Raw genomic sequence first — 112,758 nt, forward strand, 5'->3', positions numbered from 1 at the left:
CCGCTGTTTCCGGAGACCCTCGGTCTCCGGAAACAGCGGCGCCGTGCGTCCGGGGGCGGCCGGCCGCCCGCGGGTCAGCCGACCCGCGCCTCCCCGTACGGCACCAGCCGCACCGGTCCGGTCAGCCCGTACGCCTGACGGGCCGTACCGCCGTAGACGGACGGGTCGCTCACCCGCAGGCGGTTGCCCAGCGGGGTCGCCACCTCGATCTCGATGACGTTCCGGCCCTTCCTGAGCAGGCCGCCGAGGTCGGCCACCGGGTGCAGCTGGTCGACCGGGTCGAGGCGGTGGCCGTTGACCGTCACCCGGCAGGTGTCGGTGAAGGCGCCCAGCTCCAGGCGGGCGCCGTGGCCGCCGCTCCAGGCCGCGCCGAGGGTGACGGTGGTGCGGTAGCGGCCGATGCCCGAGACGTCCGCCAGCTCCGGTATCTGTGACCACGGGACGAGCTCGTCGAGGGTGAGGTCGTGCTCGACGATCTTCGTCCTGGTGGCCGAGGCGCCCGGCTGCCAGTCCTCCACGTGCAGCTGCCAGGAGACCGGCACGATCGGCCCGGGGACGTCCTTCAGCGTCGTGCGCACGGTGCGGCCCTCGGACAGGACCGTGCGGTACGTGCCCGCCGCCGCAGCCCGGACCACCAGGCCGTCGTCGGTGAAGCGGGCCTCGTCGGCGTCCGTGTCGACCGCGTGCGGGCGCTTGCCGGCGCGGTCGCCGAACAGCCCCGGCCGGCCGATGGCCACGATCATCGTCTCGGACGGCTCCAGGGCGACCCGCACGGTGACCGTGTCGCCGTCCTCCGTGTAGCGGGCGATCCGCTCGACCCGCCCCGACCAGGCGTCGAGCAGGTACGGGACGCCGCCGGAGGTGGTGCGGCGCAGTGTGACCTCGTGGTCGACCGCCGCCACCGCCGGCTTGACCGTCTCGGCGTGCTTGCCGTTGCACAGGTAGTAGTGGTCGACGCCGTCGGCCACCCGGTGGAAGTTCAGGAGGGTGGAGGAGGCGGAGTACCGCGCGTCGGGCTCGACGCCCAGTTCGGCGAGCGCGGTGGGGACGGCCGTCAGGTCGGTGACCTGCCGCACCCGGGGCTGGGCGAGCAGCTGGGCCATGACGGCGCGCAGGGCGTCGGTCTCGCCCGCGTCCGGCATGCCCGGCGGGACGACGGTGTCCCAGGCGCCGAGCAGCACGATCGGCAGCCCGGCCCTGGTGAGCCTCAGCAGGGCGCGGGCGTCGGACAGCTCCAGGGTGATCGCGGAGCCGTAGAAGCGGTCGCCCTCGACGAACAGGGCCTTGTAGGCGGGACCGTCGGGCGCGAGCCGCCCCTTGCGCACGGTCGCCGAGGGCAGGTCCAGCGTCGCGCTGCTGAGGAACTGGTGGGTCCAGCCGAGCGGGACGCCGCTCGCGGTGAACCAGCCCGCGCCGATGCCGGTGGCGGAGTAGCCGGTCTGCCGGAAGACGGCCACGTCGGCGCGCGGGCGGCCGGTCTGCAGCACCTGGTGGACCCGGGCGAGATAGCCGGACACGTCCGCGACGTGCCGCCAGGTGGGGTGCCTCGGCCCCCAGGACTCGCCGTAGCCGACGGTGCCGTTGTACGGGGTGAAGGCCGCGTAGCCGGGCCAGTTCACGCCCGGCAGCTCGGCGTAGGAGAAGCCGTGGACGACGGTCTGGTTGACGCCCGCCGCGTACGCGCCGCCCATGGTGCGCAGGAACTTCTGCCAGGTGGTGGTGTAGGCGCCGCCGGTGTAGCCGCCCGCCTCGCAGGAGAGCACCGTGCGGCCCGCCATGTCGCGGCCGCCGGCCAGGCAGCGGTGGTCGTCGAGGTTCTTGAAGCCCAGCGACTCGCCCTCGGGGATGTCCAGGATCGTCGCCGTGTGGATGGTGTCGGTCTGCAGGCCGTAGGGCTGCGAGCGCAGCTGCAGGCCCAGACCGTGGGCCCAGGTGCGCAGCGCCGTGAAGTGGTGCTCGTTGATCAGCAGGGAGACGGTCTCCCAGAAGTCGTGCCGGATCCGCTGGGTGACGGCGGCCTCGAAGGCGAAGACCTGGTTGCTGTTGCCGAGGACCACCGCGGGCAGCAGCGGCAGCAGCGAGCGCCCGGTGTGCCTCTCGAAGGCGGCGGGCAGGCCGGGCGTCCACTGCAGGCCGTCCGTCTCCAGCTCGATCGAGTCCTCGAAGAGGGCCCCGCCGCTGACCTTGAGCAGCTTGCGGACGGACCGGGTGAGGATGTGCTTCTCCCAGTAGTCCGTCACCGCGCGGGTGCCGGCCGCGCTGAAGTGGTCGATCACGTACGCGGGCGGGTCGCTGTGCGGGCCGCCCTCCGGCATCTGGCCGGAGCCGCGCACCCAGTACGAGATGAGCACCCAGGTGCCGTCGCCGGGCGCGGTCCAGTCGAGGGCACCGTCGGCGACCGTGCGGGTGAGGTCGACGACCGAGTCCTGGTCGAGGCCCGTCTCCTTGCGGGTGGAGTACGCGGTGTTCACCCGGGCGGCCTGGACGAGCAGCAGGTCCTGCCGGGTCACGCCGGACGCGGCCTCGTACACGGGCTCGGGGACGGGGCCGGAGTAGGTCGTGCCGGCGGCCACCGTGACCGTGCCGTGGGCGAGTTCCTTGACCGCGGCCTCGCTGTCGGGGGTGATGCCGGGGACGGCGGCCGGCCAGCTCGGGCCGACGGTCAGGTCGATGGTGAGGCCGCGCCGGGCGGCCTGGCTCAGCGCGGCCTCCACGCCCTCGACCCAGGCGGCGCTCGACCAGCCGTGGCGCGCGGTGTCCAGGACGGAGGTGTCCTTGACGCTGTGGTGGACGGCGGCGATCTCCGCACCGCCGAACCCGGCGTCGGCGATCTGGTCGATCTCGCGTCTGATCTCGTCGGGCCGCACCAGGCCGTCCGGCCACCACCAGCGGAACTTCGGCTGCACCGCCCGGCCGGGCGAGGCGAAGGAGCCGCCGGTGCGCGAGGCGGTGCGCGTACCCGCCGCGGCGGCCGCCCGGTCGGGCGCGCGCCAGTCGAGCGCGCCGGCCGCCGCCGTGGCGACGGCGGCCGTGAGGAGGGTGCGGCGGGGGAGTCCCGAACGAGCGGCCGGGGTGGGGTTGTCCATGGTTCTGGTTCGCTCTCTCGCAGGGCAGCACGAAGAGACCCCGTTGAGGGGCCTGGGTTTTGAATCGTTTAAATCAGTCGGAAGCTAAGGCGCGCGATCGGCGAGCGTCAAGATTCGTGCACGACCGGAAAATCGGGAGTCGGACATCCGTACGTGGCCGCGGTCCCGCCGGCCGGTGGCGTTCCGCCGGTGTGAGGAGCCCGGTGGCGCGTCCCCGGGCGTTCCCGCCGGGGGTCCGCCAAGGTTCGGGGCATGAGCACGTTCTCGGCCGACGGCCCGCCGCACTCCGGTGCCCCGCCGGCGGGCACGGCGGCCCGCCGGGCGGCTCCGGTCGCGCCGCCGCGCGCGCCCGGCCCCCGCACCCTGCTACCGGCCGCCCTCCTCGTCGTCTCGTTGCTGGTCAACGGGTGTACGGACGGGGGAGGGGCGGCCCGCGGAAACGCCGTCACGCCGGCGGGCGAAGCCACCGCCACGGTCACCGCCCCGCCGCAGGCCCGCCACCCCCTGGCCTCCCTGGGGGCGGCCCCCCGGCTGCTGCCCGGCCTCGGCCCGCGGACCAGCGCGGCGGTCCCGGCCGCGACCGGCCAGGCCCTCGTGGTGGCGGGCCGGGACGAGGACGCGCCGGAGTCCACCGCGGTCCTGTACGAACGCCTCGGCGCGGGATGGGAGGTACGGGCGGCCTGGCCGGCGCGCAACGCCCTGCGGGGCTGGACCCGCCACCACCTGCTCGGCGACCTCCGCTCGCCCGTCGGCGTCTTCACGCTCACGGACGCGGGCGGACTGCTGCCGGACCCGGGGACCCGTCTCCCGTACCACCGGTCGGGCCGCTTCACCGCCGTCGGCACCGGCTTCGAGGGCGAACCGCTCAGGGGGTCCTTCGACCACGTGATCGCCATCGACTACAACCGCGTACCCGGTACGACGCCGCTGGACGGGACCCGGCCCCTCGGCGCGCACCGGGGCGGCGGCATCTGGCTGCACGTCGACCACGGCGGCCCCACGCACGGCTGCGTCGCCCTCCGGGAGAACGACGTGAAAGCGCTGCTGCGTGCCCTGGACCCCGAACTGCGGCCCGTGGTCGTCATGGGCGACGCGGCCTCGCTCGCGCGCTGAGGAACGGCTCCGAGCTGCGGCGTTCGTGCCCGTCCCGGCGCGTGCGGGGGCGGGAGGAGGGCGACGGGGGCCGGACGCGGGACATCGGGCCGGGACCGCCGGACGGCTTGTTCCCGTCGCGAGAGGTGCCGCCGATACCAGGACCGGCATTCCTGCTCACAGGAATGAGTGGTTGACGCGGCTCTTTCGGCGCACCCTTGGAATCATGGACACCACCACACCGTCCCCGGAGGCCAGAAGCCGCGTGACACCCCTGCGCTCCCTCATGGGAGGCACCTACGTCCCGCGCACGCAGCACGAACGAATACCGCAGAAGCCGGTCCGCGACCGGTCCGCACCGCCCGCCGCCGAAGAGCCCGGCCCCCAGGCCGGTCCACCGGCGCCCGCCCCGGACGAACCGCCCGCCATGGGCCGTGAGACGTCGGACATCCCGCCGCTGACCGCGATCTGAGCGGTCCCGCACGGCGGGCCGGGACGGCCCGGCGGAGACGCACGCGACGTCCGTCCCCCGGCCGTCACCGCACGCCGTCCGGGACCGGCCGTCCCGTACCGCCCCTGCCGCCGGTCCGGTCCCCGTCGCTCCCGACGGGGACCGGACCGGTGACGGGTCAGCCGCCGTCGTGCGCGCCGGGCCGCACGATCTCGTCGAGGACCTTGCGCACGGCCTCGTAGGCGTACCGGCGCATGTCCGCCTCCCGGGACGCGGCGGGGTCGGAGTCGTCGGGCCGCTCGGTGCGTTCCTTCCAGACGCCCTCCTCCCGCTCGGCCCAGGAGCGGGCACGCTGGATGCGGCGCAGTATCTCGTCGGAGTCCACGACATCACTCATGAGATACGCGTACCCCGCGACGCGCGGACGATCCTCGGCACGTCGCCGGGGCGGCGGGCTTCCGCCGGGCGGCCCGCGCGCATTCCGCGGGACGGGGCCGGAGGCGCATTGCGGTCTCCCGCGGAACCCGCGTGAAAAGATCACCCGGAACGGTTTTCCGGCGATGGCTGTACGCGGCGGCGAGAATGTCGGGAGCGAACGGGGAATTCACGGGTTTGCCGCTTCGCCGAGCGGTCAGGCGAAGAAAGGACACACGTTGTCGACGCAGTGAGGATGTGATCACCAGTGGCTGGTGACGAGAAGTCCAAGGCGAAGACCGAGCAGGTCAAGGGCAAGGTCAAGGAGACCGTGGGCCGTGCCGTGGGCAACGAGCGGATGACCGCCGAGGGCCGGGCCGACCAGTCCAAGGGTGACGCCCGGCAGGCCAAGGAGAAGACGAAGGACGTTTTCCGCCACTGAGCATCGACGTCGCGACGGGCCCGCCCCACATCAGTGGGGCGGGCCCGTCCGCATTCCGTGGCGGAAACGCGCACGGCGACACCGCCGCGCACGCGGGAATTCACCCGGAACCCCGCGACCGCCCTCGGCTCACCTCTTGCGCGGCAGCCCACGGGCAAGGACGCGCGGGCACCGGACCGGTCCCGCCGGGGGCGGTCGCGAGGAAGCCCGCCCCGTGCCCGGACCGTTCCCCGCCCCGCCGCCCCGGTCGGCGCGCCGCCCCGCCCGGGGGCACTGGGCCGTGGCGCACGCGGTGTCCGGACGGCGTGCGCGGTTGGTGTCCGCATACGACGTGGTCACGCCGCCGGACGTCCGGACGTGGTCCCGGAGCCGACGGCCGGTGCGCCGCGCCGCGCACGATGCGCTGCGCCGCGCGGCGACGGCGGTGGTACGGGCCGCGGTACCGCCACCGAATCCTCTCAGCCGCCCTCCTGGGCGGACCCGGCGTCGGCCGCCGCGCGGTCCGGTCCGGTCCCGGCCGCCGGGCGGTCGTCGGCGGGGCCGGGCAGCGGACCCGCGTCCGGCGGCAGGTGCACGTCCAGGACGCAGACGTCGTCGCGTCGCTCGTCCTGGAGCATCGCCTCGAGCAGCGGGCCGAGCGGGGCGGGGTCCCCTTCCTCCATTCCGGCCGCCGCCTCGCGGAGCCGGTCGAGACCGGGTCCGATGCCGTCCGAAGGCCGCTCCACCAGCCCGTCGGTGTACAGCAGCAGGTGGTCGCCGGGGCCGAGGCGGTACTCGGCCTCCTCGAAGACCGGGTCGAGCGTCGCGCCGAGCAGCACACCGCGCGGGCGCTCCAGGAAGCGGGACCGGCCGTCGCGGACCAGCAGCGGCGGCGGGTGCCCCGCCTGCGCCCACACCAGGCGGCGGCTCCAGGGCTCGTAACGGACCAGGACCATCGTGGCCGTCGAGGTGGCGCTGTTCGTATGCGTGTGCAGCAGGAGCGTGTTGAGCCGGACGAGGGCGCCGGTCAGCGACGAACCGGTGATGATCATGCCTTTGGCGGTGAAGCGGAGCTGTGCCATGGTCGCCACGGCGCCGACGCCGTGCCCGGCGACGTCCCCGACCACGAACAGGGCGCTGCCGTCGGGCAGCTCGATCGCGCTGAACCAGTCGCCGCCGACGTGGATCCCGGCCTGGGCCGGCCGGTAGGCGACGTCGACCCGCAGCCCGGCCAGCTCCATGGGCTTCGCGGGCAGGGGCAGCAGGGCGTCCTGCAGTCGGGCGCCGAGCGCGCGCTCCGCCCGCAGCGCGCCCTGCTGGGTCAGCATGGCGCGTTCGCTCTCGACCAGCGCCAGCTCGGCGCTGCGCTCGGCGGTCAGGTCCTGCACGAAGCCGTGGACCTCCACGGCGGTGCCGTCCGCGTCCGCGACCGCCTCCGCCACGGCCCGCAGATAGCGGACGTCGTCGTCCGTCCTGATCCGGAACGAGGTGTCCATCGGCCGTCCCCGCAGCAGGCCGGCGTGCGCGGCGGAGAACGACGGCAGGTCCTCGGGCAGCACCTGCGAGGAGATCTCCTCCAGCGTCAGCGGGGCGGCAAAGGGGGAGCGGCCGAAGATGGTGAAGATCTGCGGCGACCAGTTCGCCTCGCCCGTGAAGAGGTTCCAGTCCGCCCAGCCGAGGTTGCCCAGCCGCTGGAGGTCCGCCAGGCGCTGCTCGCGGCGGTCGAGCGGGTCGTGGCGCACCCAGGTGACCACCAGGGCGTCGCCCAGCCGGGCGGCCCGCACCGAGAACGTGGAGGTCTCCGGGACCCCGGCCAGTACCTCCCGGTACCGGAACGGCCCGCTCTCGTACGGTTCGCCGGTGGTCAGGGTGTGCAGAAAACCCCGCCACGCCGGCTCCCCGGCGATCGTGGGATAGCACTCCAGGAGGCGCAGGCCCACCAGCTCCCGGCCGCGCCGCCCCGCGACGTCCACCGACCGCGGGGCGGCGGCGTCGATCCGGTAGTCCGCGACCTCGCCGGACGGGGTGCGCACGGGCGTGAGGAGGACCGCGGACTCCGGCAGCGCGTCGAGGACCGACTGCACCGTACGGACGCGGTGCGCGGCCTCGTGCGCGCAGGAGGCCGCGAGGCGGTGCAGCGGTCCGGCGCAGAGCCGGGCCACGGCCGTGAGGAGGTCCCGCTCGGCCGGAGTGAACGGTCCGCCGCGGGTACGCAGGACGCCGAGGGCGGCGGTGACCGTGCCGCCGGTGACCACGGGGAGCCAGGCGCGGGAGGGCCACCGCTCCCGCGGGCCGTCGAGCGGCGGGCCGCCCTCCGCCTTCGGGGCGGCGCCCTCCACCCACACCGGCTCGCCCGTGCGGACGGCGCGCAGGGCGCCGGTGCCGTCCGGCGGCGGCGTGCGCCCGGAGCCGGAGAGGGGGTCCTCGGCGCCCGCCCGGGCGATCAGGTGCGGGTCCTCGCCGGGCCCGGCCCCGTGGACCAGTACGGCGTCGATGCCGGCGGCCTCGGCCAGACGGGTCAGCAGCAGGTCCGCGAGCCCGGCCGGTGTGCCGACGCCGGCGAGGGCCTCGCCGATGCGGCCGAGGAGCCGGGCGCCCGCGTCGCCGCCGCCCTCGTCCCCGGGGCGAAGGCCGCCGGCCGCCGCCTCCCGTTCCGCGGGCGCCGGGGCGCCGTCCGGTCCGGCCGCCGGGCCGCCCTGCACGGGTACGGTGGGCGGCGGGGCCGCGTCGTGCGGGGACGGCGAGACCTCGCCGAGCGTCGCCCGGCACTGTTCCACGAGGGTGCGGCGGCCGGCCTCGGCCCGGCGCGCCAGCTCCTCGTGGGCCGCCTCCGCCGTACAGCCCTCCTGGACCATCACGACGCCCTTGGCGCGCTCCAGCGCCGCCGCGTCGGCCGCCGAGCCCAGCAGGCGCTCGATCTCGGTGCGCTGCCTGGCCACGACCCTGGCCAGGGCGACGACACCGGGGTCGGTCCCCGGTGATCGCGGAGAGACGGACTCGCTTGTCACGCGAGGAGCATGTCACATACGGGTGGGCCGCCCCTCCCCGCCGGGCGTCCGTACTCCGCTCGGCGTTCCGCTCGGCGCGGACGGTGCCGGGACGCCCTTGCGGAACGGAATGAGTCGATGCCGCGCGGCAGGGAACCCGCGAGGCGTACACGCGAACACAGGCGGCCCCGGAGCCGCCGCACGAGTGAGGAGCTGCCCGCCATGACCACCCCTGAGGAGAACCGTCCCAAGACCGAGACGACCGAGCCCCTGCTGGAGCAGCGGGAGGGCACCGAGCAGCAGCCCGCGGGCGCCACCGGCCGCACGCTGCGCGAAGCGCTGGAGGAGGCGGACGTGAATCCGGAAGACTTCGAGGAGAAGTAGACGGCCGTGGCCACACTCACTCACTGGGAAAGGGCGCTGGAGCGGTTCGGCGGGTCGCTGCTGGGACGCCTCAGGAAGAAGGAGCCCGTCGAGATCATCGAGGCGCTGCACGGCGAGTGCGACAGCAACGCGGTGGTGTGCAGCGCGGAGCGCGTCGTGGCGCCCAACGCCTACGACGTCGAGCTCGCGGAAGAGGTCCACGACGAGCTGGCCGGCCGTGAGGGACAGGTGGGCCAGGTCCTCACCGACAGCCTGGCCCGCCACGGCGAGCGCCACGGCTACGAGTGGGCGGGTCCTCTCGCGGTGCACGTGACGAGATCGGACGACGTGCCCAACGGCCGGTACCGCGTCGCGAGCAGTGTGATGCCGCACGTGCGCGCGGACAGATTCCTGCCCCCGGCGACGTGAGACGGCGCGCCCGCGGCGCGTGACGGGACCGCGCCGCCGACGACCGTGCGAACGGGCTCCTCCCGTGTTCCGGCCCCGACGGCCGGGGCACGGGAGGAGCCCGTCGCCGTTCCCTGCCGGGCGCGCCCCCGTACCCCTGCCCGTGTGCCCCTGCACGCACCTCGGCCGCCGCCCGTACGCGGCAGCGTGTACGTGTCCGTACGCGCCGGACAGGGGGCGGGTGTCTGCGCGGACGGTGGCTGCCGTCCGTACGCGTCCCCGGGGCCCGGACGCGAGCGCTTCCCCGCCCTCACGGCGCCCGGCGCCCGCACGGCCCGGACACGAGGGCGGGCGGTGGCGGGACGGCCTTCCGCCGCTCCGCCACCGCCCGCCGCGGTGTCCTCCCGCCCCCGCCGCAGCGCGGTACGGGGACCGTGTCCGTGTCAGGCGACCGTGCCGCGCCAGCCGCCCGTCTCCTGCCCCCGGGACTCGATGAACTTCTTGAAGCGCTCCAGGTCGCCCTTGGCCTGCCGCTTGACGAACCCGAGCTTGTCGCCGGCCTTCTCGGTGAGCCCCTCGGGCTCGAAGTCCATCTGCAGCATGACCTTGGTCTTGTCGGCAGCGAGGTGGTGGAAGGTCACGACGCCGGCCTGCTTGGTCTCGCCGCCGACCGTGGTCCACGCGACCCGCTCGTCGGGGATCTGCTCGGTGATCTCCGCGTCGAACTCCCTCTGCACCCCGTCCACCTTGGTCACCCAGTGGGTGAGGGTGTCGGTGCGCTGCTCGATGCGCTCGACCCCGCCCATGAACTCCGGAAAGGTCTCGAACTGAGTCCACTGGTTGTACGCGGTGTGGACCGGGACGCCGACCTCGATGGATTCCTCGACCGTTGACATGCGCTCTTCCTCCTTGGATACGTCCTGAAGGTATGGCCCCTCGCCGAGGGGCCCCGCCGAACGGGTCGACTGTGCGGACCGGGTACCCGGGCGCAGGACGGCAAAGCGCTTTTTCCGGCCCGTATGCGCGTACCTGTGTGCACCTGCGCGTATGCGCGTGCCTGTACGCACATGCCTGTACGCACGTGATCCCGCCCCTCGGGGAGGGACGGGATCACGTGCGACGGGGTGGTGCGCCGGACGACGGGTCCGGCGGCGTCCGGGTCAGGCGACCGACGGGTCCAGCAGACCGGCGCGCAGCCGCTTGATGATGCGGCTGATCAGCCGGGACACGTGCATCTGGGAGATGCCGAGGTGCTCGCCGATCTGGGCCTGGGTCAGCTCCTCCACGAAGCGCATGTGGATGATCTGCCGCTCGCGCTCGTCGAGCTGGGCGATCAGCGGAGCCAGCGAGTGGAAGTCCTCGACCAGCTCGAGGGACGGGTCCTCCTCGCCGATGAAGTCGGCCAGGACGGACTCGCCGTCCGTGGGGCCGTCACTGGTGAGGGCGGCGTCGAGGGAGGAGGAGTTGTAGCCGTTCGAAGCCTTGCGGGCCTCGATGACCTCTTCCTCCGACAGCGACATGAGCTCGGAGAGCTCCTTCGTCGTCGGCGTACGGCCGAGGCGCGTGCGCAGCTCCTCGGTGGCCTTGGCCAGCTCGACGCGGGCCTCCTGCAGCCGGCGCGGGACGTGCACGGCCCAGCTGGTGTCGCGGAAGAAGCGCTTGATCTCGCCCACGATGTAGGGGACGGCGAAGGAGGTGAACTCCACCTCACGGGTCAGCTCGAACCGGTCGATCGCCTTGATCAGACCGATCGTGCCGACCTGGACGATGTCCTCCATCGAGTCGCCGCGGTTGCGGAAGCGGGAGGCCGCGTACCGCACGAGCGAGAGGTTCATCTCGATCAGCGTGTTGCGCACGTACTGGTACTCGTGCGTGCCTTCCTCGAGCACGGCGAGGCGGTCGAAGAACTGGCGGGACAGGTCCCGGGCGTCCTTCGGCTTGACCTTCGTCGGGTCCTCGATGACCGGAACCGACGTCCCGTTCGCCGTGGCCGCTTCCTGCGCCGTGGCCTCAGCTGTCGTCACGGCCGCCATGCCGTCCACCCCAATCGTCGAGAGTTTTGCTGACAGGAGCCGCATGCCCCGGTTGCAGTACCTCATTCCTGCGGGACACACACTTTTTTCCCGGGCGGTGAAACCGCAGGTCGTACACACCATGCTACGGGCCTCGCCGGAGGTTCGGGGGAACGGCGGTCCGGGCGTGGCGCGCGGGCGGGAGGCCGGCCGGGAGGGACCGGGCCGCCGCTGGGGGAGGCCCGCGCGAGGCCGCGCAGGTGTGCGGACGGCCGGCCCTCCATTCGCGAACGCGTACGGGCGCACGTACGCGTACGGAGGGGAGAGGCACCCGCGCGTACGGAGGGCGGGGGTGGAGAAGGCGGGGAGCGGAGGGGGTTTTCGTATCCCTGTTCGGGGGTGTAAGCGGAGCCGAAGGGCTTCGCCGCCGGTATGCGCGGGGTTTTCGCCGATGGGCTGTATTCGGCGGTGCGGCGGGTGCCGGAGTCGGCCGGACTTCATCGGTGGAGCAGCTGCCGACCTGCGTGTTCGCCCTTGTTCCGGCCGTCCGCGAACTTCCGCCGAATGTGACTGTTTAGGCGCAGTGCGGCCGGGCAGCCGGAATTTCGTGCTTCGGACCGGAGGCGCGCCAACGGGAGCGGTATGCCGCTCCGGAAGTCGTTATGCGTCCGGAGCCGAACCGTTTCCCGCGGCATTTCCCTGACGGCACCATTTCAGGAGCGAATCCGCATGCTGACTGAGCAGTCCACCAGCCTTGACGGCACCCCCACCCCCGCACCCGCCGGCGGTTCCGACCAGCGCGCGCACCACGACGCCCCCGACACCGTCGAGTCCTTCGCCCGGCTGGCCGCCATGGAGGAAGGCCCGGAGCGTGACGCGGTCCGCGACGAGCTGACGACGCTGTGGCTGCCGATGGCGCACCGCATAGCGAGCCGTTTCCGCAACCGCGGCGAGTCCATCGAGGACCTCCGCCAGGTCGCGGCCCTCGGCCTGGTGAAGGCCATCGACCGTTTCGACCCGTCGCGCGGCGCGTTCGAGAGTTACGCCGTGCCGACCATCACCGGCGAGATCAAGCGGCATTTCCGTGACCGGATGTGGGCGCTGCGCGTTCCGCGCCGGGTCCAGGACCTCCGGAACAAGGTGCGCATCGCGCGCCGGGAGCTCACCCAGAGCCCCGGTTCCGCCGAGCCGACCGTCGCGGAGATCGCCGCGCACGCCGGGCTCACCGAGGAGGAGGTGGCCGCGGGCATGGAGGCGCTGGAGAGCTTCAGCACCCTGTCCCTGGACGCCGAGCTGTCCTCGGGCGAGGACGGCTACAGCCTCGCCGACACCCTCGGCGCGAACGACCCCTCGTACGACGTGGTCGTCGACCGCGAGGCCGCCAAGGAGGGGCTGCGCAAGCTGCCCGAACGGGAGCGCGCCATCCTCTACATGCGCTTCTTCGAGGACATGACGCAGAACCGTATCGCCGAACGGCTGGGCATCTCGCAGATGCACGTCTCGCGGCTCATCAGCCGCAGCTGCGCGCGCGTCCGCGAGGAGGTCATGGGCGCGCGGAAGCGGCGGGGCGGCGGGGACGCCGATGCGGTCTGAGGCGGGGGCGGCGGACGCCCGCCGCACCCCGTCCGGCACCCCGTCCGCCCACGACGCCGCCACCCTGGCCGACCGCGAGGACGCCCGGTCCCCCCGCGGCGCCACCGGGTCCGGCCGTGAGAGCGGCCGGACCACCCTCGGGCCCGACCCGTTCGCTCCTGCTGCTGTCCGGCCCGTCGGTGATGCCCTCCGGTCCGCCGACGGCGCCGACCGGTCCGGCCACGGCGGTCGTCCCGCCCCCGAGGCCGGTCCGTCCGCTCCTCGGACCGGCCCGTTCCCCTCGGCCGAAGCGCCGATCGCGTCCCGGTCCGGTCCGTACGGCCGCACGGCCGGCCGCACGGACCCGGGAACCGGTTCCGCCGGTTCGCCGACCGGCTCCGCCGGCCGCGCCGGTCGCCGGACCGTATCGGTCGCGCCGGCCGTGACAGCCGTGCCGCCCATGGGGCCGACCTCCTCCGGGACCGGCTCCGCGGCACTCCGTACCACCCCGACCGCGTCGTCCCGGCGCCGTCGTCCGTGAACCCGGGTGCCGTCAGTGTCGCCGGTGCCCGTCGTCGTCTCCCCGGTGCCGTGCCCGCGCCGTCCGCGGGCACGGCACCGTCCGGTCTTCCGGCCCGCCTCCGAAGGAGCAAGAACATGCTGACGCCCAGCCCCGCGACGCTGCGCAACCTGGTGGACGAGTACGAGGCGGCCCTGGCCGGGGCGGCGGGGGACCCCGTCGCGCACCAGCGGGCCGAGGACCTGGCCTACACGCTGTGCGTGTCGACCGGCACGCGTGAGGTGCGGCTCGCCCTGGAGTCGGCCCGCCGCCGGCTCGGCGCCGCGCAGGGGGCCGCCGCCGCGGCGGTCGGCTCCACGCCGGTTCCCGCCGCGTCCGTCCCCACCACCTCCATACGCCCTCCGGCCGACGCCGCCCCGTCGGCCGTGGGGCAGGTCCCCGTGGCGCGCGCCGGGGGCGCCGGGAGCGGAGCGGCCCTGTGCGGTGACGCCCCGCAGTGACGCCGGACGCACCGCCGCGCCGGCCGGCCGCACGGGACGAACGCGTACGTGCGGCCGGCCGGCGCGTGCCGATCCGCCGCCGCTCCTTCAGCCGGACCTGATCACCGGGACCGCCGGGCCGCCGGGAACACCGAGGCCGCCGGGGCCGCCGGGTTCACCAGGGCAGGAACGTGTGCACGTCCTTGCCGTCCTCCTGCACCACCACGCTCACCTGGTCGCAGAGCGTGTGCAGCAGGTGCCAGCCGATGCCGCCGCCGCCCTGCTGGGGGTGGAAGGGGCGGGGCGCCGGCTCCGTGGTGCTGGTGTCGTGCATCGTCACGTGCACGCCGTCGAAGGTGCGGCGCATCCGCAGGGCGAAGGGGCCGGGCGCGTACTGGATCGCGTTGGCGGCCAGTTCCGTGACGACCAGCAGGATGTCGTCCCAGTGCTCGGGGGCTGAGGGAGGGGAGACCTGTGAGAGGGCACGGAGGAACTCCTCCGCGGCGACCCGCGCGTCCGTGACATTGCGCAGATCCCCGTCGAAGGTGAGGTCGAGCCCGCTGATCTCGTCGTCCGAAGGCAGTTTGTCGTCCCAACGCGGCATGACGGCCGTCTTGCTCGCTCCCTGACTCGGTGGTGCCAGTGAGTCGTCTGATGGTTCTCTTCTCTCTACCCCTCTGCTGGTTCCCGAGCGCAGAGGAGCTACGCGTGCTGACCTTCGCCTCATCCATTCGTACGAAGTGAAGGATCTGTGTGTACTCTGCCTCATCCGGCGGTGGACCGCCGCATGCGGGTGCTCCTGGCGCGCCGGGCCACTCGCGGCGGCACGAGGGGGCGGGGCCGAGGGGACGCCGGAGCGTATCCGGCGAACTCCCCTTTCGCGGGAGCCGAGTTGCTCGCGGCGAAGGTATGGGCGAAGAGTGGTCCCGGTGCTCCGGGGGAGCGCGGCAAGTCGTGCAACGTTCGCCCCCACCGACGCCGCTCTCCGCTTCGACCTGCAGAAACACAAGGACCTTGGCTTCAATGCGGTGCGCAAGCACATCGAGGTCGAGCCGCAGCGGTGGTTCTGCCGGGCGACCGGCTGGGCCTGCCGGTGTGGCAGGACATGCCCGCCATGGACAGCGGCCGCACCCCGGACGCGGCGGCCCGCACCCAGGGGGAGAGCGGGTTCCGCGCCCCGGTCGACCGGCACCGCAGCCCGCCCTCGCTGATCATGCGGGTCTCCCGGAACGAGGGCCGGGGCCAGTGCGACCGGGCCCGGATCGCCGACATGGTCAAGGCGTACGACCCCGCGCGGCTCGTCGACGACATGAGCGGCGTCGACTGCTGCGGCGCGGTGGACGGCGGCAACGGCGACGTCGTCGACCACCACGACTACGTCGGCCCGGCAACACCGAGCCGAGCACGACGCGGGCCGCGGTCCTCGGCGAGTACGGCGGACTCGGCTTCAGGGCTCCGGCCACGAGTGGTACCCGGGCGGCGGGTTCGGCTACGAGGACCAGGCGAGCACGGCCGCGCTGAACGACCGCCTCGTCGGCCTGCTGGACGCGATCCGGGAGAACTCCATGCCCGCGGGCGGGCTTTCGGCCGCCGTCCACACCCGGATCACCGACGTCGAGAACGAGGCCAACGGCCTGCTCACCTACGACCGCCGGGTCGTCGAGGCCGAGGAGGCGCGCGTACGGGCGGCCGACCAGGCGCTCGTCGCGGTGTCCCGCACCGTGGGCGCCGCCGGTCGCGTTGCCCTCCGGGCGGAACGTCTCGATCCACGTGACCACACCGGGGTTCACCGACCGCTACTCACCGGCTGCGTCGCGCCGGCCTGCGGCCTATGCGAGAGGGCCCCGACGCGAGAGGGGCCCGACGCGAAGGCGCTCCGCCCCGATCGCGGTGCCGGGGTGGAGCGCCTTCGGAGGTCTGTGCCGGGGCAGGGGGCCGGGCGGGCCGGTCATGCCGCGTCCGCGCGGCGCTGGGCCGCCGAGGAGCGCCGCCTCCTGATCGCACGTCGTTCGTTCTCGGTCGTGCCGCCCCATACGCCCACGACCTGCTTCTCCTCCAGGGCCCAGTCCAGGCACTGCTCGCTGACCGGGCAGCGGCGGCAGACGGCCTTCGCCTCGCTCGTCTGGAGGAGTGCGGGGCCCGTACTGCCGACGGGGAAGAACAGTTCGGGGTCTACGGTGCGGCACGCTGCGGACTGTCGCCAGTCGGCCATGACAATCTCCCGTGGGTGTAGGTCGTGTCCGGCGGTGCGGTCTCACTTCTGTTCGGGTGACCGCCATGGTGCGGGTGAAACGACCGGGCCCTGTGGTGGACACGTCGATATTCCGTGACGGCCCGTCACATCCGGCCGGGACCACCGTGCGACCGGGCCGGTGTCTTCACCTTCTGAACGCGCGTGCCCGCCGGTACGGGGGGAGCGACGACTTCGGTGTGAAGTATTGACGTAGTCATGACACTCCGCTTCACTCGTCGCACACCCCGGGACATCGGCACGGAACCGGTACGGGCCGCGACGGAACCGGCTCCGGCGACGCCGTCGCGCGTCCACGGCCGCCCGGAGTTCAAAGCCGCACCGCCGTCACACGGTGCGGGCGACACGGCGGAACCCGCCGGGAGCACACCGGTCGCGCACGTCGTCCCGCCGGGGAGCGGGACGTCCGCCGCCCGGGATCCCGGCCGGTCCCCGCACGCCCGCCCCACCGGACGGCACGTCCGGCACCGCGCACCGTTCCGCACCGCGCACCGTTGCCCACCGCACGTCGTTCGACGCGGCCGCGCGCGCCGAACGCGACCCATCAGCACGCCCCCGGCACCCCCGACCTCCAGAAGGAGAGCCGCATGCCCTCCCGCACCCCCCGCACGCTGATGATCGCGTTGACCGCCCTGACGACCCTGTCGGCGGCCTCCCTGCTCGCGGCCGGACCGTCCGCCGCCGAGCCCGCGCCCCGCCCGACCGCCGCGGCGGCCGACTGGGACACCGACCGGGCCGCGGCCGCCCATGCCGCGGACCCCGGTGCCGTCACCGCCTCCGGCAGCGAGAACGCCGGCACGGCGCCCGGCCTCGCCTTCGACGGCGACGGCGCGACGCGCTGGTCCAGCCAGTTCGCCGACGACGCCTGGATCCGCGTCGACCTGGGCACCGTCCTGCGCATCGACCGCGTCGTCCTGGACTGGGAGGCCGCCTACGGCAAGCGGTACGTCCTGGAGGCGTCGCGCGACGGCACCGGCTGGACGCCGTTCTACACCGAGACCGCGGGCACCGGCGGCTCCGTCACCGCCCACACGTACCCGCAGGAGGTCACCGGGCGCTACGTCCGCATGCGCGGCGTCGAGCGCGCCACCCCGTACGGCTACTCGCTGTACTCCTTCAGGGTCTACGGCGGCGAGCCCGCGCCCGCGTCGGCGACCCGCGCGAACCTCGCGCTCCACCATCCCGCGTACAGCAACTTCTACCAGCACGCGGGCAACTCGCCGGCGTTCGTCACCGACGGTGGCCGGCCCGACGACCTCAAGGCGGACGCGACCCGCTGGTCCAGCGACTGGAACGCCGACCGCTGGGTCTCCGTCGACCTCGGGGCCACCTCCGTGATCGACACCGTCGACCTGTACTGGGAGGCGGCCTACGCGGTCGACTACCAGCTCCAGGTGTCGGACGACAACAGCACCTGGCGCACCGTGTACCAGCCGTCCGCCGCCGAGGTGGCCGCCCGCCGCGCCGATGTGAAGTCCCCGGCGGACGCCGTGGGTCGGCACGACAGTGTGCGGCTGCCGCAGCCCGCCACCGGCCGCTATGTGCGCATGCTCGGCAAGGAGCGGCGCTCCTTCCACAACCCCGCCCCGGCCACGGCCCAGTTCGGCTACTCCCTCTACGAGTTCCAGGTGTGGGGCACCGGCGGCAGCGCCGCCGCCGCGTACCCGGCGCTGCCGGGCGAGCAGTCCGGCACGTACCGGACCGCGTTCTTCGACGACTTCACCGGCGCGGGCCTGGACCGCTCCAAGTGGCGCGTCGTACGGACCGGCCAGGAGATGGGGCCGGTCAACGGCGAGTCCCAGGCGTACGTCGACTCCACGGACACCGTCCGCACGGAGAACGGCAGCCTGGTGCTGCGCGCCAGGTACTGCAAGGGGTGCACCCGGGCGGGCGATGGCACCTACGACTTCACCTCCGGGCGCATCGACACCCACACCAGGTTCGACTTCACCTACGGCAGGGTCAGCGCGCGCATGAGGCTGCCCGTCGGCGACGGCTTCTGGCCCGCCTTCTGGCTGCTGGGCAGCGACGTCGACGACCCGTCGGTGTCCTGGCCCGCCTCCGGCGAGACCGACATCATGGAGAACATCGGCTACGAGGACTGGACCAGCTCGGCCCTGCACGGCCCCGGCTACTCCGCGGACGGCAACATCGGCGCGCGCCAGACCTACCCGGACGGCGGCCGCGCCGACCAGTGGCACACCTACGCGGTGGAGTGGACGCCCACGGGCATGCGCTTCTTCGTGGACGACCGGCTCGTGCAGGAGACCACCCGCAACAAGCTGGAGTCGACGCGCGGCCAGTGGGTCTTCGGCCACCACCAGTACGTCATTCTCAACCTCGCCCTGGGCGGCGCCTACCCGGCCGGCTGGAACAAGGTGACCACGCCCTACTGGGGCCTGCCCCGGTCGAGCGTCGACCGGATCGCGGGCGGCGGTGTGCAGGCCGAGGTCGACTGGGTGCGCGTGGAGCAGAAGGGCTGAGCGCGGTCGCGGCCGCGGCGGCACGGTCGCGGCCGCGCCGCCGGGCGGGCCCCGAGGGTCCGTGACCCCGGTGCGACGTGCTCCGCTACGGCGTCCGGTGCTCCTCCACCCACTGGATGAGCAGCCGCCGCACGTACGGGTTGCCGTCCTGGGCCGCGTGCGCCAGGCGCTCCCCGCGGGCCCGGGCCTCGCGCCAGGCCAGCGGGGTGTCCGCGGCGTGCGCCTGGTCGGCGGCGGCCAGGGCGTCGGCCGCCAGCAGTCTGATGTCCTCGGAGAGGTCGTCGTGGGCCGCCGCCCGGTACGCCTCCAGGCGCAGCGTCGCGACGTCCTCGGGCGGGCGGGAGGTCGCCGAGGGCTGGGCGTAGCCGCTGACGGCGATGACGACGCAGAAGGTGGCCGTGTCCCGGCGTCCCGCGTGCCGCCCCCGCTCGACGGCGGACGCCAGCCAGGTGGCGGCCTTCCAGTGCAGGACCGAGGTCGCGGCGACGAAGGCGAGGGCCACCACCGCGAACGGGACCCAGCCGCCCAGGGCGAGGCCGAGCGGTCCGAGCACGAGGAGGCCGGCCGCGCCGGCGATCCATATGCGGCGGCGGGCGAGCGTGAGGTGTCGGGGTTCCACGCCGTTCAGTGTGTCAGGGGTGCCGGTGCGGTGAGGGCCGACGGCCGGGTTCCGCGGCGGTTCCCCGCGGCGCGCACCGGCCGGGCACAGGACGGGCACCGGAGCGGCACCACCGCGCCGTGACGCGGGCTCCGGCCGGTGCGGCGGGACCGGCCGGGCGGACGCCGGTGCCCGCGGCCCGGCCGCCCGTGCACCACGGCGCCGAGGACCACCACCGGTACCGCGGCGCGGCCGCGTGGACAGGCCCGCGACCGCCCGCCGGCCCTTCGGGCGCGGCCCGCCGTGCACCACCGTCGCGTCGGCCCGCCCCCGCCGCCCCGTACGGCCGCCGGGGACACCGTCTCCGCGGCCGGGGCGGACACACTGTCCTGCGCCGGACGCGCCCCGTGACGTACGGCTGACAGTACGGGCGAAGAGGATCGAACCGACCGGTTTGCAAAGGAAGTTGAGCGGCACGGTGTCAGTGGCGGGCGGTAGGTTCCGTATCCGCCGCCGGGGCCGTGCGAGACGCCCGGCGGTCCGAACCACGCCGACGAATGCGAGTCCTCATGGAACCCACCTACGCCGACTTCACGGTCAGCCCCGCCCGGCTCTCGAACGCGGTGGTCCGCCACCACCGGTGCGCGGTGGCTCCGACGCACGTGGCGGTGGGCGCGGGCGGCACCCTCAAGGCCGACTTCACCGTGCCGGAGGCCGACCGGGGTGCCGACCTCACCCTGAGCGTGACCGCGGTGGGCCCCGTGCCGCCGACGACCGTCCTGCTCAACGGCAAGGTCGTCACCGAGGACCTCTCCTTCGCCGGGGACGCGGGGCGGGACGCGCCGCGCGAGCTCGTGGTCGCCCTGCCGGGCGCGCTGCTGACGGAGGACGGCGGCCTGCTGGAGATACGCACCTCCGCCGACGCGGACGACGTCCTCAGGCTCCTCTCCCTCGGCATCGACGCCGCCGGGGACAGCGGGGCGGCGCGGCGCGCCATGGCGGCCCGCGCCGCCGCCCGGTCGGTCCTCGCCTTCGCCGTCGAGCAGCGGACCCCGGGCGCGGACCGGTGGCAGCCGGCGCCGCGCCTGCTGCTGCACATGGACTGCGGGGAGCACGCGGACCCCGCCCAGCTCTCCTGGCGCGGCACGGACGGCTCCGAGGCGTCCGTCGCCTTCCGGGCCGGCACGGGCGGCTTCCACGGGCACCGGCGGGCGGCGGACGGGAACACCTTCGAGCTGCGCGGCACGCTCGCCGAGCGCCACACCTACCCGGACGGCGTCGCGGGCGCCGCGGTGCGGCAGTTCACCACCGAGGAGAGCCACGGCGGGAGCTGGCGCCCGGCCGACCGGCTGCGCGTGCTGCTCGACGACGGCGGCGCGGCGGTGGAGCGCCTGGAGCGGCGCGACGTCCGGGGCGGCGCCGTGTCGCTGGCCTTCCGCCCCGCCGCGGCCCCGGCGCTCCCGGAGGCCGTGCCGGGCGCCGCCCTGCGCGAGGTGACCAGGGACGTGGCGGAGGTGGAGGCCAGCGACGAGTTCGCGGCCGCGGGCGAGACCGCGGACAACCTGCTGCGCTCCTCCCGCAGCAAGTGGCTGGTCCACGACGAGGAGGCCCGGCTGGACTTCGCCTTCGACCGGCCCACCGCCGTCGCCGCGTACGCGCTGACCGCGGCCAACGACTTCCCGGACCGCGACCCGCGGGACTGGGAGCTGCAGGGCTCCACGGACGGCAGCCGCTGGACGGTCCTCGACGTGCGGTCGGGCGAGCACTTCGGCAGGCGCTTCGCCAGGAAGGAGTACTCCTTCGCCAACAGCACCCCCTACCGGTTCTACCGGCTGCTGATCACGGACAACGCCGGGGGGACCGAGATCCAGCTGTCCCGGGTGCAGTTCTTCGAGGCCGACGCCGCGGCCGCCGCGACGGCCGCGGTCTGCGACTTCGTCGGCTTCCGCCACCGGCCGGGACAGGACCCGGTCGCCCTCCGCGGCACCGCCGTGCCCGGCCCGCCGCAGGGCGGGGACGCCGAGGAGCCGACGGAGAAGATCCTGCCGGGCGACCTGCGGGACGCGGCGCGGAGCCTGGACACCGCGGCCCGCCTCATGGGGAAGCTCGCGCAGTACCTGTGACACCGTGTGCCGGCACCCGCCCCGGGAGCGGAGAACCCGGGGCAGGTGCCGTGGCACGTCCCGCGGCGGCCGGCCCCGCGCCGGCCGGTCCGAAGGACGGGGGCGGCGGCCTCACGGACGAGCGCGATCCCGCGGACGAGTGCCGCCCCGCGGACCGGGGCGTCCCCGCGGGCGGACGCGGTCCCCCGGCCGGGCGCGTCCCGGCGGGCGGCTCACCGCAGGTGGTCGCGGGCCCACGCGGCGAGCTGCCGGGCGCCGAGGTCCACCGCCTCCGGCCAGGCCGTCGGCGCGCTCTCGTCCGCCGTGTCGCTGACGTACTTCACCAGGCGCACCGGCACGCCGAACCGGCGGGCGGTGTCGGCGACGGCGTACCCCTCCATGTCCACCAGCTGCGCCTCCTCGGCCAGCCGCGCGCGCACGGCCGTGTCGGAGACGAACGTGTCACCGGTCGCCAGGGTGTGGCCCGGGCCGTCGGAGAGGTCGATCGGCGCACCGTAGGTGCGGCCGCTGATCGCGTGCAGCAGGGCCGTGTCGAAGTCGTGCTGGAGGACGCGGGAGACCTCCAGCACGCCGCGCAGACCGTCCTTCAGGGCACCGGCGGTGCCGAGGTTGACCACCTCGCGGGGGCGGGCGCCGCCGGCCAGCGCGAGGGTCAGCGCGGCCGTCGCGTTGATCTTCCCCATGCCCGTGATCAGCACGGGCAGCCCGGTGCCGAGGTGGGCGGCCTCCTCCTCGACCGCGGCGACGACGAGCGGCCGGTCCGGGCGGATCTCGCCCAGGAGGCGGCCGGCCGGGACCCGGCCGGCGGGCGGAGTGGTGATCACGGTGTGTTCCCGTCCTTCGGTTTCCGAGGTCCGGCCGGGGCCGGACCTGCCCGTGTGGTCCTTGGAACGTACAGGGGGCGGTGCCGCCGGGGCGAAGCGGGGCGGTGCACGGTGTGACGACGTCCGCAGCCGTACGATCCGGGCGCGCCCGCCCCTTCCCGGCACACCGGACGCCGCGCGGGCCGGAAGCCGGGCGGCGCTTCTTAAGCACGGGTTAAACGCGGCTTAAGCAAACTTCGGTCCAGCCTGATTCCTCAAATAACCGCAGGTCAGCTGGGTTTGATGACGGAGCGCGCAAGTTGGCGGGGCCAGTGATCGTGCGTATCGTCGGGGCCCACCGGCGGCTCCCACCGCAGGCGAGAGAGCGCTCTCACACCGTGCTCCGCACGCTCGCCGGGTGCGCTCCGCCGGGCGCACGTTCCTGGAAATCCCCCGGGCGGTCCTCACGGACGGTCCCGCAAACAGTTCCCCACAGACAAGGTGTGTTCAGCCATGGCTGCTCATCGCGCACGCCGATGGTCCCTCGGCGGCCTGGTGTTCCTCGTCGCCGCCGCCCTCGCCGCGGCCGTCCTGTTCACGACGACCGGTCCGGCCGCCGACCGGGCGGACGCCGCCGCCGTGCGGACCTGGGCCGACGAGTTCGACGGCGCCGCCGGCAGCGCCCCCGACTCCTCGAAGTGGACCCTGGAGACGGGCGGCGGCGGCAACGGCAACAACGAGCTGCAGTACTACACGAAGAGCACCGACAACGCCGCCCTCGACGGCAGGGGCAACCTGGTCATCACCGCCAGGAAGAACACCGACTCCGGACTGCGGTGCTGGTACGGCGCCTGCCAGTACACGTCGGCACGGCTGAACACGGCGCAGACCTTCACCCAGGCCTACGGCCGCTTCGAGGCCCGCATCAAGATCCCGCGCGGCCAGGGCGTCTGGCCCGCCTTCTGGATGCTCGGCGACGACCTCGGCAGCGCTGGCTGGCCCAACAGCGGCGAGATCGACATCATGGAGAACGTCGGCAAGGAGCCCGGCGCGGTGCACGGCACCATCCACGGCCCCGGCTACTCCGGCGGCGGCGGCATCGGCGCCGCGTACACGCTGCCGGGCGGCAAGGCCTTCGCCGACGACTTCCACACCTTCGCCGTCGACTGGAGCCCCGAGGCGATCACCTGGTCGGTGGACGGGCAGAACTACCAGACCCGCACGCCGGCCGACGTGAACGGCAAGAAGTGGGTCTACGACCACCCGTTCTTCCTCATCCTCAACCTCGCGGTCGGCGGCGACTGGCCCGGCAGCCCGGACGCCTCCACGTCCTTCCCGCAGACCATGACCGTCGACTACGTCCGCGTCTCGGCCTCGGACTCCTCGGGCTCCACCGGCGGCGGCACCGGCGGCACCGGCGGCGGCGCGAGCAGGACCGGCGCGATCAGGGGCATCGGCGGCATGTGCGTGGACGTCGCGGGCGCCTCGGACGCCGACGAGACCCCGATCCAGCTGCACGACTGCAACGGTGTGGACGCCCAGAAGTGGACGCTGGGCAGCGACGGCACCGTGCGCGCCCTCGGCAAGTGCCTGGACGTCAAGGGCGGTTCGACCGCGGACGGCGCCGCCGTCCAGCTCTACCGCTGCAACGGCACCAAGGCCCAGCAGTGGGTGTACACCTCCGCCCGCGACCTGACCAACGTCGGCGCCGACAAGTGCCTGGACGCCAGGGGCAACTCCGCCGCGGACGGCACCCGCCTGCAGATCTGGACCTGCGCCGGCACCGCCAACCAGAAGTGGACCGTCGGCTGACCCCGAGCCGCCGCCCGCCCGCCACTCACTCCGTCCCCACCCTTCCCGCCTCGCCCGAGGCGCGTACAGCAAGGAGCACCGCAGATGTCGCCCCGTCACCAGCGCAACCTGACCCGCCGCAAGATGATGTTCGCCCTCGGCGGCGCGGCGGTGGCCGCCCCGGCGATCGCCGCCATCGCCCCGCACGCGCTCGCCGGGCAGAGCGGCGACAGCAGGACGACCGCGGCGGCCGGTTCGCTCCCCGTGACCGTCGTCAACAACAGCGGCTCGTTCGACAACGCGTCCGTGCACCTCTACGTCGTCGGCAACCAGGACGGCAAGCAGGTCCGGCTCACCCCCGAGGGCACCCTCGCGCCCATCGCCCTCTCCGACAACGGCGCCGACGGCTTCACCGACTACGCGATCCCGCTGTCCGGCAGCGGCGAGACCCGGCTGAACCTGCCCTACATGTCGGGCCGCATCTACGTGGCGCTCGGCCAGAAGCTGAAGTTCAAGGCCGTCACCGACGGCAACGGCAACGCGGCCCTGCAGTACCCGGCCGGCTGGGTGAAGTCCGACCCCAGCTACGGCGTGCTGCACGACTGCGCCGAGTTCACGTACAACTCGGCCGGCATGTTCTGCAACACCACGATGGTCGACATGTTCAGCGTGCCGCTGAGCATCGAGCTCACCGGCGCCAGGAACCAGACCACGGGCGCCCTGCGCGACGGCGGGCGCGCCGCCGCCTTCGCCGCGGTGAGGCAGGTCGAGGAGTTCGCGCCGCTCGTCGTGGACGACACCCGCATCATCGCCCCCGGCCACGGCCTGGACGCGGGCCTGTTCGCCAAGGACTACTTCGCCCCGTACATCGACGAGGTGTGGAGCACCTACACCGGCAAGGACCTCAAGGTCACGACCAACGCGGGGACGTTCACCGGACGGGTGCGCGGCGAGCGGTTCACCTTCACCGGGCCCGCCTCGGTGTCCTTCGCCAAGCCCTCCACCCGCGACGTCCTCTTCTGCGACGGCAAGCTCGCCGCGCCCAACGACGGCACCACCGGCCCCGTAGCCGCCGTCCTGGGCGCGGGCTTCAACCGCTCGACGCTGCTGAGCGACACGGCCCAGCCGAGCACGGACCCGGCGGCCTTCTACCGCAACGCCCTCACCAACCACTACTCCAAGGCCATCCACGCGGCGACGCAGGACGGCAAGGCGTACGGCTTCGCCTTCGACGACGTCGCCGACTTCGCCTCCTACATCCAGGACAACGCGCCGACCGGCTTCACGCTCACGCTCGACAGGTTCTGACCGGACCGGCCGTACCGGCCGCGCCGTACCGGGCGCGCCGTACCGGGCGGGCCGGCCGCGAACGGGCCCCGCGGTCCCTTCCGGTACGGGGGGAGGGACCGCGGGGGCCCGGTGCCGCCGGGGGAGGGGCCCGGGCCGGGGGGGCACGGACCGTCCGCGGCGCTCAGCCGTTCCGCGAGTAGCGCGGCTCCGTGCGGTAGTCGTAGTAGGCCCAGGCCGCCACGGCGACCAGCGCGACCAGTACGGCGGCCACGACGCGCAGGACCCCGGAGGCGAAGAAGGCGACCAGGCCCGTGGCGAGGGCCCCGCCCGACATGATCAGGCGGCTGGTGAGGTGCTGCGCGGGCTCCTGCGCCGAGGAGTTCCGGTCCCCCAGGTCGTGGAGGGCCGCACGGGCGGCGTGCCGCGACCCCCGTCTGCGGCGGGCCCGGTACTCCAGGCCGTAACTCATCAGTACGTAGAGGGCGAGCACGCCCAGTACCCACGGCCAGGTCGAGCCGTCGTCGAATCCCCTTGCCAGATACACGTTCCCCGTCCCCTTCCGGCCTCCTGGCCCCTCGCCGGGCGTCCGCGTCCCGGATGCCCGCGTTCGGGCGCGGTACGCGGGGCACGCGCGGCCGGCCGTCCTCCCGCGGTGCCCCGGCGGAGCCTTCGCGGATGAACGAGGGAAAAGGAACGGCCGAATAGGGGATGGCCCGCCCGGTGCCGCGTCAGGTATACGAGTACGAGGGAAAAATTCATTTCTCTTCCCCGGGATCGCGATGTCAACCGCCCCCATTCGCGTGTCGCGCCCCACGAAGCGACAGCTCATGTCCCGCAAAGCCGACAGCTCGTGAGAAACGCGGCGGCGGGTTTCGTGGGGTGCCCGCCGCGGTGCGCCGTGACAAGGCCCCGACAGGGGGTGCAACCGTCCCGCCTGCGGTGTCTTCCGGAAACGGGGCCGCGCGGGTGACGTGCGGGCGGTGAAATGCGAAAAGCGGGGAACACGTGTCGGCGAGACACTTTCGCAACCACACGGGAGCCGGAAAACAATGACGAACGACTTCACTCCCAAGTACACGGTGCCGGGCATCACGGAGAAGGACGCCGGCAAGCTGATCGGTCTGCTGCGTCTGCGTCTGCACGCTCTCAACGATCTGCACCTGACGCTGAAGCACGTGCACTGGAATGTGATCGGTCCGCACTTCGTCGCCGTGCACGAGATGCTCGACCCGCAGGTGGACCGGGTGCGGGAGATGGCCGACGACGTGGCCGAGCGGACGGCGGCGCTGGGCGGCGTCGCGCAGGGCACCCCGGGATCGCTCGTGGCCGAGCGCACCTGGGAGGACTACCGGATCGGGCGCGCCGACGCGATCGCCCACCTGGGCGCCCTCGACATCGTCTACACCGGGATCATCGAGGACGTCCGCAAGGCGATCGCCGAGGCGGGCGAGATCGACCCGGCCACCGAGGACCTGCTCATCGAGCAGCTGCGCGACCTGGAGCAGTTCCAGTGGTTCATCCGCGCCCACCTGGAGAACGCGGGCGGCAGCCTCGCCACCGCCGACGTCACCTCCGAGGCGGAGGCCGCGGAGAAGGGCGCCGCGCTCAGCTGACCCGTCGCCGCTCCCGGACCGCACGGCGAGCGGCGCACACCGGCCACCCGACGAGGCCGGGACCCGGGCGTCCGCCGGGGTCCCGGCCTCCGGTGCGTCCGGGGCCGCGTCCGCCCCCGGGCGCACCGGCGTACGGGCCGGGCAGGACGTGCGTGCCGGACGAGTCCAGGACGTGCGCACCGGACGAGTGCAGGGCGTCATGTGCCGGACGGGCGCAGGGAGTTCGCGTGCCGACAGGGAACGTGCGTGCCGGGCGGGCGACGGCGGACACGCCTCGGCCCCGTGCGCAGGCGCACGGGGCCGAGGCGGTCGCGGACCCGGGCGGGCCCGCCGGGTCAGGCGGCGCCCTGCCCCGAGGACGTGTTCAGCCGCGTGGCCTCCGCCAGGTGCCGGATGCGGGCCTCGACCCGGCCCTCGACGACACGGGTCTCGAAGCCGGGCTGGGGGGCCGTGGCCGGGCCCCGCACGTTCCAGCCGTCGGAGAGGCGGAAGACGCTGCCGTGCCAGGGGCACTGGATGCAGCCGTCCTTCACCTCGCCCTCCGAGAGCGGACCGGACATGTGGCTGCACCGCTCCGCCAGGACGTGCACGTCGTCGCCCTCCCGCACGACCACGACGCCGACGTCGCCGATGTCACGCCGCACCGGCCGGCCCTCGGGCAGCTCGGCGAGGTCCGCGACCCGGTGCCAGCCGGGCTCCACCAGGTGCGGCACGTCCTCGGCGTGGTTGGCGCCCGACGCCTGGCGGTAGGCCATGTGCCCGCCGAGGGCGCCGCCCACGCTGACGGCGCCGAGCCCGGCGAGGCCGAGCGCCCGGCCGAGCAGGTTGTGGCCGCGCTTCCGTGCCACGTAGGAACCGGTGTAGAGGCTCACCGCCACGACGTTGGAGGCGGCGTGCACCACGCCGACCCGCTGCTGTTCGGGGCGCAGCTCCGCCCAGTCCACCCAGCCGGTGAGCGCGGCGGGAGCGGCGGCCAGCGCGCCGGTGCCGACGAGGGTGCGGGCGGCACGCTGCCGGCCGGGCAGGAAGTCCAGGATCGCCGCCGAGAACCAGCAGCCGATGGGCAACTGGACCATCAGCGGGTGCACGGGGTGCCCCAGCCAGCGGCCGTGCATCGCGTCACGGGCCCGGCCGAGCGGGAGCGCCCGCACCGCGCGCTGCAGCGTGTCGACCACGCGGTCGGCCCCGGTGTACTGCTCCAGCCGGTCCACGGCCTTCAGGACGCGTCCGGAGGCGGACGCGTCGGGCAGAGCGCGCCGGGTGAACACCGCGGCGCGTCGCAGGGGTGTCGTCTCTTCCATGGGGCGCGAGTAGCCCGGCACGGGCCCGGGAAACCGGACACGCGGCACTCCGCGGACGAGCGCGACGACGGCCCGCGACGGTCACCGCCGCCGTGGCGGCCACGGCGGCGCCCCCCCCTGTGACCGTCGTACGGGGCCGCGGAAACGGTCAGCCGGGGTCCCGGGACCTGCCGGGCCCCTCGGCGCCGCCGTCGGGAGCGGACGCCCCCGAGGAGGGGGTCCCCGAGGAGAAGCTGCCGGTGGTGAACGTGCCGGTGGTGAACGCACCGGCGGAGGACGCTCCCTCGCCGGACGCCCGCTTGGCCCGGAACGTGTCGGTCATGCGCTGGAACGTCCTGGTCAGCTGGTGCAGCGGGGAGTCCTGCGGCCCCTGCGCACCCCTGTCCCCGGCGGGCGGCGCGACCCCCTGCGCCTCCTTCGTCTCGGCCAGCGCGGCGTGGGCCAGCTCCGCCGCCTCGCGGTACAGGTCCCGCGAGGCGGTCATGGCCTCCAGCGCCTCCTTGTACGTCTCCACCAGGGCGCGCGTGTGGGCCAGCTCCTCCTCCAGCGTCACCAGGTGCCACTTCTCGCGCAGCGCGGTGACGGCCTCCTGCGCGCCCTCGGGGCTGGGCAGCGGCAGGGCCGCGTACCGCTCGATCGCGTCCAGCAGCTCGCGCGGCTCGGAGCCGTCGAGGAAGACGCTGCGCACGGAGAAGTCCTTCCCCGTGTAGCCGGGCGGGGCCGGGGTGCCGGGCAGGACGACGGCGCCGCCGCGGGGCAGCCGCACGCCGAAGTCGTCGAGCGCCCAGTTGGCGATCTGGTACTGGTCGGGCGTGGCCCGGTGCTCCACGACGCGGTGCCGCAGTCCGGGCGGGAGCAGGGGGGACAGCGGGCGGCGGCCGCGCTCGTCGGGGGTCATCGCCTCGTGCACGACGACGTTGATGCTCCAGCTGTGCCGCACGCTGTCGCGCAGCAGCCGGCGCAGGGCCTTGTCGTCCCGGGGGAGCGGGTTGATGTCCCGCAGGCGCAGGGCGCCGACGCCGTCCCGGTCCCAGGCCGCTTCGCCGTCCTCCGGCCAGAACATCGTCGCCGGGGAGGGCCAGGCCGGGTCCCAGGGGCGCTCCGCCTCCGCCACGAGGACCCAGTCGTGCTCGTCCCCGGCGCGGTCGGCCGCGCCGACGGTCAGGCGGGCGCGCACGGTGACGCCGGCGGCCCGCCAGCGCGCCTCGAAGACGCGCTCACGGGCCTCCGCGGGGTCCTCCGGTTCCGGTTCCGGTTCCAGGAAGTCGTCGATGACGCCGTTCGTCTTGAGCGCACGCAGGTTCTCCCGCAGCGTCTTCTCCGGGGCGGGCCCGCTGTGGCGGCCACGGGCGAGCCAGACCGTGTCCGGCGTCGTGGCGGGGAGGTGGGACTTGGCCATGGATCACTCTGTACGTGGAAGGGCGGTGTGCGCTTCCCAGTATGGTCACCGCAGGTCGCGACCTGGAAAACCAGATCATGGCGCGCCGTGGTGCAGGTCACGACATAGCCGGAAACGTCCGGTGGACTCCCGTACCGCGTGTGCGGCCCCGGCCGCGGTCTTCCGGGTGCGGTGCTCCGCGGGCACGTGCCGGGCCGCCCGCCCCGGGGCACCGGGCGGGGCTCGTCCGCGGGCGCCCCGCCGTGCACACTGTTCCCCTCCCGGACTCCGGTTCGGGATCCCCTCGGATTCCGTTCCGGGATTTCCGTTGTCCCGCGACGCGCACGGCGTCTCCCACAGGGAGGACGCCGACACGGCCGGCCGTGTCGGCGCCCCGCGTTCCTCGGGTCTCAGACGAAAGGGAGACGATCGATGCGCACAGAACCCGGCCGCGGGCCGGACGCCGCCCTGGTGTCCGCCGCCCGCGACGGTGATCCGCAGGCAGTCGAACGGCTGGTGACGCAGTCGCTGCCGCTCGTCCACAACATCGTCGGCCGCGCCCTGGACGGCCACGGCGACGTGGACGACGTCGTGCAGGAGGCCCTGCTGCGGGTCGTGCGCGGTCTCGACCGGCTGGAGCGGCCCGCGGCGTACCGATCGTGGATGGTGGCCATCACCGTGCGGCAGATACGTGACTGGATCAAGGGCAGGCAGCAGGACCGCGCGACGCGCGCGTCCATGGAGCGCGCCGCGTACGTGCCCGACCCCGCCTCGGACTTCGCGTCGCTGACGGTCCTCCGGCTGCAGCTCACCGACGACCGGCGCGAGGTGGCGGAGGCCACCGCGTGGCTGGACGGGGAGGACCGCGAACTGCTCGCGCTGTGGTGGCTGGAGGAGACGGGCGAGCTGACGCGCGCCGACCTCGCGCAGGCGCTGGGGCTGTCGGGCCGGCACACCGCCGTGCGGGTGCAGCGGCTGAAGGAGAAGCTCGACGCCGGCCGGACCGTCGTACGGGCGCTGGCCGCGCGGCCGCCCTGCCCCGGCCTCGCGAAGGCCGCCGCCCCCTGGGACGGGACGCCCTCCCCGCTGTGGCGCAAGCGCCTCGCCCGCCATGTGCGCGGCTGCGAGCGGTGCGCCGCGCGCACCGCCGAACTGCTGCCCGTCTCCGGGCTGCTGGGCGGCCTGCCGCTGCTGGTGCCGCCGGCCGCGCTGCACCGGGCGGTCCTGGAGGCCGCGCTGCCGGGGGCCCTCGACGGCGCGTCCCGGGCGGCGGACGGCGACGCCGGTGCGCACACGTCCCACGGGGACGGCGGGAGCGGTCACGCGCCGTGGGACGACAGCGGGCAGCCGTTCCGGGACGGAAGCGGCTCCGCGCACCAGTACGAGGGCGGTCACACCCTCCGGGGCGATGACGGACAGGTGTTCCAGGACGGGGGCGGTCACGCCCTGTGGGACGAGAGCCTGTACGCGCGGGGGGACGGGAGCGGCGAGGGGAACGAAGACATCCCCGGGGGCGGGGACGTGCCCGGGAACGGAGGCATGCCCGGGGGCGGGGACGACGGTCACACCCTTCAGGGGGACACGGCGGCGGACGGGCTCTCGCACCTCGTCACCCACCGTGCCGGCCGGGCACCGCGTGCCCACCGGCGCCCGCGCGGCGGCGCGCCGGCCGGCGCGGGGCGCCTGCGCGTCCTGGCCGCCGCCGGAGCCGCGGCGGCGGTGGCCGCGGGCGCGCTGGCCGTGGTGTCGGACTCCGGGACGGAGTCCGCCGCGCCCCGGGCGGCCGCCGCCCACGGACCCACCGTGTCACCGGGCGCCACGGCGCCGTCCGGACCCGCACCGTCGGCGTCGCCGTCGGCGAGCAGGAAGGTGTCGCCGTCCCCGAGCGCCACGCCCTCGCGTTCGGCCGCGTCGGCCGCTCCCCGGGCGACGGCCGCCGGCGCTCCGCCCGCCGCCGCGCCGAAGGCGGTCGCGTCCGACCGCAAGGGCGTCGGCGTGTGGTCCTTCCCGGACGCCGACGCGGCACTGCGGCAGTCCGGCGCGGGCTGGTACTACACCTGGTCCACCGCGCACCCGGGCGTCACGACGCCGAACGGCACCGGGTTCGTCCCGATGATCTGGGGGGCCGACTCCGTCACCCCGCAGGCCCTGGCCGAGGCGAAGGCGGCCGGGCCGTACCTGCTGGGCTTCAACGAACCCGACATGGCGGGGCAGGCGGACATGAGCGTCGAACAGGCGCTGTCGCTGTGGCCGAGGCTGGAGTCGACGGGCAGCACGCTCGGCAGCCCGGCCGTGGCCTACGGCGGGGACACCCCGGGCGGCTGGCTCGACCGCTTCATGAGCGGCGCGCGGGAGCGCGGCCTGCGCGTCGACTTCATCACGCTGCACTGGTACGGCGGCGACTTCCGCACCGCCGCCGCGGTCGAGCAGCTGCGCGGCTACCTGGCGGCCGTGTACGAGCGCTACCACAAGCCGATCTGGCTCACCGAGTTCGCGCTCGTCGACTTCTCCCAGGGCACGCCCCGCCACCCGTCGGACGAGGAGCAGGCGGCCTTCCTGACGGCGTCGACGAAGATGCTCGACGGGCTGCCGTACCTGCGGCGCTACGCCTGGTTCGGCCTCGGCACGGACGAACCGGGGCCCAGCACCGTGCTCTTCCGCGCCGGGCCCGCGCTGACCCCGGCGGGCCGGGCCTATCTGTCCGCCCGCTGAGGAGCGCCCGGGAGCGCGTCCTTCCGCGCACCGGTGGGCGACGGCGGCCGGCACCGTCACCCACCGGCGCCCACCACCGTCACCGTCACTCGAACCGTGTGACGTCGCCCGCCCCCCGGCGCACGACGACCGGCTCGCCCTCGGAGAAGTCCACGACGGTGGTCGGCTCGGTGCCGCAGTCCCCGGAGTCGACGACCGCGTCCACCACGTGGTCGAGCCGGTCCTTGATCTCCCAGCCCTGGGTCATCGGCTCGTCCTCGTCCGGCAGCAGCAGGGTGCTGGACAGCAGCGGCTCGCCGAGCTCGGCGAGCAGGGCCTGGGCGACGACGTGGTCGGGGATGCGGACACCCACCGTCTTCTTCTTGGGGTGCAGCAGCTTGCGCGGCACCTCCTTGGTCGCGGGCAGGATGAAGGTGTAACTGCCGGGGGTCGACGCCTTCACCGCGCGGAACACGTCGTTGTCGATGCGCACGAACTGGCCGAGCTGGGCGAAGTTCTGGCACACCAGGGTGAAGTGGTGGCGGTCGTCGAGGTGGCGGATCGAGCGGATGCGGTCGATGCCGTCCTTGCTGCCGATCCGGCACCCCAGCGCGTAACAGGAGTCGGTGGGGTACGCGACGAGGGCTCCCTCGCGGATGTCGTCGGCCACCTGGCGCACGGTGCGCTGCTGCGGGTTGTCGGGGTGCACGTCGTAGTACTTCGCCATGTCGCAAGCCTATGATCCCGTTCGGCCCGTCACCGGTTGCGGCGGGCGATGGACGTGTTGAGCGCGGTCGCGAAGCCGCACCGCAGGGCGTAGGGCACGAGCCCCGGGGCCGCCGCCCCGTCCGTGCGCGCCGTGCGGCGGATCAGCTCCGCGTTGCCCGCGTCGAGCAGCAGGTGCCCGCGACGCCGGCGCGCGGGCTGCGGCGGCCGAGGAACAGCCGGTTCCACGCCGTGTTCGGCGCCAGGTCGACGGCCGGGCCCGCGGACGGCGCGCGCCGCTCCCGCGCGGGGGCGGCCGACAGGGCGCGCCCGCCCGCCCGGGCGACGGACGCGTACAAGCCGGGTCCACACCGCGCCGAACGCCCACGACGGCGGCTGCCACGGCGGTTTCTCCAGGGAGTGGTACCAGGCGCTGTCGGCGTCGACGGCCCGGGCGCCCAGGACCGCGGCCGCGGTCACGGCCACCGACGCGGCCGCGTCGGACGCGAGCCGGCCGCCCGCCGGGGCACGGCGCCTCCTCCCCGCGGGCGTGCGCTTCGGGAACCTCATGGCGCACGAGTGCCCCGCCGGGCCGGTACCAGGCCCACGAACCCCCGGTCACCGCTCCGACGTGCGGCGCGGGCCCGTGACGCCGACCCGGCGGTGAGGTGGCCGGAGGCTAGATGCATATGATGTGCAAGTGCCTGATTACCGCATCAAAACCGCCGGTCCCGAGGACGTGGACGGCGCCCGCGCCGTGATGCTCGACACCGTCTACCGCGACTTCGGTTCGGGCTACGTGCCACGGTGGCACGCCGACATCGTCGATCCGGTCCGCGCCTACCTCGCCCCCGTCCGTCACACCTTGTCGGTGGCCCTCGACGGGGCGGGGGAGGTCGTGGCGACCGGCGCGCTCGACTCGCGCGGCCCGGCGCACCCGCCGAACCCGCGCGACCTGGCGGAGCGCTACCCCTCGGGCACGACCGCGCAGCTGCGCCGCGTCTACGTCCGCCCCGGGCACCGCAGGCGCGGACTGGCCCGGCGGCTGGTCGCCCACCTCATGGACTTCGCGGCGGCGGACGGCGGCTACGAGGCCGTGTACCTGCACACCGACCCGACGGTGCCGGGCGCCGAGGCGTTCTGGCGGTCGCTGGCCAAGGCGGTGTGCGACGAGCGCGCGGAGGAGCCCGGCGGCGGCCAGGGCATCGTGCACTTCGAAGTGCCCATGCCGCGCTAGACACCGATGCCGCGGCGGACACCGATGTCGCGCCGGACGTCCGTGCCGTACCGGACGTCCGTACCGCGCCGGACGTCCGTGCCGCGCCGGGCGCCGTGGGGTTCCACCCCCGCCCACCTAATGGAAATGATTTCCAGGTAGGCTCTGGCCTGTCCGTCGTCCCCCGTAGAACATGAGGACCATGCGCTCCGTCCGCCGTCGCCGGCTGCTCGCCGCCTCGCTGCTCACCCCCCTCCTCGCCGGCTGTTTCGCCTCCGGCGACGACTCCTCCGACGCGGGGGACGCGGGCTCCCGGCTGCGGGTCGCCCTCGCCTTCCCGCCCGCCGAGAACTTCTCCCCGTACGGCGCCGACGCCACCCTGCTGAGCCGGCTCGGCGTCACCGAGGGGCTGACCCAGCTGGACGCCAACGGCGCCGCCGCGCCCGCGCTCGCGCAGTCCTGGCAGCGGGAGAACGACCGCAGCTGGCTGTTCACCCTGCGCGAGGCGACGTTCCAGGACGGCACGGAGGTCACCGCGGACGCCGTGGCCTCCGCCCTGACCCACGCGGCGGACGCGAAGCCGCAGCCCGCCGCGCTGTCCGGCGTCACCGTGAAGGCCGAGGCCGCCGGCGACGGGCGCGTGCGGGTCACGACGGCCGACCCCGACCCCGTCCTGCCGCTGCGGCTGACCAGCCCCTCGCTGGCGGTCCTCGCCCCCAAGGCGTACGAGAAGGGCGCCGTCAGCCCGGTCGGTACCGCCACCGGCCCGTTCGAGCTGACGAAGACCTCCGGGTCGAGCTCCGCCACCCTGGAGCGCTTCGACGACTACTGGGGCGGCCGGGCGCAGGCCGCCGGCGTCGACGCGCGGTTCGTCGCGGACGGCACCGCCCGCGCCAACGCGCTGCGCACCGGCGAGGTCGACGTCGCCGAGGCGATCCCGGTCTCCCAGGCGGCCTCGCTGAAGGAGGGCACCCGCCGCGAGACGCCCACGACCCGCACCACCAGCCTGCAGCTCAACACCGGCAAGGGGGTGTTCGAGGACCCGGCGATGCGGGCCGCCGCCCGGGAGGCGGTGAACACCTCCGCGCTCGCCGACGACGTCTACGAGGGCTACGCCGACCCGGGCGCGGGCCTCTACGGGCCCGCGCTGACCTGGGCGGCCGGCAAGCGAGAGAAGCCCGCGGGGCGGGCGGAGGCGGCGAGGCCGGACGGCGAGAGCATCACGGTGGCCACGTACGACAACCGGCCCGAGCTGCCCGAGGTCGCCCAGGTGCTGAAGCAGCAGCTGGAGAAGGCGGGCTTCGAGGTGAAGCTGGAGGTGCGCGAGTACTCCCGGCTGGAGGGCGACGCGCTGGCGGGGAAGTTCGACGCGTTCGTCGCCGCCCGCAACACCATGCTCGACACCGGTGACCCCGTGTCCATCCTCGCCAGCGACTACACCTGCGACGGCAGTTACAACCTCGCCCTGCTCTGCGACGACACCGTCGACGAGGCGGTGGAGAAGGCGGAGGGCACGGCCGACGAGGAGAAGCGGCGCGACGCGGCCATGGCGGCCGAGGCGGACGTCCTGGGCGCCGACGCGTTCGTCCCCCTGGTCCACCAGCGGATCATCACCGGGGTGGGCGCGTCGGTGAAGGGTGTGATCCTCGACCCGTACGAGCGCACGCTCGTCGGCACCGGCACCCGTCGCTGACGATGCGCCGAAGCCCGAAGAACACAACGGTGTCACCCCAGGAGGAGGGACGGGGCGCGGTCGTCCGGCGGCTGCTGCACGGCGCGGTGCCACGCGCCGCCTGGCGGTGCGCGCTCGCCGCCGCGCTCGTGTGCGGCATCGGGCTGCTGCCCTGGCTGTCCCGCACCGACCCGGCGCTCACCGTGCTCAAGGCCCGGTCGGCGGAGCGCGACGCCACCCCGGAGGTGCTGGCGGACGTCCGCGCCGGGCTCGGCCTCGACGCCGGTCCGCTGCACCTGCTGGGGCAGTGGCTGAGCGGACTGCCGCGCGGGGACGCCGGACGGTCGTGGATCTCCGGCGCCGAGGTCGCGCCGTCCGTGCTGCAGGCCCTCGGCGCCTCCGTGCTGCTGATGGCGGTGGCACTGGCCTTCGCCGCGGTGACCGCGGCCGCGGTGTGCGCCCGCACGCTGTGGCTGGGCTCGCGGCGGCGGCTCGGGGACGCCCGGCCGGGGCGCGGCGGCGCGGCGGTGCTCGCGGCGCTGCCCGAGTTCCTGATCGCCTCCGTGCTGGCCACCGTGGTCGGCGTCCAGCTCGGCTGGCTGCCCGCGCTCGGCTGGTACGGGCCGCGGTGGACGGTGCTGCCCGCGCTGTCGCTGGGGCTGCCCGCCGGCGCGCTGCTGGGGCGGCTCCTCGCCGACCTGCTGCCCGGCGCGTTCGCCGAGCCCTGGGCGCCGGCCGCCGCGGCGCGGGGCATGCCGGGACGCCGGATCGCGCGCCAGGCGGTGCGCCGCTGCCTGCCCGCGCTGCTGCCGAACGCCGCGCTGTACGTGGTCGGCCTGACCGGCGGCGCGGTCGCCGTGGAGCAGATCTTCGACATCCCCGGGCTCGGCCGCCTCACCCTGCAGGCCGCCGTCGCCCAGGACCTGCCCGTCCTGCAGGCGGGCACGCTCGCGCTGGTGCTGCTCGCCGCCTGCGTCACCCTGGCGGCGCACGGGGCCGCCCGGCTGCTGGCCGGGCCCGCCCTGGCCGCCGGCGCGCTCGGCTCCCTGCACCGCCCGGCGCCGCCCGCGTCCCGCGTGCCGCTCCTGGTGTACGGGGCCGTCCTCGTCGCGGTCGTCGGCTGGGGGCTGCCGCGCGACCCGCTCGCCGTGGACACCGGAGCGCGGCTCCTGGCACCGTCCCGGGCGCACCCGTTCGGCACGGACGCGCTCGGCCGCGACGTGCTGGCGCGGCTGGCCCACGGTGCGTTCGGCACCCTGTCCCAGGCCCTGGCGATCAGTGCCGCCGCGCTGGTCCTGGGGCTGCTGCTCGGCCTGCTGCCCGCGGTGTCGGGGCCGCTCGTCGACACCGTGAACGCGGTGCCGCCCGTCCTCGTGGCGCTGCTGGTCACGGCCGTGGTGGGCAGCGGTTCCGGCACGCCCGCGCTCGCCGTGACCGCCGTGGCGTGGGCGCCGCTGGCGGCCCACGCCGCCGCGCTGCTGCGGCAGGAGCGGGCCACCCTGCACCTGACCGCCGCCATCGGCCTGGGGGCCGGCCCCTGGCACCTGCTGCGGCACGAGCTGCTGCCGGCCGTCGTCCCGCCCGTGGCGCGGCACGCCCTGCTGCGGCTGCCCGCCGTCGCCCTGTCCCTCGCCGCCCTCGGCTTCCTGGGCCTCGGGGCCCAGCCGCCGTCGCCGGAGTGGGGCCTGCTGCTCGCCGAGAACCAGCCGTACGCCGAGCGCGCGCCGTGGGCCGTCCTCGCCCCGGCCGCCGTCCTCGCGCTGCTCGGCGCGCTGGCGGTCAGCGCGGCCGACGGGATGCGGACGCGGCGGCCGGGCCGCCCGCGGCGCCGCGGGGCGGAGGCGGCGGACCCGGGGACGGCCCGGGTCGTCCCGCCGCGCCGGTCGCGGCCCGCCGAACCCGAGTTGGCCACCGCCCCCGGAGGAACGGCCCGTGAGTGAGCGCGCCCGCGCGGAGCGGGCGAAGGGCACGGAGGCGAAGGAGAAGCGGAGGGCGGAGGGGACGGTGAAGGAAGAGGCGCGGAGGGCGGAAGGCGCGGCGAGGGAAGGGACGGGGGGACCGGGGGAGGGGGTGGCGGGCGCGTCCTCCGTCCGCCGGTCCGGCGGCTCCGGCGGCTCCGGCGGAACCGGCGGAACCGGCCGGTTCCGCCGGGAGCGGGTCCGGCGGCGGCTGCCCCCGCTGCTGCGCCTGCTGATCGCCACCCAGTTCGCCTTCAACATCGGCTTCTTCGCCGTGCTGCCGTTCCTCGCCGAGCACCTGGGCGGCGCGATCGGCATGGCGGGCTGGCTGGTCGGCCTGGTCCTGGGGCTGCGCACCTTCAGCCAGCAGGGACTCTTCGTGGTGGGCGGCGCCCTGGCCGACCGGTACGGGGTCCGCCCGGTCGTGCTCGTGGGCTGCGTCCTGCGGATCGCCGGATTCGTCTGGCTCGGGTACGCGGAGCGGCCGTGGGCCGTCATCGGCTCGGTGCTGCTGATCGGCTTCGCCGCCGCGCTGTTCTCGCCCGCCGTCGAGTCCGAGGTCGCCCGGCAGGCGGTGGCCTGGGAGAAGAGCGGCGGCGGCTCCCGCACGAGCGTGCTGGCCCTGCTCTCCGTGGCCGGTCAGGCGGGCGCGTTCGTCGGGCCGCTGCTCGGCGCGCTGCTGCTGTCCGTCGACTTCCGCACGGCCTGTCTGGCGGGGGCCGGGGTGTTCGTCCTCGTCCTGGCCGGGCACGCCCGGCTGCTGCCGCAGCGGATCCCCGGGCGGACGGCCGCACCGGGCGGGGGCGGGCTGCGCGCGGTGGCGCGCAACCGCGCCTTCCTCGGGCTGTGCTGCGGCTACGGCGCCTACCTGCTGGCGTACAACCAGCTCTACCAGGCCCTGCCCGGGGAAGTGGAGCGCGCGATGTCCGACCAGGCGCCGCTGGCCTGGCTGTTCGCCCTGTCCTCGGTGCTGGTCGTGTCCGTGCAGCTGCCCGTCACCCGCTGGGCGGCCCGCCGGCTCGACCTGCACCGCTCCATGGTGTTCGGCCTGCTGCTGATCGCGGCCGCCTTCGGCGTCGTGGCCGCGGCGCTGCCGGCCGGTCTCACGGGTGTCCCGGGACTGCTGCCGGGCGCAGGCTTCGTCGTGCTGCTCACCCTGGGGCAGATGCTCGTCGTACCGGCGGCCCGGGCGCGCGTGCCGGACCTCGCCGAGGAGGGCCGGATCGGCCTGTACACCGGGGCGATGTCGTCGCTGTCCGGACTGATCGTGCTGGTGGGCAGCGCCCTCATGGGCGCGCTGCTGGACAGCGGGCTGCCGCCCGCGGTGCGCTGGCTGGCCCTGGCCGCCGCGCCCGTCCTGGCGATCGTGCTGATGCCCGGCCGGCGGGCGCGGGAGCGGGAGGCGGGGGTCCGGGGCGGCGCGGACGGCTGAGCCCGGCCGCCGAGCGGAGTCCCGCCGTACGGGGGCGCCGTGTCGCACCGTGCGGCCGCACAGGGCCGGCCCGCCACAGGAGCGGCCGCGGCACAGTCTCTTCACGCTGTTCCTGTTCGCCGTGCGGCCGCACGGCGAAAGGAGTGCGGCGGCTTCCTGTCGGCGAAATATCCGACGAGATTGTTGACAATCCTGGGCGGCCGCTTCTACGTTCGGCAAGCGCTCGGCGGAGGAGGGCGCGACGGCGTTCCGGCTCCGCGACGCAGCCGCACGCACGGCCGGCGCGCCACCGTTTCCCGTCCGCGGCGGCCGCGGCGGTCCCCGGGAGGCGCCGTCCCCGCTCCGGCCCGCCGGGACCGCACCCGCACCCGCACCGCATCCGAAGGAGACGCTGATGGCCCCGCCGCTCGGCGACATCGCCCACCTCGGGCACGTCGAACTGCTGACGCCCGACCTCGACGGCAGTCTGTGGTTCTTCACCACCATCCTCGGCCTGACCGAGAACGGGCGCTCCGGCGACTCGGTGTACCTGCGCACCTTCGACGACTACGAGCACCACAGCCTGACCCTCACGGCCCACGGCACCTCCGGCATCCGCCGCACCGCGCTGCGCGCCTCCGGCGAGGAGGCCCTGCGCCGCCGGGTGAAGGAGGCCGAGGCGGCCGGTCACGGCGGCCGCTGGGTCGAGGACGAGCCGGGCCTCGGCCCGCTCTACCTCACCCGCGACCCCGACGGCCACGAGGTCGCCCTGTACTGGGAGAGCGAGTGGTACGAGGCGCCGGAGGGGCTCAGGCCCGGGCTGAAGAACCAGCCGCAGGCCAAACCCGTCCAGGGCGTGGGCGTACGCCGCCTGGACCACGTCAACTTCCTGGCCTCGGACGTCGCCCCCAACGCCGGCTTCGTCCGCGACGTGCTCGGCGCCCGGCCCACCGAGCAGATCGTGCTCGACAGCGGCAAGGTCGCCGCCCAGTGGCTGACCTTCACCAACAAGTCGTACGACCTCGTCTACACCGAGGACTGGTCGGGCTCGAAGGGGCGGCTGCACCACATCGCGTTCGCCACCGACACCCGCGAGGACATCCTGCGCGCCGCGGACCTCTGCCTGGACAACGGTGTGCACATCGAGACCGGCCCCCACAAGCACGCGATCCAGCAGACGTTCTTCCTCTACGTCTACGAGCCGGGCGGCAACCGCATCGAGCTGTGCAACCCGTTGACCCGCCTGGTCCTGGCCCCCGACTGGCCGCTGATCACCTGGACCCAGGCCGAGCGCGCCAAGGGCCAGGCATGGGGCCTGCAGACCATCGAGTCCTTCCACACCCACGGCACCCCGCCCCTCGGCTGAGCGCCCGTCGAAGCCGGAAGCGGCCCCCGGGCGCCGGGCCGCGCCGGCTGGCCCGTCGACGGCTCCGCCGTCCACCGCGCCGGCGCCGGCACCGCCGTGCGCACCGCCCCCTCACCGCCGGACGCGTCTCCATGTCGGCCCGGGACCGGGGGCCTCAGCGGGCGATCCTGATACGGGTCAGCCCGTCCGCGGCGGTGCCGGCGCCGGACACCACGTACGCGACGCCGTCGTCGATCTCGACGTGGTTGGGGTTGGCGCCGGTCGTCAGGGTCTCCTCGACGGTGCCCTTCTTCGGGTCGACGACGGACACGGTGGCGTCGGTGCGGTTGACGACCAGCACCTTGCCGGTGCGCTCGTCCGTGGCCACGGACAGGGTGCCGGCGCCGGTCGCCACGGTCCTGGTGACGGTGCCCTTGCGCAGGTCGACCACCGAGACGTCGCCGCCGGTCTGGTTCGCGCTGTAGGCGGTCCTCCCGTCCTCGGACAGCGAGACGGAGACCGGGCCGTCACCGGCCGGGACGAGGCGCGGGGTCCCGGACCTGCGGGAGACCTCGATGACCTGGTCGTCGGTGAGGTCGGCGGCGTGCAGCGTGCCGGTCCTCTCGTCCACCGCGAGGCCCGTCGGGCCGGAGCCCTCGACGGTGACGCGCTTCCTCTCCTCGAAGGTGCGGCTGTCGAACGCCACCAGCGTGCCGTCGCTGTAGCCGCTCGCCCACACGGTGTCCTGCTTCTCGTCGACGACGATCTCGCGGGCGTGGGCCACGTTCGGCAGCGTCGGACCGCGTACGTCCTGCTCGGCACGTAGTCGACCTTCGACACCTACCGCTACTGGACGATCGGCTCGCTCGCGGGCGTGGACCTCTCCGACCTCGTGCCGCTGCTGGTGCCCGTCGCGCTCGGACTGCTCGCGGCGTTCGGCTGCTCCCGGCCGCTGTCCGCGCTCGGCCTCGGCGACGACGGCGCCCGTTCGCTCGGCCACCACCCCGGCCGCATCCGCCTCGCCGCCGCGGTGGCCGTGTCGCTGCTGGTCGGCTGCGCGGTCGCGATCGCGGGGCCCATCGCCTTCCTCGGACTGCTCGCGCCGTACGCCGCGCGGGCGTTGACGGGACCGCGCATGACCGCCCAGCTCGCGCTCTCCGCGCTGATCGCCGCCGACGTGATGATCCTCGCCGACATCCTCGCCCGCGTCGTCATCCGGCCCTGGAAGACCCCGGTCAGCGTGCTGCTCGCCCTCGTGGGCGGCCCGCTGCTCGTGTGGATCGCCCGCTCGCCGCGCCTGTCCACGGCGGGGGCCTCGGCATGACCGACACGAACGCGACACCGCCGAACGCCGTCGACACGGATCCGGCCTTCGCGGACCCGGCCGCCGTACAGGCGGTCGGCGCGGAGAGGGCCGGTACGCAGGTGCCCGACGCGAACGAGGCCGCCGGGGAACCGACTTCCGCTCGCCATGAAGGACGGCCGGGTCGTCGCCCAGGGCGGGCCCCGTGACACGGTGGACGAGGCACTGGTCAAGGACGTGTACGCGCTCGACGCGGACATCCTGAGCGCGCCCGGCGACGGCTCGCCGGTCGTCGTGCCGCGTGCCCGCCGGGCGGCGGCGCGGCAGCCATAGGGGATCGTGTCCCACAGGCACCGGGTGTTGACTGGTGCCTCCCGCAACTCGGCAGGACCGAGCAAGACATTTCGAAGGAGAGCGTCATGGCAGACCGACGCGGAGGCAGGGCACGGGCGGCGCACACCGGGGAGGTCGTGCGGACCGAGCGGCTCACCCCGCACATGGTGCGCGTGGTGTTCGGCGGCGAGGGGCTGGCCGACTTCTCGGCCGGGGACTTCACCGACCACTACGTGAAGCTGCTGTTCCCGGTGGAAGGTGTGACCTACCCGGAGCCCTTCGACATGCGGCGGATCCGCGAGGAGTTCCCGCGCGAGCAGTGGCCGGTGACGCGGACGTACACCGTGCGCGACTGGGACCCCGGCCTCGGCGAGGCCACCATCGACTTCGTCGTGCACGGCGACGAGGGGCTCGCCGGGCCGTGGGCGGCGCGCGCGAAGCCCGGCGACGTCCTGCGCTTCCTGGGCCCCGGCGGCGAGTACACCCCGGACCCGGCCGCCGACTGGCACCTGCTGGCGGGCGACGAGAGCGCGCTCCCGGCCATCGCCCGCTCCCTGGAGAAGCTGCCGGACGGCGCCGACGCGCGGGTGTTCGTCGAGGTCGCGGGCCCGGAGGAGGAGCAGAAGCTGGACGCCCGCACCGACGTGGTGTGGCTGCACCGCGGCACGCGGCCGGTCGGCGAGGCGCTGGTGGAGGCCGTGCGGGGCCTGTCGTTCCCGCAGGGCCGGGTGCACGCGTTCGTGCATGGCGAGGCCGGCTTCGTGAAGGAGCTGCGCAAGCTGCTCCGCGTGGAGCTCCAGGTGCCACGCGAGGACCTGTCGATCTCCGGCTACTGGCGCCTGGGCCACAACGAGGACGGCTGGCAGGCGTCCAAGCCCGAGTGGAACGCCCAGGTGGAGGCCGAGCAGGAGGGCGCCACCGCGTAGCAGGGGGGGCGCCGCCGGACAGGGGGAGAAGGGCGCCGCGCGGTACGGGCGTGCCGCGCGGGCAGGGGACGGCCGCACGGGGGCGGCCGTCCGCGCCTCGTCGCGCCGGTCGCGCACCGCGCCGACACCGCCTGTTACGGTCACGCCTGCCGGGGAACTCTGCCGGGACGGAACACTCCGGCCCGAACAGAGGAGGCAAGGACTCATGACCAAGGCACGCGACATCATGACCGGCGGTGCCGAGTTCGTCCGCGACCAGGACAGCGTCCGGGACGCGGCGGAGAAGATGAAGGAGCTCGGCGTCGGCGCCCTGCCGATCTGCGGGAGCGACAACCGGCTCAAGGGTGTCGTGACCGACCGTGACGTGGTGGTCAAGGTGGTGGGCGCGGGCCGGGACCCGAAGGAGTGCAAGGCCGGGGAGCTGGCCCAGGGCGAGGCGGTCACCATCGGCGCGGACGACGGCGCCGAGGAGATCCTGCGCACCATGAAGGAGCACAAGGTGCGCCGGCTGCCCGTCATCGACGGCCACGACCTGGTCGGCATGGTGGCCCTGGCCGACGTCGCCCGCGCCCTGCCCGACGAGAAGGCCGGCGACCTCCTGGAGGCCCTGTCCACCGACTAAGCGGCCGGTGGACCGCCGTTCCGGCCTCCCGGAACACCGTTTTCCGTACGAGAGTGAGTGGCGAGCCTGTGCACGAGAAGATGGGTGAGCTGGACACCCTGAGCCGTCTGGACGACCTGGCGGACCGGATCACACGGGAACGGCAGCTGTACGTCCGCTGGTCCCGCGGTCCCGCGGTCGACCTGGCGCGCTCCTCCAGCAGCGACGAGCTCACCGGGGTGCCGCTGCCCGGACTTTCGGCCAACTCGCTGGACGTCGAGCCCTGGTGGGAGGACCGGCCGGTGCGGACATGGGCCGCCCGGCGGCTGTACGACTACTCCCACCTGCCCGCCAGCCGGCGCGGCACCGTGCGGCCCTGGCTGCTCACGGGCCGGGAGTGCGGCCGTGGCCCCGACAACGAGCCGCTGGTCTGCGACGTCACGCCCTTGGCCTGGATCGACCGGAGTGTGATCGACGAGGCCGTGTGCGAGGTCGAGCGGCAGGGCGGCCCCTGGGGGCCCGTCCGCCGTGTCTCCTGAGGTCCCGTACGGCCGGCCGTCCCGGACTCCGCCGAGGCGGGGCCCCCCACGGCCTTCGTGCGTCATGCGGTGTGTTCGGCACTGGAACATGCCGGAGGCACGTGGCTGGATCTCCGCCCCGACACCGCTGTCCGGGTGGGGTGCGCAGCCGCCGTGTGTGCGAGGTCGGCTCCGGGGCAGGCGTGCTGACATGCGAGCCACTCAGCGCCCAGGACCCCGGCGCGGCCGTACCGGTGAGGAAGGACGAGGTGCGGTGACGCGAGCGGCTTCCGGCGCCACCCGCCGGGCCGGTCCCGAACGAGACCTTCCGATCGCCGAGCAGGCCGAAGCGCTGCGCGAGGAGACGGAACAACTGAAACGTGCGATGGAGACACGACCCGTCATCGACCTCGCGCGGGGCGTCCTCATGACCGTGTGGTCGTGCACGCCCGACGACGCCTGGGACATCCTGGTGCGGGTGTCGCAGAACAGCAACACCAAGCTGCACGACGTGGCCGAGGCCGTCGTCGCGACCACCCAGCAGAAGCCGATGCCCGCGCGTCTCCAGGACCACCTGTCGGCCGCCGTGGCGGAGTGGCGCGCGCGGGAGGCCGGACAGGGGTGACGCGGGGCGCGGGGCCGTGCGGAAAAAATGCGGGGCAGGCGGGAATGGATCACATGGGCCGGGGTAAACGGCCGGAGTCGGCGGGAAGCGGCGGTACGCCTGGGGAGGTCGAACGCCGCTTCCCCGCCACTTGTCCCAGGGTGTGAAGAAACGTTTCCCGCTCGTCGCGGCGCGCACCGGCCCCGGCGCGCACGGTGCTGCCGGGACGGTGGGGCGCGCACGCGGTCCCACCGTTCCCCGGCGCCGGTGCGCGGGCTCCCGAGCGCCTCGGCCCCGCGAAGCGCCCCTCTCCGCTCCGGACGCCCGCCGCCCCACCGCCGAGTGGAACACCGTGCCCCCTTCCTCGCCCGCCCGTCCCCGGCCGGGGACGGGCGCGGCCCCCTGCGCAGCCGTTCCCGGCCGCACGGGGAGGACGGAGCGCCGGGCGGTCGCCGCGCCGCGGACGGCGGGCTCCTCCGGCGCCCGTGGGAGGGAACGGGAGCCGTCCCGGCCGGACGGGTTCCGCCGTCCGCCGAACAGTGGTCGCGAACCGCTCCGGGACGGTTGCGATCGCATACCGTGACACTGACACTGACACTGACACTGACACCGGGGCCGGGCGGCGGGGGACCGTCGGCGTCCGGAGGCCGCCGGGCCGCCGGTCCGCGGTCCCGCGGCACACGGTGTCCGCGGCCGCCCGGCACGCGGCCGCCGGGGCCCGCGCCAAGAGCCGGAACCGCGACGGCAGTTCGGCGCCCGCCTGCCCGTGGTGCGCGTATGATCTCGGGCCGATCGGTCCCTGACCAGGGGATACGAAGGCGGGTTCGGGGGCGGGCGGGAGCGCGGACGCGGCAGGGCGCCGACGCCACGGCCTCCGGGACCGCGGTCCGCGCGGTGATGTCGGTCTCCGTGCGAGATGCCTCTTCAGAGGTGCCGTATTGTCGACGCGGAGTCCGCCGCGAGGGAGCTACGAGGGAAAATGGCCAGCGAAGAGAACACCCGGCAACTGACCGAGGCACTGTCGGCGAAGCGCGACGAGTACACGGCTCAGTGGGCCAAGACCGTGGGGAGGTCCCTGCGCGGCCGGCTCAGCTCGGCCGAGCTGAGCCGAGAATTCGGCGAGCTGTACGACGCCATCGTGCAGGCGGTCGCGGAGGGCATCGCCCTCGAGGGCCGCGGCGAGCAGTTCGCCGAGGTCCGCAGCCTGCTGATCGAGCTCTCCCGCAGCCGCGCCCGGCAGGGCTTCACGCCCACCGAGACCGCCACCAGCGTGCTGGCGCTGAAGGAGGTCCTGGAGCCGGAGCTGACCGGCAGCGCCGAGGGCGCCCAGATCTACCTGCAGTTCGCCCGGCTGCTCGACGACCTGAGCCTCCTGACGGTGGAGGAGCACGTGAAGACCCGCGAGGCGATCATCTCCTCGCAGGCGGAGCAGCTCCTGGAGCTGTCCACCCCGGTGGTCAAGCTCTGGGACGGTGTGGTGGGCGTCCCGCTGGTCGGCACCCTGGACTCGGCGCGCACCCAGGTCGTCATGGAGAAGCTCCTGCAGACGCTGGTGGACACCGACTCCACGCACGCGATCGTCGACATCACCGGCGTTCCCACGGTGGACACCCAGGTCGCCCAGCACCTCCTGAAGACGGTGGTGGCCGCCCGGATGATGGGCGCCCAGTGCACCATCTCCGGCATCCGCCCGCAGATCGCGCAGACGATCGTGGCGCTCGGCATCGAGTTCGGCGACATCCCCACCAAGGCGACGCTCGCCGACGCGCTGCGCGAGGCCCTCACCGAGGTCGGCCGGCAGGCCGAGAGCGACGTACGGGGCCTGCTGTGACCGACCGCGTCCCCGTACTCAAGATCGGCGACGTACTGCTGGTCTCCATCCAGACGGACCTGGAGGACCAGATGGTGCTGGACCTCCAGGAGGACCTGTCGAACCGCATCGTCGCCACCGGTGCGCGCGGAGTGATCATCGACATCTCCGCGCTGGAGATCGTCGACTCCTTCGTCGGCAGAATGCTCGCCACCAACGCCTCCATCTCCCGGGTGCTGGGCGCCGAGACCATCGTGGTGGGCATGCGGCCCGCAGTCGCGATGACCCTGGTCGAACTCGGCCTGTCCCTCGACGGTGTCCGCACCGCGCTCAACCTGGAACGCGGGCTGGGCCTCCTGCGGCGATTGCAGGCATCGCGTTCGGACCGGGCATGAGGGACTACGGCGCCGACAGCGTCTCCGTCACCGAGGTCGCGGTCGCCACCAACGGAGACGTGGTGAAGGCCCGGCAGATGGTCCGCACGCTCGCGCAGAGCAGCGGTCTGTCCCTGGTGCACCAGACGAAGCTGGTGACGGCCGCCAGTGAACTCGGCCGGAACATGCTCGTCCACGGCGGCGGCGGCACCGTGCGCGCGAGCGCGGTCGTGGAGGGGCCCCGCAAGGGAGTCTGGGTGGAGTTCGCCGACCACGGGCCCGGCATCGAGGACATAGGACTCGCGCTCACCGACGGATGGACCTCCGGCAACGGCATGGGGCTCGGCCTGAGCGGGGCACAGCGTCTCGTGGACGAGTTCGACCTGGACACCGGGTCCTCGGGCACGACCGTACGCATCGTGAAGTGGGGCCGATGAGCGCCACTCTGGTGTCCGAGGCGACCGACGTGGTGTGGCTGCGCTCGGACGCGGCCCTCGCGGCCGCGGCCCGCAGGGAGGCCGCGCAGCTCGCCCGCCGTCTCGGCCTGTCCGCGACGCGGATCGCCGAGGTGGAGCTCACGGTCACCGAGGTGGCGACCAACCTCCTGCAGCACGCCGACGACGGGGCGCTGGCCCTGCGGATCACCCGGTCCCGGGGCCGGGCCGCGATGGAGTGCCTCTCCATCGACTCCGGTCCCGGTATCGCCGACACCTCCGTTGCGCTGCGGGACGGCCAGTCCAGCGCCGGGACGCTCGGCATCGGGCTGGGGGCGGTCGGCCGCCTCGCGGACGTCTTCGACTTGCATTCCCTGCCGGGCCGCGGAACGGTGGTTCTGGCCCGCTTCGAGGTACGGGAGGACGGCGAGCCGGCCGTGGCCGTCGCGCGCTCCGGCGCTGTGCAGGTCAGCGGTCTGACCCGCCCGATCGGTGGCGAACAGGTGTGCGGTGACACATGGGCGGCGCGGACGGTGGGCTACAGCCCGGACGCCGTCATGGTGATGATGTGCGACGGTCTCGGCCACGGACCGCTGGCGGCCCGGGTGAGCGACATGGCCCGGCTCGCCTTCCGCGAGAGCAGGCACGACCTCCCGGGGCCCGTGCTGCAGGACATCCACCGCGCGCTGCGGGGCACCCGCGGCGCCGCCCTCGCCGTGGCCCTGGTCGACCTCCGGGAGCGGCGCGTCCAGCTCAGCGGCGTCGGCAACATCAGCGCCTTCGTCGTGGAGCCGGAGCGGCGCAGCGCCCTGCTGTCGCTGCCCGGCATCGTGGGCGCGCAGATCCCCCAGCCGCGGACCTTCGAGACCCCGCTGCCGCCGGGGGCCGCGCTGGTCATGCACTCGGACGGGCTGAACAACCGCTGGATGCCGACCGACTTCCCCGGTCTGCTGAGCCGGCAGCCGGCGGTGATCGCAGGCCAGATCCTCAGCCAGGCCGCCGTACGGCGGGACGACGCCGGGATCGTCGTGGTGACGGGACCGCGGCCGTGAGCGACGGCACGGTGGTGCGCGAGCTGGTCACGCTCGGACTGCGTGCGGTGCAGGACGTGTTTGTGCTGCGCCGCTGCGGGCAGTCGACCTGCCGTGCTTTGGGGATACAGGGAACGGAGCTGGTCCGGTTCGCCACGGTCGTCAGTGAGGCGGGCCAGGACCTGCTCGGTGCCTCCGGACTCACCGCGAGACTCGCGGTCGAGGAGGCCGGTTCCGTACGTCTGGTCGTCAGTTTCAGCTGGGAGGGGCCGCACCGGCCCAGCCCCGACATCGTCATGGCGGCCGACCGTCTGCTGGGCGGCTGCCGGTTCACGCCGGGAGAGGACGGCGGGACCAGTACGCTGCGGCTGTCGCAGGACGCACCGCAGTCCCCGTTGAGCGTTGAGGAGCGAGCCCAGGGTGCGCGTATCGACCTGGACGAGGTCGACCCGGTGGACCTGAACGAAGCGCTGAAGCTGCAGAACCGCCAGCTCCTGCAGGCCCTGCAGGAGTCGCGCGAGCACCAGGAGGAGCTGCAGCGCCTGAACGCCGAGCTGGAGGAGACCAACGCCGGCGTCCTGGCGCTCTACTCGGAGCTGGCCAAGGAGCTGGAGGAGACCAACAGCGGCGTCGTGGCGCTCTACGCGGAGCTGGAGGACAAGAGCCGCCAGCTGCGTCTGGCGAGCGAGTCCAAGACCCGGTTCTGGGCCAACGTCAGCCACGAGCTGCGCTCGCCGGTCAACTCGGTGATCTCCCTGGCCCGGCTGCTGCTCGACCCCTCCGCGGACGCGCTGACGGACGAGCAGCGCCAGCAGGTGTCCCTCATCGCCGCCTCGGGCAGCACGCTGCTCGCGCTGGTGGAGGAGCTGCTGGACGTCGCCAAGGCCGAGTCCGGACGGCTCGAGCCGCACCTGGTCGAGACGGACCTGCGGACGCTGCTGCACCAGCTGCGCGGCAGCCTCAGCGGCACCGCGCAGCCCGGCGTGCGCCTGGACATCCCCGACGTCGACCCGGACATCCGGCTCGTGACCGACGACGTGATGCTCACCCGCGTCCTGCGCAACATCCTCTCCAACGCCCTGAAGTTCACCGTCGAGGGCTCGGTCTCCCTGGACGTGGCGAGCGAGGACCGCGACGGCGCGGACTGGTTCGTGCTCACGGTCCAGGACACCGGCGTCGGCGTCCCCGAGGACCAGCAGGACCGCATCTTCGAGGAGTTCTACCAGGTGCGCGGGCAGCACCAGCGGGGCCAGGCCGGCACCGGCCTCGGACTGCCCTACGCCCGCAGGCTCACCGAGCTGCTCGGCGGCCGCCTACGGCTCGACAGCGTGCTGGGGGAGGGCACCTGCGTGACCATCGAGCTCCCCGCGCATCTGCAGGTGCCGCAGAGCCCGCCCGGCGGGGGCGTGCCGGCGCACCAGGCCGCCGAGCCGGACGCGCCCGTCCTGCGCTCCCTGGTGATCGTCGACGACGACGAGACCTTCCTGACCTCGGTCCGTTCCGTGCTGCAACGGCTCGCGGAGACGGTCATCGAGATCACCGACAGCTCCACCGCGGTCCGCGCCATCCAGCGGGAGCGGCCGGACGCCATCCTGCTCGACCTGGCCATGGCGCCGCCCGACGGCTACCAGATCCTGCAGCGGCTGGCCGCCGACCCGATGATCGCCACCATCCCGGTCGCGGTCCTCACCTCCGCCGACCACGCGACGGTGGACCGCACCCGCCTCACGCACGCGCGGGCCCTGCTGAGCAAGACCCACGTGTCCGCCAGCCGCCTCGTCTCCGTCCTGGCCATCCCGGAGAAGGAGCGAGGGATATCCCAGGGCCCGCCGCGGGCCGACCGCGCGCACCAAGACCCCTCCACGAACGAGAGTTCCCGATGATCGGCGCTCAGACCCCGGACACCAGCCCCGCGCGGATTCTGGTCGTCGACGACAACGCGACCAACCGGTACGTCCTGTCCACCACCCTGCACCGCGCCGGCCACGAGGTCGTCGAGGCGCAGGACGGCACCCGGGCCCTCGAGGTCCTGCAGGCGCAGAAGACCCTGCCGGAAGTGGCCATCGTCGACGTACGGCTGCCGGACATGACCGGCTTCGAGCTGTGCGAGCGGATCAAGGGCACCCCCGAGACGGCGTCCGTGCCGGTCGTGCACATCTCGGCCTCGGCGATCAGTGTCAGGGACCGCACCCAGGGCCTCAACCGCGGCGCGGACGCCTACCTGACCGAGCCCATAGCCCCCGACGAGCTGCTGGCCACCGTCACCGCCACCCTGCGCTACGCCCGGGCCCGCCGCCGCGCCGAGTCCCTCGCGGAGCGGCTGCACCGCCTCAACAAGGTCACCCTGGCCCTCTACAGCGCCACCGACGCGCAGACGCTGGTGACCGCGGCCGCCGAGGGCGCCGCCGCGATCCTCGGCTCGGAGGCGGCCGCCGTGCTCACCTCGCCCCAGGGCGGTGTCCTGGCCGCCCACACCGGGGGCACCGGCAACCCCGGGGCGCGCCTGTCCGAGCTGGACCTGCCCTCCACGACCGGCCTGCCCGGCACGGCCGGCGCCGTCGGGGCGAGCCTGCGCAGCGTCCCCGGGGGACAGCTGCCGTTCGTCTCCGGCACGCTCACCGGCCACTCCGCGCTGCTGCTCGCCGTCGCCCGCGCCAAGTCCGGCCGGCCGCCGGTGTGCATCGCGCTGCCGCCCGGCTCGGTCCGGGCGCCGGAGGACGAGGAGCTGGTGAAGCAGCTCGCGCACGCCTGCGCCCTGGCCCTGGAGGCGCTGCGCACCTACAGCGAGGAGCACGCCCTGGCGCTGACCCTGCAGCGCAGCTTCCTGCCCGAGTCGCTGCCCTCCACCGTCCGCGCCGACCTGGCCGTGCGCTACCTCCCGGCGAGCGAGCACACCGAGATCGGCGGCGACTTCTACGAGGCGCTGCAGACCCCGGCCGGCCTGTTCGTGGCGGTGGGCGACGTCGCGGGCCACTCCCTGGACGCGGCCATGGTGATGGGCCAGGTACGGCACGGACTGCGGGCGTACGCGGCCGAGGGCCACGCCCCCGAGGTCGTGCTCGCCCAGCTCGACCGGCTGCTCGGCACGGTGGAGCCCGGCGCCACCGTGACCCTGTGCGTGATACTGATCGACGCCTCCGCCGAGGTCATGTACGTGGCGAACGCCGGGCATCTGCCGCCCCTGCTCAGGGACCCGGACGGCGCCACCCGCTTCGTCCGCAGCCACGGGCCCCTGCTCGGCCTCGGCCTGCCCCACCCGCCCGCGGTGGAGGTCGCCGCGCCGAGCGGGACCACGGTGGTCCTCGCCACGGACGGGCTGATCGAACGCCGCCACGAGGACCTCGGGGACTCCCTGGACGCCCTGGCCGCCATCGTGGCCGAGGGCCCCACCGACCCCGAGGGCCTGTGCACGCACCTGGTGGAGCGGCTGCCGCCGGACGGCAGCGACGACGTGGCCCTCATGGCGATCAGACTGCGGGAGTGCCGCGCCTGAACCGCCGGCCGGGTCAGGCGCGGGAGCCGTCCGCCGTAGCGAGGAGGCGGGCGGCGAACCGCAGGGACCGGGCGAAGAGGTCCTCGACCTCCGCGTCGCCCAGGCCGTACCAGACGTGGTCGGCGCCGGGCACGGTCTCCAGCTCCACCGGCACGCCTGCCTCCCGGAGCGCGGCCGCGAGGGACGTGCTGTGCGAGGGGTCGACCATCGTGTCCCCGGCCCCGTGCAGGAGCAGGAAGGGCGGGGCCCCCGCGTGGACGTGCGCCAGCGGGGAGGCCTCCCGCGCGCGCTCGGGCAGCGCGGCCGGGGCCCCGCCGAGCAGCAGCGCCTCGGGGCTGTCCGGGCGGCGCGGGTCCGGGCCGCCGCGCGGGGCGGTCAGGTCGCCGGGCGCGTACCAGACGACCGCCCCGGCCGCCCGCGGCGCGGTGCGGTCCAGGGCGAGCAGGGACGCGAGGTGCCCGCCGGCGGACTCGCCCCACACGACGAAGCGCCCGGCGTCGACCCCGGCCGCGGGGCCGCGCAGGGCGAGCCAGCGCAGCGCCGCGCGCAGGTCGTCGGTCTGCGCGGGGAAGACGGCCTCCCCGCTGAGCCGGTAGTCCACGCACGCGACCGCGAGCCCCGCGGCCGCGATCCGCTCGAAGGGGCCGGGCTCCCACTCCCGCAGGCGCAGCCCCATGTCGTCCCGCCGCCCGCGCCGCCAGCCGCCCCCGTGCACGAAGACGACCAGGGGCGCGGGCCGCGCCGGGGAGGCGGCGGGCGGCAGCCACAGATCCAGCTCCAGCGGTCTGCTCCCCGGCACCTCCCGGTAGGGGACCCCGCGCAGCACGCGCACCCCGGACGGGTGCTCCGCGGCGCGGGGGAGCGGCGCCGCGTCGGGGTGGGGGGCCGCGATCAGCTCCCGCGGCGGCGCCGGCGGTGCGCCGCCGCTCACCGCGTCCGCCATTGGTGGTCCGGCAGGAAGCGCACGTCGTACTGCTCGGGCACGGTCCCGAACTTGTGCGGCTCGGGGACGACCGGTTCGCGCGGCAGCCCCATCTCCTCGGCCGGCGCGCCGAGGTTCTCGAAGAACCGCTCGAAGGTCCCGCCCGGTCCCGCCGCCACGCCGACGATCTGGGTGTGGTGCCGCTCCATCCGGTAGGCGTGCGGGCAGTTCTTCGGCACGAAGCCGAAGTCGCCCGGGGTGAGCAGCTTCTCCTGCTGGACGCCCTCGGTGTCCTCGACGAACAGGCGCACCGCGCCGTGGGTGACGTAGAAGACCTCGTAGGTGTCCGGGTGCAGGTGGGCGGGGATGATGTCGCCCTTGGGCCCCTCGCAGGTGAAGAAGTTGAACGTGTTCTCGGTCTGCTCGCCCCCCGCGTAGACGGTGAACAGGTCGCCGAAGAGGTGGGCCCGGTCCCCCTCGCCCTTCTCGACGAAGTACGGCTTGCCCGGCCGTGCCGGTATGCGCGAGGCTCGCCGGTAACGAGTGGCGTACTCCAAGGTCATGCGTGCTCCCCGGTCGGTCGTACGTTATGTCAGGCACCCTGACATGTGGGCGGCCGGTCGGGCAAGCGTGTGCGCGCGCTCGTTCCGCCGGTACGCCTCGAGGAGCCCATGTCCGCCGCCCGACGCCCCCTGCCCCAGCTTCTGGGCGACGCCCGCCGCTGGTTCGACGACGCACTGCTCGCCGCGCTGCGGGAGGCCGACGCCATCCCCGTGACCCACACCCAGCTGCAGCTCTTCGCCGTCCTCGACGAGGAGGGGACGACCGTCTCCGAACTGGCCCGGCGCATGGCCGTCACCCGGCAGACCGCGCACCAGGCGGTCCACGCCCTGATCGCGGCCGGCCTCCTGGAGCAGGCCCCCGCCCCCGCCTCCACGCGCCGCCGCCTCATCCGCCGCACCTCCGAGGGAGAGCGCGCGCACCGGCTGGCCGAGGAGGCGCTCGCCCGGCTGGAGGCGCACCTCGCGCACCGCCTCGGCGGCGCCGCGGTCGACGCGCTGCGCACGGCGCTGGAGGCCGACTGGGGGACACCGGACCCGGCCCGCGTGGAGGAGCCGGCGCGGTGAGGGGCGTAAGGGCGGACCGTCCGCAGAGGTGACGCCGCGCGGCGGCGGGCCCGGCGGCTCCGGCGGCCGCGCGGCGGCGGGGCAGGGCGGGGCGAGGGCCGCGCGGTGACGGGCCGGGGCCCGCCCGTGCGCGGGCGCCCGGCCGCCCGGCCGCCCGGGTGCCGCCGTCCCGGGGCCGCGTCCCACGCGGCGCACGCGTGTCATGCCCGGTCGTCCGGGTACCCGTGGTCCTCGCGAGCCCGGCGCGCAGACGCCGTGCACGGGCCGCACACCGGATCGCACGACCTTCCCGTACACATCGAGGTGACAGCCATGACCGAACCCATCCCCACCCCGTCCCAGGCGGAGGGCGAGCGGGACCCGGCCGACGACGGCTCCGGGGCCGCGGGCGACGCGGACCAGGGCGGACGGCAGGTGGCCCGGACCACGCCCTCGCAGGCCGAGGGCGACCGGGACGACGAGGACCGGTAGCCCCGCGTCCGGCGCGGCGACCGGTTCTCACGGGGTACTCACACCCCATGCGACCGAAACCGCGTTCCTCGCTGTCGGCGACCGTGCGGGACGCGCCCGACGCGGGCGCCCCGGCGTCCTTCCGCCGAGCCCTGCTCGGCCGGTCCGTGCAGGAGGAGGGCCCGGACCGGGTGGCGCTCACCCCGCCCGAGGGCGGCGCGGGCCTCTCCTTTCGGACCGAGCGCCCCTGCACCCGCCCGCGGTGGTCCACCGTCCCCGTCGGCCGGCACGAGCAGCAGATGACGCTGTGCCTGGACATCCGGCTGGACGACCTGCCCGCGGCCGTCGGACACGCCGTCGCCCCGGGCGCGACACCGGCCGGGCACCAGTTCCAGGGCCATGTCAGGGTGCTGCACGACCCGGTGGGCCACCCCTTCCGCCTCCTCGTGGAGGAGGAGGAGTGAGGCGGACAGCGGGCGGACCGAGAGATTCCGCATATCGGGCGACCGTCGCGGCCCGCGGGGAGGGCGTCCCGTCCGGCGGCCCCCGGGTCGGCTATCGTGAGCTGTCAATCGATTTGACGCGCTCGCCCCGGGGGCGGGCATGAGACGTCCGGCCGCGAGGGGGCACGTGAACCGATTCGCTCGGCTGGTCACGAGCGTCGTGTCGGCGGAGCGCGGCCTGGTGGTGCTGACCGGACCCGGCGGCGCGGTCAAGGAGGAACCCCCGGCCGAGTCCTGGCCGCCGTCCGCGGACGACAGCCCCCTGGCGCGGTCCCTGTGCCGGCGCGTGACGGACAGCGGGCGCCCGCTCGCGCTGGTGGACAGCTCCACGGAGCCGGACGGCGGCGCCGCGGGGGCCGGCGGGGACGCGGAGCCCGCGGTCGCCTTCGCGGGAGTGCCGCTGACCGGTGGATCCGGCGAGGTCATCGGCGTGCTGTGCGCCGTCGACGCCGCCCCGCGCGCCTGGACCGGCAAGGAGCTGCGGGACCTGGAGGACCTGGCGGCGGCGTGCAGCGCCGAGCTGCGGCTGCGGTTCAGCACGGACCGGGCCCAGGTCGCCCGGCGCGGGGCGGAGGAGGCGCGGCACGCCGCGGAGCGGGCGACCGGCCGGGCCGAGGAGACGGCGGAGCGGATGAGGACGCTGCTGAGCCGTTCGCAGCTGCTGCTGCGCGCGGCCGAGGACCTCGCCGCCGCCTCCGGCCTGGACGAGGTACGGCGCAGGATCGGCACCCTGGTCGGCGGAGACCTCAAGCCCGCGTACGTCGGGCTGGTGCTGGCCGAGGGCCGGAACCTGCGCCGGATCGCCGTTCCCGACTCCGCCGCGGTGCCGCCGGGGCATCCGGAGGAGGTCTACGGCGTCGAGGAGGACTGGCCGACCGCGCGCGCCGTGCGCGAGAACCGCATGGTCGTGGTGCGCGACCGCGTGGACCTGGCGGCCGGGTACGGCACCCGGGCCGTCGCCGGATTCGACTCCCTCGGCCTGACCACCGTCGCGTGCGTGCCCCTTGCCGGGACCCGGCGCGTCCTCGGCTGCCTCGTGCTGGGCTGGGAGGTCCCGCACGAGATCGACGTGTCCGAGCGGGCGGTGCTCACCGCGCTCGCCGGGTACACCGCCCAGGCCGTCGAGCGGGGCCTGTTCCTCGACGACCGGGTCACCGTGGCCCGGCAGCTCCAGGGGGCCATGCTCACCGAGCTGCCCGTCGTGCCCGGACTCGACCTCGCGGCCCTGTACCGGCCCGCCGCCGTCGACGACATGGTGGGCGGCGACTGGTACGACACCTACCCCCTCACCGACGCGCCGCCGGACGCGGCCGGCGTCCCGCGGGCGCTGACCATCGGCGACATCATCGGCCACGACATGCGGGCCGCCACCGTCATGGGGCAGGTGCGCAGCATGCTGCGGCAGGCGGACCACGACCACACGGGCGAGGGCCCCGCGCGGGCGGTCCGCGCCCTGGAGCACGCCTGCGCGCGCGTCGGCCTGGACGCCGGCGGCACCCTCGTCCACGCCCACCTCACGCCGGAGGACGCCGGTCACTGGCTCCTGGAGTGGACCAACGCCGGGCACCCGCCCCCGCTGCTGGCCCACCCCGACGGCCGCATCGAACGGCTCGCCGCCCACAACCACCTGATGCACCGCGGCCTGCCGCCGCTGCCGCGCACCGACCACCGCCGCGTCCTCGCCCCCGGCGCCGTCCTGCTGCTCTACACCGACGGCCTCGTCGAGGTGCCCGGCGGCGACATCGACGCGGCCATCGACCGCACCGCCCGCGCCCTCGGCGAGGCCGCCGCGGCCGACGTGCCGCTGTCCCGCCTCCTCGAACGGCTCGCCGACGGCGCCTCCGCCCCGGGCGAGCACGACGACACCGTCCTGCTCGCCGTCCGCGTCCCGCGCCAGGCAGGGCGCGCGTAGGGTGGAAGACCCCGTCGCCGCGGCGGGGTCCCGCGTACGCCGCGCTCCTCCCGCGCCGGACGCACCCCTACGGAAGGCCCCCCTGTGCCGACCCCCGCCACCCCCGCGTGGCAGACAGAGGTCGAAGTCCTCTGCGCCGACCTCGAAGCACTGTGCGAAGACCTCGCCGACGCGCCCCTCGAAGAACGGCTGAGAGCCCTCGAACTGCTCCACCGTTCCTTCAAGGAGATGCACGACCGCGCCCTGCGCGGCGCCGCCCGCGACGCCCGCGCGGCGGGCTGGGGCCTGCGCCGCATCGCGGCCGCCGTCGGCCGCTCCCACGAACAGGTCCGCATCCTCACGACACCCGCGTCGTGAGCCCCGCGCCGGCCACGGGGCTCCACGGCCGGCGCCCGCCCGGCACCGCGACCGGCTCCTTCGGCGGCGGGCAGGGTGCGGAGGCGCCCGCCCTGGACATGGGCGCCTGCCCGGCGGGTGAGCGCAGCCGACTGCCGGGCCGCTTCATCCGGTGCCGTGACCGGAGAAGTCTGCCGTGGGCTCGCGGCGTCCGGTGCGTCGCAAGGCGGAGGACCGTCCTCGTACCGGGCGTACCCGGGTGGCTCCGACAACGCGGCGTGGGGGTCCCCCTGCTCGAAGAGCCAGGGGGAGTGCCGTGCCGGGCGTCGTGAGCCGGTGAACCCTCCCGGTCACGGCACTAGTACCCGCCCCGGCACGGGGTGTACGGCGGGGCGTGCCCCGGCGGTGTCGGCCGTCCGGGGACACGCCCCGTGCGCGTCCCGCCCCCTACCGGCGGAACCGGGCGGAGCTGCGATTACCGTCTGCGGTGAAGGACATCCGACGGGGGGCGGGGGAGAAGAGGAAGAACGCGAGTGGACACGGAACGTGGCAAGGCGCTGGTGACGGGAGCCTCCTCGGGCATCGGCGCGGCGTACGCGGAGCGGCTGGCGCAGGAGGGCTGGGACACCGTCCTGGTGGCCCGGCGGCGGCAGCGCCTCGACGACCTGGCCGGGCGGCTGCGCGAGACGACCGGGACGCACCCGGAGATCCTGGAGGCCGACCTGTCGCTGCCCGAGGACCTGGCCCGCGTGGTGGCGCGGGTGGCGGCCGGGGACGTCGGCTTCCTGCTGAACAACGCGGGCATCAACGGCTACGGCCCGTTCGCCGCGCTCGACCCCGACCTCCTGGCGAAGGTCGTGAACGTCAACGTCCTCGCCGTCACCGCGCTGACCCGGGCCGCCGTCCCCGCCATGCTGGAGCGCGGCCGGGGCGCGATCGTCAACGTCGCCTCCCAGCTGGCCTTCGCCGGCTCCCTGCCGCCGGACCCGCTGCCTCAGCGCGCCGTGTACGGCGGCACCAAGGGGTACGTGGTGACCTTCACCCGCACCCTCGCCGCCGAGCTGGCCGGGACGCCGCTGCGCCTGCAGGTGCTGTGCCCGGGCCTGACCGCCACCGAGTTCCACCTCACGCGCGGCGACCTGCCGGTCGCGGGCCGGGAGGCGGCCGTCCACGAGGACGGCGGGATGCCCGTCGGGCAGGTGATCGACGCCTCGCTGACCGGCCTGGAGGCCGGGGAGGTCGTGGTCGTGCCCGGACTCGCCGACTCCGGTCCCGTCGCGGAGCTGGCGGCGGCGGAGCAGGGCATCCGCACGGCGGCCCGCGGCGGGCGGGGCTGACCGCTTCCCCGCATCCGTCCCCGGGCGCGCCGCCCGTCCGGGGACGCGCCGCGCGGATTGATCCCGCCGGTCAGGCAAGAAGGGAGAACGGGCCGCGCCGCCGCGGCCCGGGTGCCGCCGGACGAGGGACACGAGGAGCCACGCGCCATGGGAACCGCTGTGCACGTGCCGCAGACGCGGGACATGATCGGGGAGGAGCTCTCCGGCGACGAGGCGCTCACCGCGCTGCGGCGCTACGGCGGGCGCCGGCTGCTCCTGGACTCCTTCGCGCGCTTCCGCTACGCCGACGGCTTCTCCAGCGCGCGCTCCCTCGGCTTCCAGGTGGTGCTCGGCCTGGTGCCGTTCACCATCGCGCTGGTGGGCGTCGCCACCACCGTGCACACCGAGAGCGTCGGCAAGGTCGTCGAACTCACCCTCGCCCGGATCGTCCCCGGCGCCAGCTCCGACCTGGTCCGCGACGCCCTGGCCGGCACGGAGCGCAGCGCGGGCTCCGGGGTGTGGAGCGCCGTGGCCATGTGGCTCGGCCTCGGCTTCGCCGTCCTCAACCTCGCCTCGGCGCTGGGCCAGGTCGAGCGGGGCGCCAACCGCATCTACGGGATCGAGCGCGACCGGCCGTTCCCGCTCAAGTACGGCCGGGCCCTGCTGCTCGCCCTCGCCGCCGGCATGCCCATGGTGCTCGGCTTCCTCGTGCTGGTCGCGGGGGACGCGGTGCGCGGGGCGGTGGCCGAGACCCTCGGCTGGTCCGCCGGCCGGCTCGACTGGCTGGGGGCGGTGCAGGTGCCGCTGGGCGTGGCGCTCGCCTGGGTCGCGTCGGCGGTGATCTTCCGCTGGTCCCCGCGCCGGGACCAGCCGGGGTACACCTGGCTCGCCTTCGGCTCCCTGGTCCACCTGCTGCTGTGGATCGCCGCGACCTGGCTGCTGGCGCTGTACGTCGCCGAGAGCGGCTCCTTCGGCGCCGTGTACGGACCGCTCACGGCCTTCGTCGCGCTGCTGCTGTGGGCCAACCTCACCGGGGTCGCCCTGTTCCTGGGGATGGCGTTCGCCGCCCAGCTGGAGGCCGCCCGCGCGGGGATCACCGAGGCGGTGCAGCCGGACCCCGGGTCCGGGCCCTGACCCCGCCGCTGCCGCCCTTTTCGTAAAAGCCTGTCACACAGGAAAAGCACAGCTCAGCGAGGTGTGCTGCCCTCGCGCGCCCCTTCCCGGCCGGGAAGGACCGGCTCGTCCCTGGGTCGATCAGATTGTTTATTAGATTGTTGACAAAAGCGTTGACCCGTACCGAGCGGGTGCTTACCGTTCTGCGCACCCCCGCGGGTCGGCCGCACGAGCCGCGCGCCGACCATCCGCTCACCTCGCCGGGGACCCTTCACGGACGAGAGGAAACGACGTTGTCCCCCTCCCCCGCGCCACCCGCACGCGGCACCCGGCTGACCGCGCTGGTCGTCGGCCTGTGCTGGCTGGTCGTGCTCTTCGACGGCCTCGACATGTTCGTCTACGGCGCCGTGCTGCCCCACATGCTGGAGGAGCACGCCCTCGGCCTGGACGCCGCGAAGGCCGGCGACCTCGGCAGCTACGCCACCTTCGGCATGCTCCTGGGCGCTCTGTCCGCGGGCGCCGTCACCGACTGGATCGGCCGCAAGAAGACGATCGTCGCCTGCACCGCGGTCTTCTCCCTGGCGTCCGCGCTGTGCGCCGTGGCCGGCGGCCCCGGGGTGTTCGGACTCGGCCGCTTCATCGCCGGGCTCGGCCTCGGCGGCCTGCTGCCCACCACGATCACCCTGGTCTCCGAGTACGCCCCGCGCGGCCGCGGCGCCCTGGTCGTCGGCACGCTGATGACGGCCCATCAGGCGGGCGGCATCCTCTCCGGCCTCGTCGGCCTGTGGACCGGCGGCGAGGGCGGCTGGCGCGTCGCCTTCTGGATCTGCGTGGCGCCCCTGTTCATCGGCGTACCGCTGGTCGTGCGGTTCCTGCCCGAGTCGATGGGCTTCCTGCTCGCCAGGGGCCGGACCGAGGAGGCCGCCGCGCTCGCCGCGCGCCACGGCGTGCCCCTGCCCGTGCCCGAGGCGGACAGGCCCGCCGCCGGGGAGCGGTGGAGCGCCCTGCTCGCCCTGTTCCGCGACGGCCTGTGGCGCACCACGCTGCTGTTCTGGCTGGCCTCGTTCGGCGGACTGCTGCTGGTGTACGGCGTCAGCACCTGGCTGCCCACCATGATGCGCGGCTCCGGCTACGAACTCGGCTCCTCCCTCGGCTTCGTCGTCGTCATCAACCTCGGCGGCATCGTCGGCATGCTGGTCGGCGGCCGGTTCTCCGACCGCTACGGCGCCGCGCGCGTCGCCGCCCTGTGGTTCGTCCTCACCGCCGTCGGCATCTACACGCTCGGCGTCCGCATGCCGCTGGCGCTCACGTACGCCGTGGTCTTCCTGACCGGCCTGTTCCTCTTCAGCGCCCAGGCCATGCTCTACGCGGCGGTGGCGGGCCGCTCCACCGCCGACCACCGCGCCACGGCCGTCGGCTGGGTCTCCGGCATCGGGCGCTTCGGCGCGGTGTTCGGCCCGTGGCTCGGCGGGCAGCTCGTCGCGAGCGAGGCCGAGGGCTGGGGCTTCACCGCCTTCGCCCTCACGGCCGTCCTGTCCACCCTGTTCCTGGTCCTCGCCGGTCTGCGCAACGCGCCCGCGGTCCCGAGCGGCGGCCCGGCCGAGCGCCTGTCCGCCGCCGGCTGACCGGCGCACGCGACGGCGGCCCTGACCCGCTGCCACCGGGTCCGGGCCGCCGTCGTACGAGGAGGGGCAGGGGTCAGGCGGTGGCGGCCAGGACCAGGTCGGCCCCCTTGGCCCGGACCCCCTCCGCCGCCGCCCCGGCCAGGTCGGTGTCGCTGACGATGGTGTCGAAGGCGTCCAGCGGGGCGACCCGGTAGCGGCCGAAGGTGCCGAACTTCGACGAACCGGCCACCAGCACCGAGCTGCCCGCGCTCTCCATGGCCGCCTGCTTCACCTCGACCTTCGGCTCCGACGGCGTGGTGACACCGCGCAGCAGGTCCCAGGAGCTGGTGCTGATGAACGCGATGTCCAGGGCGAGCTGGCGCAGCGTCGCCGCGGCCAGGCGCCCGACGCTGGAGCGGTTGGAGACGTCGACCCGGCCGCCGATGTGCACCAGGTCCAGGTGCTCCGCCGCCGTCAGCCGGTCGACGGTGGTGAAGTCGTTGGTCACCACCGTCAGCGACTTCAGCCGGGCGAGCGCGGGCACCATCGCCAGCAGGGTCGTGCCCGCGTCCAGGTAGACGGTCATGCCCTCCTGGACGAGCTCGGCCGCCCGCGCCGCCATCGCCTGCTTCTGCGGCTGCTCCACCAGGGACTTGTCCTGGAAGCTGGGTTCGGTGTCGACGTGGCTGGCGATCCGGGCGCCGCCGGGCACGGAGAACACCAGGCCCTGGCGCTCCAGCTCCGCGATGTCCCGGCGCACCGTCATGTGGGAGACGCCGAAGAGCTGGGTGATCTGGTGAACGCTGAGCACCCCGTCGCGGCGCAGGTGCTTCAGGAGCTGCTCGCGGCGCTGATCGGGGATCAGCGGCGGACGCTCGTCGGCGGTCATCGTTGGGTTCTCCCTTCCGGTCCTGTGCGACGGTAGCCGATGATCTTGCACATGGTCCCGGCCCGTCGCCGCCGCACCCGGGCGGCGGGGACGGGCCGGGACCGCGGGTCAGCCGCCGACGAACACGCTGAGCAGCAGGACGCCGCCCAGGCTGAGCAGGGACTGGAGCGACAGCATCAGCGTCCAGGTCCGGAAGGTCTGCGGGACGGAGAGCTGGAAGTACTCCTTGAACAGCCAGAAGCCGGAGTCGTTGACGTGCGAGAGCATCACCGCGCCGGAGGCCGTCGCCAGCACCATCAGCTCGGGGGAGACCCCCGGGGAGGCGGCCAGGAGCGGGGCGACGATGCCGGTGGCGGCCGCGGTGGCGACCGTGGCCGAGCCGAGGCAGATGCGCAGCAGGGCCGCGACGAGCCAGCCGAGGACGAGGGGCGGGACCGCCCAGTCGACGGCGTAGTCCGAGATCAGCTTGTCGATGCCGGTCTCCGTGAGCATGGCCTTCAGACCGCCGCCGGCGCCCAGGATCAGCACGATGCCGCCGACCGGGCCCAGGCCCTTGCCCGCCATCTTCTGGAGCTGGCCCAGGCCGAAGCCGGAGCGCACGCCCAGGGCGAAGAAGGCGAAGACCACCGCGGCCAGCAGGGAGAGCACCGCGGAGTCGCACGCCTCGAAGAAGGTGTACAGCAGGCTGCCCTTGTCGGCGTTGGCCGTACCGACGGTGCCGATCAGCATCAGCACGGGCGGCATCAGCACGGTGATCATGGCGAGGGCGAACGACACCGGCTTGCGCCGGTGTTCGGGCGTCGGGTTGTCCGCCTGCACCGGACCGCGGTCGAGGTCGGGCGCGGGGCCGAACCAGCGGGCGGCGAACCGGGTGAGCAGCGGGCCGGTGAGCACCGCCATCGGGATGCCGATGATCAGACCGTAGAGGATCGTCAGGCCGGTGCTGGCGTCGAACGCGGAGACCGCGAGCGTCGGCGACGGGTGCGGCGGCAGCAGGCCGTGCGAGACGTACAGGCCCGCGGCCATCGGCAGACCCACGTACAGCAGGTGCGTACCGGTGCGCTTGGCGACGGTGTACACCAGCGGCACCAGCATGATGAAGCTGACGTCGAACAGGTGCGGCATGCCGATGAGCAGGGCCGCCGCCGTGATCGCGGCGGGGATCCACTTCACCGGGCGGCTGCCGATGAACACGGTGGCGATGCGGTCGGCGCCGCCGGAGCCCAGGAGTATGCCGCCGAGCAGCGTGCCGAGGCCGATGGTCGGTCCCGTGCTCTTCAGCGCGTCGCCGAAGCCGCCCTGGAAGGCCTCGACGGCCCTGGCCGGGGCGATGCCCGCGGCCACGCCGAGCCCGAGGGCGGCGAGGGCCAGCGCCAGGAACGGGTGCAGCTTCGCCTTGGTGATGAGCAGGACGAGGACGGCGACGGCGGCGACGCCGAGCAGCAGGTGCTGGAGGTCGGTGCTCATGGTCACACCGCCTCGGGAGCCGCACCGGGCCGGGAGGCGCGCCCGGCGGTCCAGGCGTCCAGCAGCGCGGCGTCGGCGTCGGCCAGGTCGCCGAGGGTGATCAGCTCGCCCTCCGCCACGGGCCGGGCGAGGGTGGCGTGCGCCGCGAGGTAGAGCGGCGCCACGTCCTCGGGAGCGTCCTCGTCGCGCAGCAGCACGGCCTGCACGCCGGTGACGTCGTGGTGGTGGCCGCCCATCTCCAGGACGGTGCCGGCGGACAGGTCGGTGCGGGCGCGTCCGGCCAGCACGGCGTGGGCGCGCGGGTCGGTGCCGCCGGAGGGCCGGCCGTGCAGCACCGCGGACAGCAGGCTGACCGGGGTCTCGACGCCCATCAGGTGGTACGGCAGGTAGATCGCGGCGTAGCCGCCGTCGCGGCTGACGACGTGGCCCTTGCCGCGCAGCGTCTCCCAGGTCCCGGGGTCGTCGGTGCGCACGACGACGAAGACGCCGCCCGCGAAGGACGCCTCGTCCGGCAGCCGCAGGGCGCTGAAGACGTCCACGGCGCCGGGGCGCCTCAGGACGCCGCCGTCCTCGCGCAGCCGGTAGACGTCGGCCAGCTCGGCGATCCGGGCCACGGGGTAGTGCAGCAGCTCGGTGTCGGGGCGGAAGCCCGTGTTGGTGGCCACCACGGCCATCTCGCAGTAGTCGGCGGTGGCGCCGGTGGGCAGCGCCGCCACGGCGCGGGCGCGCGCGGCGAGGGTGGCGGGCACGTCGTCGCCGAGCGTGAGCAGCCCGGCCAGCTCCGGTGCGGGCACCGTGGTGTCGAGCTGGGTGACGTTGCCGGTCTCCGGGTCGAGGACGAGGTCGTACTCGGTGGACTTGCCGACCGCGACGATGTCGAGGCCGAGCAGCTCGGCCCAGGTGACCAGGCCGATGAGGTTGGCGGGCTGGTCGCCGTCGGCGGTGGTGTAGACGACGCCGTGCTCCCGGGCCAGGTCGGCCAGGCGCAGTCCGGCGACCGAGTCGACCTCCTTGCTGACCATGGCCACGTGCCGGCCGCCGCGCAGGGCCCGCTCGGCCATCGCGAAGCCGTCGGCGGGGCTGCCGGTCGCCTCCACGAGGATGTCCCAGCCGGCCGCGTCCATCAGCGCGCCGTCGGCGACCAGCGCGATGTCGCCCCGGGCGACCGCCCGCCGCACGGCGTCGGCGTCCGCGCAGTGGGGCAGCCGCCCGGCGTCGTACCCGAGCTCCACGAGGATGCCGCGCAGCCGCTCGACGTCCCGGTCGCACAGCACGGCGGGGGAGAGGCCGGGCATGCGGCGGGTCCGGGACAGCAGGGTGCGGGCGAAGCCTCCGCCGGCCCCGGACAGTGCGTACCGCACGGTCCGGCCGCCGCTGTCGGCGAAGAGGTGGTGCAGGTTCATGGGCTCTCCTCGATGAGGGCGCATTGCAGTGGAGCCGCTTCCGTACGGCGGGCCGGGCGACGGGCCGATGAGCAGAAGCGCGTATTAACAAGATGTATCAAGCAATCCCAGATGCGTAAAGTCTGTTAACATAATTTCACACAGTCAAGATCTGGGCGGCCCCCGCGCGGCCCGGAGCCGCACCGACCGCAGGAGGCCTGATGCCGACCCTCGGGGCCATCGCCGACGACTTCACGGGAGCGACCGATCTCGCAACGATGCTGGTCGCCCGTGGTCACAGAACGGTCGTGGCGGTCGGGCCCGACGGAGTCGACGCGGAAGGGGCGTACGGCCCGGACGCGGACACCGACGCCGTCGTCGTGGCCCTGAAGTCGCGCACCGCGCCCGTCGCGGACGCCGTCGGCGCCTCCCTCGCGGCGCTGCGGGCCCTGCGCGCCGCCGGCTGCCGGCGCTTCTACTTCAAGTACTGCTCGACCTTCGACTCGACCCCGAAGGGCAACATCGGGCCGGTGGCCGACGCGTTCCTGGACGAACTCGGCGAGCGCCGCACGGTCGTCGTCCCCTCCTTCCCCGCCACCGGCCGCACGGTGTACCGGGGGCGGCTGTTCGTCCACGACGAACTGCTGGAGGAGAGCCCGATGCGGGACCACCCGCTGACCCCCATGCGGGACTCGCGCGTGCCGCGCCTGCTGGAGCCGCAGACCTCCCGCCCGGTGGCCCTGGTCGGCCTGGACACCGTACGGGCGGGGGCCGACGCGCTCCGCGCCGCGCTGGACGACCCGGCGCTGGCGGACGCCCTGGTGGTCGTGGACGCCGTCTCCGACGCCGACCTGCGGGTGATCGCGGCCGCCACCGAGAACTTCGCGCTGGTCACGGGCGCCGCCGGCCTGGCGGTCGGCCTGAGCGGCCCGCACGCCGGCAGCGCGCGGGCCGCCGCCGCCTCACGCCCCGGCGACCCCGCCGTGGTCCTGTCCGGCAGCGCCTCCGCGGCCACCCGCGCCCAGGTCGCCCACGGCCGCGCGCACCTGCCGCACCGCAAGCTCGACCTCGCGCGGCTCCGCGAGGACTTCACCGGCGGGGTCGCCGACCTGACCGCCTTCGTCCGGGCGTACTGGCGCGAGGACAGGGAGCGGCCCCCGCTCCTGTACGCCGTCGGCTCCGCCGAGGACCTGGAGCAGGAGACGCCCGCCGGGGCCGAGCCGGCCGCCGAGCTGGTGGAGCGCGCGCTCGCCGCCTGCGCCGTGGAGCTCGTCGCCGCGGGCGCCCGCCGGCTGCTCGTGGCCGGCGGCGAGACCTCCGGCGCGGTGGTCACCGCGCTCGGCGCCCGCAGCCTGGCCGTCGGCGCGCCGATCGCCCCCGGCGTCGCCTGGGCGCGTACGGAGGTCACGGCGCACGGCCGCCGCGAGACCGTCGACCTGGCCCTGAAGTCCGGCAACTTCGGCACCGCCGCCATCTTCACCGAGGCCTGGGAGCGTCTCGCGTGACCAGTGCCCGCCACGACCTCGCGGCCGCCGGAGCCCACCTCGCCTCCCTCGGCCTGAGCCCCGGCTCCTCCGGCAACCTCAGCGTCCGCGACGGCGGCCGCGTCCTGATCACCCCGACCGGGGCGGACCTCGCCGCGCTCGACCCCGACGGGCTCACCGTCCTGGACCCGGACGGCACGCACCTGGACGGCCCCCGGCCGTCCAAGGAGTTCCCGCTGCACCTCGCCTTCTACCGGCGGGACCCCGGCACCGCCGCCGTGGTGCACCTGCACTCCCGGCACGCGGCGGCCCTCTCCTGCCGCCCCGCCTGGTCGGAGCGGAGCGCGATACCCCCGCTGACGCCGTACTTCGTCATGCGCGTGGGCCAGACCCCGCTCCTGCCGTACGCGCCGCCCGGCGACCCCGGTCAGGCCGCGGAGCTGGAGGCGCTCGGCTTCCCCTTCCGGGCCGTCCTGCTGCAGAACCACGGGCCCGTGGTCAGCGGCGGCTCCGTACGGGCGGCGGTCGAGGCCGCCGTGGAGATCGAGGAGGTGTCCGCCCTGCTGCTCCTGCTCGGCGACCGGCCGGCGCGGCTGCTGACGCACGAGGAGGCCGGGGCGCTCGCCGCGGCGCATGGTTCCGTCTGGACCGGTTAGACGTACTTCCACACGCGGGACGGCAGCCCGTCGCGGTGAAAACGCATAAGTGCTGTGTTTTCGGGAAATGCATTGGGTGCGGGCCGCGTCCTCATGGAGGAACGCGGCCCGACCAGTTCGCATGCCCGTACGGGGGCCCGTTCCCCGGGGAACCGCGCGGAGCGGCCCGTCCCCGAAGGCGCGTCAGCGCCGCGTCTCCTCCCGCAGGAACTCGGCGACCGCCTTGTCCGGCCGCAGGACCGGCGCGCCGTTCTCGGCGTGGAAGCTCCCGAAGCTCAGCACCGTGACCGCGTCGCCGCCCTTGAGCGCCTCGGCGATCGCACCGGAGCGCTCCACGGTGCCGAACAGCGCGTCGATCACCCGCTCGACGTCCTCGTGCGCCAGGGCGGTGCCGCCGTCACCGGTCTTCCGCGCGGTCGCCTCGATCAGTTCGGACTTGTCCATTCGCCGCTTCCCTCTGTCCGCTGCTTCGGAAGTCCCCCCGACCGCTGCCATCCTGACACCGCTTCCCGGCCGCTGCACCCGCAGCCGGGGCCGGGCGCGCCGCGGTCCTGCGGGCGGCACCGTGTCTGTTCCGGCCGTCGGTGGGCACCCGGTAGGGGTGACGCAGTCGGTGCACGTGACGTAGTGACGATCGTTGTGGGGAGAAGATCGTGCCGGTCAGGGCAATGGGTTGGGCCCATTCGTTTCCCATGTCGGGTGGGGTGCGCGCGGGAAGAGAGTGGACGCGCCGTCAGCTGGCGTCGCTGCCGTGGTCCGAGAAGGAGCCGGACACGGTCGACTCCGTGGTCCTCGTGGTGTCGGAGCTGCTGACCAACGCGCACCGGCACGCGCACAGCGACGCGCACCTGGTGCTCAGCTGGGACGGACAGTGCCTGCACGTCAATGTGCACGACGAGTCCCGGAGACTGCCCGACGAGAAGGAGAGCGGCACCGAGGACCTGTCGGGGCGCGGCGTCCACATCGTGAAGGTGCTCGCCGACAGCTGGGACGCGCGCTGCCAGCGGCACGGCAAGACGGTCACCGCGTGCTTCCAGCCGGACGACCCCGCTGCGGCCGACGGGGCCGTGGGCCCGCAGACCGGTCCGGCGGACTGACCCTCCGGCCGCAGCGCCGGGAGCCGGAGGACGGCGGCCGGGAGCGAGGAGTGATCCCATGGAGGAGTGGCTGGCGGTGCCGGGCGGGCCCGGACTGCCCGGCTGGGGGCAGGTCCTGCTGGCCCTGCTCGCGGTGACCGTCGTGGTGTCCGCGCTGCTCAGGCTGTACCGCAGGCGCGGGAAGTAGGGGCATCGCGCGGACGGCGGAGGAGGACGGGAGCCGGAGCGGGCACGGCCGTGCCCGCTCCGGCCGTGTCCGGGCACGGCACAGGGGCCGCCGTCCGTACCTGCCGGTGGCGACCCCTGGCCGGGTGGAACGGCCCGCGTACCGCTGTCCGCGGCGCGGGCCCGCGTCGTGCGGTGCGAGCCGACGGTGTCAGTCTTCCCCGTGCCCGTACTCGTTCTCGTACTCGCTGCCGAACGAGAAGACACCGGCGTTCTTGTAACCGGCGACGTGGGAGTCCGTGATGCCGTAGGGGCCGCCCACGTTGAAGTAGTGGCCGTAGCCGCCTTCCTTCTTGTAGCCGCCCGCGGCGTGCGACTCGCGCTCCTCGGAGCCCTGACCGCGGCCCTCCTCGGAACCCTCGCCGTGGCCCTTCCCGGAGCCCTCGCCGTGGCCCTCCTCGCGGCCCTCACCGCGGAAGCCGCCGTGGTGGTCGCCGCCCTTGTCACCACGGTCGTGCTTGCCGTGGTGCTCACCGCGCGAGTCGGAGACGCCGTGCTCCTTGCGCGGCCCGTCGTCGTCGGCGGCGGCGGTACCGGCACCGGCGCCGAGGGCGGCAACCAGCAGGGCGCCCGTGGTCGCGAGGGTACGCATACGCATGCTTTTCCTCCATGGTCGGAGTGTCATTGACAGATCCATGAATGCCCGACCGATACCGACATTCGCGACAAAACTTCCCCGCTCACTCGAAAGAACGGTGCTTGTGCGGCAAAGAGGTCCCTCCGGCGTGCGCGCGGTCCTTCCGCCTCCAGTGGCCGGTCCGGGCCGGGGACGGGCCGGACCGTCGTGCCCGCACCGCGCACCGCACGGTGCACGCGGTGCGTACCGGCGGCCGTGTGGCGGGCCGTCAGGTGGCGTAAGGCCGGGCGTCTACACGTACTGGTGCGATGTACGCAGAAAGATCACTCACAGCGCATGCGCAGCGGGGCGGGGGGCAATCGGTCCCCCACACCACACGACGCACATCACGGCCGAGGCCGTGCGAAAGGGGAGAAGAGTCGCATGATGGTGAGGGCGCGCACTGTTCGCATCGCTTCTCTGGCCACGGCGGGCTTACTGGCGACCACCGCGCTGACGGCGTGCGGCGGGGACGACGGCGAGGCGGAGGGGGAGCCGAAGAACGCGGCGGCCGAGCAGTCGCCGGCGCAGGTCGTGCAGGCCACCGGTGAGAAGACCGAGCAGGCCGGGTCCGCCCGGCTGAAGCTCACCACCACGGCGGTCACCGACGGCCGGAGCGAGTCGGTCAGCGGCTCGGGCGTGATCGACCTGCGGAACGGCACCAGCGAGGTCCGCCTCGGGATGAAGGGCGAGGAGCTCGAACAGCGCGTCGTCGACCGGGTCCTCTACCAGAAGCCCCCGGAGGGCAGCGGGCAGCTGCCGAAGGGCAAGAGCTGGACGAAGGTCGACCTGGGCAAGCTGCAGTCCTCGGGTGCGATGGGGAACACGCAGGTCAGCAATCCGGCCGACTCCCTCGCGTACACCAGGTCCCTGTCCGAGGAGAACGTCGAGAAGGTCGGCACCGAGAAGATCGGCGGGGTCAGGACCACGCACTACCGGGTCGACGTGGACCTCGGCAAGCTGGCCGAGGGGAACGCGGAGCAGGAGCGCAAGCTGCGGCAGCGGCTCGGGGACGAGGTCCCCGTCGACCTGTGGATCGACGACGAGGGCCTGATGCGGCGTCAGCAGGTCTCCCTCACCGTCAAGGACGCGAGCGGGCAGGGCTCGGGCCGGAAGGCGACGGTGAAGACCGTCATGAACCTCAGCGGCTTCGGCACGCCGGTCGACGTGTCCGCCCCGCCCGCGGGCGACACCGCCGACATGACCGACGAGCTGGCCAAGGCGGGCAGCGGCTCCGCCTGACCGGGGGGCGGGGCGGGACGGACGCCCCGCGCGGACGAGGAGCGGTACGGGTACGGCCCATGGGACGGTGGGACGTACCGGTACCGCTCGTCGCGTTCGCCGCGACGACCGCGTGACGGCCGCGAGGAGCGTGTGACGGCGGCGAGGAGGGCGATGCCCCGGGCCGGTCGGCCGCCGGGGTGTCCGGGCGGGGCCGACGGTGTCACTCCGCGGCGGCCGTCACGTCACCGTTCACGGTGCTGAGCGTCATCTCGCGGCCTGCTTCCGCCCCGGTCGTGGGGACGGAGACGGTGGGACCGCCGTTGTCGGTGGTCGCCGTGACGCGGTAGGCCGGGGCGTCGTGCGGAACGGTGACGCGGACCGAACCGTTGGTGGTCGCCGCGCCGACGCCCGAGGGTGCGGTGCCGCACCCGAGGACCACGTCCCCGTTGACCGTCCGCGCGTGCAGCCGGGCGGCGAGCAGACCGCCCGCGCGCACCGAGCCGTTGCGGGTCGCCAGCCGGACCACGGCGTCCCGCGCGCCGGAGCGGTCCACGGTCACGTCGCCGTTGACCGTGGTCAGGTCCAGCGCGCCGGACACACCGGCCGCGTCGATCCCCGCGTTCCGGGCGGAGACGGTGACGGCGGTGCCCGCGGGGACGGTGACTTCGGGCATGCGGGGGCACGCGCCACCGGCGCTCCCGCCGTCCCGGCCGCCGTCCGGCCGGTCGGCCCAGGCGCTCCCGCCGTCGTGGCCGGGGCACGACAGGTCCAGCACCCAGGTGCCGTCCCGGTGCGACCAGTCGGTCCGCACGCGCTCGTCGACGCCGACCCGGTCGTCGTCGGCCGGCCGCAGCCGCACGCCGTTGTCGGTCCTGATCACCAGCTCGGTCCCGTCGGAGGACGGTATCCGCATCGCGGCCCCCCGGGCGGGACCGTCCTCGTCGTGACCGCCTCCGCACGCCGCGAGCAGGGGCAGGAGGGCGAGCACGGCGGCCGGCCGCCACCCGTACGGTCTCGTACGAAGGTCCATGCCGAGTCGCCTTCCCCGCACCCGGCCGTCCACGCCACGGCCCGCCGCGGCCGGACGCCCCCGGCGGGAGAGGCGACGGCCCGTGAGGTGCGCGGCGCCTCCGGGGGAACGCGCACGCCGCTCGCGCCCTCCGCGCGCTACGGCCGTTCCAGCGCCGCCGTCAGAGCGTCCAGGTGCTCCGACACCGGTCCCAGTGTCAGCAGACCGCTGCCCGCGCCCGCGAGTTCGGGGCGGGCCGGTTCGAGCACGGTGCGCGCGTGCCGCATGACCGCGCGGTCGCCGACGAGGAGCGCGGCCCGGGCGAGCAGGCACCACAGCGCCTCGTACAGCAGGTCGTGCGGGGGCGGCGGGGCGACGCGCAGGGCGCGACCCGCCTCCTCGGCCCGGCCCCGGCGGACGAGGAGGAGCGGGCGCACCCAGGGTTCGTAGGGCCCCCAGTCGACGGCTTCGGGGGCGGTGGTCCCCGGGGCGTCGGATTCCGGTCCGGCGGGGTGCGGGCCGGTGCGTCCGCAGTCCGGGAACGGCGCGCCGTGGCGTTCGTGCAGGCACAGCAGGGCCAGGGGCAGCAGCCCGCGCTCCAGGCCCGGCATGCCCGCGCCGTCCAGGGTCGCGGCGGCCTCCCGGTAGGCGGCCTCGGCCGTGCGCGGCGGAGCCGTCAACGAGGTGCGCAGCGCCCGGTACCACGTGGTGAAGACGCGGACGAGCGGGCGTTCGTGCCGCTCGGCGAGCCCGTCCGCGGCCGCCGCGTGCCGGTCGGCCCCGGCGAGGTCGCCCAGCGCGCAGTGCGCCTGCAGGCGTACGAGGTGCCCCAGCACCTCGTACGAGGGCAGGCCGTTGCGGGAGGACAGGGCGACGATCTCCGCGCCGACCGCGTCCCGCCGCGCGGCCAGCCCGGCGCGCCCGAAGCTCTGCATGAAGACGCCGTTCAGCGCGAAGGCGAGCAGGGAGGCGTCGTCCAGGCGCCGTGCGAGGGCCTCCGCCTGGCGGGCCGCCTGGCGCGCGCGTGCGGGGGCGGGCCCGGCCGGGCCGCCGACGGTGCCGGCGGGGGAGGGGCCGCGCGTCTCCACGGCGATCGTGGCGAGCAGGCGCGCCCGGGCCGCGTCGGGGGCGTCCGGCGGCAGCCGCCGCAGCGTCCGCTCGGCCGTGCGGACGAGCTGCCCGGCCCGGGCGGGGTCGTCGCCGCGGGTCCAGATCGCCGGGACGTCGTGGACGCCGATGACGCGGGCGGTCAGTTCCGGGTCGCCCGTGCGCTCCGCGGCCGCGACCGCCGCCGTCCGGTGCAGGCGGGCCGCCTCCAGGCCGCTGCCGCCGGTCACCGCCAGCTCGCGCATCAGGCCCGCCGTGGACTCCAGGTGCGCCCGCGCCCGGGCGGGCACGGCGCGCTCGTACGCGGCCGCCGCCTCCGCCCAGACCTGCGCCGCCGGTCCGCCGGGGCCGGGGTCCAGGTGGTCCGCGTGGCGCAGGACGTCCGCCTCCAGGGCGCGCAGCCGCGGGCCGGGGTCCACGCCCAGGTGCTCGCCGAGCAGCCGCCGGGCCCGCCGTACGGCGGACAGCGCGTCGGCCTGCCGTCCGGACCGGTACAGGGCCAGGACGAGCAGCCGCCAGGCGTCCTCCCGCCAGGGGTGCTCCGTGACGTGGGCCTCCAGGTCCGGTACGGCCTCGGCGGCCGCGCCCAGCGCCAGCCGCGCCGCGGCCCGGCTCTCGACGGCCCCCAGCCGCAGCTCGGCCAGCCGGGAGCGCTCGCCGCGCGCCCAGGGCTCCTCCGCCACGTCGGCGTACGCGGGGCCGCGCCACAGGTCCAGGGCGGCGGCCAGCCGGGCCGCGGCCCGCGCGGGCGGCAGCTCCTCCGCCGCCTCGACGGCCCGCTCGAACCGCCAGGCGTCGACGGCCCCGGGCGCCGGGCGCAGCGCGTAGCCGGGACCCTCGGTGACCAGCAGGCGGGACGGCGCGCGCGGCGGGCGGTCCGGCTCCAGCGCGCGCCGCAGGGCGGCGACGAAGGTCCGTACGGCGCTCACCGCGTCCCCCGGCGGCCGCGTCCCCCACAGGTCCGCCACGAGCCGCGGGACGGGGACGACGCGGCGGCGGGCGACGAGGAGCCGGGCGAGCACCGCGCGGTGCCTCGGCCCCTTGAGGGGGAGGGCCCCGCCCGCCCCGTCCCAGGCGGCCACCGGGCCCAGCACCCCGAACTCCACCTCCACGCCCGTGTGCCGCCCTTCCGCCCGCTCCCGTTCCCACCGGCCCGCGCGCCCGTCCGGTGCCGTGCCGTCGCGCCGCCGCGTCCACAACGTACAGCGCGCTCATCGGCTGCTCATCCGCCGCCCGCACCGTGGGGGCATCGCGGCGGCCGCGTCCGGCCGCCGCCTCCCACCGGGTCCCGCCTTGTGGACGGAAGGAACGGAAAGAACCGTGAAGAGAGCCGTGAACGCGAAGAGCGCCGCCGCGCAACCCGTCATCGCCGGATTCGACCACCACCGTGTGCCGGTCGCCGACGGTGTCTCCCTGCACACGGCCGTGGGAGGGTCCGGCACGCCCGTCGTCCTCCTGCACGGCTTCCCGCAGACCCACCTGATGTGGCGCCACGTGGCCGCCGACCTCGCGGCCGACCACACCGTCATCTGCCCCGACCTGCGCGGCTACGGGGACAGCGACAAGCCCGCGGCGACGGGGCCCGACACCTACTCCAAGAGGACCATGGCCCGCGACGTCGTCGTCCTGGCCAGGGAGCTGGGGTACGGGCGCTTCGCGCTGGCCGGCCACGACCGGGGCGCGCTCGTGGCCTTCCGCGCGGGCCTCGACCACCCCGGCGCGGTGAGCCGCCTGGCCTGCCTCGACGCGCCGCCCACGCTCGACATGTGGGAGGCCCTGCACGGCGTCTCGGCGGCGGTCGGCTTCCACCTCTACCTGATGGCCCAGCCGCCCGGTCTGCCCGAGCGGATGATCGCCGCCAGCGCGGACGCCTTCTTCGGTCACTTCCTCGACCTGTGGTCGAAGGATCCCGGGGCCGTACCCGAGGAGGTCCGCGAGGTGTACCTGCGCGCCTGCCGCGGCGCGGTGCCGTCCATCGTCGCCGACTACCGCGCCTCCGCCGGGATCGACGTGGAGCACGACACGGCCGACCGGGCCGCCGGGAACCGCCTCCGCATGCCCGTGACCGTGCTCCAGCAGGACTGGGGCGCCGCGCTCGGGTACGACGCCGCCGCCCTGTGGCGGGCCTGGGCGCCGGACCTGCGGCACACCACCGTTCCGTACGGGCACTTCATGGCGGAGGAGGCGCCCGCGGAGGTCGCCGCGGCCCTGCGGGAGCTGATGGCCCGCCGGGCGGACTGACGGGCGGACGGGCCACGGCCCGCCGGGCCCCGGCCTCCATGGGTTCCTGCGTCCCCGGCTCCCCGGGTCCCGGGCCCCGGCTCCCGGGCTCAGGGCCTCGGGCCTGCGGTCCTCCGGGGCGTCCGGCTCAGGCCGTGCCCCTGGCGCGGACCGCGGCCTCCAGCGAGCGCAGGGCGGGCAGGGCGCGCAGCAGGGCCTCGGCGTCGTCCGCGGGGAGGTCGCCGAGGGCGTCCTCGATCATGCAGGCCCAGGCGTCCTCGATCCTGCGGGTGTTGTCCACGGCCCGCTCGGTCGGGACGAGCCGGGCGGCACGCCGGTCGGCCGGGTCGCTCTCGCGGGACACGAGGCCCAGCTCGGTCAGGTGCCGGATCGCGGCACTGACGTTGCTCGGCTTCATGTGCATCTCGACGGCGATCCGGCCCGGGCTCAGCCCCGGCTCCCGGACGACGAGGCGCAGCATGTCGGCCTCCGTGGCCGTCAGCGGGTCCACGCCGGCGCACTGCGCCCCGGTGCGCAGCAGAGTGCGCGTCACCTCGCGCAGCGCGGGCGTGAATGCACGGAGAGCCGTCTGACGGTCCATGGGCCCATGCTAATCTATTTATGAACTCATAAATATTTTGCCGCGCCGTGCGCTCCACGCGCTCCATGGCCACCGCCGTCCTGTCCCGGCGCGCCGTTCCCGTCTGCCCTCGTCCTCGGGAGATCCGCTTGTCCGCCAGTCCCGCCGCACCGCGTCCCGGTGTGTCCGGACCGCTGATCGTGGTCCTGGCCCTGCTGTCCGCGGTGGCGCCCTTCGCCACCGACATGTACCTGCCGTCCTTCACGGAACTGGCCTCCGACCTGCACACCAGCGCCGCCGGCGTGCAGCTCACCCTCACCGCCTTCCTGACCGGCCTCGCCGTCGGCCAGCTCCTCATCGGCCCGCTCTCCGACCGCTTCGGGCGCCGGGGGCCGCTGATCGCGGCGACGGCCGTCGCGACGCTGGCGAGCGCGCTGTGCGCGCTCGCGCCCTCCATCTGGCTGCTCGTCGTCTTCCGCTTCGTCCAGGGCTTCGCCGGCTCCGCCGGCATCGTCATCGGCCGGGCCGTCGCCTCCGACCGCACCGAGGGCCGCGCGGCGGCCAAGGTCTTCTCGGTGCTCGCCAGCATCGGCGGCATCGCCCCGGTCGTCGCCCCGCTGGCCGGCGGCGCCCTCTCCGAGTCGGCGGGCTGGCGCGGCGTCTTCTGGGTGCTCACCGGCATCACCCTGCTGATGCTGCTGTCGGCGCTGTTCGTCGTCCCCGAGTCGCTGCCCAGGGAGCAGCGGCACGCCGGCGGTCTCGCCGACACCGGGCGCACGATGCGGCGGCTCTTCGCCGACCGCGGCTACCTCGGCTACACGTTCGCCTTCGCCTTCGGCTTCGCCGGGCTCATGGCGTACATCTCCGCCTCGCCCTTCGTGGTGGAGAACGTGCTCGGCCTGTCCACCACGCAGTACACCCTCACCTTCGCCGTGAACGCCGTCGGGCTCGTCCTGTCCAGCACCCTCAACAGCCGGCTCGTGAACCGCTTCAGCCCGGCCGCGCTCCTGCGGACCGGACTCACGGGCATGTTCGTACTGGCCCTCGTGCTGCTGGCGGTCCTCGCCGCCGGGGCGTCCGCGCCCGTCGTGCTCCCGGTGCTCTTCCTGACGGTCTTCACGCTGGGCCTGATCATGGGCAACGCCTCCGCCCTGGCGATCGGCCGCGCCCCGTACGCGGCGGGCGCGGCGGCGGCCGTCATGGGGGCCCTGCAGTTCGGGTTCGGCGCGCTGGTCTCCCCGCTCGTCGGCCTCGGCGGCGAGGACACCGGTCTGCCGATGGCGGTGACCATCGCCGTGTCCGCGCTGCTCGCGCTCTGCGCGCAGTTCGCCGTGGGGAAGGGGCCGGCGCCGGTGCCCCCACAGCGCGGCGAGGCGTCGCGCCCGGCCGGGGCGGACGGGGCGGCGGGCCCGGCCGAATCGGCGGACTCGGCGGCCCGCTGACGCGGGGCCGCGCCGCCGCGTCCCGTACAGGGGCGGCGGCGAAGCGACCGGGGCGGCGCACACCGTGCGCTGCCCCTCGGCCCGCGTCCGCCTCCCGGCCGTGCACCGTCCGGGCCGGTGCCGGTGCCGGTCCCGCGGCGCCGGGACGCCGTCCCGCGAGCGCCACCGCGGCCGCGGCGGTGCGGTGGCCGAGGCGCGGCCGGGCCCGTCCGCCCGGGTCCGTCTCCGCCGGCCCCCACCGTGTCCGTGCCCGTGCGGTGCGACGTGGTGGTCCGGGAGCGGGGGAGCCGGCGGGAGGGGGGAGAGCGGCGGAACGCGGCGGGGGGGCGGGACGGGGCGCGGTGCCCGTCCCGGACGCCCGGTGAACGCCTGCGGCGTCGCGCCGCCGGGGTCAGCCGACCACGTGGCGCTCGTCGGGCACGCAGTGCGTCATGGTCAGCCCGGTGACGTCGCGGGGCGGGTTCTTGCCCAGGTTGGCCAGGCGCTCGCGGTCCTCGTCCGTCAGGGTCTGGCTCTGCAGCGGCTCCAGGTGGGAGACGTCGTCGGGGGAGATGCCGAGCCCCTCGCCGACGCGCAGCCCCAGCTCGTTCTCCACCAGCAGGAAGTGCCACACCATGCGTTCCTGGACCGGCCGGTCGCACTGGGAGAGCTGGTTGACGAAGTTCTTCACCAGGTCGTCGCGCTCCCAGTCCTCCATCAGCCGGAAGCGCTGGCCGGCCTGCTGGTAGTCGTTGGTGCGCGGGATGCGGGCGCGGGTGAGCCGGCCGCGGATCTCCGGGCCCTGCTCGTCGTGCGTGGGGTACTGCGCCTCGCGCAGGCCGCCCAGGATGGACGGCTCGTAGTTGACGATGGGGTTCTCGCTGCCGCCGTCCTGGTAGAACGCCATCTGGCCGTCGCGCTGGTTGGTGTGCACCGTGGCGTTCCTGGCCTGGTTGACCGGCAGCTGGAGGTAGTTCGGGCCGACCCGGTAGCGCTGGGTGTCGCTGTAGGAGAAGGTCCGGCCGACGAGCATCTTGTCGTCGGAGAAGTCCAGGCCGTCGACGAGGACGCCGGTGCCGAAGGCGATCTGCTCGTTCTCGGCGAAGAAGTCGTCCGGCATCCGGTTCAGCACCATCCGGCCGACGGGCTTCGGCGGGAAGTCCTGCTCCGGCCAGGTCTTGGTGTCGTCCAGCGGGTCCCAGTCCAGCTCGGGGTGGTCGTGGTCGTCCATCATCTGCACGAGCAGTTCCCACTCGGGGTAGTCGCCGTTCGCGACCGACTCGTACAGGTCCTTGGTGGCGTGGCCGAGGCTCTTCGCCTGGATCCTGGCGGCGTCCTCCTCGGTCATGGAGCGCACGCCCTGCTTGGGCATCCAGTGGTACTTGACCAGCTTGGTCTCGCCCCGCTCGTTGACCCACTTGTAGGTGTTGACGCCGAAGCCCTGCATGTGGCGGTAGTCCGCGGGGATGCCGCGCGGGCTGAAGAGGTTGACCAGCATGTGCATCGACTCGGGGGTCTGCGACATGAAGTCGAAGATCCGCCGGGACTGCTGCTCGAAGGTCACCGGGTCCGGCTTCAGGGCGTGGATGACGTCCGGGAACTTGATCGCGTCCCGGATGAAGAACACGCCCAGGTTGTTGCCGACGAGGTCCCAGTTGCCGTCCTCGGTGTAGAACTTCACCGCGAAGCCGCGCGGGTCCCGGGACGTCTCGGCGGAGTCCCGGCCGCCGATCACCGTGGAGAAGCGCACCGCGAGGTCCGTGCGCTTGCCCCGCTCCTGGAACAGCTTGGCGCGCGTGAACTGCGCGATCGGCTCGTCGCCCCACGCCCCGTACGCCTCGAAGAAGCCGTAGGCGGTGACGCCGCGGGCGTGCACCACGCGCTCGGGGATGCGCTCCCGGTCGAAGTGGCTGATCTTCTCCAGGAACTGGTAGTTCTCCAGCGTGGCCGGGCCGCGCGCGCCCACCGTGCGCTGGTTCTGGTTGTCGTAGACCGGGTGTCCCTGCCGGTTGGTCAGGACCTTCCGGTCGTCGCCCGGAGCGGGACCCTGGCTCGATACGTCCGTCATGTGCTCGGAGGCTCCTTCGACCTGAGCGGCTGCTGTCTCGTCGCGGCCGGGACCGTCGCCCCCGTGCGTCCGGCCGAAGTACCTGTGTCCCCCGCCGGCCCCCGACCATGCCTGTGAAAATGCGGTGTCACGCGACTGGCCGAGAATCGCCCCGCGTTCGGGGGGAAGAGGCGGCCGCCCGCGTCGCCGGCCGGGCGCGGCGGCGGCCGGAGCCGGGCCCGGGGCCCGGCCGCTCACGCTCCGCCCGTGCTCTCCCGGACGATGAGGCGGTGGGGCGCCGTGCGGTCCTGCGGGGCGTGGACACTCGCAGCCGGGTCCTCTACGCGCTGGAGCAGCAGGGACACCGCCGCGCGGGCGATCTCCGCCTTGTCCGGGGCGACCGTCGTCAGCGAGGGGATCATGAAGCGGGAGGCCTCGATGTCGTCGAAGCCCACCACGTGCACGTCGCCGGGCACGCGCACACCGTGTTCGTGCAGGGCCCGCACCGCGCCCAGGGCCAGGTGGTCGTTGAGGCAGAGCAGGGCGTCGGGGCGCTCGGGCCGCTCCAGCAGGGAGGCCGCCGCCCGCGCGCCGTCCTGCCAGTGGTAGGCGTCGACCGGGACCACCAGACCGGCGTCGAAGGGCAGGCCCGCGGCCTGAAGTGCCTGCTGGTAGCCCTGGGTGCGCAGGCGGTCGGTGCCCTGGCGGCCGCGCAGGGCGCCGCCGATCACCGCGATGCGCCGGCGGCCGCCGGCGAGCAGGTGCTCGGTGGCCTCCCGCGAGGCGCGGACGTTGTCGACGCCGACGTGGTCCGTGCGGCTCGCCCACGGCCGCTCGCCCAGCAGGACGACGGGGAGCCGCCGGTCGCGGGTCTCCAGGTCGTGCGGCAGCAGCGCCAGCGGGCTGAGGATCACACCGTCGGTGAACTGGGCGTCGAAGCCGTGCAGGGCGGCCAGCTCCCGCGTGCGCTCGCCGTTCGTCTGATGGAGCAGGACGGTCATCCCCCGGCGGTCCGCCTCGGTCATCACGTGCTTGGCCAGCTCGGAGAAGTACGCCACGTCGAGCTCCGGCACGACGAGGGCGATCATGCCGGTGCGGCCCTTGCGGAGCTGGCGGCCGGCGATGTTGACCCGGTAACCGAGGGCGTCGATGGCCTCCTTGACCGCGGCGCGGGTCTGCTCGGAGACGTGTTCGTAGTCGTTGATGACGTTGGAGACGGTCTTCGCGGAGACACCCGCGTACTCCGCCACGTCCTTGATCCTGGGTCGAGCCGCCACGCGCCCATCCTTTCACGGCCCTTCGCGGCCCCTTCCCGGCGCCGGACCACGGCCCCTCGCGCCCCCGCTCCGGCGCAGCGGCGTCGCGGAGGGTAGTCGTACCGTTTCCTTCGCGCCAACATATTTACATCGATGTAATGGCGTGGTGCCATAGCCCCGCACCCACTCGCACCTGTGATGCAAGGAGCACCATGCCCGTCCTGCCCCCGTCGGACCTGCCCCGCCCCGAGTACCCGAGGCCGCAGTTCACCCGCGAGGCCTGGCTCAATCTCAACGGTGAGTGGCAGTTCGAGATCGACAAGTCGGACACCGGTCTGGAGCGGGGGCTGCGGGACCGCGAGCTCCCCGGCACCATCACCGTCCCGTTCTGCCCCGAGTCGGCGCTGTCCGGCGTCGAGGACACCGACTTCCTGGAGGCCGTCTGGTACCGGCGCACGGTCACCGTGCCCGCCGGGTGGGCCGGCTCCCGGGTGCTGCTGCACTTCGGCGCCGTCGACCACGACGCCACCGTGTGGGCGAACGGTGTGGAGGTCGCCCGGCACCGCGGCGGCTTCACCCCGTTCACGGCCGACCTCGACGGTGTGGCCGAGGCCGGGCAGGAGGTGACCCTCGTGGTGCGCGCCCGCGACACCCGGCACGGCCCCCAGGCCCGCGGCAAGCAGGCGACCTGGTACGCCAACACCCACTGCCACTACACCCGCACCACGGGCATCTGGCAGACGGTGTGGCTGGAGCCGGTGCCCCGCGCCGCCCGCCTGAAGCGCCCGCGCATCACCCCGGACCTGGCCTCGAACTCCTTCTTCCTCGACCTGCCGCTCACGGCGAACCTGCCGGGCCACCGCGTGCGCGCCACCCTCAGCGACGAGCGGGGCGAGGTCGCCGCCGCCGACAGCCGCGCCGACCTCGACCTCACGCCCAAGCTGGTGCTGCGCGTCCCCGAGGACCGGGTCCGCGTGTGGTCGCCGGCCGACCCGCACCTGTACGGCCTGCGGCTCGAACTGCTCGACGCCGACGGCGCGGTGGTCGACGAGGCGGGCTCGTACGCCGGGCTGCGCTCGGTGTCGCTGCACGGCAAGCGGCTGCTGCTGAACGGCGAGCCGGTCTTCCAGCGGCTCGTCCTCGACCAGGGCTACTACGCGGACGGCCTGATGACCGCGCCCACCGACGCCGATCTCGTGCGCGACATCGAACTCGGCATGAAGGCCGGCTTCAACGGCGCCCGGCTGCACCAGAAGGTCTTCGAAGAGCGCTACCTGTACCACGCCGACCGGCTCGGCTACCTGGTCTGGGGCGAGTTCGGCGACTGGGGCTGCGAGACGGGCGTGCGCGACGACAACCAGCGGCCCGACGCCTCCTACGTCGCCGAGTGGCTGGAGGCGCTGGAGCGCGACCACTCCCACCCCTCGATCATCGGCTGGTGCCCGCTGAACGAGACGTACCAGCACCTGCACGACCGCATCACCCAGCTCGACGACGTCACCCGCGCCATGTTCCTGGCCACCAAGCAGGCCGACCCGAGCCGGCCCGTCATCGACGCCTCGGGCTACGCCCACCGGGTGGCCGAGACCGACGTGTACGACTCCCACCACTACGAGCAGGACCCGGCCGCCTTCGCCGAGATCATGAAGGGCCTCGCCGAGGACGCGCCGTTCGTCAACGCCGGCCCCGACGGCCGCCCGTGGTCGCTGCCGTACAAGGGCCAGCCGTACTTCTGCAGCGAGTTCGGCGGCATCTGGTGGGACGCGGCGGCGATGGACGCGGCGGGCGACGAGACCGACTCGTCCTGGGGCTACGGCGAACGCCCGCGCACCGTCGAGGAGTTCGTCGCCCGCTTCACCGGCCTGACCGGCGTGCTCCTGGGCGACGAGAACATGTTCGGCTACTGCTACACGCAGCTGACGGACGTCTTCCAGGAGCGCAACGGCGTCTACGGCTTCGACCGGTCGGAGAAGTTCGACACCGAGCTGCTGCGGCGGGCCCAGCTGCGGCCCGCCGCCTACGAGAGGCGCGGCGAGCGGGGCTGACCACCGGGCGTGCCCGGCGCCCCGCCGACCCTCCTGGTTTACATCGATGTAGAACAGCGTAGTCCGTGCCGTTCCGCCGTCCCCGGCGCACCGCCGCCGGGGACGGGCGGACGGCACCGGGAAGGAGTTCCATGCCCGCATCGCCCCCGTCGTCCGCGCGCAGCAACGGGCCGGGTCTGTCCCGGCGCCGGATGCTGACGGCGACGGCCGCCTCCGCCGCCGCGCTCCTGGGCGCCGGCGCCCTGAGCGGCTGCGGCTCGGCGCTCGCCGCCGACGACGACACCGTCCGCCTGTGGGACCTGTTCAGCGGCGCCGACGGTGGCCTGCTCAACACCATGGTGGACGAGGCCGCCCCCGACATGCCGGGTACGAGGATCGAGCGCACGGTGCTGGAGTGGGGGACCCCCTACTACACCAAGCTCGCCATGGCCTCCGCCGGCGGCCGCGGCCCCGACGTGGCCGTCTCCCACATGTCGCGCCTGGCGGGGTACGCCCCCTCCGGACTGCTCGACCCGTGGGACACCTCCCTGCTGGAGGAGTTCGGCCTCGGGCGCGAGGACTTCACCGACGCGGTGTGGCAGCGCACCCAGTTCGAGGGCCGCACCTACGCCGTACCGCTCGACACCCACCCCTTCATCGTGTTCTTCCACCCCGGGCCGACCGCCGACGCCGGCCTGCTGACGAAGGACGGCACGCTCGACACCGACGCGTTCTCCAGCCCCGACTCCTTCCTGGAGGCGGGCCGCGAACTGGCCAAGGCGTCGGGCGGGCAGGGCATCGCCTTCGGCTACGTCACCGACACCGCCCAGGGCTGGCGCCTGTTCTACGGCCTGTACCGGCAGACCGGCGGCCGCTTCGACCTGCCCGAGGGCGGCCCGGCCGAGGTCGACGAGGACCGCATGGCCGAGGTCATCGCCTTCATGGCCAAGCTGGTCGACGGCACCGTCAACCCCAGGCAGCTCGACTACGCCTCCGGCATCGCTGCCTTCACCAACCGGCAGACCGCGATGATCCTGTCCGGGGAGTGGGAGCTCGGCACCTACCGCACCGCCGACAAGGACGTGGGCGCGGCCCCCTTCCCCACGGTGTTCGGTACCCCGGCCGTCTACGCGGACGCCCACTCGTTCGTCCTGCCCAGGAAGCCCGACGCCGACCCCGGGCACCGGCGCCGCACCCACCAGGCCGTCGCCGCGCTCCTCAAGGCGGGCCAGACCTGGGCCACCGCGGGCCACATCCCCTCGTACGGCCCGGTCACCCGCACGAAGGACTACCGCGCCCTTCAGCCGCAGGCCCACTACGTGCAGGCCCAGGAGCACGTGGTGCTCGACCCGGCCGTGTGGTTCGCCGGAGCCGGCTCCGACTTCCAGAACGCCATGTCCCAGGTCCTCCAGCAGGCCCTCCTCGACGGCCTCGCGCCCGACCGCGCCGCCCGGGCGATGGTCCGCCGTCTGAACACCTTCCTCTCCAAGCCCAGCCCGGCCTGAACCGGCTGCACCTCAGCGCAGGAGGCACAACGATGTCCTCTCCCCACGCTTCGCCCCGTACCGCGCCACCAGTACGCCGGTTCCTGCCGCCCGGCCTGCTCTTCGCGCTCCCCTTCCTCGTCCTCTTCGGCGTCTTCATGGTCTGGCCCCTGGCCCAGGGGCTGTGGATGAGCCTCACCGACGCCTCCTTCTCGGCCCACGCCCCCGCCTTCGTCGGCCTCGACAACTTCACCGAGGCGTTCGGCGACGCCGAGATGTGGCGCGGCCTGTGGCACACGGTGTGGTTCACCCTGCTGTCCACGGTGCCCCTGGTCCTGGTGGCGCTCGGCATGGCCCTGCTGGTGCACACCGGGCTGCCGGGACAGTGGGTGTGGCGGCTGGCGTTCTTCGCCCCCTACCTGCTGCCGGTCGGCGTGGTCAGCCTGCTGTGGATCTGGCTGTACCAGCCGGACCTCGGCCTCTACAACCACCTCCTGCGCGCGGTGGGCCTGGACGGGGTGGCGTGGCTCAGCGACGAGTCCGTGGCGATGTACGCGATCGTGCTGGCCACCCTGTGGTGGACGGTGGGCTTCAACTTCCTGCTCTTCCTCGCGGCCCTGCAGGCGGTCCCCGACCACCTCTACGAGGCGGCCGCCATCGACGGCGCCGGCGCCTGGCGCCGCCTGTGGTCGATCACCCTGCCCCAGCTCGGCCGGATCACGGCGGTCGTCACCGTGCTCCAGATCCTGGCCTCGCTGAAGGTCTTCGAGCAGGTGTACCTGCTCACCAAGGGCGGTCCCGACAACTCCACCCGGCCGATCCTGGAGTACATGTACGACGTCGGCTTCACCGGCTACCGGCTCGGCTACGCCTCCGCCATCAGCTACATCTTCTTCGTACTCGTCCTCCTTGCCTCCGCCGTCCAGATCGTCGCCCTCCGCCGCAAGGAGAAGTGAGATGGTGTCCACCGACGTCACCGCGCGCCCGGCCGCCCCGGTCCTCCCGCGCGCCTCGGCCGCCGCACGCCCGCGCCGCGGCACGAACCTCACCCTGGGCGAGAGCGGACTCGCGAGAGTCCTCGCCCTCCTCGCCCTTGCGGTCTCCGCCGTGCTGTGGCTGCTGCCCCTGGCCTGGGCCCTGCTGACGGCGTTCAAGTCGGAGCAGGACGCCAGCGACCCCGTCGACTGGTTCTGGCCGAAGCACGGCTGGACCCTCGACGGCTTCACCACCGTCGTCGAGCGCGGCGCCCTGCCCCTGTGGATGCTCAACAGCCTCCTCATCGCGGGCGCGGTCACCGCCGTCACGGTGCTGGTGTCGGCGATGGCGGGCTACGCGTTCTCCCGGACCCTCTTCGCCGGCCGCCGCGGGCTGTTCGCCCTCACCGTCGCCGCGGTGCTCGTGCCGCCGCAGATGCTGATCGTGCCGTGGTTCCAGCAGATGCTGACCCTGGGCATCGCGGACACCTACGCCGCGGTCATCCTGCCGCAGACGGTGGCACCCGTGATGGTCTTCATCCTGAAGAAGCACTTCGACTCGCTGCCGCGCGAGCTGGAGGAGGCCGCCCGGATCGACGGCGCGGGCCACTGGCGCATCTTCTGGTCCGTGCTGCTGCCGCTGTCGCGTCCCATGCTCGCCGCCGTGGCGATCTTCGTCTTCATCGGCGCGTGGAACAACTTCCTGTGGCCCTTCGTCTCCACCTCGGACCCGGCCCTGATGACGCTGCCCGTCGGCATCACCTCGGTGAAGGACGCCTACGGCGTCCAGTACGCGCAGACCATGGCGTCCGCCGTGCTCGCCGCCCTGCCGCTGGTGGCCGTGTTCGTCTTCTTCCAGCGCCACATCGTGAAGTCGGTGGCGACCACGGGCCTCGGCGGGCAGTGACGGCACCGCGCGGTGCCGCCGCTGGTCTCGCACCACTACCGCATCGCGGACGGCCGGGCCGACACCTTCCGCTCGCCCCACCGCTACGTCTGGCCCGCCGAGCTCGACCTCATGGCGCGGCTCGCCGGGATGAGCAGGAGCGAACGGTGGGAGGACTGGGACGGGACGCCCTTCACCGCGTCGAGCAGGACCCACGTCTCCGTCCGGCGGAAGCCGCCCGGCGCCTCCTGAGCGGCGCGGACCGCGGCCGGGACCGGAGCCGGGGCCGGGAAGGGGCGCGCGCACCGGCCGCGGCCGGTGCGCGCGCCGGTCAGGCCGGGAACGGTGTCATCCGGACGCCTGGTCGCTGTCCCGGAAGCTGCCCCAGCCGTGCCAGCGCTCGATCTCGATCCAGGCGCTGACCCGCTTGCGGTCCCGCTGCGAGTAGGGCTGGCCGAGGTAGTGCCGAGACAGCCGGTCGATGTCGGTCAGGTCGGGGTCGTCGCGCATCTCCGTGACCCGCCCGATGAGGGTGACGTGCGTGTACCAGTCGGACTCGTCGAGGACGGTCAGCGTCACGCGCGGGTCCTTGCGGATGTGGTCGAGCCGCTTGCGGCCCTCGTCCATGTTGACCAGCACCCGGCCGTCGTCCCAGAGGTACCAGGTGGCGGTGGACACCGGCTGCCCGTCGGAGGCGCGCAGCGTGGTGATGACGGACGGGTTGGGCTTCTCGAGCATCTCGACGGCGGCTTCGGGCAGGGGCGGCTTCGACATGGGCTCTCCTGTCGTACGGGTCGTGCGCGGGCCGGTGCGCGGTGCGGAACCGGACACACCATGATCCACACATCACGACTCTACGTTCCCGGTCCGCGGCCCCCTGGTACCCGGGGGCGCCCGGCTCACCCGTCCGGCCGCCGCGGCACACCGCCGCGCGGTGGCCCGCGGTGCACGACAGCGCGGTGCACGACGGCGCGGTGCACGACGGCGCGGTGCACGACGGCGCGGTGCACGACGGCGCGGTGCACGGCGGCCCGGCTCCGCGCACCGTCGTCCGGGCGGACCTCCGGCCGGGCGCGGCCGACGCGTCCGGCGGAGGACGGCGCTCAGTCCGCCGTGTCCCAGGCGACCGGCATCCTCGCCGGGCCCCGGGTGGCCAGCCCGTCCTTCCACTCGATGCCCTCCTCGGCGCCGGCGAACCGCAGCCCGGGCAGCCGGCGCAGCAGCGTGTCCAGGGCGACCTGGAGCTCCATGCGGGCGAGCGGGGCGCCGAGGCAGTGGTGCGGCCCGTGCCCGAACCCGACGTGCGAGGACTCCTTGCGCAGCAGGTCGAGCCGGTCGGGGTCGGTGTAGACGGACTCGTCGCGGTTGGCGGAGGCCATGGCGGGCAGGACGGGCTCGCCCGCGCGGACCGTCACCCCGCTCAGCTCGACGTCCTCCAGCGCGTAGCGGGCGATGCCGGCGCCGGTGCCGAGCGGGACGAAGCGCATCAGCTCCTCGACGGCCCGCGGCACCAGGGACAGGTCCGCGCGCAGCGTCTCCAGCTGCTCGGGGTGGTTCAGCAGGACGTACACGAAGTTGGGGATCTGCGAGGCCGTGGTCTCGTGCCCCGCCACGAGGAGCCCCTCGGCGAGGGAGAGCATCTCGCCCTCGGACAGCCGGTCGTCCTCGTCGCGCGCGACCACGAGACCGCTGAGCAGGTCCTCCCCGCCGCCCCCCGCCGCACGGCGCTCCGCGATCAGTCCGGCCATGTACTCGCGCAGCCGTCCCACGTACAGCCGCACCTCGTCGGGGGTGTACTTGGTCGTGGACAGGAAGGCGTCGGACCAGAGGCGGAAGTCGGTCCGGTCCTCGTAGGGCACGCCCAGCAGTTCGCAGATGACGGTGATGGGCAGCGGCAGCGCGAAGTCCTCCACCAGGTCGGCCGGCGCGCCCCCGGCCAGCATCGCGTCCACGAGCCCGTCCGCGATCTGCTGCGCGCGCGGGCGCAGCCGTTCGACGCCGCGGACGGTGAACGCCTTCGTCACCAGGCGGCGCAGCCGGCTGTGCTCCGGCGGGTCCATGCTCATGATGGTGTCCGGCGGCAGCAGGTGGGGCCGCATCCGCGGCTCGTCGCGGCCGACGCCCGCCGCCCGGCTGAAGCGCGGGTCGCCGAGGACGGTCCTGACGTCCTCGTACCGGGTGGCCAGCCACGCGGCCTCACCGTACGGCAGCCGCACCCGGGTCAGGGGCCGCTCCGCGCGCAGTGCCGCGAACAGGGGGTCGGGTTCCAGCCGGTCGGGTTCGCCGAAGGGGTAGGTCGTGGGCTCTGCGCTGGTCATCGCCGGGCTCCTCACTGCGCTCGTCGCTTTCGTCCGGCTCCGCCGGACGCCGGGGTGGCGCCGGACCGGCCGCCCTCAGTCCTCCTTGAGGCTGATCACCGCGGCGGGACAGGCCGCCGCGGCCTCCTGGGCGGCCGTCCACAGCGGCCGCGGCGGCCGCGCGTCCAGCAGCTCGACGATCCCGTCGTCCTCGCCCTGGTCGAAGACGTCGGGGGCGTTCAGCACGCACTGCCCGGCCCCGACGCACTTGTCCCGGTCGACCTCGATCTCCACGAAGCCTCCTTCCGCGGGCAGGTGGTCCCCGCCCTCCGTCCCGTCGCGCTCCGCTCCCGCACCGTTCGGCAGACGACCGTCGTTCGACAGACGGCTGTCTTGGTTTTTACGTTAGCAATCAAGTAAGAAACCTGTCTGGTTGACGCGCGGGTGTGGCCGAAAACGGTACGGCGGACCGGGCGCGGACCCGCGTGATCCCGGGCGTGCACGCGGTGCCGGGGGTCCGCCACGGGGCGGGGCGTGGCTCGAAAGGGATCCACTGGCGTCACAATGACCGGCATGCATACCGACACACCGGCGCATCCGTTCCCGGCGGAGCCCGGCGCCCCGCGGCGTGCCACCCGCGGCGGGCAGGCCGAGGCCACCCGCGAGCTGCTGCTGCGCACGGCCGAGCGGCTCTTCGCCGAGCGCGGCCTCGCACAGGTCTCCAACCGCCAGATCGTGGAGGCCGCCGGCCAGGCCAACAACTCCGCGCTGACCTACCACGTGGGCACCCGCGCCGACCTCATCCGCGCCCTCACCCGCAGCCACGCCGAGCCCATCGCCCGGCGCACCCGGCAGATGGTGGAGCGGGCGCGCGGCTCCACCGACCCGCGCGACCACGTCGCCGGCCTGGTGCTGCCCTACACCGAGCACCTGGCCGGCATGGGCAACCCCAGCTGGTGCGCGCGGTTCACCGCGCAGATCTCGACCGACCCCGCCTTCTCGGGCGACGTGCGCTCCGACCCGCTGCTGGCGCCCTACTTCGAGGAGGGCCTGGACGCGGTGTCGGCGTTCCTGCCCGGCCTGCCGCCGCCCGAGGCGGCGCTGCGCGACCAGACCATGCGCCTCGCCGTCATCCACACCTGCGCGGAGCAGGAGCGCACCGCCGCCCGCACCGGTGTGCCGGCCGACTGGGACCTCGTCGGCGAGGCGCTCACCGACGCCGTCACCGGTCTGCTGCTGGCACCGCGCCCGCAGCGGCCGTGAGCGTGCCGGCGCCCGCGGGTCCGTCGGGTCCGCCGCGCCTCCCGCCGGCCCGGCCGACGCGTCCGGGCGACGGGCCGCCGGTCCCCGCACGGTGTGCGGAAGGCGGACGGTGTGCGGGAGGCGGTGCGGCGCGGACGGCCGGCGCAACGGTGTGCGCCGGCCGTCCGCGGGGTCTCACCTGTGCCGTCGGGCGTCCGCGGGGCGGCACCCTGTCACGCGTGCCGCAGGGCGTCCGCGGGGCGGCGCCCGGGCCGGCGGACGGAACGCCCGCCCGCCGGTGCCGCGGCGACGGCGGTCACTTCTCGGGCATCAGGACGGTGTCGACGATGTACACGGTGGCATTGGCCGTCCTCACGTTGCCGCACACCACATCGGCGCTGTCGTTCACGGTGTAGGACTCGTCCGCGCCGGAGGTCGTCAGAGCCGACTTCTCCAGGGTGTCGTACGTGCCGTCCTGCAGCTGGGCGGGCGTGAGCCTCTTGCCGACGACGTGGTAGGTCAGGATCTTGGTGAGCTGCTCCTTGTCGGCCAGCACCTTGTCCAGGTCCGCCTTCGGGATCTTGGCGAAGGCGTCATTGGTCGGGGCGAAGACGGTGATGTCCTGGGCGTTGTTGAGGGTGTCGACGAGGCCGGCCTTCTGCACGGCGGTGACCAGCGTGGACAGGGCGGGGTTGTGCGAGGCGGCGGTGGCGACCGGGTCCTCGGCCATGCCGTCGAAGGAGCCCGCGCCCTCCTTCGGCACCGACGAGCAGGCCGGGCCGAACGGCTCGGCGCCGTCCTTTCCCCCGGCGGTGCCCTCGGCGGGCGCCGACTCCGCCGCGGTCGACGCGGACGTGCCGGCCGCCTTGTCGCCGCTGTCGTCGGAACAGGCGGTCAGCGCCAGCGGCAGCACGGCGGCGGCCGCCACGGCGACGGCGGCACGGCGGAAACGACGGGTCTGCTCGTTCATCTCTTGCTCCCTGTACGGGTGTCGGTGTTTCACGGGTTCCGGCACGCGCCCGGTGGGCGCGGCCGAGGGGGAAGGTTCAGGGGGTCATCCGACGGTGACCACGACGGAGTGCCGTCCGCTCGCGCCGTCGGGCACGGTGCGGGTGCGTCGGTCCGTCTGCGTCCGGCCGTCGCGGTCGGTGGCCCGGACGGTGAGCGTGTGGGTGCCGGGAGAGGCGTCCCAGGCGTACGACCACTGCCGCCAGGTGTCGCGGCTGTCCTCGGCGGCGAGGTCCGCCGGCTCCCACGGGCCGTCGTCGACGCGCACCTCGACCCGGTCGACGCCGCGGTGCTGCGCCCACGCCACCCCGCCGACCATGACGGTGCCCGCCCCCGGCCGGGCGAAGGGCCTGGGGGTGTCGATGCGGGACTGCGTTTTGACCGGCGCCCTGCGCGCCCACTTCCGCCGGACCCAGTAGGCGTCGTACGCGTCGAACGTGGTGAGTTCGATGTCCTCGATCCACTTGCACGCGGACACGTAGCCGTACAGGCCGGGCACGACCATGCGGACGGGGAAGCCGTGCTCGAAGGGGAGCGGCTCGCCGTTCATGCCGAAGGCGAGGAGGGCGTCGCGGCCGTCCATGACGTCCTCGACGGGCGTGCCGAGGGTCATGCCGTCGACGGAGCGCGCCACCAGCTGGTCGGCGGGACCGCCCCGGGAAGGAGGCCGCACACCGCAGTCGGCGAGCAGGTCGGCCAGGCGCACGCCCAGCCAGCGGGCGTTGCCGACGTACGGTCCGCCGACCTCGTTGGACACGCACGTCAGTGTGATGTCGCGTTCGACGGTGTCCCGCGCCATCAGGTCCGCGAGCCCCAGTGCGACCGGACGGGTCACACCTTTCCCGTGGACGCGCAGCCGCCAGGAGTCCGCGTCGACCCGGGGCACGACGAGCGCGGTGTCCACCCGGTAGAACGCCTCGTTGGGGGTGATGAACGGCTGCATGCCCGGGACGCGCAGCCCGGCCCGCCTCGGCACGGGTGGCGCGGGGGAGCCGGGCGCGGGCAGCACCACCCTCGCCCGGGAGGCGGCGGCGTCGCGGGCGCGCGCCCCGCCGAGGAGCCGGCCCAGCGCCCCGGCCCCGGTCGCCGCGGCCGTCACCGCCACCGCGGTCAGGGCGAAGCCGCGCCGGTCGACGCCGTCGCCCGTGTGCGCCCCGCCCGCCTCGTCCGCAGGCGCTGCCGAGGCCGCACCGGGGGTCCGGGGAACGAGGCGGCCCGCGAGGACGAAGAGCACGGCGGCCCCCACGAGCGCCCCGGCCAGCGAGGGCAGCGCGTCCACCACTCCGGTGGCGTCCGGGCGGCTCACCGCCGCCGCGCCGCCCACCAGGCCGAACAGCGCGACACCGGCCGCGCCGAGCCGCCGCCGGCGCACGGCCAGCAGCCCGAGCCCCAGCGCGAGCAGGGTCACGACAGCGAGGACGCCTAGGTGCAGCACGAGCTTGTCCTGCGTGCCGAACGTGCGGATCGCCCAGTCCTTGACGGGCGCCGGCGTCCGGTCGACGGCCGCGCCGCCCACCGCCACCACCGGGCCCGCCCCGGGCCGGACCGGCGCGGCCGCCAGCTCGGCGACCGCCAGGGCGGTGTACGCCGCGACGGCTCCGCCGCACGCGCCGAGGGCGGCGCGCCGCGGCGTCACGCGCCGGGCCGGTGTCCTGTCTTCTGTGCTCACACCGGTGGTCCGGGCCCGGGACGGCGGTGGATTGGATTTCTCCCAGGGACTCATCCGATGGGCGGAACTTCCGCCCTGCGACCCATCCGGACCCCGTCCGGCCACGGATCATTCGCCCGTGGGCGCGCACGGAACCGTACGGGACACCCGTGTCCGGACGGCACCAATCCGCGGGGACGCCCGCTCCGGATTACCCGGAACCGCCGGACACCCCCGAAGGACCTGACTGTGAGAGAAGCCGTCCACATCGGCAGAGAGCCGTCGCCCCGGCCGGACCTCGACGAGCTGATGACACTGGTCGCCCAGGGCGACCAGGACGCGTTCGCCGCCCTCTACGACGCCCTCGCCGGCTCCGTGCTCGGCGTGGCCCGCGGCGTGCTGCGCGACCGCGCCCAGTCGGAGGAGGTGGCCCAGGAGGTCCTCGTCGAGGTCTGGCGGACCGCCGCCCGCTACCGCGCGGACCGCGGCACGGCCGTGAACTGGGTGCTCACCCTCGCCCACCGGCGCGCCGTGGACCGGGTCCGCTCCGTCGAGGCCGCCGCCGCGCGCGACCACAGGGCGGCCCTGCTGGACCGCACGACCGCGCACGACGAGGTGACCGAGCAGGTCGAGGTCCGCCTGGAGCACGAGCAGGTGCGCCGCTGCCTGCGCACCCTGACCGAGGTGCAGCACCAGTCCGTCACCCTGGCCTACTACCGGGGCCTGACCTACCGCGAGGTGGCGGAACTGCTCTCGGTCCCGCTCGGCACGGTGAAGACACGGCTGCGCGACGGCCTCATCCGCCTGCGCGACTGCCTGGGGGTGACGGCGTGAGGACCATCGACCTGCACACGCTGACCGGCGCCTACGCCCTGCACGCGCTCGACGACGAGGACCGCGCGGCGTTCGAGCACCACCTGCGGGACTGCCCCTCGTGCGCCCAGGAGGTCCGCGAACTGGCCGCCACCGCCGTCCGGCTGGGGATCGCCGCCGCCACACCCCCGCCGCCCGCGCTCAAGGACGAGGTGATGCGCCGCATCGCCGCGGTCCGCCAGGAGCCGCCGCCCACCGCGGCCCCGGCACGGTCCGCGGTCCGCCGCGCCGGCGCCGCCCGCCTGCCGCGCTGGGCCCTGGCGGCGTGCCTCGCCGCGGCCGCCGCGCTCGGCGGCACCACCGTGTGGCAGTACGACCGGGCGCGGGACGCCAGGGCGGAGGCGAGCCGCGCCGAGCAGCGGACGCAGCGGATCGCGGAGGTCGTCGCCGCGCCCGACGCCAGGACCCGCACCGAGGCGCTCGGCGGCGGGGCCCGTGCCACGGTGGTGGTCTCGCAGAGCCGCGACGAGGCCGTGTTCGCCGCCTCGGGCCTGGCGGAGCCGCCGTCCGGCAAGGTCTACCAGCTGTGGTTCGACGACGGTGGCACCATGCGGCCCGCCGGCCTGATGGACCCGGCCCGCGGCTCCGGGGCCGTCCTCATGGAGGGGCGGGTCGGCGACGCCGCGGGCATGGGCGTCACCGTCGAGCCCGCGGGCGGCTCCGAGCGGCCCACGTCCGCTCCGCTGGCCCTGGTCGAGTTCCCGGTGTGAGGCGGGAGGGGACGGACCGGCACGGCGTCCCGCGCGCCCCGGGGGCGGGACGCGCGGGACGCGGCCCCGCCCCCGCCTCCGCGCCCGCCGCGGCGTGTTCCCGTCCCCGCGTCCGCCGCGGTCTCCTCCCGTCGCCCGCCGGGCGCGTACCTTCTTCCCGGTGCCCGGACCGGACGGGACCGTGCTGCGGCCGTCCGGTCCGCGCCGTATGGCGTGAACTGCGGGCCGGGCGCGGTTTGGGGTGCTGCCCGCGGGTGATTCGTGTGGAGTGCGCCGTGTGCCGCCGTGACGTGCGCCGGTGCGCGGGAGTGACGCGGCGAACGGGAAGGAGCCCACGTGGAGTCCGATGCTCGGGCGGAGGGACGGGGCGGGAACACCTCCCAGGAGGCGGACCGGCCCGACGCGAACCGGTGGCGGGCCCTGTGGGTCACCCTCGTCGCCGGGTTCATGATCCTCCTCGACGTCACCATCGTCGCGGTGGCGCTGCCCTCCCTCCAGCGGGACCTGAACGCCTCGGTGGCCTCCGTGCAGTGGGTCGTGTCGGGGTACGCCCTCGCCTTCGCCCTCGCGCTGGTGACGGCCGGCCGGCTGGGCGACGCGCTGGGCAGGCGCCGGGTCTTCCTGCTGGCCCTGACCGGGTTCGTGGTGTTCAGCGCCGCCGCGGGCGCCGCGCCCACCGTCGTCTGGCTGGTCGTGGCCCGGCTCGCGCAGGGCGTCGCCGCCGGCTGCCTCGCCCCGCAGAACTCCGCCCTCATCCAGCAGATGTTCCGGGGTGCCGAGCGCGGCCGGGCCTTCGGGCTGTTCGGGGGCACGGTCGGCGTCTCCAGCGCGGTCGGCCCCATCGTCTGCGGCCTGGTCCTCACGGTCGCCGACGGGCCCCAGGGCTGGCGCTGGATCTTCTACGTCAACATCCCGGTCGGCGTGCTCTGCCTGTTCCTCGGCCACCGGCTGCTGCCCAGGACCGGGCCCGGGCGCCGGGGCGGCCTCGACCTGCCGGGGGTCGTCCTGCTCGGCACCGGCGTGCTCGCCCTGATGCTGCCGCTGGTGCTCGCCGAGTCGGGCGGACTGCGGCGGCTGTGGTGGCTGTTCCCGGCCGGTCTGGTGCTCCTGGCGGCCTTCGCCCGGTGGGAGCGGCGCGTCGTGGACCGCGAGGGCCAGCCGCTGCTCGACCCGCGGCTGCTCACGAGCGCCCGCGGCTACGCCACCGGCGCCGGCCTGGCCACCCTGTACTTCGTCGGTTTCAGCGGCGTGTGGCTGGTGTTCGCGCTGTTCTTCCAGAACGGGCTCGGCTACTCGCCGCTGCAGTCCGGCCTCGCGGTCACACCGTTCGCGATCGGGTCCGCCTCGGCGGCGGTGGTGGCGGGGCGGCTCGTGGAGCGGCTGGGGCGGCTGCTGACGGTGATCGGCCTCGTCGGGGTCGTCCTGGGCCTCGGCGGCACGGCGCTGATCCTGTGGCTCGTCCCCGCGCACCTCGCCGCCTGGTGCGCGGCGCCCGTCCTGCTCCTGGGCGGGCTCGGCAGCGGCTGCGTGATCTCCCCGAACGTGACGATGACGCTGCGCGAGGTGCCGGTGCGCATGGCCGGCGCGGCCGGGGGAGCGATGCAGACGGGACAGCGGCTCGGCGGCGCGCTGGGCACCGCGGCCCTGCCCGGCCTGTTCTACCTGGTGCTCGGCTCGACCGGGAAGGACTACCACGCGGCCGTCGCGGCCTCGGTGGGCTCCGGCCTCGTCGCCGTCCTCGGCGCCCTGGCCGTCGCCGTGCTGGACTGGCGGCGCGACCGCGCGCGGCCCGTCGCGCAGGACCGCCCGCAGAGGGCCTCCGGGCACGGCCGCGCCCCCGCGGAGGGCCACTGAGCGGGCCCCTCCGCCGCCTCGTGCCGCCGGCCGCCCGGGGCGCGCGGACGCCCGTCCAGGGGGCGCCCGTGACGGCCGCCTCTCCCGTGCCGCGCGTGGCGCCCCCGTCCCGTCCGCCACCCCATCAGGTACCCGTCAACACCGCACTCACCTGGACCGATTGAGTTGGTGGTACCCCAGGAGTAGCCTGGTGACATGCCAGCGCTCAACGTGGAATTCTCCGAGTCGGAACTCGAGGACCTGCGGGCGATCGCCCGCGAGCAGGGCGTGCCGATGAAGGCGTTCGTGCGGGCCTCCGCCGCGGACGCGATCGCCCACCACCGGGCGCTGCGCGAGGGCGCGGCCGTCTTCCAGCGGATATTCGCCGACCCCGATCTGGCCAGCGCCATCGCCGCGGCCGGCATCGACGACGGGCCGGCCCCCGGCCCGTCGGGCAGGGCCGCCTGATCCATGCCCGCCGTCCACATCGACGTGCGCTGGCTGCTGCAGCAGCACGAGACCGCACTGCCCGAACAGCCGCACATCAACGACTTCTCCGCCCTGGTCGCGGCCGTCGCCCGGCACCGCGTCGACCCGCCCCGCCTCGGCGTCGACTCCGACGCGTCCTGGCGCGCCGCCGCCCTCCTGCACACCCTGCTGATGCTGCGCCCCCTGCCGTCCCTGAACGTGCGCTACGCCTGCGCGGTGACCATCGCCTACATGCACGCCGCGGGTGAGGGCATCGACTCCCCCTACGGCGAGCTCGTGGAGCTGTGCAAGGACCTCCTCGCCAACAAGGGCGACGTCTTCGCCGCCGCAGACAAGATCCGCTCCTGGCGCATCTGACACCGCCGGCCGCGGGCGGCGGCGCACCGCTGTGTGCCGAAGCCGACACCGTTCGGTGCCGCAACCCGGCATGTCGCGCTCTACATTGCTGTAGAAGTGTGTTCCGGAACGCGGCGTCCGACAGGCCCGTCCCGTCGAGCGGCCGGACGGGGGCGCCGCGCCGCGCGAAGGAGCAGGGAACAACGGCATGACCCCTCAGCACGACCCCGCAGGGCCCCCGCACGACCCCGTGGAGACGGCGCCGCGGACCGCCCGCGGGACACTGGCGAAGTGGGCCCGCGGCGTCACACGGTCCCGCTGGTTCGCGCTCACCGTGTTCGCCCTGATCCTCCTCAACGCGGCGCTGCTGGGCGTGGAGACGTACAGCGGACTGGTGCGCGACTGGAGACCGTGGTTACGGCTGGCCGAACACCTCTGCCTGGCCGCCTTCACGGCCGAGCTGGCGCTGCGGGCCTGCGCGTACGCCGACCGGCCCCGGGAGTTCGTGCGCGACCCCTGGAACCTCTTCGACCTGGCCGTCGTGGTCTCCGCGTTCCTGCCCGTGGTGCGCGAGAACGGCACCGTCCTGCGGCTGCTGCGGCTCGCCCGCGTCCTGCGCACGGCCCGCTTCCTGCCCCAACTGCGCATCGTCATGGTCGCGGTGGCCCGCAGCCTGCCGGGCACGGTCAGCTTCCTGCTGGTGGGCGCCCTGCTGCTCTACCTCTACGCCATGGTCGGCTGGGTGTTCTTCGCCGAGCGGGACCCCGAGCACTTCGGTTCGATCGGCCGCGCCGTGCTCACCCTGTTCCTCCTGATGACCCTGGACGGCCTGGGCGACGCCGTCCGCGCGGGCCTGGAGATCTCGCGGTGGAGCATCGTCTACTTCGCCTCCTACGTGCTCCTCGCCAGCTTCGTCCTGGTCAACGTGCTCATCGGCGTCGTCATCAGCTCCCTGGAGGAGGCGCGCGAACTGGAGCGCGAGCAGGAGGGGCAGGAGGAGCAGGGGGACGACTCCGGGGCCGTCCCGCCCCCGGTGGCCGCGCCCGTGCCCGCCGCGCGCCGCGCGGCCGTACCGGGGCCCGCGGACCCCGGGCCCCGGCCGCACCCCGGCGCGGGGCACCACCGTCCGCACACCGACGCCGAGCACCACCGTCTGCACGCCGACATCGCCGCCGTACGGCAGGCGCTCGACCACCTCGAAGCGGACCTCCGGCGCCTGTCGGCGCCGCGCCCCGGGGAGGCGCGGGAGGACCGGTCCGCCGCCACGGCGCTGTCCCGCCTGCCCTGAGGACGCCGCCCGGGCCCGGCGGGCCCGGGCGGGCCGCGGGGCCCGGGGCGCTCAGTGGGGGAAGACGCGCGGCGGGCGCTGCCGGGGCAGGGTGTCGCGGAACTCCGCGATGACGGAGGCGACCTGCCGGATCAGCTCCGTCCCCTCCAGCAGGCCGAGGTAGAGGTTGCGCCGGGCGAGTCCGGTGGCGTCCACGCAGAAGTAGAGGGCCATCAGCGGGTTGACGAACAGTTCGCCGCCCCTGGTGCGTTCGGTGAACCCGACGTCGCCGAAGTCGCCGCGGACGGCGGCGGCGACGGAGCCGTTCACGATGCTGGGACGGCTCGGTGTGCACTGCTGGGCGTGTGCCACCGCGTCGAGGTAGAGCGCCCCCTCACGGCTGTGGCGCGGCAGCGAGAACGCGCCGAGGAAGGCGCCGTCGCGCTCCAGCGCCGCCAGGTTCTCCAGGACGAGCGAGTGGTTGACACCGTGGTAGGCGTCCACGCCGAAGCCGAGGCAGGCCACCAGGCGGTGCGGGACCTCGTCGAGCCCGGCGACGGCGGCGAGGCTCGCCATGTCCTCCTCCGGAGTGCCGAGGCCGTGCTCGTCGCCGCGCATGAGGATGTCGGTCCCGCCGTCCACCAGCACGACGGCGTCCACGCCGCCCAGGTGCTCCAGCAGGGAGCGGTAGGCGGCGCGCAGCGGCCGCACCCCCGTCTGCGGGAACGCGTACACGGTGCAGGGCAGGTCCCGCGAGGCGAGCCACCGGGCGAGGGTGCGCTCGGGGAAGTAGTCGCCGCGTGCCGCGGTGCCGGGGCGCACGGCCGCCACGTCCTCGGCCACCCACACGTCCGCGGCGAGGCCGTACAGGTGGGAGAAGGAGAGGTTGGCGAGGTGCACCTCCTTGCCGGCCGAGCGCAGGGCCAGGGCCAGCGGCAGGCCGGAGTAGACGTCGAAGCCGCCGCCCGCGCCGGCGACGAGGATCCGCCGCGCGTCGCGCAGGCGGGTGAACAGGGCGGGCTCGCTCAGGGAGAACACCGCAGGACGCTAACAGGGCCCGCGCGCCCCGCCGTACACGTTTTCCCCGCCGTCCGCGCCGACCATCCGCAGCAGCGGTACGAGGTCCAGCAGGCTGGCGACGGTGCGCGTCGCGCCCGCCGCCCGCAGCCGGGACTCGTCCGTCCGGCCGGTGGCGACGGCGAGGACCCGCACCTTGTTGGCGCGCCCGGCCGCGACGTCGGCGACGGTGTCCCCGACCAGTACGACGTCGTCGGACGGCCACAGGGGGGTCGCCAGGACGGCGCTGCTGCGCCGGACGGCGAGGTCCACCAGGGCGGAGCGCTCCTCGTGGTCGTCGCCGTACCCGCCGCAGGCGAACCGGATGGGGCCGGCCAGGCCGAACGCCTCCAGCTTCAGGCGCGCCACGGCCCGGGTGTTGCCGGTGACCACGCCCTGCACGACGTCGCGCCGCGCGGCGAGGGCCGCGAGGGCGGCGGCCGCGCCCGGCAGGACGTGCCCGTGCTCGCGCAGGTCCGCGGCGCGCAGCCGGTGACGCCGCGCCGAGCAGCGGGCGAACGCCTCGAACAGGGCGCGGTCGCCGGCGACGCCGTTGAGGCGGCACGTCTCGCGGAAGATGACGGGCTCGGTCAGTCCGTCGACCCCGGACCTGCGCCGCATCGGGCGCCCGGTCACCGCCGCGAAGCAGTCGCCGAAGATCGCGCGGCCGACACCGCCCGTGCTGATCAAAGTGTGGTCGATGTCCCAGAGAACCAGTCGCACTCGGGCACCTCCGAACAGCCGGCTGTGCGGTACCAGCGCTCACGCTGTCACACATTCGGGGCAACCGCCCCGCTCCGGCACCGCCCCTTCTACGCTGCCCCTCATGGTGAGCAAGGGGGCCGCTGCGATGGATCTGCCCACGCTCGGCATCGGTGACAGGATCCGCCACCACCGGCGCCGGGCCAACCGCCGGCAGGCGGTGCTGGCCGGACTGTGCGGCATCAGCGAGGACTACCTGTCACAGATCGAACGGGGCGAACGCACCCCGTCCGGCGAGGTGCTCATCAGAATCGCCGCCGAGCTGGGCGTGCACGTCGCGGTCCTGCTCGGCGACCCGATGGTGCCCGCCGGGACCGCCGCGCCGCCCACGGCCGACGCCGACGTGGTCGGCGCGCTGCTGGGCACCGCGCCCCCGGCCGGGCCCCGCCCCGCGGCGCTGCTGCGGGCGCGGGTGGAGGAGGCGTGGCTGATCTGGCAGACGTCGCCGGAGCGCTTCACACGGATCGAGCCCCTGCTGCCGGACCTCGTCGGCGCCGTCGGGGCCGCCGTCCGCGCCCCGTGCGCCCCGGCCGACGCGGCGGAGCGCCGGGAGGCGCTGCGGGCGGCCGCCGACCTGTACGGGCTGCTGCGCTCGTACTGCCGCCGCACCGGCCGCGTCGACCTGTCCCTGCTCTGCGCCGACCGGGCCCTGCGCGCCGCCGAGGACGCCGACGACCCGCTGCGGATCGCCGCCGCCCGGTGGAACCTCGGCCAGGTGCTGCTCGCCCGGCCCGGCCAGGAAGAGGCCGCGCGCGAGGTGGCCCTCCGCGCGGCCGAGAACCTCGACAAGGAGTGCCGGGGCCGGTCCGCGGCGGCCCTGCGCGGCGCCCTGGAGCTGATCGCCGCGCTCGCCGAGGCCCGCACGCGCCGCGTCTGGGCCGCCCGCGAACGCCTGCACCGGCGCGTCCTGCCGCTGGCCGCGCGGACCGGCGAGCACAACACGCTGTGGACCGTGTTCGGTCCGACCAACGTCTCCCTGCACGCCGTCAGCATCGAGATGACGGACGGCGACGCCGCCGAGGGGCTCCGCACGGCCGACCGGATCGACCCCGGCCGGCTGCCGTCGCGGGAGCGGCGGTTCACCTTCGCTCTGGAGGTGGCGGCCTGCTACCACCTGCGCCGGGAGGACCCGGCCGTCCTGGCGCACCTGCTGGAGCTGGAGCAGCTCGCCCCGCAGGACCTGCTGCGCTCGCCCCTGGCCCGCGAGCTGCTGCTGTCCCTGCTGCGCCGCGCCCGCCCGCTCTGCCGCCGCCAGGCCACGGACCTGGCCGAGCGGCTCCGCATGGTCTGACCCGCCCCCCTTCCCCCTTCCTCCCCCTCCTCTCTTCGCATCCCTTCCGGGCCCTCCCTCCGCACCGGCAGCACCGCCCGGCTCCCGCCGTTCCGCACGGCGCGCACACGCCGTGCGCACCCCCATGGTCCGCCCACCCGAGCTCTCAGCACGGGTGCGGCCGCCGCGCCGGCCGTAACGTGCCCGCACATGCCTACGTCCACCGCGGGATCCATCGATGCATCTCCCTCACGTCCTCCAGGTCCCTCATGACGCGCACGCCACCGCCGGCGTCCGGGACACCTGGATCGCTCCGGCCGGCCGGAGCTGGGACGCCATCCGCACCGTCAGGTCGACCGGCCTGCGCGCCCTGGACCGGCTGCCCGGCCGCCCCGGCGCCGTGCTCGTGCACCCGCGCCACCTCTGGCTGTACTTCCTCGTACCGGCCGGTGCGGCCACCGCCTGGGACCTGCCGCACACCACCGCCCTGAGCCGCAACTCCCACCTGGTCCTGCCCCCGCCGGACCGCGAACTGCCGCCCGGCCCCTACTGGCTGCTCTCCCCCCGCCGTGTCCCCCTGTGCACCGAGACCGACGTCCTGCGCACCGCCCTGCGGTGCGTTCTCGACGGTGATCGCGTGTGACACGGTCCCGTGCGGCGGCTGTTCCGCGGGCCGGCCGTCCCGTGTGACGCAGGCACCCCCGAGTCGCGTGGTCCGGCGGAGTCGGCGCCGCCGGGCCACGCTCCCCGCGCCGGCCGCCTCCCCGGTCCGGGAGGCGGCCGGCGGGGCATCCGGTGCCCGTGCCGATGTGCCGCCGACCTGCGGGCAGCGTCTGACACGGATGTGCCGGGGCAGTGCGGAGGAGGACGGTGTGGCGACCATCCTGGCGGCGGACGACGACGCCGACGTCCGCCACGTAGTGGCGTTCAGGCCGGCCCACGCCGGTCACACCGCCGTGGAGGCGGAGGACGGGCAGCGGACGTGGGAGACCGCCCGCACCCGGGACGACCTCGCGCTGGCGGTGCTCGACGTCCGGATGCCGGGCCTGACCGGGGTGGAGGTGCGCGGGCGGCTGCGGCGGGACCCCGCCACGGCCCGGCTGCCGGTGATCCTGCTGACCGCGCAGGGCGGCGAGGACGACGTGGAGGCCGGGTTCGGCGCGGGCGCGGACGACTACGTCGCCAAGCCGTTCAGCCCGCGCGAGGTGGGCAGCCGGATGCGGGCGGTCCTGGCCCGGACGGAGCGGCACGGCGTGTGACGGAGGCGGCCCGCGACCGCGCCGAACCAGGCTCACGGCCGTCGCACGTGCCGCGCCCGCCGTCCGTGCTCCCGGTCAGTCCCCCCGCTCGCCGGTGTCCGTCGGCGGGCAGGGAAGATGGCAGGTGACGACCGTGCCGCCGCCGGGCGCGTCGTCGACGGAGAGCGTGCCGCGGTGGGCGACGGCGATGCGCACGCAGACGGCCAGGCCGATGCCGGAGCCGGACGTGGTGGTGTCCAGGCGGGTGAAGGGGCGCAGCGCCGCCTCGCGCTGCGCGGCGGGGATGCCGCGCCCGTTGTCCCGTACCCGGAGGTTCCAGCCGTCCGGGTCGCCGTCGCAGCTCACCTCGATACGCGGCGGACGGCCGGGGCGGCGGTACTTGACCGCGTTGTCCAGCAGGTTCTGCAGCAGCCTGCGCAGCTGCACCGGATCGCACGGGATCGTGGGCAGCCCCTCGAAGCGCACCTCGCCCCCGGCCGCGGCCAGGTCGCCGTGCAGGTCCTCCAGCACCGCGCGGACCAGCGCGCCCAGGTCGGTGTCGACCAGGTGCAGCCGGCCCGCGAGCCGGGCGAAGGCGAGGGCGGCCTCGATGGTCTCGTTCATGCGGACGGCGAACCGCTCGACACGCTCGGCCAGCGCACGGGCCCGCGGGTCCCCGGCGACCGGCGGGAGGTCGGCCAGCAGGCTCGCGTGGCCCAGAATGCCGGTCAGCGGGTTCTTCAGGTCGTGGCTGACCTGACCGGCGAACTGCTCCAGCGCCTTGTTGGACCGCTCCAGCTCGGTCCGCGCCTGGTCGGCCGCGTGCAGCGCGTGGTGCACGACGTGCCGGTGGCGGTGCAGGTCGAGCACGTCGACGACCAGGGCGGCGAGGTCGTCCAGGGCCGCGCACTGCTCCGGGGTCAGCGACCGTACGCGCCGGTCGAACACGCACAGCGTGCCCAGCGTCTCGTTCTCGGCCGTACGCAGGGGCGAGGCGGCGTAGAACCTGACGCCCTTCGACGGCGAGGTCACCCACGGATTGGCGGCGAAGCGCGGATCGAGGCGGGTGTCCGGGACCACGACCTGGCCGGGCGCGGCGATGCTGACGGCGCACATGGAGTCCGCGCGGGAGCACACCGTCTCCTCGATGCCGACGGCGGCGATCTGGTGCTGCTCGTCCCTGGAGACGATGTTGACGGCGGCCGCGGGGACCTCGCACATGTGGGCCGCCAGCCGGACGACGGCGTCGAGGTCGGGCGGGGCCGGCGCGTCGACGATGCCGTAGCGGCGCAGCACCTCCGGCCGGCGCTCCTCCGCGTCGCCGTCGGCCGCGCTCATCGGACCCCTCTCCCGCCCGCCGGACGAAGTCGCGGACATCCCTTCCGTCCTCTGCCCGCCCGCGCGGCGCACCCGGCCGCCGTTCACCCGGCCGGCGCACCGCCGCGGCGGCCGACGGGCGGCGGACGCCGCCGGACGGGTGGTTCGCGTCCGCCGCGCGAGTGCCCGGCGCGCGCCCTGGGACGCGTCGGCGACGAGGACGCCGCCCGCGCGCTGCTGGACCGCGTGGACCGGCCCCGCCGCGGCATCGCGGCGGGCCTCGTCGGCGACGCGCTGCTGCGCGTCGGCCCGCCCGCCGCGCCGTCGCTGATGGAGCGGGCGCGCACCGCCGAGGCGGCCGAGCAGGCCTGCGCCGTGGAACCCTCCGGCCTGCTGCGGGACCGCAGGGCCGTCCCCGCACCGCTGGAGGTGCTCGGCGACGCCGACCCCGTGGTCCGCGCCGCGGCCGCCGCCGCACCGGGCGCGCCGCCGCCTCACCGGCGAGGACGGCCTCGCCGTCAGCGCGCTGACCCCGCCGGTGTCGATCGTGGCGGCCGCCCACGACGAGGAGCCCACCGTCGTCGAGAGCGTCCGCGCCATGCTGGCGCTGCGCCACCCGCGGCACGAGGTCGTGGTGGTCGACGACGGCTCGCGGGACGGCACGTTCCGGCGCCTCGCCGAGGTCTTCGACCTGCGGCCCGTGGAGCGGGTGCAGCCCGGTGGGATCAGGACAGGGAAGCCGGCCACGGCGGTGCACGCGAGCGCGGACTCCGTGCCGCTCGTCGTCGTGCGCAAGGAGAACTCCGGCCGGGCCGCCTTCCTCAACGTCGGCATCGACCTGGCCTCCATCCGCTGATCTGCGTGGTGGACGCCGTTTCCCTCCTCGACGAGGACGCCCTGCCGGCCATCGTCCGGCCGACGGTGGCCGACCCCCTGAAGGTCGTCGCGGTCGCCGCCGCCCTCCTGGAGACCCCCGGATACCGGCAGCTCAGCGCGGTGTGGCGGCTCCAGGGCTGGTGGGCGTCGCTGCGCGGGGGCGCCCCGTGCGGGGCGAGATGACCCGCAGCGGGTTCACCGCGGCCGCCGCGACGACGCCCCCGCCGGCGTCCGGCTCCCACGCGGCCGTCCCCGAGGCCGCCCCGCCGCCGAAGGCCCCCGGGCCGCTCGGACCGGCCGGGGCGGCACCGGAGCGACGGCAGGAGTGACACGGGCGCCGGCCCGGCGCGCCCCGACGGGCCGGCACACCGTTCCCGGGCGACGCGGGACGCCGCCGGCAGCGGCCGGCCGGCGCCGCGCGAGGCCACGCCGGCGCGGGGACACGGCGGCCGGTCCGCGCATCGCCGCCGGGGCGGCCGCCGCCGATCAGCCACCGCGCGCACCGTCCGGCGCGGCGGGGGAGCGGGAGGCGGGGGACGGGGGAGGAGCCGTCCCGCGACCCCACCGTGTGACACCGTCACCGCACGGCGGTGCGCTCCGTCCGCTGGACGATCCTGGTGAGCTCGACGCGGGAGCGGATGCCGAGCGCGGTGTAGACGTTGCGCAGGTGGTAGTCGACGGTGCGGGTGCTGACGGACAGGCGCAGGGCGACCTCGCGGTTGGTGGCCCCCTCGGCCACGTACTCCGCGATCCGCCGCTGCTGCGGCGTCAGCCGCTCCAGCGCGTCGTCCGGCCGCCTCGGCCCACCGCTCTGCGGACCCGCGGGAGCGGCACCGTTGGCCCGCAGCTCGGCGTGCGCCTGCTCCGCCCAGATCCGGGCACCGCACTGCTCGAACGCGGCCAGCGCCTCCCGCAGCTGCGCACCGGCCCGCCCCGGCTTGCGGTGCCGGCGCAGCCACTTGCCGTACAGCAGCTGGGTACGGGCCTGCTCGAAGTCCCCGCCGGCCTCCGCGTGCAGGACCAGCGCCCGCTCGTACAGCTCCTCGGCCTGCTCGGGCGGGGCCAGCAGGGCCCGGCAGCGGGCGAGCTGCGCCGGGGCCTGCGCGTCGGCGCCGAAGGCGGCCCACAGGGCGAACTCCCCGACGACCGCGCGGGCGTCGTCGGGCTGCCCGGCGAGGACCGCTGCCTCCACGTAGCAGGGCATCGCCAGCATCCGTACGGCGAAGTGCCCGCGCCGCGGGCCGGGGCGCAGCGGGCGGCCGAGCCGGGCGGCGGCCTCGGCGGGCCGTCCGCGCGCCAGGTCGGCACGGCCCGCCGCCCACTGGGCGAGCAGGGCGGCCTGGCCGAGGCCGTGGCTGCGGGCGGTCGCCAGGGCGGCGCCCGCGTGGTGGGCCACCACCGTGGTGTCGTCCACGATGGAGGCCGCGAGCGCCAGGACCGCGTGGTGGTGCGCGGCCACGTTGAGCTGCCCGTACCGGTGCGCGGTGCGCAGTCCCTCCTCCGCGTGGGCCCGCGCCCGCGCGTGCCGTCCGTCGCGCAGTTCGGCGTAGGCGAGCTGTTCCAGCGCCTTCGGTTCGAGCACGGCCGGGCCCCGCGCCCGGACCGCCGCCAGGGCGCGCGCGCCGATCCGGCAGGCGGCGGGGACGTCCCCGAGCAGCAGCGCCGCGGCGCCCGAGCGCAGCAGCCCCTCCGGCTCGTCCGCGGTCTCCGAGTGCCGCATCACCCGGCGCAGGTGCGGGGCCGCCGCCTCCAGGCGCGCCTCCAGCAGGGCGTGCATGCCGAGCCGGTAGTCCCGCAGGAGGACGTCCTCCCGCGACGCCGGTACGGGCGGGGCGACCGGCCGCGCGACGGCGGACACGGCGGCTCCCGCGGTGCCGGGGACCGCAGCGGCCGGCGGGGCGGCAGCCGCGGCCGGCGGGCGGCCCGGAGCGGTGGGGGCGGCGGGGGCGGTGCCGAGGTGATACGTGTCAATGGCCGGGTCCGCGCCGCCCTCGGCGCCGAGCGTGTGCAGGCAGGCCGCCAGGTCGCCCGCCGCCCAGGCCGCCTCCGCCGCCGCCAGCCCGGCGGCGGCCGCCAGGTTGGGGTCGTGGGCGGCCAGCAGGTTCCTGGCCAGGAGCAGGGACGCGCAGGCGTCGAGCACGGGCCCGTCGCGCGAGGTCATCAGCCCGTGCACGAACTCGGTCCGGCCGCGTACGGCGTCGGGCGCGGCGCCCGCGCGGGCCTCGGCGATCAGCCGGCGCGCCCGGTACGGCTCGCCCGCGTACAGGGCGTGCCGGGCCGCCTCCGTCAGGTGCGCGGCGCGGGCGCGGCGGTCGGTGGCCAGTTCGGCTGCGCGCGCGCAGGCGGCGGAGCGCTGCCGGTGCGTCGCCGGGACGAGCGGGTCGGCCGCCGCCGCGGCCAGCTCGTCCGCGACCCGGTCGGCGCGCCCGGCGAGCGACAGCGCCCGGTGCAGCAGCTCGGCGAGTCCGCCGCCGTCCTCCGCCAGGACGGCCGCCAGGGCGCGGTGCGCGGCCCGGCGCCGGTCGGGGTGCGCGGAGGCGTACAGCGCCTCGCGCAGCAGGGGGCCGGTGAACCTGAGCCGCGGGCCCGCCGTGACGAGCACGTCCGGCAGCCTCGCGGAACCGGCCGCGGCCGCCGGGCCGCCGAGGTGCCGGGCGGCCCGGAACACGAGGTCGGCGTCGACGCCGGCGTCCTCCTCCGCGGGGAGGTGCGCGGCGGCCGCGAGCAGGAGCAGGCCGGCGGCGGTGTCCGGTACGCGGGCCAGGGTCCGGTGGGTCACGGCCGTCAGCGTCCCGGCGTCGACGAGGGGGTGCGGCAGCGGGCGCCCGCCGGACAGCTCGGCGGCGGACAGCCGGCGCGCCAGGGCGTGCAGCAGGGCCGGGTTGCCCTCGGCCTCCCGCAGCAGTTCCGCGCGTACGGCCGGGTCGACGCGGCCGCCCGTCAGGTCGTCGAGGAGCGCGGCGCCCGCATGGTGGGACAGCGGAGCGAGGGCCAGGGCGGGCAGGGCGGCGAAGTCGGGGTCCGCGGCGCGGTGCGCGGGGAGCGCGACGAGCAGCCGTACCGGGTCGGCCGGGTGCAGGAGCCGTCCGGCCAGGCCGAGGGCGGCCCGCGAGGGCGCGTCCCACAGGTGCGCGTCGTCGACGCACACCAGCAGAGGGGCCTCAGCGGCCACCGACCGCAGCAGGGCGACCAGACGGTGCGGTGTCACACCGCCCGCCGCCCGCGGGCCGGGCCCGTCCTGTCCGGGCCCGTCCTGTCCGGGCCCGTCCGCCGCCGGTCCGGCGGGCGCGACCGCGGCGGACACCGCCGGCCGCAGCGCGGCCGCCGCACGGTGCAGGGCGCGTACACCGTCGTACGGGAGCCGGGCCTCCGTGAGCGCGGCGCGCAGGTGCAGGACGGGCCCGGCGGCGAAGGAGCGGGCGGCGTAATCCAGCAGGGCGCTGCGGCCGAGTCCGGGGTCCGAGGTCACCACCAGCGCCGCGCCGGCGGCCCCCGACCGGTCCGTCAGGGCCGCCAGAGCACGCAGTTCGGCGCTCCGGCCGTACAGCCGCGGAGCGTCGTGCGCCGTCGTCCGTCCGCTCATTCCTGTGATGTTACTTCTAAGTAAAACAAGGGGGAAGTCTTCCCCGCCGGCCCCTCCGCAGTGGCCGCGGCCCCGCTCACCTGCGCCGACGCGGTGATGCCGATGTGTCGGGCGCCGTGTTCGTGGACCGGCGTCCAGCCGGGGCGCCGCCGCGCTGTGCCGCCGCACAGCGCGGCGGCACGGAGGAAAGCGGAGAGGCGGCCGCGCGGGGAGCGCGGCCGCCTGTCGCACCGTGGTGGTGCCGGACCTCAGGAGGTGTGCGGGCAGTTGCCCCGGTACTCCTCGATGGTCAGGCTCGCCCGCGGCAGCGGGCAGAGGAACTGCTCGTAGCGGGTGTCGTTGTCCACGAACCGCTTCAGCCACGAGATGCTGTACTTCGCGATCGTCGTGTTCGACGTGTTCGGTGTGAAGTGGGTGGCGCCGTTCAGTTCGAGGTAGGCGCGGTCGGTCGAGCTCGGCAGGGTGGTGTAGAAGGGCTCCGAGTGGGAGGCCACGGGGGCGATGGTGTCGCCGTCGGCTCCGACGATCAGTGTGGGGGTGGTGATCTCGGGCCAGGTCTTGTCCAGGTTCCAGGGCGTCAGCGGGATCGCGGCCTGCAGCGACGGCCGGGACTTGGCGGCCTCCAGGCTGCCGCCGCCGCCCATGGAGTGCCCCATCACCGCGAGCCGGCCGCTGTCGATGCGGTTGCGCACCGAGCTGCGCTCGGTGAGGTAGTCCAGGGCCGCGAGCAGCTGGCGGCCGCGCGAGTCGGGCTGGTCGAGGGTGGTGTTCGTGTCGATGGTGAAGACGACGAAGCCCTGCGAGGCCAGCCGGGCGCCCAGCCAGGAGATCGAGGACTGGTAGGCGGTGTAGCCGGGGGAGATCGCGACGGCCCCGAAGGTGCCGTCGGCGGTGCTGGTCGGGTAGTAGATCGTCCCGCCGCCGAAGCCGGTGACGCCCAGCGAGGAGACGCTGGTCTCCGACACGGCGTACGGGCCGCGCAGGGCCTCGATGCTGGAGGTGGTCGGGGCCGGGCCGCGCTCGTAGGGGTTCGCCGCCGCCTGGGCGGAGGGGGCCGACAGGGTGCTCAGCCCCACGACCGCCGCGAGCGCCGCCAGCGTGGCGGTGAACGGGTTCGCCCGGCGTCCGCGGCCGCGGCGGGTGCGCCGGACTCCGCCGTGGGAGGCCGTGGGGACCGCGGGGACGGCCGCGGAGGCGGATCTGGTGTCCGAGTGCTGCACGAGGAAGTCGTCCTCTCTTGCGTGGGGGGCCGCCGGACTCGGACGCGCCCCGCGCGCGGCGCGGGGGAGGGTACGTCCGTGGCTCGGCCGGCGGCGCCGCCGGAGGACCGGCGGCGGTCCCACTGTCGAGGCGCTGCGACCACCGGGGCATCGGCAATATCACCGGTCTCGTCGCGCACACCGGGCGCCCGTCCCGGACACTGTGTGCGATATGCGGGCAGAACCGACTCGTGGGGGCCGGTGAAACACAGCACACCACTCGGACGGCACACCCCCTTCAGGCACACCTTTTCGAGGGGCGCGCAGATCGGGAGGCGCGGGGCGGTGAGGCGCGGACCGGGGAGACACGGAGCGGGGCCGCGAACCGTGTCACGCGGACCACGGCTCGCGCCCTGCCACCGCTCACGGCCCGCCGTCGGGCCACCGCTCACGGCCCGCCGTCGGGCGCTGGCCGCGCCCCTCGGCCCGGACGCAGGCCGGCGGTCGGCCGCGGGTCAGCGGCGCGGCGGGTTCCTGCGCGGCGTGATGACGGCGTTCGGCAGGGCGGGGGCGGGGAGGCGGTCCTCGTCGTTCCACCCCTCGACGGCGCCGAAGCGGTCGGAGGCGTTCTGCCACTCCTCCCGCGCCCGCACGATGTCGTCGTGGGAGCGGCCGATGAAGTTCCACCACATGACGATCTCCTCCTCGAACGGAGGGCCGCCGAGCAGCACCGTCCGGGCGGCGCCGGCCGACTCGTTCGCCAGCGTCAGCTCCGCGCGGCCGGGCGCGAGGTAGCCCAGCTCGGCCGGGCGCAGCGGGTGGCCGGCCAGCCGGACGTCGCCCTCGTCGACCAGCAGGCCGTGCTCGAAGGCGGGGTCCACGGCGAGCGTGACGGACGCGCCCGGGTCGAGGACGATCTCGGCGCCGAGCAGCGGTGTGAACGTCCGCACGGGGGAGACGGACCCGGCGAGCGACCCGAGGAAGACCCTGATGCCGGCCCCGCCGGACCGCACGGACTCGGGGACGTAGTGCTGGAAGTCCCGCTCCGTGTGCCGGTGCTCCTCGGGCAGCGCCACCCACAGCTGCACACCGTGCAGGACGGTGGTCCGCGCCGTGGAGACCTCGGAGTGGCTGATGCCGTGGCCGCCCGTCATGAGGTTCAGCTCGCCCGGCCGCACCGTCGCGTGGCTGCCGAGGCTGTCGCGGTGCTCGATCTCCCCGCCGAACAGCCAGCTCACCGTCTGCAGGCCGGTGTGCGGATGCGGCGCCACGTCCATGCCGCCCGTCTCGGAGACGTCGTCGGGGCCGTAGTGGTCGGCGAAGCACCAGGCGCCGATGAGGGTGCGGGCCCGCTGGGGCAGCGTGCGCCGCACGGTCATCGCGCGGGGGCCGCCCAGGGGCACGTCGCGCGGGGTGATGACCTCGACCGGCGCCCCCTCGGCGACGCCCTCCCGCGCCCCGCAGCGCACCGCGACGGGCTCCACCTCTACGTTGCTCACGACGCATCGCCTCCCATGACGGCACGAGCCAGGATACTTTGATCTTCAATATCGTGACGATCATAGGCAGACGAGCCCATCCCGCGTACGCGGAACGAGCACGGCCGGCGACGGCCGCGAGGAGACCCCAGTGAGCAGCGACGCAGCGGACGCCACGTCCCGGCGCATCTACGTCGACAAGCAGAGCCCGAAGGCGTACCGCGCGCTGGTGCGGACCTCCGAGGCGGTCAGGGAGACCGCCGCCGACGCGGGCCTCGACGGCGCGCTCGTGGAGCTGATCAACCTCCGCGTGTCCCAGATCAACGGCTGCGCCTACTGCCTGGACGTCCACACCAGGGCGGCGCTGCGCGGCGGCGAGACCCCGCAGCGCCTCGGGGTGCTCAGGGCCTGGCGGGACACGGAGCTGTTCACGCCGCGGGAGCGCGCGGCCCTCGCGCTGGCGGAGGCGGTCACCGACATCGCGGACGCCCGGGCACAGGAGGCGGCCTACGCGGAGGCCCGCCGGACGCTGACCGAGGACGAGCTGTCGGCGGTGGTCTGGGTGGCCCTGACCATCAACGCCTTCAACCGGGTCTCCATCATGAGCAAGCACCCCGTGCGACAGGCCCCCGGAAAGTGACCCCGGGGGGACAGGCCCCCGGGAAGCGACCCCGGGGGCCTGTCGCACGGGGCGGCCGGTCGCCGGGCGCGGGCCGCGCCCGGCGGGGAACCGTCAGCCGGCCGTCGGCTCGAAGCGGAGGCGGATCTGTTCCTCCAGCCGGCTCAGGCTCTTGACCAGGGCGTCCTGCACCAACTGCGGGCCCGGGTCGTGACGCTCGTCGAAGAAGGACAGGTGCACGATCACCTCGCTGGAGCCGCTCCCGATGCCGGAGACCTGGAGCCAGCCGGCGTAGGAGCCGTCCTCCCGGGTGCCCCACTCGATCCGCATCTGGTCGCGTTCGGTCCGCAGCAGGGCGGGGATGTCCTCGGCGGGCGCGTCCTCGTGCACGGTGACGGCGGGCAGGTCCTCCACGTTCACGTGCAGATGCAGGTCCCGCGGCATCCATGAGTCCATCTGCCCGACGTTGGCGGCCTGCTCGAAGACCTGCTCGGGCGGGGCCGCGATCGTGCGTGACTGTTCGTACTCGGCCATCGTGATGCCTTCCTCGGCTCTGGGTCGTGCGACGGGCCGGGTGCCCCTCCTGCCGGGTCCCAAGCGGTCCGGCACGTGTCCGGCTCCCGCGTACGGGCGGGGACGGCGCCCGCCTCCACCCTGCGGCCGATCGGTCCGCGGCACCACCGGAGAGGCCCTCGCAGGGGCTTGATAGTGTTCCGAAGCCAGTCGTTCCACATCCGTGGCCAGGGAATCCGGTGCGAATCCGGAACTGACGCGCAGCGGTGAGGGGGACGGGCGGAGCACTGAGGCCACTGGGAAGGGGCCCGGACCGGCCAAAGGGCCGGGCGGACCCGCCCTGGGAAGGCGCGCCGTCCGGTCGAGCCCGAGTCCGAAGACCTGCTGGCACCTCCGCGTCCGCGCGGAGGCCGTCCGTAGGCAAGGCTCCGCGTACGAGCCCCGACATCCGAGGCGTGCCCGTGCTCCGCTCCACCCCTGTTCCCCGTGTCTGCCGCGTCCGGCGCGCCGCCGCCCTGCTCCTCGCCCCCGCCCTGCTGCTCACCGCGTGCGGCGGCTCGGGGAGCGGCGACGACGCCGGGGGGAGGTCCTCCGGCGGCGGTTATCCGCGCACCGTCGACAACTGCGGCCACGAGGTCACCCTGAAGTCCGCGCCGCGGCACGCCGTCTCCCTCAACCAGGGCAGCACCGAGATCCTGCTCTCCCTCGGTCTGCAGGACCGCCTGGCGGGCACCGCCACCTGGACCGACCCGGTGATGAAGGGCCTGGAGAAGGCGAACGCCGCCGTGCCGCGGCTGGCCGACAACGCCCCCTCCTTCGAGAAGGTCCTCGACGCGGAACCCGACTTCGTCACGGCCTCGTTCGTCTCCGTGCTCGGCAAGGGCGGCGTGGCCACCCGCGAGCAGTTCGAGAAGCTGGGCGTGCCCGCGTACGTCTCCCCGACCGACTGCGCGGCGGGCAAGGACAACGACAGCGGCGGCGACGGCTCCCGCAGCGAGCCGCTCACCCTCGACACCGTGTACGGCGAGATACGCGATCTGGCCCACGCCTTCGACGTCGACGAGCGCGGGGAGAAGCTCGTCGCCGACCTGAAACAGCGTGTGACCGAGGCGACGAAGGGTCTTGACGCCTCCGGCGTCTCGCTCATGTACTGGTTCGCCAACTCCCAGTCGCCCTACCTCGCCGGCTGCTGCGGCGCGCCCGGCGCCATCACCCGCGCCGTGGGCGCGGAGAACGTCTTCTCCGGCACGCACCAGGAGTGGCCGCAGATCAACTGGGAGACGGTCGCCGACCGCGACCCCGACGTCATCGTCCTGGGCGACCTGACCCGCAAGTCGCAGACCGCGGAGAGCGCCGAGGCCAAGATCGACTTCCTGGAGGGCAACCCCGCCACCCGCAACCTCACCGCGGTGCGGAAGAAGCGGTACATCCTGCTCAGCGGACAGGCCATGAACCCCTCCATCCGCACGGTCGAAGGGATCGAGCAGGTCGCGGCCGGCCTGCGCGAGTTCGGGCTCGCCGAGTGAGGGCCCGTACCCTCCTCCTGGCCGGGGGCGGGCTGCTGGCGCTCGCGGTGTCGGTCGCCGTCGCCGTGACCATCGGGCCCGCCCACATCTCCACCGCCGACGTGTGGACGTCCGTCGCCGCCCACCTCGGCCCGGGCGACAGCACCCTGCCGCCGCTGCGCGACGGCATCGTGTGGAACCTGCGCATGCCCCGCACCCTCCTCGCCGCCGTGTGCGGCGCCGGGCTCGCGGTCTGCGGCGCGGTCATGCAGTCCCTGCTGCGCAACCCGCTGGCCGACCCGTTCGTCCTCGGCGTCTCCTCCGGCGCCTCCACCGGCGCGGTCGCCGTGGTCGTGCTCGGGGTGGGCGGCGGGGCCGTGTCCCTGTCGGCGGGCGCGTTCGTGGGCGCCCTGCTCTCCTTCGGGCTCGTCCTGCTGCTCAGCCATG

101 protein-coding genes, 4 pseudogenes and 1 riboswitch (1 of these 106 only partly in view) are annotated in these 112,758 nt (G+C 74.9%); of the genes and pseudogenes, 66 read left to right on the forward strand and 39 right to left on the reverse strand.

What is annotated here, in order from left to right; all coding sequences use genetic code 11:
* Positions 1–74: 74 nt before the first annotated feature.
* The gene (locus IE271_RS23845; RefSeq protein WP_190192466.1) at positions 75–3,086 is read right to left on the reverse strand and encodes a glycosyl hydrolase; all 3,012 of its coding nucleotides are present in this window, start codon (positions 3,084–3,086) and stop codon (positions 75–77) included.
* A gap of 252 nt (positions 3,087–3,338) precedes the next feature.
* Between IE271_RS23845 and IE271_RS23850 the strand changes: the two genes are divergently transcribed.
* Positions 3,339–4,199 carry a L,D-transpeptidase family protein gene (locus IE271_RS23850; RefSeq protein WP_190192467.1) on the forward strand — a complete coding sequence of 287 codons (861 nt, stop codon included), beginning with the start codon at positions 3,339–3,341 and terminating at the stop codon, positions 4,197–4,199.
* Between the two features lie 205 nt (positions 4,200–4,404).
* Entirely contained in the window at positions 4,405–4,650 is a 246-nt protein-coding gene (locus IE271_RS23855) for a hypothetical protein (protein ID WP_190192468.1), read from the forward strand.
* Positions 4,651–4,807: 157 nt separating this feature from the next.
* On the opposite strand, the gene IE271_RS23860 is transcribed toward IE271_RS23855, so the two are convergent.
* The gene (locus IE271_RS23860) at positions 4,808–5,026 is read right to left on the reverse strand and encodes a hypothetical protein (protein ID WP_190192469.1); all 219 of its coding nucleotides are present in this window, start codon (positions 5,024–5,026) and stop codon (positions 4,808–4,810) included.
* Between the two features lie 285 nt (positions 5,027–5,311).
* Between IE271_RS23860 and IE271_RS23865 the strand changes: the two genes are divergently transcribed.
* Positions 5,312–5,485, forward strand: a complete 174-nt coding sequence (locus tag IE271_RS23865; protein ID WP_190192470.1) for a CsbD family protein — start codon at positions 5,312–5,314, stop codon at positions 5,483–5,485.
* A 458-nt stretch (positions 5,486–5,943) separates the two neighbouring features.
* Here IE271_RS23865 and IE271_RS23870 read toward each other — a convergent pair whose 3' ends face one another.
* The gene (locus IE271_RS23870; protein WP_190192471.1) at positions 5,944–8,472 is read right to left on the reverse strand and encodes a SpoIIE family protein phosphatase; all 2,529 of its coding nucleotides are present in this window, start codon (positions 8,470–8,472) and stop codon (positions 5,944–5,946) included.
* Positions 8,473–8,673: 201 nt separating this feature from the next.
* Between IE271_RS23870 and IE271_RS23875 the strand changes: the two genes are divergently transcribed.
* Both IE271_RS23875 and IE271_RS23880 read left to right on the forward strand, forming a co-directional pair.
* Positions 8,674–8,835, forward strand: a complete 162-nt coding sequence (locus IE271_RS23875) for a hypothetical protein (protein ID WP_190192472.1) — start codon at positions 8,674–8,676, stop codon at positions 8,833–8,835.
* A 6-nt stretch (positions 8,836–8,841) separates the two neighbouring features.
* Positions 8,842–9,243 (forward strand): DUF3662 domain-containing protein, encoded by a 402-nt coding sequence (locus IE271_RS23880; protein WP_190192473.1) that lies wholly within the window; start codon positions 8,842–8,844, stop codon positions 9,241–9,243.
* A gap of 422 nt (positions 9,244–9,665) precedes the next feature.
* Here the strand turns inward: IE271_RS23880 and IE271_RS23885 are convergent, their stop codons facing one another.
* Both IE271_RS23885 and IE271_RS23890 read right to left on the reverse strand, forming a co-directional pair.
* A complete protein-coding gene (locus tag IE271_RS23885; RefSeq protein ID WP_190192474.1) occupies positions 9,666–10,118 on the reverse strand; it encodes an SRPBCC family protein in 453 nt (150 codons plus the stop codon).
* A gap of 264 nt (positions 10,119–10,382) precedes the next feature.
* Positions 10,383–11,255 carry an RNA polymerase sigma factor SigF gene (locus tag IE271_RS23890; protein ID WP_190192475.1) on the reverse strand — a complete coding sequence of 291 codons (873 nt, stop codon included), beginning with the start codon at positions 11,253–11,255 and terminating at the stop codon, positions 10,383–10,385.
* A 708-nt stretch (positions 11,256–11,963) separates the two neighbouring features.
* Here IE271_RS23890 and IE271_RS23895 point away from each other — a divergent pair.
* Together IE271_RS23895 and IE271_RS23900 are read left to right on the forward strand one after the other, a co-directional pair.
* Complete coding sequence (locus IE271_RS23895; RefSeq protein WP_190192476.1) at positions 11,964–12,827, forward strand: RNA polymerase sigma factor SigF; 864 nt, start codon at positions 11,964–11,966, stop codon at positions 12,825–12,827.
* Between the two features lie 636 nt (positions 12,828–13,463).
* Positions 13,464–13,826: a DUF5133 domain-containing protein gene (locus IE271_RS23900; RefSeq protein WP_190192477.1), complete on the forward strand. Its 363-nt coding sequence runs from the start codon at positions 13,464–13,466 to the stop codon at positions 13,824–13,826.
* Positions 13,827–13,980: 154 nt separating this feature from the next.
* Here IE271_RS23900 and IE271_RS23905 read toward each other — a convergent pair whose 3' ends face one another.
* Positions 13,981–14,409 carry an ATP-binding protein gene (locus IE271_RS23905; RefSeq protein ID WP_190192478.1) on the reverse strand — a complete coding sequence of 143 codons (429 nt, stop codon included), beginning with the start codon at positions 14,407–14,409 and terminating at the stop codon, positions 13,981–13,983.
* A 361-nt stretch (positions 14,410–14,770) separates the two neighbouring features.
* On the opposite strand from IE271_RS23905, the pseudogene IE271_RS42240 reads away from it, so the two are divergent.
* Positions 14,771–15,605 (forward strand): annotated as a pseudogene (locus IE271_RS42240) (glycoside hydrolase family 2); the annotation flags it as partial.
* A gap of 148 nt (positions 15,606–15,753) precedes the next feature.
* On the opposite strand, the gene IE271_RS23915 reads toward IE271_RS42240, so the two are convergent.
* Positions 15,754–16,017, reverse strand: a complete 264-nt coding sequence (locus IE271_RS23915; protein ID WP_190192480.1) for a WhiB family transcriptional regulator — start codon at positions 16,015–16,017, stop codon at positions 15,754–15,756.
* A gap of 626 nt (positions 16,018–16,643) precedes the next feature.
* Between IE271_RS23915 and IE271_RS23920 the strand changes: the two genes are divergently transcribed.
* Positions 16,644–18,539 carry a discoidin domain-containing protein gene (locus IE271_RS23920; RefSeq protein WP_190192481.1) on the forward strand — a complete coding sequence of 632 codons (1,896 nt, stop codon included), beginning with the start codon at positions 16,644–16,646 and terminating at the stop codon, positions 18,537–18,539.
* Between the two features lie 85 nt (positions 18,540–18,624).
* Here the strand turns inward: IE271_RS23920 and IE271_RS23925 are convergent, their stop codons facing one another.
* The gene (locus tag IE271_RS23925; RefSeq protein ID WP_190192482.1) at positions 18,625–19,158 is read right to left on the reverse strand and encodes a hypothetical protein; all 534 of its coding nucleotides are present in this window, start codon (positions 19,156–19,158) and stop codon (positions 18,625–18,627) included.
* Between the two features lie 548 nt (positions 19,159–19,706).
* On the opposite strand from IE271_RS23925, the gene IE271_RS23930 reads away from it, so the two are divergent.
* The gene (locus IE271_RS23930) at positions 19,707–21,260 is read left to right on the forward strand and encodes an alpha-1,2-mannosidase (RefSeq protein WP_190192483.1); all 1,554 of its coding nucleotides are present in this window, start codon (positions 19,707–19,709) and stop codon (positions 21,258–21,260) included.
* A gap of 212 nt (positions 21,261–21,472) precedes the next feature.
* On the opposite strand, the gene IE271_RS23935 is transcribed toward IE271_RS23930, so the two are convergent.
* Entirely contained in the window at positions 21,473–22,084 is a 612-nt protein-coding gene (locus IE271_RS23935; RefSeq protein ID WP_229919527.1) for a nucleosidase, read from the reverse strand.
* 492 nt (positions 22,085–22,576) lie between these two features.
* Here IE271_RS23935 and IE271_RS23940 point away from each other — a divergent pair, with 492 nt between their 5' ends.
* Both IE271_RS23940 and IE271_RS23945 read left to right on the forward strand, forming a co-directional pair.
* Positions 22,577–23,875: a glycoside hydrolase family 16 protein gene (locus IE271_RS23940; RefSeq protein WP_190192484.1), complete on the forward strand. Its 1,299-nt coding sequence runs from the start codon at positions 22,577–22,579 to the stop codon at positions 23,873–23,875.
* 84 nt (positions 23,876–23,959) lie between these two features.
* Positions 23,960–25,162, forward strand: coding sequence for a glycoside hydrolase family 64 protein (locus tag IE271_RS23945; protein ID WP_190192485.1), 1,203 nt, complete (start codon positions 23,960–23,962; stop codon positions 25,160–25,162).
* 163 nt (positions 25,163–25,325) lie between these two features.
* Here IE271_RS23945 and IE271_RS23950 read toward each other — a convergent pair whose 3' ends face one another.
* Positions 25,326–25,688 carry a hypothetical protein gene (locus IE271_RS23950; protein ID WP_190192569.1) on the reverse strand — a complete coding sequence of 121 codons (363 nt, stop codon included), beginning with the start codon at positions 25,686–25,688 and terminating at the stop codon, positions 25,326–25,328.
* A 505-nt stretch (positions 25,689–26,193) separates the two neighbouring features.
* On the opposite strand from IE271_RS23950, the gene IE271_RS23955 reads away from it, so the two are divergent.
* Positions 26,194–26,757, forward strand: coding sequence for a Dps family protein (locus IE271_RS23955; protein WP_190192486.1), 564 nt, complete (start codon positions 26,194–26,196; stop codon positions 26,755–26,757).
* Positions 26,758–27,092: 335 nt separating this feature from the next.
* Here the strand turns inward: IE271_RS23955 and IE271_RS23960 are convergent, their stop codons facing one another.
* Both IE271_RS23960 and IE271_RS23965 read right to left on the reverse strand, forming a co-directional pair.
* Positions 27,093–28,058 (reverse strand): Rieske (2Fe-2S) protein, encoded by a 966-nt coding sequence (locus tag IE271_RS23960; RefSeq protein WP_190192487.1) that lies wholly within the window; start codon positions 28,056–28,058, stop codon positions 27,093–27,095.
* A gap of 148 nt (positions 28,059–28,206) precedes the next feature.
* Entirely contained in the window at positions 28,207–29,457 is a 1,251-nt protein-coding gene (locus IE271_RS23965) for a hypothetical protein (protein WP_190192488.1), read from the reverse strand.
* A 411-nt stretch (positions 29,458–29,868) separates the two neighbouring features.
* Between IE271_RS23965 and IE271_RS42245 the strand changes: the two genes are divergently transcribed.
* The gene (locus IE271_RS42245; RefSeq protein WP_229919528.1) at positions 29,869–32,148 is read left to right on the forward strand and encodes a sigma-70 family RNA polymerase sigma factor; all 2,280 of its coding nucleotides are present in this window, start codon (positions 29,869–29,871) and stop codon (positions 32,146–32,148) included.
* A gap of 85 nt (positions 32,149–32,233) precedes the next feature.
* Here IE271_RS42245 and IE271_RS23980 read toward each other — a convergent pair whose 3' ends face one another.
* Together IE271_RS23980 and IE271_RS23985 are read right to left on the reverse strand one after the other, a co-directional pair.
* Positions 32,234–32,854 (reverse strand): L-threonylcarbamoyladenylate synthase, encoded by a 621-nt coding sequence (locus IE271_RS23980; protein ID WP_190192489.1) that lies wholly within the window; start codon positions 32,852–32,854, stop codon positions 32,234–32,236.
* Positions 32,855–32,883: 29 nt separating this feature from the next.
* Positions 32,884–33,402, reverse strand: a complete 519-nt coding sequence (locus IE271_RS23985; RefSeq protein WP_229919529.1) for a TspO/MBR family protein — start codon at positions 33,400–33,402, stop codon at positions 32,884–32,886.
* A 130-nt stretch (positions 33,403–33,532) separates the two neighbouring features.
* Between IE271_RS23985 and IE271_RS23990 the strand changes: the two genes are divergently transcribed.
* The 5 genes from IE271_RS23990 (at position 33,533) to IE271_RS24010 (ending at position 40,455) form a co-directional block, all read left to right on the forward strand.
* Positions 33,533–34,069 (forward strand): GNAT family N-acetyltransferase, encoded by a 537-nt coding sequence (locus tag IE271_RS23990; protein WP_190192490.1) that lies wholly within the window; start codon positions 33,533–33,535, stop codon positions 34,067–34,069.
* Positions 34,070–34,250: 181 nt separating this feature from the next.
* Positions 34,251–35,741: an ABC transporter substrate-binding protein gene (locus IE271_RS23995; RefSeq protein ID WP_190192491.1), complete on the forward strand. Its 1,491-nt coding sequence runs from the start codon at positions 34,251–34,253 to the stop codon at positions 35,739–35,741.
* An 86-nt stretch (positions 35,742–35,827) separates the two neighbouring features.
* The gene (locus IE271_RS24000; protein WP_229919534.1) at positions 35,828–37,660 is read left to right on the forward strand and encodes an ABC transporter permease subunit; all 1,833 of its coding nucleotides are present in this window, start codon (positions 35,828–35,830) and stop codon (positions 37,658–37,660) included.
* Positions 37,661–37,889: 229 nt separating this feature from the next.
* Positions 37,890–39,110, forward strand: a complete 1,221-nt coding sequence (locus IE271_RS24005; protein WP_229919535.1) for an MDR family MFS transporter — start codon at positions 37,890–37,892, stop codon at positions 39,108–39,110.
* Positions 39,111–39,504: 394 nt separating this feature from the next.
* The gene (locus IE271_RS24010; protein ID WP_190192493.1) at positions 39,505–40,455 is read left to right on the forward strand and encodes a catechol 2,3-dioxygenase; all 951 of its coding nucleotides are present in this window, start codon (positions 39,505–39,507) and stop codon (positions 40,453–40,455) included.
* 154 nt (positions 40,456–40,609) lie between these two features.
* Here IE271_RS24010 and IE271_RS24015 read toward each other — a convergent pair.
* A pseudogene (locus IE271_RS24015) lies at positions 40,610–41,230 on the reverse strand (YncE family protein); the annotation flags it as partial.
* A 3-nt stretch (positions 41,231–41,233) separates the two neighbouring features.
* Here IE271_RS24015 and IE271_RS24020 point away from each other — a divergent pair.
* The 12 genes and pseudogenes from IE271_RS24020 to IE271_RS24075 all read left to right on the forward strand — a co-directional run.
* Positions 41,234–41,758: pseudogene (locus tag IE271_RS24020) on the forward strand (FecCD family ABC transporter permease); the annotation flags it as partial.
* Between the two features lie 141 nt (positions 41,759–41,899).
* A pseudogene (gene fecE / locus IE271_RS24025) lies at positions 41,900–42,070 on the forward strand (Fe(3+) dicitrate ABC transporter ATP-binding protein FecE); the annotation flags it as partial.
* 86 nt (positions 42,071–42,156) lie between these two features.
* Entirely contained in the window at positions 42,157–42,996 is an 840-nt protein-coding gene (locus tag IE271_RS24030; protein WP_190192495.1) for a siderophore-interacting protein, read from the forward strand.
* A 205-nt stretch (positions 42,997–43,201) separates the two neighbouring features.
* Positions 43,202–43,618: a CBS domain-containing protein gene (locus IE271_RS24035; protein WP_190192496.1), complete on the forward strand. Its 417-nt coding sequence runs from the start codon at positions 43,202–43,204 to the stop codon at positions 43,616–43,618.
* 80 nt (positions 43,619–43,698) lie between these two features.
* Positions 43,699–44,136, forward strand: a complete 438-nt coding sequence (locus IE271_RS24040) for a DUF6098 family protein (protein WP_190192564.1) — start codon at positions 43,699–43,701, stop codon at positions 44,134–44,136.
* Between the two features lie 253 nt (positions 44,137–44,389).
* Complete coding sequence (locus IE271_RS24045; protein ID WP_190192497.1) at positions 44,390–44,740, forward strand: ANTAR domain-containing protein; 351 nt, start codon at positions 44,390–44,392, stop codon at positions 44,738–44,740.
* Positions 44,741–45,698: 958 nt separating this feature from the next.
* Positions 45,699–46,550 (forward strand): STAS domain-containing protein, encoded by an 852-nt coding sequence (locus IE271_RS24050; RefSeq protein WP_190192498.1) that lies wholly within the window; start codon positions 45,699–45,701, stop codon positions 46,548–46,550.
* Positions 46,547–46,924, forward strand: a complete 378-nt coding sequence (locus IE271_RS24055; protein WP_190192499.1) for an STAS domain-containing protein — start codon at positions 46,547–46,549, stop codon at positions 46,922–46,924. Before IE271_RS24050 ends, IE271_RS24055 begins: the two co-directional genes overlap by 4 nt.
* Entirely contained in the window at positions 46,921–47,340 is a 420-nt protein-coding gene (locus IE271_RS24060) for an anti-sigma regulatory factor (RefSeq protein ID WP_190192500.1), read from the forward strand. The genes IE271_RS24055 and IE271_RS24060 overlap by 4 nt, the downstream gene beginning before the upstream one ends.
* Positions 47,337–48,389 (forward strand): ATP-binding SpoIIE family protein phosphatase, encoded by a 1,053-nt coding sequence (locus IE271_RS24065; protein ID WP_190192501.1) that lies wholly within the window; start codon positions 47,337–47,339, stop codon positions 48,387–48,389. Before IE271_RS24060 ends, IE271_RS24065 begins: the two co-directional genes overlap by 4 nt.
* Positions 48,386–50,251, forward strand: coding sequence for an ATP-binding response regulator (locus IE271_RS24070; RefSeq protein WP_190192502.1), 1,866 nt, complete (start codon positions 48,386–48,388; stop codon positions 50,249–50,251). The genes IE271_RS24065 and IE271_RS24070 overlap by 4 nt, the downstream gene beginning before the upstream one ends.
* Positions 50,248–51,861 carry a fused response regulator/phosphatase gene (locus IE271_RS24075; RefSeq protein WP_190192503.1) on the forward strand — a complete coding sequence of 538 codons (1,614 nt, stop codon included), beginning with the start codon at positions 50,248–50,250 and terminating at the stop codon, positions 51,859–51,861. Before IE271_RS24070 ends, IE271_RS24075 begins: the two co-directional genes overlap by 4 nt.
* Before the next feature lie 13 nt (positions 51,862–51,874).
* Here IE271_RS24075 and IE271_RS24080 read toward each other — a convergent pair whose 3' ends face one another.
* Complete coding sequence (locus IE271_RS24080) at positions 51,875–52,804, reverse strand: alpha/beta hydrolase (RefSeq protein WP_190192504.1); 930 nt, start codon at positions 52,802–52,804, stop codon at positions 51,875–51,877.
* Positions 52,789–53,346 (reverse strand): quercetin 2,3-dioxygenase, encoded by a 558-nt coding sequence (locus tag IE271_RS24085; protein ID WP_190192505.1) that lies wholly within the window; start codon positions 53,344–53,346, stop codon positions 52,789–52,791. Before IE271_RS24085 ends, IE271_RS24080 begins: the two co-directional genes overlap by 16 nt.
* A 108-nt stretch (positions 53,347–53,454) precedes the next feature.
* Between IE271_RS24085 and IE271_RS24090 the strand changes: the two genes are divergently transcribed.
* The 8 genes from IE271_RS24090 (at position 53,455) to IE271_RS24125 (ending at position 61,165) form a co-directional block, all read left to right on the forward strand.
* Positions 53,455–53,910: a MarR family winged helix-turn-helix transcriptional regulator gene (locus IE271_RS24090; RefSeq protein ID WP_190192506.1), complete on the forward strand. Its 456-nt coding sequence runs from the start codon at positions 53,455–53,457 to the stop codon at positions 53,908–53,910.
* A gap of 312 nt (positions 53,911–54,222) precedes the next feature.
* Positions 54,223–54,381 (forward strand): hypothetical protein, encoded by a 159-nt coding sequence (locus tag IE271_RS24095; protein ID WP_190192507.1) that lies wholly within the window; start codon positions 54,223–54,225, stop codon positions 54,379–54,381.
* A gap of 47 nt (positions 54,382–54,428) precedes the next feature.
* Complete coding sequence (locus IE271_RS24100) at positions 54,429–54,824, forward strand: VOC family protein (RefSeq protein WP_190192508.1); 396 nt, start codon at positions 54,429–54,431, stop codon at positions 54,822–54,824.
* Between the two features lie 166 nt (positions 54,825–54,990).
* On the forward strand, positions 54,991–56,775 hold the full coding sequence (locus IE271_RS24105; protein WP_190192509.1) for a GAF domain-containing SpoIIE family protein phosphatase: 1,785 nt from the start codon (positions 54,991–54,993) through the stop codon (positions 56,773–56,775).
* Positions 56,776–56,859: 84 nt separating this feature from the next.
* On the forward strand, positions 56,860–57,132 hold the full coding sequence (locus IE271_RS24110) for a hypothetical protein (RefSeq protein WP_190192510.1): 273 nt from the start codon (positions 56,860–56,862) through the stop codon (positions 57,130–57,132).
* A 512-nt stretch (positions 57,133–57,644) separates the two neighbouring features.
* Positions 57,645–58,448: an SDR family NAD(P)-dependent oxidoreductase gene (locus IE271_RS24115; RefSeq protein ID WP_190192511.1), complete on the forward strand. Its 804-nt coding sequence runs from the start codon at positions 57,645–57,647 to the stop codon at positions 58,446–58,448.
* 147 nt (positions 58,449–58,595) lie between these two features.
* Positions 58,596–59,561, forward strand: a complete 966-nt coding sequence (locus tag IE271_RS24120) for a YihY/virulence factor BrkB family protein (protein WP_190192512.1) — start codon at positions 58,596–58,598, stop codon at positions 59,559–59,561.
* 272 nt (positions 59,562–59,833) lie between these two features.
* Positions 59,834–61,165, forward strand: coding sequence for an MFS transporter (locus IE271_RS24125; RefSeq protein ID WP_190192513.1), 1,332 nt, complete (start codon positions 59,834–59,836; stop codon positions 61,163–61,165).
* A 73-nt stretch (positions 61,166–61,238) separates the two neighbouring features.
* Here IE271_RS24125 and IE271_RS24130 read toward each other — a convergent pair whose 3' ends face one another.
* The 3 genes from IE271_RS24130 to IE271_RS24140 form a co-directional block, all read right to left on the reverse strand.
* A complete protein-coding gene (locus tag IE271_RS24130) occupies positions 61,239–62,033 on the reverse strand; it encodes a DeoR/GlpR family DNA-binding transcription regulator (protein WP_190192514.1) in 795 nt (264 codons plus the stop codon).
* Positions 62,034–62,141: 108 nt separating this feature from the next.
* A complete protein-coding gene (locus tag IE271_RS24135; RefSeq protein WP_190192515.1) occupies positions 62,142–63,500 on the reverse strand; it encodes a GntT/GntP/DsdX family permease in 1,359 nt (452 codons plus the stop codon).
* Between the two features lie 2 nt (positions 63,501–63,502).
* Positions 63,503–64,903: a homoserine dehydrogenase gene (locus tag IE271_RS24140; RefSeq protein ID WP_190192516.1), complete on the reverse strand. Its 1,401-nt coding sequence runs from the start codon at positions 64,901–64,903 to the stop codon at positions 63,503–63,505.
* 200 nt (positions 64,904–65,103) lie between these two features.
* Here IE271_RS24140 and otnK point away from each other — a divergent pair, with 200 nt between their 5' ends.
* A complete protein-coding gene (otnK, locus tag IE271_RS24145) occupies positions 65,104–66,387 on the forward strand; it encodes a 3-oxo-tetronate kinase (protein ID WP_190192517.1) in 1,284 nt (427 codons plus the stop codon).
* Complete coding sequence (locus tag IE271_RS24150) at positions 66,384–67,022, forward strand: class II aldolase/adducin family protein (RefSeq protein ID WP_190192518.1); 639 nt, start codon at positions 66,384–66,386, stop codon at positions 67,020–67,022. Before otnK ends, IE271_RS24150 begins: the two co-directional genes overlap by 4 nt.
* A 183-nt stretch (positions 67,023–67,205) precedes the next feature.
* Here IE271_RS24150 and IE271_RS24155 read toward each other — a convergent pair whose 3' ends face one another.
* Positions 67,206–67,466 (reverse strand): HU family DNA-binding protein, encoded by a 261-nt coding sequence (locus tag IE271_RS24155; RefSeq protein ID WP_190192519.1) that lies wholly within the window; start codon positions 67,464–67,466, stop codon positions 67,206–67,208.
* 209 nt (positions 67,467–67,675) lie between these two features.
* On the opposite strand from IE271_RS24155, the gene IE271_RS24160 reads away from it, so the two are divergent.
* Positions 67,676–68,119: an ATP-binding protein gene (locus tag IE271_RS24160; RefSeq protein WP_190192520.1), complete on the forward strand. Its 444-nt coding sequence runs from the start codon at positions 67,676–67,678 to the stop codon at positions 68,117–68,119.
* 58 nt (positions 68,120–68,177) lie between these two features.
* Positions 68,178–68,306 carry a hypothetical protein gene (locus IE271_RS43380; protein WP_268256217.1) on the forward strand — a complete coding sequence of 43 codons (129 nt, stop codon included), beginning with the start codon at positions 68,178–68,180 and terminating at the stop codon, positions 68,304–68,306.
* A gap of 189 nt (positions 68,307–68,495) precedes the next feature.
* Here the strand turns inward: IE271_RS43380 and IE271_RS24165 are convergent, their stop codons facing one another.
* Complete coding sequence (locus tag IE271_RS24165) at positions 68,496–68,942, reverse strand: hypothetical protein (RefSeq protein WP_190192521.1); 447 nt, start codon at positions 68,940–68,942, stop codon at positions 68,496–68,498.
* 402 nt (positions 68,943–69,344) lie between these two features.
* Here IE271_RS24165 and IE271_RS24170 point away from each other — a divergent pair, with 402 nt between their 5' ends.
* Positions 69,345–70,202 carry an SCO4651 family lipoprotein gene (locus IE271_RS24170; RefSeq protein ID WP_190192522.1) on the forward strand — a complete coding sequence of 286 codons (858 nt, stop codon included), beginning with the start codon at positions 69,345–69,347 and terminating at the stop codon, positions 70,200–70,202.
* A 202-nt stretch (positions 70,203–70,404) separates the two neighbouring features.
* Here the strand turns inward: IE271_RS24170 and IE271_RS24175 are convergent, their stop codons facing one another.
* Positions 70,405–71,214: a DUF4097 family beta strand repeat-containing protein gene (locus tag IE271_RS24175; RefSeq protein WP_190192523.1), complete on the reverse strand. Its 810-nt coding sequence runs from the start codon at positions 71,212–71,214 to the stop codon at positions 70,405–70,407.
* 137 nt (positions 71,215–71,351) lie between these two features.
* Positions 71,352–73,412, reverse strand: coding sequence for an AfsR/SARP family transcriptional regulator (locus IE271_RS24180; protein WP_190192524.1), 2,061 nt, complete (start codon positions 73,410–73,412; stop codon positions 71,352–71,354).
* A 208-nt stretch (positions 73,413–73,620) separates the two neighbouring features.
* Between IE271_RS24180 and IE271_RS24185 the strand changes: the two genes are divergently transcribed.
* Positions 73,621–74,541, forward strand: a complete 921-nt coding sequence (locus IE271_RS24185; RefSeq protein WP_229919530.1) for an alpha/beta hydrolase — start codon at positions 73,621–73,623, stop codon at positions 74,539–74,541.
* 127 nt (positions 74,542–74,668) lie between these two features.
* Here the strand turns inward: IE271_RS24185 and IE271_RS24190 are convergent, their stop codons facing one another.
* Entirely contained in the window at positions 74,669–75,121 is a 453-nt protein-coding gene (locus IE271_RS24190) for a MarR family winged helix-turn-helix transcriptional regulator (RefSeq protein WP_190192525.1), read from the reverse strand.
* A gap of 128 nt (positions 75,122–75,249) precedes the next feature.
* Here IE271_RS24190 and IE271_RS24195 point away from each other — a divergent pair, with 128 nt between their 5' ends.
* Entirely contained in the window at positions 75,250–76,542 is a 1,293-nt protein-coding gene (locus IE271_RS24195; protein ID WP_229919531.1) for a multidrug effflux MFS transporter, read from the forward strand.
* A gap of 391 nt (positions 76,543–76,933) precedes the next feature.
* Here IE271_RS24195 and IE271_RS24200 read toward each other — a convergent pair whose 3' ends face one another.
* Positions 76,934–78,589 carry a catalase gene (locus IE271_RS24200; RefSeq protein ID WP_190192526.1) on the reverse strand — a complete coding sequence of 552 codons (1,656 nt, stop codon included), beginning with the start codon at positions 78,587–78,589 and terminating at the stop codon, positions 76,934–76,936.
* Between the two features lie 233 nt (positions 78,590–78,822).
* On the reverse strand, positions 78,823–79,845 hold the full coding sequence (locus IE271_RS24205) for a LacI family DNA-binding transcriptional regulator (RefSeq protein WP_190192527.1): 1,023 nt from the start codon (positions 79,843–79,845) through the stop codon (positions 78,823–78,825).
* 191 nt (positions 79,846–80,036) lie between these two features.
* Between IE271_RS24205 and IE271_RS24210 the strand changes: the two genes are divergently transcribed.
* The 5 genes from IE271_RS24210 (at position 80,037) to IE271_RS24230 (ending at position 85,444) form a co-directional block, all read left to right on the forward strand.
* Positions 80,037–81,869: a glycoside hydrolase family 2 protein gene (locus IE271_RS24210; RefSeq protein ID WP_190192528.1), complete on the forward strand. Its 1,833-nt coding sequence runs from the start codon at positions 80,037–80,039 to the stop codon at positions 81,867–81,869.
* A gap of 131 nt (positions 81,870–82,000) precedes the next feature.
* On the forward strand, positions 82,001–83,353 hold the full coding sequence (locus tag IE271_RS24215) for an extracellular solute-binding protein (protein ID WP_229919532.1): 1,353 nt from the start codon (positions 82,001–82,003) through the stop codon (positions 83,351–83,353).
* A gap of 32 nt (positions 83,354–83,385) precedes the next feature.
* On the forward strand, positions 83,386–84,288 hold the full coding sequence (locus IE271_RS24220; RefSeq protein WP_190192529.1) for a carbohydrate ABC transporter permease: 903 nt from the start codon (positions 83,386–83,388) through the stop codon (positions 84,286–84,288).
* Between the two features lies 1 nt (position 84,289).
* Entirely contained in the window at positions 84,290–85,213 is a 924-nt protein-coding gene (locus IE271_RS24225; protein ID WP_190192530.1) for a carbohydrate ABC transporter permease, read from the forward strand.
* Between the two features lie 12 nt (positions 85,214–85,225).
* Entirely contained in the window at positions 85,226–85,444 is a 219-nt protein-coding gene (locus tag IE271_RS24230; protein ID WP_373308823.1) for a hypothetical protein, read from the forward strand.
* Between the two features lie 96 nt (positions 85,445–85,540).
* On the opposite strand, the gene IE271_RS24235 is transcribed toward IE271_RS24230, so the two are convergent.
* The 3 genes from IE271_RS24235 to IE271_RS24245 form a co-directional block, all read right to left on the reverse strand.
* On the reverse strand, positions 85,541–85,966 hold the full coding sequence (locus tag IE271_RS24235) for a PPOX class F420-dependent oxidoreductase (RefSeq protein ID WP_190192531.1): 426 nt from the start codon (positions 85,964–85,966) through the stop codon (positions 85,541–85,543).
* Positions 85,967–86,295: 329 nt separating this feature from the next.
* Positions 86,296–87,510 (reverse strand): cytochrome P450, encoded by a 1,215-nt coding sequence (locus IE271_RS24240; protein ID WP_190192532.1) that lies wholly within the window; start codon positions 87,508–87,510, stop codon positions 86,296–86,298.
* Positions 87,511–87,585: 75 nt separating this feature from the next.
* Complete coding sequence (locus IE271_RS24245; protein WP_190192533.1) at positions 87,586–87,783, reverse strand: ferredoxin; 198 nt, start codon at positions 87,781–87,783, stop codon at positions 87,586–87,588.
* A gap of 279 nt (positions 87,784–88,062) precedes the next feature.
* Between IE271_RS24245 and IE271_RS24250 the strand changes: the two genes are divergently transcribed.
* Entirely contained in the window at positions 88,063–88,752 is a 690-nt protein-coding gene (locus tag IE271_RS24250; protein ID WP_190192534.1) for a TetR/AcrR family transcriptional regulator, read from the forward strand.
* A 295-nt stretch (positions 88,753–89,047) separates the two neighbouring features.
* Here IE271_RS24250 and IE271_RS24255 read toward each other — a convergent pair whose 3' ends face one another.
* On the reverse strand, positions 89,048–89,701 hold the full coding sequence (locus tag IE271_RS24255) for a fasciclin domain-containing protein (RefSeq protein ID WP_190192535.1): 654 nt from the start codon (positions 89,699–89,701) through the stop codon (positions 89,048–89,050).
* 84 nt (positions 89,702–89,785) lie between these two features.
* Positions 89,786–91,408 carry a molybdopterin-dependent oxidoreductase gene (locus IE271_RS24260; protein ID WP_373308824.1) on the reverse strand — a complete coding sequence of 541 codons (1,623 nt, stop codon included), beginning with the start codon at positions 91,406–91,408 and terminating at the stop codon, positions 89,786–89,788.
* 228 nt (positions 91,409–91,636) lie between these two features.
* Here IE271_RS24260 and sigK point away from each other — a divergent pair, with 228 nt between their 5' ends.
* The 6 genes from sigK (at position 91,637) to IE271_RS24290 (ending at position 96,916) form a co-directional block, all read left to right on the forward strand.
* Positions 91,637–92,221, forward strand: a complete 585-nt coding sequence (gene sigK, locus IE271_RS24265; protein WP_190192537.1) for an ECF RNA polymerase sigma factor SigK — start codon at positions 91,637–91,639, stop codon at positions 92,219–92,221.
* Positions 92,218–92,970, forward strand: coding sequence for an anti-sigma factor (locus tag IE271_RS24270; RefSeq protein WP_190192538.1), 753 nt, complete (start codon positions 92,218–92,220; stop codon positions 92,968–92,970). The genes sigK and IE271_RS24270 overlap by 4 nt, the downstream gene beginning before the upstream one ends.
* 336 nt (positions 92,971–93,306) lie before the next feature.
* A complete protein-coding gene (locus IE271_RS24275; protein WP_190192539.1) occupies positions 93,307–94,824 on the forward strand; it encodes an MFS transporter in 1,518 nt (505 codons plus the stop codon).
* 195 nt (positions 94,825–95,019) lie between these two features.
* The gene (locus IE271_RS24280) at positions 95,020–95,271 is read left to right on the forward strand and encodes a hypothetical protein (protein ID WP_190192540.1); all 252 of its coding nucleotides are present in this window, start codon (positions 95,020–95,022) and stop codon (positions 95,269–95,271) included.
* Between the two features lie 3 nt (positions 95,272–95,274).
* On the forward strand, positions 95,275–95,649 hold the full coding sequence (locus IE271_RS24285) for a toxin Doc (protein ID WP_190192541.1): 375 nt from the start codon (positions 95,275–95,277) through the stop codon (positions 95,647–95,649).
* A gap of 187 nt (positions 95,650–95,836) precedes the next feature.
* Entirely contained in the window at positions 95,837–96,916 is a 1,080-nt protein-coding gene (locus IE271_RS24290) for an ion transporter (RefSeq protein ID WP_190192542.1), read from the forward strand.
* Between the two features lie 51 nt (positions 96,917–96,967).
* Here the strand turns inward: IE271_RS24290 and IE271_RS24295 are convergent, their stop codons facing one another.
* Together IE271_RS24295 and IE271_RS24300 are read right to left on the reverse strand one after the other, a co-directional pair.
* Positions 96,968–97,933, reverse strand: coding sequence for a DUF1152 domain-containing protein (locus IE271_RS24295; RefSeq protein WP_190192543.1), 966 nt, complete (start codon positions 97,931–97,933; stop codon positions 96,968–96,970).
* 9 nt (positions 97,934–97,942) lie between these two features.
* Positions 97,943–98,674, reverse strand: a complete 732-nt coding sequence (locus tag IE271_RS24300; protein WP_190192544.1) for an HAD family hydrolase — start codon at positions 98,672–98,674, stop codon at positions 97,943–97,945.
* A 103-nt stretch (positions 98,675–98,777) separates the two neighbouring features.
* Here IE271_RS24300 and IE271_RS24305 point away from each other — a divergent pair, with 103 nt between their 5' ends.
* From IE271_RS24305 to IE271_RS24315, 3 genes are all read left to right on the forward strand, one after another.
* Positions 98,778–100,004, forward strand: a complete 1,227-nt coding sequence (locus IE271_RS24305; RefSeq protein ID WP_190192545.1) for a helix-turn-helix domain-containing protein — start codon at positions 98,778–98,780, stop codon at positions 100,002–100,004.
* Between the two features lie 217 nt (positions 100,005–100,221).
* On the forward strand, positions 100,222–100,626 hold the full coding sequence (locus IE271_RS24310) for a hypothetical protein (RefSeq protein ID WP_190192546.1): 405 nt from the start codon (positions 100,222–100,224) through the stop codon (positions 100,624–100,626).
* A gap of 229 nt (positions 100,627–100,855) precedes the next feature.
* Positions 100,856–101,242 (forward strand): response regulator, encoded by a 387-nt coding sequence (locus IE271_RS24315; RefSeq protein ID WP_190192547.1) that lies wholly within the window; start codon positions 100,856–100,858, stop codon positions 101,240–101,242.
* A 75-nt stretch (positions 101,243–101,317) separates the two neighbouring features.
* Here the strand turns inward: IE271_RS24315 and IE271_RS24320 are convergent, their stop codons facing one another.
* The gene (locus IE271_RS24320; protein ID WP_190192548.1) at positions 101,318–102,559 is read right to left on the reverse strand and encodes a GAF domain-containing sensor histidine kinase; all 1,242 of its coding nucleotides are present in this window, start codon (positions 102,557–102,559) and stop codon (positions 101,318–101,320) included.
* Positions 102,560–103,076: 517 nt separating this feature from the next.
* On the opposite strand from IE271_RS24320, the gene IE271_RS24325 reads away from it, so the two are divergent.
* Positions 103,077–103,394 carry a glycosyltransferase gene (locus tag IE271_RS24325; protein WP_190192549.1) on the forward strand — a complete coding sequence of 106 codons (318 nt, stop codon included), beginning with the start codon at positions 103,077–103,079 and terminating at the stop codon, positions 103,392–103,394.
* 5 nt (positions 103,395–103,399) lie between these two features.
* Entirely contained in the window at positions 103,400–103,597 is a 198-nt protein-coding gene (locus tag IE271_RS24330; RefSeq protein WP_190192550.1) for a hypothetical protein, read from the forward strand.
* 394 nt (positions 103,598–103,991) lie between these two features.
* Here the strand turns inward: IE271_RS24330 and IE271_RS24335 are convergent, their stop codons facing one another.
* The 3 genes from IE271_RS24335 to IE271_RS24345 form a co-directional block, all read right to left on the reverse strand.
* On the reverse strand, positions 103,992–106,997 hold the full coding sequence (locus IE271_RS24335) for a LuxR family transcriptional regulator (RefSeq protein ID WP_190192551.1): 3,006 nt from the start codon (positions 106,995–106,997) through the stop codon (positions 103,992–103,994).
* Between the two features lie 248 nt (positions 106,998–107,245).
* Positions 107,246–108,217 carry a bis(hydroxyethyl) terephthalate hydrolase gene (bdeA, locus tag IE271_RS24340; protein WP_190192552.1) on the reverse strand — a complete coding sequence of 324 codons (972 nt, stop codon included), beginning with the start codon at positions 108,215–108,217 and terminating at the stop codon, positions 107,246–107,248.
* Between the two features lie 494 nt (positions 108,218–108,711).
* Positions 108,712–109,695, reverse strand: a complete 984-nt coding sequence (locus IE271_RS24345) for a pirin family protein (RefSeq protein WP_190192553.1) — start codon at positions 109,693–109,695, stop codon at positions 108,712–108,714.
* Between the two features lie 130 nt (positions 109,696–109,825).
* Between IE271_RS24345 and IE271_RS24350 the strand changes: the two genes are divergently transcribed.
* On the forward strand, positions 109,826–110,314 hold the full coding sequence (locus IE271_RS24350) for a carboxymuconolactone decarboxylase family protein (protein WP_190192554.1): 489 nt from the start codon (positions 109,826–109,828) through the stop codon (positions 110,312–110,314).
* A 93-nt stretch (positions 110,315–110,407) separates the two neighbouring features.
* On the opposite strand, the gene IE271_RS24355 is transcribed toward IE271_RS24350, so the two are convergent.
* On the reverse strand, positions 110,408–110,827 hold the full coding sequence (locus IE271_RS24355) for an SRPBCC family protein (RefSeq protein ID WP_190192555.1): 420 nt from the start codon (positions 110,825–110,827) through the stop codon (positions 110,408–110,410).
* A 169-nt stretch (positions 110,828–110,996) separates the two neighbouring features.
* A riboswitch (cobalamin riboswitch) is annotated at positions 110,997–111,209 on the forward strand.
* 52 nt (positions 111,210–111,261) lie between these two features.
* Between IE271_RS24355 and IE271_RS24360 the strand changes: the two genes are divergently transcribed.
* The gene (locus tag IE271_RS24360) at positions 111,262–112,332 is read left to right on the forward strand and encodes an ABC transporter substrate-binding protein (protein WP_190192556.1); all 1,071 of its coding nucleotides are present in this window, start codon (positions 111,262–111,264) and stop codon (positions 112,330–112,332) included.
* Positions 112,329–112,758, forward strand: partial view of a FecCD family ABC transporter permease gene (locus tag IE271_RS24365; RefSeq protein ID WP_190192557.1) — the 5' portion only. Its footprint extends 584 nt past the window's final position; the window shows 430 of its 1,014 coding nt (coding positions 1–430); the start codon lies at positions 112,329–112,331; its stop codon lies off the right edge, out of view. The genes IE271_RS24360 and IE271_RS24365 overlap by 4 nt, the downstream gene beginning before the upstream one ends.

The organism is Streptomyces minutiscleroticus, from assembly GCF_014650875.1.
Lineage (GTDB): Bacteria > Actinomycetota > Actinomycetes > Streptomycetales > Streptomycetaceae > Streptomyces > Streptomyces minutiscleroticus.

What these genes read in the sequence shown, in the direction of transcription:
- IE271_RS24255 (WP_190192535.1), bottom strand. Translation starts at nt 89,701, where the DNA reads ATGAACGAGCAGACCCGTCGTTTCCGCCGTGCCGCCGTCGCCGTGGCG.
- IE271_RS42245 (WP_229919528.1), top strand. Translation starts at nt 29,869, where the DNA reads ATGCGCACAGAACCCGGCCGCGGGCCGGACGCCGCCCTGGTGTCCGCC.
- IE271_RS23920 (WP_190192481.1), top strand. Translation starts at nt 16,644, where the DNA reads ATGCCCTCCCGCACCCCCCGCACGCTGATGATCGCGTTGACCGCCCTG.
- IE271_RS24305 (WP_190192545.1), top strand. Translation starts at nt 98,778, where the DNA reads ATGGTGAGCAAGGGGGCCGCTGCGATGGATCTGCCCACGCTCGGCATC.
- IE271_RS24155 (WP_190192519.1), bottom strand. Translation starts at nt 67,466, where the DNA reads ATGGACAAGTCCGAACTGATCGAGGCGACCGCGCGGAAGACCGGTGAC.
- IE271_RS24200 (WP_190192526.1), bottom strand. Translation starts at nt 78,589, where the DNA reads ATGACGGACGTATCGAGCCAGGGTCCCGCTCCGGGCGACGACCGGAAG.
- IE271_RS23995 (WP_190192491.1), top strand. Translation starts at nt 34,251, where the DNA reads ATGCGCTCCGTCCGCCGTCGCCGGCTGCTCGCCGCCTCGCTGCTCACC.
- IE271_RS23875 (WP_190192472.1), top strand. Translation starts at nt 8,674, where the DNA reads ATGACCACCCCTGAGGAGAACCGTCCCAAGACCGAGACGACCGAGCCC.
- IE271_RS24090 (WP_190192506.1), top strand. Translation starts at nt 53,455, where the DNA reads ATGTCCGCCGCCCGACGCCCCCTGCCCCAGCTTCTGGGCGACGCCCGC.
- IE271_RS23930 (WP_190192483.1), top strand. Translation starts at nt 19,707, where the DNA reads ATGGAACCCACCTACGCCGACTTCACGGTCAGCCCCGCCCGGCTCTCG.
- IE271_RS24285 (WP_190192541.1), top strand. Translation starts at nt 95,275, where the DNA reads ATGCCCGCCGTCCACATCGACGTGCGCTGGCTGCTGCAGCAGCACGAG.
- IE271_RS23845 (WP_190192466.1), bottom strand. Translation starts at nt 3,086, where the DNA reads ATGGACAACCCCACCCCGGCCGCTCGTTCGGGACTCCCCCGCCGCACC.
- IE271_RS24225 (WP_190192530.1), top strand. Translation starts at nt 84,290, where the DNA reads ATGGTGTCCACCGACGTCACCGCGCGCCCGGCCGCCCCGGTCCTCCCG.
- IE271_RS24010 (WP_190192493.1), top strand. Translation starts at nt 39,505, where the DNA reads ATGGCCCCGCCGCTCGGCGACATCGCCCACCTCGGGCACGTCGAACTG.
- IE271_RS24190 (WP_190192525.1), bottom strand. Translation starts at nt 75,121, where the DNA reads ATGGACCGTCAGACGGCTCTCCGTGCATTCACGCCCGCGCTGCGCGAG.
- IE271_RS24240 (WP_190192532.1), bottom strand. Translation starts at nt 87,510, where the DNA reads ATGACCAGCGCAGAGCCCACGACCTACCCCTTCGGCGAACCCGACCGG.
- IE271_RS24035 (WP_190192496.1), top strand. Translation starts at nt 43,202, where the DNA reads ATGACCAAGGCACGCGACATCATGACCGGCGGTGCCGAGTTCGTCCGC.
- IE271_RS23905 (WP_190192478.1), bottom strand. Translation starts at nt 14,409, where the DNA reads ATGCCGCGTTGGGACGACAAACTGCCTTCGGACGACGAGATCAGCGGG.
- IE271_RS24170 (WP_190192522.1), top strand. Translation starts at nt 69,345, where the DNA reads ATGATGGTGAGGGCGCGCACTGTTCGCATCGCTTCTCTGGCCACGGCG.
- IE271_RS23850 (WP_190192467.1), top strand. Translation starts at nt 3,339, where the DNA reads ATGAGCACGTTCTCGGCCGACGGCCCGCCGCACTCCGGTGCCCCGCCG.
- IE271_RS24060 (WP_190192500.1), top strand. Translation starts at nt 46,921, where the DNA reads ATGAGGGACTACGGCGCCGACAGCGTCTCCGTCACCGAGGTCGCGGTC.
- IE271_RS23860 (WP_190192469.1), bottom strand. Translation starts at nt 5,026, where the DNA reads ATGAGTGATGTCGTGGACTCCGACGAGATACTGCGCCGCATCCAGCGT.
- IE271_RS24100 (WP_190192508.1), top strand. Translation starts at nt 54,429, where the DNA reads ATGCGACCGAAACCGCGTTCCTCGCTGTCGGCGACCGTGCGGGACGCG.
- IE271_RS24290 (WP_190192542.1), top strand. Translation starts at nt 95,837, where the DNA reads ATGACCCCTCAGCACGACCCCGCAGGGCCCCCGCACGACCCCGTGGAG.
- IE271_RS23965 (WP_190192488.1), bottom strand. Translation starts at nt 29,457, where the DNA reads ATGGCCAAGTCCCACCTCCCCGCCACGACGCCGGACACGGTCTGGCTC.
- IE271_RS23955 (WP_190192486.1), top strand. Translation starts at nt 26,194, where the DNA reads ATGACGAACGACTTCACTCCCAAGTACACGGTGCCGGGCATCACGGAG.
- IE271_RS24165 (WP_190192521.1), bottom strand. Translation starts at nt 68,942, where the DNA reads ATGCGTATGCGTACCCTCGCGACCACGGGCGCCCTGCTGGTTGCCGCC.
- IE271_RS24320 (WP_190192548.1), bottom strand. Translation starts at nt 102,559, where the DNA reads ATGAGCGCGGCCGACGGCGACGCGGAGGAGCGCCGGCCGGAGGTGCTG.
- IE271_RS24210 (WP_190192528.1), top strand. Translation starts at nt 80,037, where the DNA reads ATGCCCGTCCTGCCCCCGTCGGACCTGCCCCGCCCCGAGTACCCGAGG.
- IE271_RS23855 (WP_190192468.1), top strand. Translation starts at nt 4,405, where the DNA reads ATGGACACCACCACACCGTCCCCGGAGGCCAGAAGCCGCGTGACACCC.
- IE271_RS24250 (WP_190192534.1), top strand. Translation starts at nt 88,063, where the DNA reads ATGCATACCGACACACCGGCGCATCCGTTCCCGGCGGAGCCCGGCGCC.
- IE271_RS24030 (WP_190192495.1), top strand. Translation starts at nt 42,157, where the DNA reads ATGGCAGACCGACGCGGAGGCAGGGCACGGGCGGCGCACACCGGGGAG.
- IE271_RS23885 (WP_190192474.1), bottom strand. Translation starts at nt 10,118, where the DNA reads ATGTCAACGGTCGAGGAATCCATCGAGGTCGGCGTCCCGGTCCACACC.
- IE271_RS23980 (WP_190192489.1), bottom strand. Translation starts at nt 32,854, where the DNA reads ATGGCGAAGTACTACGACGTGCACCCCGACAACCCGCAGCAGCGCACC.
- IE271_RS23945 (WP_190192485.1), top strand. Translation starts at nt 23,960, where the DNA reads ATGTCGCCCCGTCACCAGCGCAACCTGACCCGCCGCAAGATGATGTTC.
- IE271_RS24355 (WP_190192555.1), bottom strand. Translation starts at nt 110,827, where the DNA reads ATGGCCGAGTACGAACAGTCACGCACGATCGCGGCCCCGCCCGAGCAG.
- IE271_RS23890 (WP_190192475.1), bottom strand. Translation starts at nt 11,255, where the DNA reads ATGGCGGCCGTGACGACAGCTGAGGCCACGGCGCAGGAAGCGGCCACG.
- IE271_RS24075 (WP_190192503.1), top strand. Translation starts at nt 50,248, where the DNA reads ATGATCGGCGCTCAGACCCCGGACACCAGCCCCGCGCGGATTCTGGTC.
- IE271_RS24095 (WP_190192507.1), top strand. Translation starts at nt 54,223, where the DNA reads ATGACCGAACCCATCCCCACCCCGTCCCAGGCGGAGGGCGAGCGGGAC.
- IE271_RS24220 (WP_190192529.1), top strand. Translation starts at nt 83,386, where the DNA reads ATGTCCTCTCCCCACGCTTCGCCCCGTACCGCGCCACCAGTACGCCGG.
- IE271_RS23895 (WP_190192476.1), top strand. Translation starts at nt 11,964, where the DNA reads ATGCTGACTGAGCAGTCCACCAGCCTTGACGGCACCCCCACCCCCGCA.
- IE271_RS24310 (WP_190192546.1), top strand. Translation starts at nt 100,222, where the DNA reads ATGCATCTCCCTCACGTCCTCCAGGTCCCTCATGACGCGCACGCCACC.
- IE271_RS24215 (WP_229919532.1), top strand. Translation starts at nt 82,001, where the DNA reads ATGCCCGCATCGCCCCCGTCGTCCGCGCGCAGCAACGGGCCGGGTCTG.
- IE271_RS24065 (WP_190192501.1), top strand. Translation starts at nt 47,337, where the DNA reads ATGAGCGCCACTCTGGTGTCCGAGGCGACCGACGTGGTGTGGCTGCGC.
- IE271_RS23900 (WP_190192477.1), top strand. Translation starts at nt 13,464, where the DNA reads ATGCTGACGCCCAGCCCCGCGACGCTGCGCAACCTGGTGGACGAGTAC.
- IE271_RS24050 (WP_190192498.1), top strand. Translation starts at nt 45,699, where the DNA reads ATGGCCAGCGAAGAGAACACCCGGCAACTGACCGAGGCACTGTCGGCG.
- IE271_RS24235 (WP_190192531.1), bottom strand. Translation starts at nt 85,966, where the DNA reads ATGTCGAAGCCGCCCCTGCCCGAAGCCGCCGTCGAGATGCTCGAGAAG.
- IE271_RS24135 (WP_190192515.1), bottom strand. Translation starts at nt 63,500, where the DNA reads ATGAGCACCGACCTCCAGCACCTGCTGCTCGGCGTCGCCGCCGTCGCC.
- IE271_RS23915 (WP_190192480.1), bottom strand. Translation starts at nt 16,017, where the DNA reads ATGGCCGACTGGCGACAGTCCGCAGCGTGCCGCACCGTAGACCCCGAA.
- IE271_RS24130 (WP_190192514.1), bottom strand. Translation starts at nt 62,033, where the DNA reads ATGACCGCCGACGAGCGTCCGCCGCTGATCCCCGATCAGCGCCGCGAG.
- IE271_RS43380 (WP_268256217.1), top strand. Translation starts at nt 68,178, where the DNA reads ATGGAGGAGTGGCTGGCGGTGCCGGGCGGGCCCGGACTGCCCGGCTGG.
- IE271_RS24085 (WP_190192505.1), bottom strand. Translation starts at nt 53,346, where the DNA reads ATGACCTTGGAGTACGCCACTCGTTACCGGCGAGCCTCGCGCATACCG.
- IE271_RS24175 (WP_190192523.1), bottom strand. Translation starts at nt 71,214, where the DNA reads ATGGACCTTCGTACGAGACCGTACGGGTGGCGGCCGGCCGCCGTGCTC.
- IE271_RS24280 (WP_190192540.1), top strand. Translation starts at nt 95,020, where the DNA reads ATGCCAGCGCTCAACGTGGAATTCTCCGAGTCGGAACTCGAGGACCTG.
- IE271_RS24140 (WP_190192516.1), bottom strand. Translation starts at nt 64,903, where the DNA reads ATGAACCTGCACCACCTCTTCGCCGACAGCGGCGGCCGGACCGTGCGG.
- IE271_RS24335 (WP_190192551.1), bottom strand. Translation starts at nt 106,997, where the DNA reads ATGAGCGGACGGACGACGGCGCACGACGCTCCGCGGCTGTACGGCCGG.
- IE271_RS24120 (WP_190192512.1), top strand. Translation starts at nt 58,596, where the DNA reads ATGGGAACCGCTGTGCACGTGCCGCAGACGCGGGACATGATCGGGGAG.
- IE271_RS23960 (WP_190192487.1), bottom strand. Translation starts at nt 28,058, where the DNA reads ATGGAAGAGACGACACCCCTGCGACGCGCCGCGGTGTTCACCCGGCGC.
- IE271_RS23985 (WP_229919529.1), bottom strand. Translation starts at nt 33,402, where the DNA reads ATGAGGTTCCCGAAGCGCACGCCCGCGGGGAGGAGGCGCCGTGCCCCG.
- IE271_RS23940 (WP_190192484.1), top strand. Translation starts at nt 22,577, where the DNA reads ATGGCTGCTCATCGCGCACGCCGATGGTCCCTCGGCGGCCTGGTGTTC.
- IE271_RS24080 (WP_190192504.1), bottom strand. Translation starts at nt 52,804, where the DNA reads ATGGCGGACGCGGTGAGCGGCGGCGCACCGCCGGCGCCGCCGCGGGAG.
- IE271_RS24040 (WP_190192564.1), top strand. Translation starts at nt 43,699, where the DNA reads ATGGGTGAGCTGGACACCCTGAGCCGTCTGGACGACCTGGCGGACCGG.
- otnK (WP_190192517.1), top strand. Translation starts at nt 65,104, where the DNA reads ATGCCGACCCTCGGGGCCATCGCCGACGACTTCACGGGAGCGACCGAT.